At 59.3% G+C, this 115343-nt stretch carries 102 protein-coding genes, 2 tRNA genes and 1 other RNA gene (1 of these 105 cut by a window edge); 59 read left to right on the top strand and 46 right to left on the bottom strand.

The window, feature by feature from the left end; genetic code table 11:
* The 3 genes from waaA to AC07V8_RS06095 all read left to right on the top strand — a co-directional run.
* Nucleotides 1-5 carry the 3' portion of a lipid IV(A) 3-deoxy-D-manno-octulosonic acid transferase gene (waaA, locus tag AC07V8_RS06105; protein WP_494677741.1) on the top strand. It extends 1342 nt beyond the left edge of the window, so only the last 5 of its 1347 coding nucleotides appear in the window; its start codon lies off the left edge, out of view; its stop codon occupies nt 3-5.
* A gap of 2 nt (nt 6-7) precedes the next feature.
* On the top strand, nt 8-808 hold the full coding sequence (locus AC07V8_RS06100) for a YdcF family protein (RefSeq protein ID WP_494677740.1): 801 nt from the start codon (nt 8-10) through the stop codon (nt 806-808).
* 118 nt (nt 809-926) lie between these two features.
* On the top strand, nt 927-1541 hold the full coding sequence (locus AC07V8_RS06095; protein WP_494677739.1) for a 2'-5' RNA ligase family protein: 615 nt from the start codon (nt 927-929) through the stop codon (nt 1539-1541).
* A gap of 132 nt (nt 1542-1673) precedes the next feature.
* On the opposite strand, the gene AC07V8_RS06090 is transcribed toward AC07V8_RS06095, so the two are convergent.
* From AC07V8_RS06090 to AC07V8_RS06080, 3 genes are read right to left on the bottom strand one after another with little or no spacing between them, the layout of a single operon-like run.
* Nucleotides 1674-3119: an efflux transporter outer membrane subunit gene (locus AC07V8_RS06090; protein ID WP_494677738.1), complete on the bottom strand. Its 1446-nt coding sequence runs from the start codon at nt 3117-3119 to the stop codon at nt 1674-1676.
* Nucleotides 3112-6264, bottom strand: coding sequence for an efflux RND transporter permease subunit (locus tag AC07V8_RS06085; protein WP_494677737.1), 3153 nt, complete (start codon nt 6262-6264; stop codon nt 3112-3114). The genes AC07V8_RS06090 and AC07V8_RS06085 overlap by 8 nt, the downstream gene beginning before the upstream one ends.
* 11 nt (nt 6265-6275) lie before the next feature.
* Nucleotides 6276-7496 (bottom strand): efflux RND transporter periplasmic adaptor subunit, encoded by a 1221-nt coding sequence (locus AC07V8_RS06080; RefSeq protein ID WP_494677736.1) that lies wholly within the window; start codon nt 7494-7496, stop codon nt 6276-6278.
* Nucleotides 7497-7775: 279 nt separating this feature from the next.
* On the opposite strand from AC07V8_RS06080, the gene AC07V8_RS06075 reads away from it, so the two are divergent.
* Nucleotides 7776-8420, top strand: a complete 645-nt coding sequence (locus AC07V8_RS06075) for a TetR family transcriptional regulator (RefSeq protein ID WP_494677735.1) — start codon at nt 7776-7778, stop codon at nt 8418-8420.
* Nucleotides 8421-8530: 110 nt separating this feature from the next.
* Here the strand turns inward: AC07V8_RS06075 and AC07V8_RS06070 are convergent, their stop codons facing one another.
* The 5 genes from AC07V8_RS06070 to AC07V8_RS06050 all read right to left on the bottom strand — a co-directional run bounded on the left by AC07V8_RS06070 (nt 8531) and on the right by AC07V8_RS06050 (nt 13874).
* Complete coding sequence (locus AC07V8_RS06070; protein WP_494677734.1) at nt 8531-9832, bottom strand: TolC family outer membrane protein; 1302 nt, start codon at nt 9830-9832, stop codon at nt 8531-8533.
* A 28-nt stretch (nt 9833-9860) separates the two neighbouring features.
* Nucleotides 9861-10184 (bottom strand): rhodanese-like domain-containing protein, encoded by a 324-nt coding sequence (locus AC07V8_RS06065; protein ID WP_061937507.1) that lies wholly within the window; start codon nt 10182-10184, stop codon nt 9861-9863.
* A gap of 8 nt (nt 10185-10192) precedes the next feature.
* Nucleotides 10193-10858, bottom strand: a complete 666-nt coding sequence (locus AC07V8_RS06060; protein ID WP_494677733.1) for a protein-L-isoaspartate O-methyltransferase family protein — start codon at nt 10856-10858, stop codon at nt 10193-10195.
* A gap of 143 nt (nt 10859-11001) precedes the next feature.
* Complete coding sequence (locus AC07V8_RS06055) at nt 11002-11655, bottom strand: TetR/AcrR family transcriptional regulator (RefSeq protein ID WP_494677732.1); 654 nt, start codon at nt 11653-11655, stop codon at nt 11002-11004.
* A 149-nt stretch (nt 11656-11804) separates the two neighbouring features.
* On the bottom strand, nt 11805-13874 hold the full coding sequence (locus AC07V8_RS06050; RefSeq protein ID WP_494677731.1) for an aminotransferase class V-fold PLP-dependent enzyme: 2070 nt from the start codon (nt 13872-13874) through the stop codon (nt 11805-11807).
* A gap of 123 nt (nt 13875-13997) precedes the next feature.
* Here AC07V8_RS06050 and AC07V8_RS06045 point away from each other — a divergent pair, with 123 nt between their 5' ends.
* On the top strand, nt 13998-14477 hold the full coding sequence (locus AC07V8_RS06045) for an Lrp/AsnC family transcriptional regulator (RefSeq protein WP_494677730.1): 480 nt from the start codon (nt 13998-14000) through the stop codon (nt 14475-14477).
* A gap of 51 nt (nt 14478-14528) precedes the next feature.
* Here AC07V8_RS06045 and AC07V8_RS06040 read toward each other — a convergent pair whose 3' ends face one another.
* Nucleotides 14529-16211: an FAD-binding oxidoreductase gene (locus AC07V8_RS06040; RefSeq protein ID WP_494677729.1), complete on the bottom strand. Its 1683-nt coding sequence runs from the start codon at nt 16209-16211 to the stop codon at nt 14529-14531.
* Nucleotides 16212-16318: 107 nt separating this feature from the next.
* The gene (locus AC07V8_RS06035; protein ID WP_494677728.1) at nt 16319-17038 is read right to left on the bottom strand and encodes a lytic polysaccharide monooxygenase; all 720 of its coding nucleotides are present in this window, start codon (nt 17036-17038) and stop codon (nt 16319-16321) included.
* Between the two features lie 242 nt (nt 17039-17280).
* On the opposite strand from AC07V8_RS06035, the gene AC07V8_RS06030 reads away from it, so the two are divergent.
* From AC07V8_RS06030 to recQ, 5 genes are all read left to right on the top strand, one after another.
* Nucleotides 17281-17535, top strand: a complete 255-nt coding sequence (locus tag AC07V8_RS06030) for a YkgJ family cysteine cluster protein (RefSeq protein WP_494677767.1) — start codon at nt 17281-17283, stop codon at nt 17533-17535.
* Nucleotides 17536-17614: 79 nt separating this feature from the next.
* Nucleotides 17615-18169 carry a DUF1439 domain-containing protein gene (locus tag AC07V8_RS06025; protein ID WP_494677727.1) on the top strand — a complete coding sequence of 185 codons (555 nt, stop codon included), beginning with the start codon at nt 17615-17617 and terminating at the stop codon, nt 18167-18169.
* Between the two features lie 115 nt (nt 18170-18284).
* A complete protein-coding gene (locus AC07V8_RS06020) occupies nt 18285-19130 on the top strand; it encodes an undecaprenyl-diphosphate phosphatase (RefSeq protein ID WP_494677726.1) in 846 nt (281 codons plus the stop codon).
* Nucleotides 19131-19220: 90 nt separating this feature from the next.
* Nucleotides 19221-20093 carry an undecaprenyl-diphosphate phosphatase gene (locus AC07V8_RS06015; protein WP_494677725.1) on the top strand — a complete coding sequence of 291 codons (873 nt, stop codon included), beginning with the start codon at nt 19221-19223 and terminating at the stop codon, nt 20091-20093.
* Nucleotides 20094-20121: 28 nt separating this feature from the next.
* Nucleotides 20122-21957, top strand: a complete 1836-nt coding sequence (gene recQ, locus AC07V8_RS06010) for a DNA helicase RecQ (RefSeq protein ID WP_494677724.1) — start codon at nt 20122-20124, stop codon at nt 21955-21957.
* A gap of 91 nt (nt 21958-22048) precedes the next feature.
* On the opposite strand, the gene AC07V8_RS06005 is transcribed toward recQ, so the two are convergent.
* The 3 genes from AC07V8_RS06005 to AC07V8_RS05995 form a co-directional block, all read right to left on the bottom strand.
* On the bottom strand, nt 22049-23227 hold the full coding sequence (locus tag AC07V8_RS06005; protein WP_494677723.1) for an FAD-dependent oxidoreductase: 1179 nt from the start codon (nt 23225-23227) through the stop codon (nt 22049-22051).
* A gap of 109 nt (nt 23228-23336) precedes the next feature.
* On the bottom strand, nt 23337-23501 hold the full coding sequence (locus tag AC07V8_RS06000) for a rubredoxin (RefSeq protein WP_038485925.1): 165 nt from the start codon (nt 23499-23501) through the stop codon (nt 23337-23339).
* A 90-nt stretch (nt 23502-23591) separates the two neighbouring features.
* Complete coding sequence (locus tag AC07V8_RS05995; protein ID WP_494677722.1) at nt 23592-24077, bottom strand: rubrerythrin family protein; 486 nt, start codon at nt 24075-24077, stop codon at nt 23592-23594.
* Between the two features lie 255 nt (nt 24078-24332).
* On the opposite strand from AC07V8_RS05995, the gene AC07V8_RS05990 reads away from it, so the two are divergent.
* Nucleotides 24333-26645 (top strand): NADP-dependent malic enzyme, encoded by a 2313-nt coding sequence (locus AC07V8_RS05990; RefSeq protein ID WP_494677721.1) that lies wholly within the window; start codon nt 24333-24335, stop codon nt 26643-26645.
* A 179-nt stretch (nt 26646-26824) separates the two neighbouring features.
* The gene (locus AC07V8_RS05985; protein WP_494677720.1) at nt 26825-28477 is read left to right on the top strand and encodes a 3-(methylthio)propionyl-CoA ligase; all 1653 of its coding nucleotides are present in this window, start codon (nt 26825-26827) and stop codon (nt 28475-28477) included.
* A gap of 28 nt (nt 28478-28505) precedes the next feature.
* On the opposite strand, the gene AC07V8_RS05980 is transcribed toward AC07V8_RS05985, so the two are convergent.
* Nucleotides 28506-29420, bottom strand: a complete 915-nt coding sequence (locus AC07V8_RS05980; RefSeq protein WP_494677719.1) for a 5'-nucleotidase — start codon at nt 29418-29420, stop codon at nt 28506-28508.
* A 359-nt stretch (nt 29421-29779) separates the two neighbouring features.
* Here AC07V8_RS05980 and AC07V8_RS05975 point away from each other — a divergent pair, with 359 nt between their 5' ends.
* The 17 genes from AC07V8_RS05975 (at nt 29780) to AC07V8_RS05895 (ending at nt 48648) form a co-directional block, all read left to right on the top strand.
* A complete protein-coding gene (locus AC07V8_RS05975; protein WP_494677718.1) occupies nt 29780-31339 on the top strand; it encodes a collagen-like triple helix repeat-containing protein in 1560 nt (519 codons plus the stop codon).
* Nucleotides 31340-31556: 217 nt separating this feature from the next.
* On the top strand, nt 31557-33275 hold the full coding sequence (locus AC07V8_RS05970; RefSeq protein ID WP_494677717.1) for a ShlB/FhaC/HecB family hemolysin secretion/activation protein: 1719 nt from the start codon (nt 31557-31559) through the stop codon (nt 33273-33275).
* Nucleotides 33276-33822: 547 nt separating this feature from the next.
* Entirely contained in the window at nt 33823-34011 is a 189-nt protein-coding gene (locus AC07V8_RS05965; protein ID WP_494677716.1) for a Flp family type IVb pilin, read from the top strand.
* Nucleotides 34012-34082: 71 nt separating this feature from the next.
* Nucleotides 34083-34625: an A24 family peptidase gene (locus AC07V8_RS05960; RefSeq protein ID WP_494677715.1), complete on the top strand. Its 543-nt coding sequence runs from the start codon at nt 34083-34085 to the stop codon at nt 34623-34625.
* A 79-nt stretch (nt 34626-34704) separates the two neighbouring features.
* Nucleotides 34705-35190, top strand: a complete 486-nt coding sequence (locus AC07V8_RS05955; protein ID WP_494677714.1) for a TadE/TadG family type IV pilus assembly protein — start codon at nt 34705-34707, stop codon at nt 35188-35190.
* 152 nt (nt 35191-35342) lie between these two features.
* The gene (cpaB, locus tag AC07V8_RS05950; protein WP_494677713.1) at nt 35343-36350 is read left to right on the top strand and encodes a Flp pilus assembly protein CpaB; all 1008 of its coding nucleotides are present in this window, start codon (nt 35343-35345) and stop codon (nt 36348-36350) included.
* 56 nt (nt 36351-36406) lie between these two features.
* Entirely contained in the window at nt 36407-37708 is a 1302-nt protein-coding gene (locus AC07V8_RS05945) for a type II and III secretion system protein family protein (protein ID WP_494677712.1), read from the top strand.
* A gap of 22 nt (nt 37709-37730) precedes the next feature.
* Entirely contained in the window at nt 37731-39035 is a 1305-nt protein-coding gene (locus AC07V8_RS05940; RefSeq protein ID WP_494677711.1) for a CpaE/TadZ family protein, read from the top strand.
* Between the two features lie 119 nt (nt 39036-39154).
* Nucleotides 39155-40510, top strand: coding sequence for a TadA family conjugal transfer-associated ATPase (locus AC07V8_RS05935; RefSeq protein ID WP_494677710.1), 1356 nt, complete (start codon nt 39155-39157; stop codon nt 40508-40510).
* A 2-nt stretch (nt 40511-40512) separates the two neighbouring features.
* Nucleotides 40513-41445: a type II secretion system F family protein gene (locus AC07V8_RS05930; protein WP_494677709.1), complete on the top strand. Its 933-nt coding sequence runs from the start codon at nt 40513-40515 to the stop codon at nt 41443-41445.
* 39 nt (nt 41446-41484) lie between these two features.
* Nucleotides 41485-42441 carry a type II secretion system F family protein gene (locus tag AC07V8_RS05925; RefSeq protein ID WP_494677708.1) on the top strand — a complete coding sequence of 319 codons (957 nt, stop codon included), beginning with the start codon at nt 41485-41487 and terminating at the stop codon, nt 42439-42441.
* On the top strand, nt 42438-43340 hold the full coding sequence (locus AC07V8_RS05920; RefSeq protein WP_494677707.1) for a tetratricopeptide repeat protein: 903 nt from the start codon (nt 42438-42440) through the stop codon (nt 43338-43340). The genes AC07V8_RS05925 and AC07V8_RS05920 overlap by 4 nt, the downstream gene beginning before the upstream one ends.
* A 50-nt stretch (nt 43341-43390) precedes the next feature.
* Nucleotides 43391-43846: a DUF3613 domain-containing protein gene (locus AC07V8_RS05915; RefSeq protein ID WP_494677706.1), complete on the top strand. Its 456-nt coding sequence runs from the start codon at nt 43391-43393 to the stop codon at nt 43844-43846.
* A 46-nt stretch (nt 43847-43892) separates the two neighbouring features.
* The gene (locus AC07V8_RS05910) at nt 43893-45974 is read left to right on the top strand and encodes a TadG family pilus assembly protein (RefSeq protein WP_494677705.1); all 2082 of its coding nucleotides are present in this window, start codon (nt 43893-43895) and stop codon (nt 45972-45974) included.
* Nucleotides 45975-45984: 10 nt separating this feature from the next.
* On the top strand, nt 45985-46341 hold the full coding sequence (locus AC07V8_RS05905) for a DUF4282 domain-containing protein (protein ID WP_494677704.1): 357 nt from the start codon (nt 45985-45987) through the stop codon (nt 46339-46341).
* A gap of 11 nt (nt 46342-46352) precedes the next feature.
* Nucleotides 46353-47720, top strand: coding sequence for a sigma 54-interacting transcriptional regulator (locus AC07V8_RS05900; protein ID WP_494677703.1), 1368 nt, complete (start codon nt 46353-46355; stop codon nt 47718-47720).
* A 235-nt stretch (nt 47721-47955) separates the two neighbouring features.
* The gene (locus AC07V8_RS05895) at nt 47956-48648 is read left to right on the top strand and encodes a DUF2968 domain-containing protein (RefSeq protein WP_494677702.1); all 693 of its coding nucleotides are present in this window, start codon (nt 47956-47958) and stop codon (nt 48646-48648) included.
* Between the two features lie 150 nt (nt 48649-48798).
* On the opposite strand, the gene AC07V8_RS05890 is transcribed toward AC07V8_RS05895, so the two are convergent.
* Nucleotides 48799-49416, bottom strand: coding sequence for a LysE family translocator (locus AC07V8_RS05890; RefSeq protein WP_494677701.1), 618 nt, complete (start codon nt 49414-49416; stop codon nt 48799-48801).
* Nucleotides 49417-49549: 133 nt separating this feature from the next.
* Between AC07V8_RS05890 and AC07V8_RS05885 the strand changes: the two genes are divergently transcribed.
* From AC07V8_RS05885 to AC07V8_RS05835, 11 genes are all read left to right on the top strand, one after another.
* Nucleotides 49550-50002 carry an Lrp/AsnC family transcriptional regulator gene (locus tag AC07V8_RS05885; protein ID WP_098495588.1) on the top strand — a complete coding sequence of 151 codons (453 nt, stop codon included), beginning with the start codon at nt 49550-49552 and terminating at the stop codon, nt 50000-50002.
* Nucleotides 50003-50525: 523 nt separating this feature from the next.
* Nucleotides 50526-52631, top strand: a complete 2106-nt coding sequence (locus AC07V8_RS05880; RefSeq protein ID WP_494677700.1) for a hypothetical protein — start codon at nt 50526-50528, stop codon at nt 52629-52631.
* Nucleotides 52632-52636: 5 nt separating this feature from the next.
* On the top strand, nt 52637-53236 hold the full coding sequence (locus AC07V8_RS05875; RefSeq protein ID WP_494677699.1) for a hypothetical protein: 600 nt from the start codon (nt 52637-52639) through the stop codon (nt 53234-53236).
* 489 nt (nt 53237-53725) lie between these two features.
* On the top strand, nt 53726-53863 hold the full coding sequence (locus tag AC07V8_RS05870; protein WP_158229208.1) for a hypothetical protein: 138 nt from the start codon (nt 53726-53728) through the stop codon (nt 53861-53863).
* A gap of 360 nt (nt 53864-54223) precedes the next feature.
* Nucleotides 54224-54853, top strand: a complete 630-nt coding sequence (locus AC07V8_RS05865) for an RNA polymerase sigma factor (RefSeq protein ID WP_494677698.1) — start codon at nt 54224-54226, stop codon at nt 54851-54853.
* The gene (locus AC07V8_RS05860) at nt 54853-55548 is read left to right on the top strand and encodes an anti-sigma factor family protein (RefSeq protein WP_494677697.1); all 696 of its coding nucleotides are present in this window, start codon (nt 54853-54855) and stop codon (nt 55546-55548) included. Before AC07V8_RS05865 ends, AC07V8_RS05860 begins: the two co-directional genes overlap by 1 nt.
* A 123-nt stretch (nt 55549-55671) precedes the next feature.
* Nucleotides 55672-56109, top strand: a complete 438-nt coding sequence (locus AC07V8_RS05855) for a c-type cytochrome (RefSeq protein WP_494677696.1) — start codon at nt 55672-55674, stop codon at nt 56107-56109.
* Between the two features lie 78 nt (nt 56110-56187).
* Nucleotides 56188-57093, top strand: coding sequence for a metallophosphoesterase family protein (locus tag AC07V8_RS05850; RefSeq protein WP_494677695.1), 906 nt, complete (start codon nt 56188-56190; stop codon nt 57091-57093).
* 3 nt (nt 57094-57096) lie between these two features.
* On the top strand, nt 57097-57480 hold the full coding sequence (locus tag AC07V8_RS05845) for a cupredoxin domain-containing protein (protein WP_494677694.1): 384 nt from the start codon (nt 57097-57099) through the stop codon (nt 57478-57480).
* Nucleotides 57481-57510: 30 nt separating this feature from the next.
* On the top strand, nt 57511-58209 hold the full coding sequence (locus AC07V8_RS05840; protein ID WP_494677693.1) for a CDGSH iron-sulfur domain-containing protein: 699 nt from the start codon (nt 57511-57513) through the stop codon (nt 58207-58209).
* 9 nt (nt 58210-58218) lie between these two features.
* Nucleotides 58219-58806: a DUF6529 family protein gene (locus AC07V8_RS05835; protein WP_494677692.1), complete on the top strand. Its 588-nt coding sequence runs from the start codon at nt 58219-58221 to the stop codon at nt 58804-58806.
* Between the two features lie 95 nt (nt 58807-58901).
* On the opposite strand, the gene AC07V8_RS05830 is transcribed toward AC07V8_RS05835, so the two are convergent.
* The 8 genes from AC07V8_RS05830 to trxA all read right to left on the bottom strand — a co-directional run bounded on the left by AC07V8_RS05830 (nt 58902) and on the right by trxA (nt 66536).
* Nucleotides 58902-60215, bottom strand: coding sequence for a glycerophosphodiester phosphodiesterase family protein (locus tag AC07V8_RS05830; RefSeq protein WP_494677766.1), 1314 nt, complete (start codon nt 60213-60215; stop codon nt 58902-58904).
* 273 nt (nt 60216-60488) lie between these two features.
* Nucleotides 60489-60564 (bottom strand) — tRNA-Asn (locus AC07V8_RS05825).
* 86 nt (nt 60565-60650) lie between these two features.
* A tRNA-Leu gene (locus tag AC07V8_RS05820) sits at nt 60651-60737 on the bottom strand.
* 112 nt (nt 60738-60849) lie between these two features.
* Complete coding sequence (locus tag AC07V8_RS05815) at nt 60850-62568, bottom strand: ArnT family glycosyltransferase (RefSeq protein WP_494677765.1); 1719 nt, start codon at nt 62566-62568, stop codon at nt 60850-60852.
* Between the two features lie 232 nt (nt 62569-62800).
* Nucleotides 62801-63070 carry a type B 50S ribosomal protein L31 gene (locus tag AC07V8_RS05810; RefSeq protein ID WP_038486217.1) on the bottom strand — a complete coding sequence of 90 codons (270 nt, stop codon included), beginning with the start codon at nt 63068-63070 and terminating at the stop codon, nt 62801-62803.
* Between the two features lie 232 nt (nt 63071-63302).
* Nucleotides 63303-64595: an MFS transporter gene (locus AC07V8_RS05805; protein ID WP_494677691.1), complete on the bottom strand. Its 1293-nt coding sequence runs from the start codon at nt 64593-64595 to the stop codon at nt 63303-63305.
* A gap of 247 nt (nt 64596-64842) precedes the next feature.
* A complete protein-coding gene (gene rho / locus AC07V8_RS05800; protein WP_014004861.1) occupies nt 64843-66105 on the bottom strand; it encodes a transcription termination factor Rho in 1263 nt (420 codons plus the stop codon).
* A gap of 104 nt (nt 66106-66209) precedes the next feature.
* A complete protein-coding gene (gene trxA / locus AC07V8_RS05795) occupies nt 66210-66536 on the bottom strand; it encodes a thioredoxin TrxA (protein ID WP_494677690.1) in 327 nt (108 codons plus the stop codon).
* Between the two features lie 333 nt (nt 66537-66869).
* On the opposite strand from trxA, the gene AC07V8_RS05790 reads away from it, so the two are divergent.
* Together AC07V8_RS05790 and AC07V8_RS05785 are read left to right on the top strand one after the other, a co-directional pair.
* Nucleotides 66870-69653 (top strand): PD-(D/E)XK nuclease family protein, encoded by a 2784-nt coding sequence (locus AC07V8_RS05790; RefSeq protein WP_494677689.1) that lies wholly within the window; start codon nt 66870-66872, stop codon nt 69651-69653.
* The gene (locus tag AC07V8_RS05785; RefSeq protein WP_494677688.1) at nt 69653-72955 is read left to right on the top strand and encodes a UvrD-helicase domain-containing protein; all 3303 of its coding nucleotides are present in this window, start codon (nt 69653-69655) and stop codon (nt 72953-72955) included. Before AC07V8_RS05790 ends, AC07V8_RS05785 begins: the two co-directional genes overlap by 1 nt.
* Nucleotides 72956-73019: 64 nt before the next feature.
* On the opposite strand, the gene AC07V8_RS05780 is transcribed toward AC07V8_RS05785, so the two are convergent.
* From AC07V8_RS05780 to AC07V8_RS05760, 5 genes are all read right to left on the bottom strand, one after another.
* Nucleotides 73020-73763 (bottom strand): amino acid ABC transporter permease, encoded by a 744-nt coding sequence (locus AC07V8_RS05780; RefSeq protein WP_098495605.1) that lies wholly within the window; start codon nt 73761-73763, stop codon nt 73020-73022.
* Between the two features lie 160 nt (nt 73764-73923).
* Entirely contained in the window at nt 73924-74718 is a 795-nt protein-coding gene (locus AC07V8_RS05775; RefSeq protein WP_494677687.1) for a basic amino acid ABC transporter substrate-binding protein, read from the bottom strand.
* Nucleotides 74719-74779: 61 nt separating this feature from the next.
* Nucleotides 74780-75565: a basic amino acid ABC transporter substrate-binding protein gene (locus AC07V8_RS05770; RefSeq protein WP_211443959.1), complete on the bottom strand. Its 786-nt coding sequence runs from the start codon at nt 75563-75565 to the stop codon at nt 74780-74782.
* Nucleotides 75566-75578: 13 nt separating this feature from the next.
* Nucleotides 75579-76364: a basic amino acid ABC transporter substrate-binding protein gene (locus AC07V8_RS05765; RefSeq protein ID WP_494677686.1), complete on the bottom strand. Its 786-nt coding sequence runs from the start codon at nt 76362-76364 to the stop codon at nt 75579-75581.
* A gap of 273 nt (nt 76365-76637) precedes the next feature.
* Nucleotides 76638-77714: a substrate-binding domain-containing protein gene (locus AC07V8_RS05760; protein WP_494677685.1), complete on the bottom strand. Its 1077-nt coding sequence runs from the start codon at nt 77712-77714 to the stop codon at nt 76638-76640.
* 147 nt (nt 77715-77861) lie between these two features.
* On the opposite strand from AC07V8_RS05760, the gene AC07V8_RS05755 reads away from it, so the two are divergent.
* The 6 genes from AC07V8_RS05755 to AC07V8_RS05730 all read left to right on the top strand — a co-directional run bounded on the left by AC07V8_RS05755 (nt 77862) and on the right by AC07V8_RS05730 (nt 85992).
* Entirely contained in the window at nt 77862-79499 is a 1638-nt protein-coding gene (locus AC07V8_RS05755; RefSeq protein WP_494677684.1) for an OFA family MFS transporter, read from the top strand.
* A 282-nt stretch (nt 79500-79781) separates the two neighbouring features.
* Nucleotides 79782-80291: a formate dehydrogenase subunit gamma gene (locus AC07V8_RS05750; protein ID WP_211472622.1), complete on the top strand. Its 510-nt coding sequence runs from the start codon at nt 79782-79784 to the stop codon at nt 80289-80291.
* The gene (locus tag AC07V8_RS05745) at nt 80288-81862 is read left to right on the top strand and encodes a formate dehydrogenase beta subunit (protein WP_494677683.1); all 1575 of its coding nucleotides are present in this window, start codon (nt 80288-80290) and stop codon (nt 81860-81862) included. Before AC07V8_RS05750 ends, AC07V8_RS05745 begins: the two co-directional genes overlap by 4 nt.
* Nucleotides 81863-82024: 162 nt before the next feature.
* The gene (gene fdhF / locus AC07V8_RS05740) at nt 82025-84892 is read left to right on the top strand and encodes a formate dehydrogenase subunit alpha (protein WP_494677682.1); all 2868 of its coding nucleotides are present in this window, start codon (nt 82025-82027) and stop codon (nt 84890-84892) included.
* A gap of 18 nt (nt 84893-84910) precedes the next feature.
* On the top strand, nt 84911-85729 hold the full coding sequence (gene fdhD / locus AC07V8_RS05735; protein ID WP_494677681.1) for a formate dehydrogenase accessory sulfurtransferase FdhD: 819 nt from the start codon (nt 84911-84913) through the stop codon (nt 85727-85729).
* Nucleotides 85730-85767: 38 nt separating this feature from the next.
* Complete coding sequence (locus AC07V8_RS05730; protein ID WP_211472450.1) at nt 85768-85992, top strand: formate dehydrogenase subunit delta; 225 nt, start codon at nt 85768-85770, stop codon at nt 85990-85992.
* Here the strand turns inward: AC07V8_RS05730 and AC07V8_RS05725 are convergent, their stop codons facing one another.
* Nucleotides 85993-87222 carry a lactonase family protein gene (locus tag AC07V8_RS05725; RefSeq protein ID WP_494677680.1) on the bottom strand — a complete coding sequence of 410 codons (1230 nt, stop codon included), beginning with the start codon at nt 87220-87222 and terminating at the stop codon, nt 85993-85995.
* Nucleotides 87223-87441: 219 nt separating this feature from the next.
* Here AC07V8_RS05725 and AC07V8_RS05720 point away from each other — a divergent pair, with 219 nt between their 5' ends.
* From AC07V8_RS05720 to AC07V8_RS05700, 5 genes are all read left to right on the top strand, one after another.
* The gene (locus tag AC07V8_RS05720) at nt 87442-87951 is read left to right on the top strand and encodes an FUSC family protein (RefSeq protein WP_098495616.1); all 510 of its coding nucleotides are present in this window, start codon (nt 87442-87444) and stop codon (nt 87949-87951) included.
* A 68-nt stretch (nt 87952-88019) separates the two neighbouring features.
* Nucleotides 88020-88265 (top strand): cell division protein ZapB, encoded by a 246-nt coding sequence (gene zapB, locus AC07V8_RS05715; RefSeq protein WP_494677679.1) that lies wholly within the window; start codon nt 88020-88022, stop codon nt 88263-88265.
* Entirely contained in the window at nt 88262-88573 is a 312-nt protein-coding gene (locus tag AC07V8_RS05710) for a cell division protein ZapA (protein ID WP_098495618.1), read from the top strand. The genes zapB and AC07V8_RS05710 overlap by 4 nt, the downstream gene beginning before the upstream one ends.
* A gap of 68 nt (nt 88574-88641) precedes the next feature.
* Nucleotides 88642-88822: non-coding RNA, 6S RNA (gene ssrS, locus AC07V8_RS05705), on the top strand.
* A gap of 98 nt (nt 88823-88920) precedes the next feature.
* The gene (locus tag AC07V8_RS05700; RefSeq protein WP_494677678.1) at nt 88921-89382 is read left to right on the top strand and encodes an EVE domain-containing protein; all 462 of its coding nucleotides are present in this window, start codon (nt 88921-88923) and stop codon (nt 89380-89382) included.
* Here the strand turns inward: AC07V8_RS05700 and AC07V8_RS05695 are convergent.
* The 4 genes from AC07V8_RS05695 to AC07V8_RS05680 all read right to left on the bottom strand — a co-directional run bounded on the left by AC07V8_RS05695 (nt 89372) and on the right by AC07V8_RS05680 (nt 93070).
* Nucleotides 89372-90928, bottom strand: a complete 1557-nt coding sequence (locus AC07V8_RS05695; RefSeq protein ID WP_494677677.1) for a malonate--CoA ligase — start codon at nt 90926-90928, stop codon at nt 89372-89374. The genes AC07V8_RS05700 and AC07V8_RS05695 overlap by 11 nt on opposite strands.
* A gap of 78 nt (nt 90929-91006) precedes the next feature.
* The gene (gene lgt, locus AC07V8_RS05690; RefSeq protein WP_494677676.1) at nt 91007-91861 is read right to left on the bottom strand and encodes a prolipoprotein diacylglyceryl transferase; all 855 of its coding nucleotides are present in this window, start codon (nt 91859-91861) and stop codon (nt 91007-91009) included.
* Nucleotides 91862-91864: 3 nt separating this feature from the next.
* The gene (locus AC07V8_RS05685; protein WP_494677675.1) at nt 91865-92758 is read right to left on the bottom strand and encodes a LysR family transcriptional regulator; all 894 of its coding nucleotides are present in this window, start codon (nt 92756-92758) and stop codon (nt 91865-91867) included.
* Nucleotides 92759-92830: 72 nt separating this feature from the next.
* Nucleotides 92831-93070: a TIGR04438 family Trp-rich protein gene (locus AC07V8_RS05680; protein WP_494677674.1), complete on the bottom strand. Its 240-nt coding sequence runs from the start codon at nt 93068-93070 to the stop codon at nt 92831-92833.
* Between the two features lie 163 nt (nt 93071-93233).
* Here AC07V8_RS05680 and AC07V8_RS05675 point away from each other — a divergent pair, with 163 nt between their 5' ends.
* Complete coding sequence (locus AC07V8_RS05675; protein WP_494677673.1) at nt 93234-93545, top strand: c-type cytochrome; 312 nt, start codon at nt 93234-93236, stop codon at nt 93543-93545.
* Nucleotides 93546-93690: 145 nt separating this feature from the next.
* On the opposite strand, the gene AC07V8_RS05670 is transcribed toward AC07V8_RS05675, so the two are convergent.
* From AC07V8_RS05670 to AC07V8_RS05660, 3 genes are all read right to left on the bottom strand, one after another.
* Complete coding sequence (locus AC07V8_RS05670; protein WP_494677764.1) at nt 93691-94818, bottom strand: branched-chain amino acid ABC transporter substrate-binding protein; 1128 nt, start codon at nt 94816-94818, stop codon at nt 93691-93693.
* A gap of 273 nt (nt 94819-95091) precedes the next feature.
* A complete protein-coding gene (locus tag AC07V8_RS05665; RefSeq protein ID WP_494677672.1) occupies nt 95092-96237 on the bottom strand; it encodes a branched-chain amino acid ABC transporter substrate-binding protein in 1146 nt (381 codons plus the stop codon).
* A 280-nt stretch (nt 96238-96517) separates the two neighbouring features.
* Nucleotides 96518-97666, bottom strand: a complete 1149-nt coding sequence (locus AC07V8_RS05660; protein WP_494677671.1) for a branched-chain amino acid ABC transporter substrate-binding protein — start codon at nt 97664-97666, stop codon at nt 96518-96520.
* Nucleotides 97667-97864: 198 nt separating this feature from the next.
* Here AC07V8_RS05660 and AC07V8_RS05655 point away from each other — a divergent pair, with 198 nt between their 5' ends.
* Nucleotides 97865-98374, top strand: a complete 510-nt coding sequence (locus AC07V8_RS05655; RefSeq protein ID WP_211443979.1) for an Lrp/AsnC family transcriptional regulator — start codon at nt 97865-97867, stop codon at nt 98372-98374.
* 162 nt (nt 98375-98536) lie between these two features.
* On the opposite strand, the gene AC07V8_RS05650 is transcribed toward AC07V8_RS05655, so the two are convergent.
* From AC07V8_RS05650 to folD, 6 genes are all read right to left on the bottom strand, one after another.
* On the bottom strand, nt 98537-99853 hold the full coding sequence (locus AC07V8_RS05650) for a D-amino acid dehydrogenase (RefSeq protein WP_494677670.1): 1317 nt from the start codon (nt 99851-99853) through the stop codon (nt 98537-98539).
* 170 nt (nt 99854-100023) lie between these two features.
* Entirely contained in the window at nt 100024-100440 is a 417-nt protein-coding gene (locus AC07V8_RS05645; protein WP_494677669.1) for a DUF2486 family protein, read from the bottom strand.
* Nucleotides 100441-100467: 27 nt separating this feature from the next.
* Nucleotides 100468-100893, bottom strand: a complete 426-nt coding sequence (locus AC07V8_RS05640) for a DNA polymerase III subunit chi (protein ID WP_098497531.1) — start codon at nt 100891-100893, stop codon at nt 100468-100470.
* 28 nt (nt 100894-100921) lie between these two features.
* A complete protein-coding gene (locus tag AC07V8_RS05635) occupies nt 100922-101545 on the bottom strand; it encodes a glutaredoxin family protein (protein ID WP_494677668.1) in 624 nt (207 codons plus the stop codon).
* 71 nt (nt 101546-101616) lie between these two features.
* On the bottom strand, nt 101617-103692 hold the full coding sequence (locus tag AC07V8_RS05630; protein WP_494677667.1) for a M3 family metallopeptidase: 2076 nt from the start codon (nt 103690-103692) through the stop codon (nt 101617-101619).
* A gap of 5 nt (nt 103693-103697) precedes the next feature.
* Nucleotides 103698-104543, bottom strand: a complete 846-nt coding sequence (gene folD, locus AC07V8_RS05625; RefSeq protein WP_494677666.1) for a bifunctional methylenetetrahydrofolate dehydrogenase/methenyltetrahydrofolate cyclohydrolase FolD — start codon at nt 104541-104543, stop codon at nt 103698-103700.
* A gap of 353 nt (nt 104544-104896) precedes the next feature.
* Here folD and gshA point away from each other — a divergent pair, with 353 nt between their 5' ends.
* The gene (gene gshA, locus AC07V8_RS05620) at nt 104897-106483 is read left to right on the top strand and encodes a glutamate--cysteine ligase (RefSeq protein WP_494677665.1); all 1587 of its coding nucleotides are present in this window, start codon (nt 104897-104899) and stop codon (nt 106481-106483) included.
* 34 nt (nt 106484-106517) lie between these two features.
* Here the strand turns inward: gshA and AC07V8_RS05615 are convergent, their stop codons facing one another.
* The 3 genes from AC07V8_RS05615 to AC07V8_RS05605 all read right to left on the bottom strand — a co-directional run bounded on the left by AC07V8_RS05615 (nt 106518) and on the right by AC07V8_RS05605 (nt 108143).
* Nucleotides 106518-107195: an FMN-dependent NADH-azoreductase gene (locus tag AC07V8_RS05615; RefSeq protein ID WP_494677664.1), complete on the bottom strand. Its 678-nt coding sequence runs from the start codon at nt 107193-107195 to the stop codon at nt 106518-106520.
* Entirely contained in the window at nt 107192-107644 is a 453-nt protein-coding gene (locus AC07V8_RS05610) for a GNAT family N-acetyltransferase (RefSeq protein ID WP_494677663.1), read from the bottom strand. Before AC07V8_RS05610 ends, AC07V8_RS05615 begins: the two co-directional genes overlap by 4 nt.
* A 61-nt stretch (nt 107645-107705) precedes the next feature.
* Complete coding sequence (locus AC07V8_RS05605; RefSeq protein ID WP_494677662.1) at nt 107706-108143, bottom strand: carboxymuconolactone decarboxylase family protein; 438 nt, start codon at nt 108141-108143, stop codon at nt 107706-107708.
* Between the two features lie 114 nt (nt 108144-108257).
* Here AC07V8_RS05605 and pdxR point away from each other — a divergent pair, with 114 nt between their 5' ends.
* The 3 genes from pdxR (at nt 108258) to AC07V8_RS05590 (ending at nt 112561) form a co-directional block, all read left to right on the top strand.
* Entirely contained in the window at nt 108258-109679 is a 1422-nt protein-coding gene (gene pdxR / locus AC07V8_RS05600; RefSeq protein ID WP_494677661.1) for a MocR-like pyridoxine biosynthesis transcription factor PdxR, read from the top strand.
* 211 nt (nt 109680-109890) lie between these two features.
* Nucleotides 109891-112095: an OsmC domain/YcaO domain-containing protein gene (locus tag AC07V8_RS05595; protein ID WP_494677660.1), complete on the top strand. Its 2205-nt coding sequence runs from the start codon at nt 109891-109893 to the stop codon at nt 112093-112095.
* A 193-nt stretch (nt 112096-112288) separates the two neighbouring features.
* Nucleotides 112289-112561, top strand: a complete 273-nt coding sequence (locus tag AC07V8_RS05590) for a DUF4242 domain-containing protein (RefSeq protein ID WP_494677659.1) — start codon at nt 112289-112291, stop codon at nt 112559-112561.
* Between the two features lie 147 nt (nt 112562-112708).
* Here AC07V8_RS05590 and AC07V8_RS05585 read toward each other — a convergent pair whose 3' ends face one another.
* Complete coding sequence (locus tag AC07V8_RS05585) at nt 112709-115069, bottom strand: DNA polymerase II (RefSeq protein ID WP_494677658.1); 2361 nt, start codon at nt 115067-115069, stop codon at nt 112709-112711.
* Between the last annotated feature and the right edge of the window lie 274 nt (nt 115070-115343).

Below are 115343 nucleotides of genomic sequence, written 5' to 3'. Positions count from 1 at the left end.
ACTGAACATGAACGCAACTGTCATTGCTACCAAGGTAATCAGCAGCTTGCTGCTTTTGCCTGCCAGTCTGATCTTGCTGATCATCGTGGGCATGTTATTGCGACGTAGCTATCCCAGCGTTGGCATCGTCGTCAGTTTCGCCTCTTTGTTATTGCTTTTCGTGCTGAGTACGGAAGTGGGAGCTTTGCTGCTGGCCGGGCCACTCGAGCGACGAGTGCCGGCATTAGAAGCTGGCGCAGCTGGCGGCGCGCAGGCAATTGTCATACTGGGCGGTGGCCGCATAAGCAACGCCCCTGAATATAACGGCGAAGACATGCCCAATTATCAGACGCTTGCGCGCTTGCGTTATGGCGCCAAGTTGCAACGCCAGACTGGTTTGCCGGTATTGGTATCCGGCGGCATGCCGGATGGTTCGCGCGTGTCGGAAGCCGCGCTGATGGCAAATAGCTTGCAGGAAGATTTTGCGGTGCCGGTAAAATGGCGCGAAGAAGCATCAGACGATACTGCCCAGAATGCGAAATTCTCTGCCGCCATTTTGCAGCAGGCCGGCGTCAGGAAAATCTTGCTGGTCACGGACGCCTTACACATGCCGCGCGCGCAGATGATGTTCGCGCAGGCTGGACTGGAGGTGGTGATTGCGCCGACCATTTTTTTTAGCCACGAGCGGCTTATCCTCAGGAGTTTCTTGCCGTCCGGGAAAGGCATGTATCGCAGCGATTACGCCTTGCATGAGTGGCTGGGGATCTTGTGGTTCAAGATCCGCTCAGGCCAGTCACAGCAAGCTGGCGAGGTAGCGGCGGCCAGTTGATGTGCGTTGGCTGAATCGGTATCAACCCGATAATCCGGATTAAGCGTCCATCTGCGATTAAAACTGCGTTTTCCGGTAATCTGTGAAGAAGCAGATTTTTTGAAGGAAAACCCATTGCATGTCTACTAGAAAGACATCGTTGCCCGGTTTCGATTCCTCGCAAAAGGCGACAGACCGCTTGCTTTTTGCCGTTTTACCGGAGAAGCCCGCTGCTGCACGCATTGAACAGCTTACTCATGCCTTGCGCCTTGAACATGACTTGCACGGCGCCGCGGTTCATGCAGGACAGTTGCACATTACGCTTGCGATCCTGGGCGAGTATCTGGGACTGCCGCATGATCTGCTTGCTGCCGCGGCTGGCGCCGCTTCACAGATTGAACAGACGGCGTTTAGAGTCCGGTTCGACCATGTCCAGACCTTTCGCAACAAATCCAGCGTGTCAGGAAATTACCCCATTGTTCTTTGCGGCGACGAGGGCGTTATCGGTTTGGAGACGCTGCATCAAGGTCTGGCAGGCAGGCTGCGCCGTTTTGGTTTCAAGGGTATTCCTGCAGGCATGACGCCTCATGTGACCTTGCTGTATGAACCCGAGCGAGTTCCCAGCCATGCGGTAGCAGCGGTAGAGTGGACGGTGCGCGAATTCGTATTGCTACATCGCCATATTGGCCAGAATCTTCCTTATTCCATATTAGGCAGGTGGCCCTTGCAGAAGGTTTCCTGGCTGCGGCAGTGAACAGCTAAGAATCGTTCTCGATGCTAGCGCCGTATTCTTTTCCGTTCGCCGGTATTGAAACGGAAGCGCCCAGTAAAAACGCCGCACAAGTGCGGCGTTTTTCATTACATCAGTACGTTGGCTGAACCCAGGTCAGGATTTCGCCGCCACGACGGTATTTTCATTCAAGCCGCCCCCCAGCGAACGATACAGATCGATCGCATTGTTCAAACGCAGTTGCCGCGTCTGGATCAAGGCTTGCTGCGCCGAGAACAGGTCCCGTTGCGCATTCAGGCGGTCGGTGGAACTGGCGATGCCGTTCTTGTAGCGCAGATCGGTCAGTTTCACGCGTTCTTCCTGCGCCTTGACGAAAGCATCCTGCGCTGCCAGCTGCTCATCCAGCGTGCTGCGCGCGACCAGCGCATCGGATACTTCCCTGAATGCGCTCTGGATGGTCTTTTCGTAGCTGGCAATCGCCAGATTCTTGCGGATTTCGCTTAGCGACAGATTGGCGCGGTTGCGTCCGCCTTCAAAGATCGGCAGCGTCAATTGCGGCACGAACGACCAGGTACGGCTGCCGGCCGAGAACAGGCTGCCCAGCGAAGTGCTGGAATTGCCGATCCCGGCGGTCAGTGAAATGGTCGGGAAGAAGGCGGCGCGGGCAGCGCCGATATTCGCGTTGGCCGAGCGCAGCTGCTGCTCTGCCTGGCGGATATCCGGGCGGCGGTTCAGCAAGTCGGAGGGCAGGCCGGCCGGGATTTCGCTGACGATCTTTTCATCGGACAGCGATTGCGACGCCGGCAGTTCGCCTAGCGGCTTGCCGACCAGCAGCACCAAGGCATTGGTGGCCTGGCCGCGCTGGCGCGCCAGCGTGGCCAGCGAGACGCGTGCCGACTGCACCAGCGTTTCCGAGTTGCGCAGGTCGAGCGCAGAAGAAGCGCCGACGTCGAAACGCATCTTGTCCAGCTTGTAGTCGTCCAGGCGGCTGTCCAGCGTCTGCTGCGCCAGCTGCTGCTGTTCGGCATACGATTGTTCCGTCAGGTAAGCCTGGGCAACTTGCGAAATCAGGCTGATTTGCGCTGATTGCCGTGCTTCTTCCGTCGCCAGGTAGCTCGCCAGGGCGGCATCTTTCAAGCTGCGTACGCGGCCGAAGAAATCCAGCTCGAAAGCCGTCATGTTCAAGCCGACCTGGTAGGCGGTGCCGACCGCAGGCTGGCCGGGAACCAGCTGATCCGCGGCTGTGCGGCCACGGGTACGGCTGAAGTTGCCATTGAAGTGAGGCAGGGCATCGGATGCAGTGATGTCGTACTGCGCCCGCGCTTCCTCGATGTTCAAGGCAGCGGTACGCAGGTCACGATTGTTTTCCAGCGCGGATGCGATCAGCGCCTGCAGGCGCTGGTCCGGAAAAAATTCGCGCCAGCCGAGTTCCACCGCAGCGTATTGCGTCTTGCCGTCAGCCGCAGCCGGATAGCTGCCGGCTACCGGCGCTTCCGGCCGCACGTAGGTCGGCGCCATGGTGCAAGCCGAGAGCACGCCTGCCAGCAGCAGGGCGCCGGTCAGGTTCTTGGGTAATGACGCAGCAATTGTCATATTAAACATGCTGACTCTCCACATCTATTTTTTTGTTAGCATCGTGCAGCCTTTGCTGGCGTTCGCTGCCCTTGAAGAAACTGCGCACCACCACGAAGAACACCGGCACCAGGAACACCGCCAGTACAGTCGCCGTGATCATGCCGCCCATGACGCCGGTACCGATGGCGCGCTGGCTGCCTGAACCGGCGCCGGTCTTGATCGCCAGCGGCAACACGCCGAGGATGAACGCAAACGAGGTCATCAGGATCGGCCGGAAACGCAGGTGGACTGCTTCCAGCGTCGCTTCGATCAGGCCCTTGCCTTCAGCCTGCAGGTCTTTGGCGAATTCGATGATCAGAATCGCGTTCTTGGCCGACAAGCCGACCACGGTAATCATCCCGACCTTGAAGTAGACGTCGTTCGGCATGCCGCGCAAGGTAACGCCCAGCAGCGCGCCGAGAATACCCAGCGGCACCACCAGCATCACCGCCAGCGGAATCGAGGTGCTTTCATACAACGCCGCCAGCACCAGGAACACGGCGATCAGCGACAGCAGGTACAGCATCGGCGCTTGCGAACCGGAAGTCTTTTCTTCCAGCGACTGGCCGGTCCATTCGAAGCCGAAGCCTGGCGGCAGCTTGGCGGTCAGCGCTTCCATTTCATCCATCGCTTCGCCGGTGCTATGGCCAGGCGCGGCGCCGCCGGAGATCTTCATCGCCGGATAGCCGTTGTAGCGCGTCAGCTGCACCGGACCCTTGATCCATTCCGAGCTGGTGAACGACGAGAACGGCACCATGGTGCCCTGGGTGTTCTTGACATACAGCCTGGCCAGATCTTCCGGCTGCAGACGTTGCTTCGCATCGGCTTGCACGATCACGCGTTGCTGGCGGCCCTGGTTCGGGAAGTCATTGACGTAGGAAGAACCGAGCGCGGTCGACAGCGTGCTGTTGATGGCGTTGAACGAAACGCCCAGCGCATTCGCCTTGTCGCGGTCGATGTTGAGCTGCAGCTGCGGCGAATCTTCCAGGCCTTCAGGACGTACTCCGGCGAGGATCTTGCTTTGCGCAGCCATGCCGAGCATCTGGTTACGCGCCGCGGTCAATGCAGCATGTCCTTGTCCCGAACGGTCTTGCAGGCGGAAGGTGAAGCCGGTGGCGTTGCCCAGTTCCGGGATAGGCGGCGGATTCAGCGGATAGACGATGGCGTCCTTGATCTGCGAGAACGCGCCGAACGCCTTGCCGGCGATCGCATCGGCCGATTCGTCAGGTCCGCGCAGGCTCCAGTCCTTCAGCGGCGTGAACACCAGGCCGGCATTCTGGCCGTTACCGGAGAAGCTGAAGCCGGTAATCGCCACCACATTGGCCACCGCAGGCAGTTTCGCGTAATACGCTTCGATCTGCTTGATCACTTCCAGGGTGCGGTTGCTGCTGGCGCCGGCAGGCAACTGCACGTTGGTGATGATGTAGCCCTGGTCTTCGGCCGGCAGGAACGATGCCGGCAGGCGCGTGTACAGCAACCCAACGCAGATCAGGATGGCGCCATACACCAGCAGGTAACGGACGGTCTTGTTCAGCATCTTGGCGACGACGCCTTGATAGCGGTTGGTGGTGGCGTTGAACTTGCGGTTGAACCAGCCGAAGAAGCCCTTTTTCTCGTGATGATGGCCTTTTTCCACCGGTTTCAGGATGGTGGCGCACAGCGCCGGCGTCAGCGTAAATGCCATCAATACCGAGAACACCATGGAAGCCACCATCGACAGCGAGAACTGGCGATAGATCGCACCCACCGCGCCGCTGAAGAATGCCATCGGGATGAACACGGCGATCAGCACCAGCGTGATGCCGATCAGCGCGCCGGTAATCTGGCCCATCGCCTTGCGGGTTGCTTCGCGCGGCGACAAGCCTTCTTCGCTCATGATGCGCTCGACGTTTTCCACCACCACGATGGCATCGTCGATCAGGATGCCGATCGCCAGCACCATGCCGAACATGGTGAGGACGTTGATCGAGAAGCCGAACAGCAGCAGCGTCGCAAAAGTACCCATCAACGCCACCGGAACCACGACGGTAGGAATCAGGGTATAGCGGATGTTTTGCAGGAACAGGTACATCACCAGGAACACCAGGATGATCGCTTCCACCAGGGTCTTGACCACTTCTTCAATCGAAATCTTGACGAATTTCGAGGTGTCGTAAGGGATCTCGTACTGGACGCCGGCCGGGAAGTACTTGGACAGCTCTTTCATCTTGGCTTTGACTGCTGTCGCTGTGCCCAGAGCATTGGCGGTAGGCGAGAGCTGCACGCCGACGAAAGAAGTCGGCTTGCCGTCGAGGCGGCCGGCGGTGGCGTAAGACTGGCCGCCGATTTCGATACGCGCAACATCGCGCAGACGGACGATGGAGCCGTCCGAATTGGCGCGCAGCTGGATCTTGCCGAATTGTTCGACGGTATTGAGCTGGCCGGTAGCTACCACGGTGGCGGAAATCTGCTGGCTGCCAGGGCTAGGCAGATCGCCCAGCGTACCGCCGGCGACCAGCGCATTTTGCGCGCTGATGGCGGCGGTGACATCGGCCGGGGTCAGGTTCAGGCCAACCAGCTTGGCCGGGTCGATCCAGATGCGCATGGCGCGTTCGGTGCCAAACAGCTGGGCCTGGCCGACGCCTGGCACGCGCTTGATTTCATTGAGCACGTTGCGCGACAGATAGTCGCCCAGCGCGATCGGGTCGAGTTTGCCGTCGGTCGATGAAAGACCGATGAACATCAGGAAGTTGCTGCGCGATTTGGTGACTTGCACGCCGTTCTGCGTAACCACCGCAGGCAGCCGTGCTTCCACCCGTTTCAGGCGGTTCTGCACATCCACCGCGGCCAGGTCGGCGTTGGTTTCCGGCGAAAACGTCACGGTGATCGCGACCGAGCCGTCGGCCTGGCTTTGCGACTCGATGTACTGCAAGCCGTCGGCGCCGTTCATTTCCTGTTCGATCAGGCTGGTAACGCTATCGTCGATGGTTTGCGCGGTAGCGCCGGGATAGGCTGCGCTGACGACAATCGTCGGCGGTGCAATCGAAGGATACTGGGCCACCGGTAATTGCGTGATCGCCAGAGCACCCCCGAGCAGGATGAATACGGCGAGCACCCACGCAAACACGGGGCGGTCGATGAAAAACTTGCCCATCAGTAGGCTCCTTATTTAGCTTTAGATGTTGTATCAGCTTGCGGAGCGGCGGGTGCGGCTGCGGCTGCATTACCTGCTGCAGCGGCAGCCGGTTTCCAAGGCGATGGATTGACCACTGCGCCCGGTTTCACCTTTTGCAAACCATCGACGATGACCTTGTCGCCAGCTTTCAAGCCTTCAGTGACGATCCATTTGTCGCCTTGTGCGGTGTCGGCCTTCACCGGCTGCACGGCGACCTTGTTGTCAGCACCCACCAGGAACACCGAAGCGCCGTTGAGGTCGCGCTGGACCGCCTGTTGCGGCACGGTCAGGGCAGCGCCATTGACGGCCTGTTCCAGCTTGGCGCGCACGTACATGCCTGGCAGCAGGCTGTGGTCCGGATTCGGGAACTCGGCGCGCAAAGTGACGGAGCCGGTATTCGGATCCACCGTCAGGTCGGAAAACAGCAGCTTGCCTGATTGCGGGTAGGCGTGGCCGTCCTCGGTTTCCAGGCTGACCTTGGCCTGTCCTTGGCCCGCGCTTTGCAGCTGGCCGTTGCGCATCGCTTCCTGCAATTTCAGGATGTCGGTGCTGGACTGGGTCAGGTTGACGTAGATCGGATCGATCTGCTGCACGGTTGCCAGCTGGGTGACTTCGCCCTGGCCGACCAATGCGCCTTCGGTCACCAGCGCCTTGCCGATGCGGCCGGAAATCGGCGAGGTGACAGTGGCGTAGCCCAGGTTCAGGCTGGCGGTTGCGCGCGCGGCCTTGGCGGCGGCGACATCTGCCGCGGCTTGCTTCTGCGCTGCCACGGTATCGTCGTAATCCTGCTTGCTGACGGCATTCACTTCGACCAGCGGTTTGTAGCGCTGGGCTTTCAGTGTAGCGGTGGTCAGATTTGCTTCAGCCTTGGCCAGCGCTGCCTGCGCGCTGTCGTAGGTTGCGCGCAGCGGCGCCGGATCGATCAGGTACAGAGTCTGTCCGGCCTTGACGTCGCTGCCTTCGCGGAAAGTGCGCTTGAGCACGATGCCGGCGGCGCGGGCGCCGATCTGGGCGATGCGGGTAGCTTCCAGGCGGCCAGGCAATTCGGTTGTGAGAGCCAGCCGTTCCGGTGCGATAGTGATGATGGAAACACCGGCTGGAGGTGGCGCACCTTGGGCGTCCGGCTTTTTGCCGCAGGCAGCGACCGCGGACAATACCGCGACAGCCAGGGTGATACGCGTGAGACGACTGATAGAGCTAACTGAATTCATAAAATTCTCGCACGGTAATTGAGGAAAGACTGCAAATCTGACAGGTGACTCTGCTTCTGGAAATGACATAGGATATATAAGTAATTGCTTTGGTGCACCGGAGGCTACGGAACCCTGCGCCAGCGGAAAGCGGGTCGAGCAGCCGGAATCCTGCTATTATACATACATGCACGAATGTATGTACTGGCTTGCACGAATGGCGATGCCAAGTACGTGTTGCTATTTAATTATTTGCTGCAAATGCACAAAATATCATGACGGTTTGGAGGTCGGCTCAAAATGGCTAGAAGTACAAAAGAAGAAGCACTGGAAACGCGTGGCCGCATCCTGGACGCGGCGGCGGAAGTGTTTCACCGGCACGGCGTGGCGCGCACTACGCTGGCGGATGTCGCCAGCGCAGCCGACGTGACGCGCGGTGCTATCTATTGGCACTTCAAGAACAAGAGCGATTTATTCGATGCCATGTGCGAGCGCGTGCGCTTGCCGATGGAAGCGATGATCGAAAAAACCGCCGACGAAAATGCGCACGATCCGTTGAATCAATTTCGCAACCGATGTTTGTTTACCTTGCAAGAAGCGACGCTCAATCCGCAGTCGCGCAAAATCTTTGAAATCGTTCTGCACAAGTGCGAACTGGTGGATCCGCAGGATCCGATTTATATCCGCCAGCATGAGTGCTTTTTGCAAGGCCGTACCGATATAGAACGCTTGCTGCGATTTGCGGTTGCAAAAGGGCAGCTGCCGCGCGATCTAGATCCTATCTTGGCCGCGGTCATGGTGCAAGGCCTGTTGTTCGGTATTTTGAACAACTGGACCTTTAGTCCGCACAGCTTCGATCTCACCGAGAACGTATCGAAGGTGGTCGACAACTGCATCCACATGTTCAAGACCTCGCCGTTCATGCTCAAAACGCCGCCTGCCTGAGTGTTACAGGCTGGTCTTGCAAGTTGCCGGACGGGTGCGGGGTCAGATAGTGGCGATGGCCGCGCAGCCCCGCCGGCTGCGGCTTTCGGCCGGATGCATGTGCCGCTGTCTCAATAAACAGCCGGCGCCAGCAAAACATTGATCTGTTGCAGATCGTCTTCTTTCAAGGTGCCCACCGCCGATTTCAGCTTGAGGCTGTTCATCAGCGTGTCATAGCGCGCCTTGGCCAGATCCCTGCGCGTGGAAAACAACTGCTGTTGCGCATTCAACACATCGATATTGATGCGTACCCCGACCTGGTAGCCCAAACGGTTGGAATCCAGCGACGACTGGCTCGAAATTTCCGCCGCCTCATAGGCCTTCACCTGGGCCAGGCCGCTGCTGACGCCGAGATAGGCCTGGCGCGCATTCAATGCCGCGGTCCTGCGCGCATTTTCCAGATCGGAGCGGGCCTTGTCTTCCAACGCTACCGCCTGGCGCACGCTGCTGTTGACCGCGCCGCCGGCATACAGCGGAATGGTCCATTGCACGCCGATCGAGTTGGCCGTCTGCGAGATATTGTTGAAAGGGATGTCGCTGCCGCTGACATCGGCGTGCGCGCGGCTGGCGATCAGGTCGACTGTGGGCAGATGGCCGGCGCGGGCCTTCTTGATGTCGTACTTGGCCGTATCCAGCGCGATCTGCTGGCCGATCACGCCGAAATTCTGATCCTCGGCGCTGCTGACCCAGGTCTCTATCGCGGCCGGCTGCGGCGCGCTCAGCTGCACTCCGGGGCGCAAGGTCGCCAATGGCGCCGGCGGTTTGCCGATGATTTGCTGCAGCACGTTGCGCGCGACTTCCAGGTTGTTGGTCGCCGCGATTTCCTGCGCGATCACCAGATCGTAGCTGGCTTGCGCTTCGTTGGTATCGGTAATGGTCGCCGTGCCGACTTCGAAATTGCGCTTGGCGGAAGCCAGCTGCTCGGCAATCGCGCTTTTCTGCGCCTGCAGGAAAGCCAGCACGTCTTGCGCCGTCAGCGTATCGAAGTAAGCCTGGCTGACGCGCAGGATCAGGTCCTGCTGCGCCTGGGCGAACCGGACCTCGCTGGCGGCCACCGACAGCTTGCTTTCCTGATACTGCTGCCAGTAAGCGGGCCGGAACAGCGGCTGGGTCAGCTGCAAGCTGTAATTGTTGGTAATGGTGTTCCAGGATTGCCCGGAGCGGCTGTAATTGCCGCCGAAGCCGACCACCGGCAGCAGCGCCGCGCGGCCCTGCACGCTGGCTTCGTTGCCGGCGCTGAGTGCATAGCGCGCGCTGGTGTAGACCGGGTCGTTGGCCAGCGCCTGCTGGTAGGTTTGCACCAGGTCGACGGCTTGCGCGTTCATGCTCAGCAACGCGCTCGCGATCAAGGAGGCAATCAGGGTATTGCGCATTACACTCTCCGCAGCGATGTCGGCAGGTTTAGTAGGTCGGCATGGCCGGATCAACCTGCTGCGCCCAGGCATGGACGCCGCCGGTCAGGTTGCTTACCGCGGAAAAGCCGTGGCGCTCAAGGAAGGCGGCGACCTGCATGCTGCGCGCGCCGTGGTGGCAGATGCAGACGATGGCCTGCTCTTCCTCCAGGTCGTTCAGGTGCGCCGGCACCGTCTGCATCGGCATCAGCTGCGCTGCCGCGATGTGGCAGGTTTCGTATTCCCAGGGTTCGCGCACATCCAGCAACAGCGGCGTCGGCCGCTGCGGATCGGCAATCCAGGCGGCCAGTTCTGAGGCGGTTAGATGTTGCATAGGCTGGCTTAGAACTTGAACTGGGAATGTACGGCGGCTTCGCGCAGCGGCTTGACGTCGGTTTCAAACAGGTTGACCGTGCTGTAATTGGTGTCCGAAGTGAGGGTGATCACCTGCGCAAACATCACAGGCGCGTCGCCGACGATGGCGATGATGCGGCCGCCGACATTGAGTTGCTTGAGGAAGGCATCCGGCAGCACCGCCAGCGAGCCGGAGATGACGATCACGTCGAAGCGCTTGGTGTCGCTCTGCTCCCAGCCCTGGGCGCCGTTGCCTTGCACGACGTCGACGTTGGTGATGCCATAGGCAGCCAGGTTGCCGGCGGCCAGCGCCTTCAGTTCCGGATCGATTTCAACCGTGGTGACATGCCTTGCCTTGTAACACAGCAACGCTGCCATGTAGCCCGAGCCTGAGCCGATTTCCAGCACTTGTTCATGCTTCTTGACGGCAGCTTCCTGCAGCAAGCGCGCTTCGATCTTCGGCGCCAGCATGCTTTCGCCGTTGGCGCCAGGCAGTGGAATCTCGGTATCGGAAAATGCCAGGCTTTTGTAGGCGGCCGGCACGAAATCCTCACGGCGGACTACCGTCAGCAATTCCAGAACGTCCAGATCCAGCACGTTCCACGGGCGAATTTGCTGTTCGATCATATTGAAGCGGGCTTGTTCGATATTCATGGTTAAGGCTCGGTAATGAAAAATAAAGGGCTCATTCTATCAAAGGCCACCCTCAAAAACCTATCGCAGGCTGCGGCAAACCTGGCAAAACACCGATGTGCAACGGTAATCCACGGTTTACGGCGCCCCGGCATGGTCCATGCTCAGGTGGAAGCGGGATCCGGCGGCTTCTGCAAGCCGTTCAGGCACAAATCGATGAAACTTTCCAGATAGCGTGCCGAATTCAGCGGTTCCGCATGACAGGGGTTGAAAGCTTGTTGCCACATCATCAGCATGATCACCGGCGCGATCACCACGTTGGCGGTCTGGCGCACGTCGATCGTGCGGAATTCGCCGCGCTCGACGCCGCGCTCCAGCATGCGCACGATCATGGCGTCGCCGCGCACGCTGACTTCCTCGCGGTAAAAGGTCGCCAGTTCCGGGAAATTGGCCGATTCCGCCATCATCAGCTTGGTGATCCCGGCTACCTTGGTGGCGCCGATACGCTCCCACCAGCCCAGGATCAGCTCGCGGAACAGATCGGCGCTGCTGCCGCCGTAGCCGTCGATGATGTCTTCGGCTTCATCCAGGATCGGCAGCATGTTTTCGCGCACCACCGCCTTGAACAGCTCTTCCTTGTTCTCGAAATACAGGTACAGCGTCCCTTTCGAGACGCCGGCCCTGGCCGCGACGTCGCCCAGCCGGGTGGCGGCAAAGCCGCGCTCGACGAATATATCCAGCGCGGCCGCCAGCAATTCCTGCGGCCGCGCCTCTTTGCGGCGCGCCCAACGGGGTTTGGAGCTGAAAGGGCAGTTCATGAATCCTTGGGTTTGCAAATAACTGACTTAAGAGTCAGTAATGTAAGCGGCAATGCCTGGAGTGTCAACTTGTGTGATGGGAGGGGCAGGGCGAGGCCGCCGCCGGTGGCTTTGGAGCAAAGGCCGGCGGGGTATGAAACTTACTATTTTCAGGCTGCCTTGGGGTAGTCCAGCCTCAGCACCGGATTGCCCAGGGCAAGGCCGCCGCTGACGTTCCAGGCGTTCCGGTAGCCGAGCCGGCGCAGGCACGCGACGGCTTTGTCGCTGCGGTTGCCGCTGCGGCAGAAAAACACCAACGGCACAGGAGCGCCGCGCAACCATAGTCTCAGATGGGAGGTGAGGCGGCTGAGCGGCACATGCAGGACCGTTTGGCCGGGCGCCGAAGTCATCCCGGCCGCATGTTCATAGGCTTCGCGCACGTCAACCAGCAGTGCGCCCGGATGAGCGGCAAGGAATTGCACAAGTGCGGCAGCTTCCAGGTGCATGCCGCTGGCGCTTTCTCCATGCGCGGGGTTTTGCTCCGCGCGCAGGCTGGTGCACAGCTGGCCGGTTTCATCGCGCGCCGGACATAGCAGCGTGTCCGGCTCGATGAGCGTGGACTCGATCGCCGCCGCAGGCAATTCGCCGATGAAGGCAACATGCGCCGCAAACTGCTCTTCTCCGACGCTTCCCAGCAAATAGACCTGGTGCTCATCCTGCCTCTTGCACAGGAATTTCCGTGCGCCCAGCATCAGTTCGGAACTGCCCGGCGCCGGCCAGCCAAAGGCATCGTTGCCGGCGTCAGGCCCAGCATCGCTGCCCAGGGCTCGGGCCAGTTCGAAGCGGGCGCTGTCCTGCGCTGGCAGCGCCTTGGTGCTGAGAATGGCGCGCAGCTGGTAATCGTGGTTGCGCACATAAGCGGCCAGGCGCGGCGCCAGCAATGGCGACGGGTCAATGATGACGCAGCTGCGGCTAGCGTCATCCGCTACCAGCCAGGCATTGGCGCCGTCCAGGTTGAAGCGGACCACTGGGTCGGCGGCAGCCGATGGCGCGGCGGCGGCAGCGCCCTGGCGCCAGGCGAGGCCGCAATGTTCGATGCGCGCGCAGGCAGCGCTGATGAAGGCATCGTCGGCCAGCGGCCCGAACGACATGCGGATCGCGGAACTGCTGCGCCAGTGCGGCAGCTGCATCGCTTCCAGCACATAGCTGGGGGCGCTCTTGGCGGCGGAGCAGGCGCTGCCCGAACTGACCCGCAGCTGGGCGGCGTCGAACAGGTCCAGCAATTCCTTGCTGGCCAGCCCCGGCACGGAGAAATTGAGCGTGGTCGGCAGGGTCTTTTCCAGCGGCTGATTAAACACGATGTCGGGAAAGGCAATCCGCAGGCTGGCGACCAGGCGTGCACGGAAGCCATGCAGCTGCTGGTGGCTGCGGAAGCTGACGCCGTCTTCCAGGGCGCCCAGGACCGCACCGAGGGCGGCGATGCCAGCCATGTTTTCGGTGCCGGAGCGCAGCCCGGATTCCTGGCCGCCGCCCATGATCAATGGCGTGAAAGGCGCTCCCGGCCGGACGTACAGCATGCCTACGCCTTTTGGCGCATACAGCTTGTGTCCGGAAAACGCCGCATAGTCGATGCGCGTCGCCGCCAGGTTCAGCTGCATCTTGCCCAGCGCCTGGACGCAGTCGACCAGCCAGTAAGCGTCGCTGCCGCTTTGCCGCAATACAGCCTCGATCTGCGCCAGCTCGGAGATGACGCCGGTTTCATTGTTGGCCGCCATGGTGCATACCAGCGCGGCATCGCCGGCCAGCAGGCGCAGGGCTTCGAGGTCATGCTGGCCATTGCGGTCGACCGGCAGTTTCATCATTTCCAGGTTCAATCCCAGCAAGCGATTCCAGTGCATCAGGCTTTCCGGCACGGCCTTGTGCTCCGTGGCGCCGTAAAGTAAAAATTTGCCGATGCGCTGGCCGGCCGACTGCCGTTCGCGCAAGGCGCACAGCGCGGACAGCACCGCGGTCTGGATGCCTTCGGTGGCGCCGCTGTTGAACATCAAGCGGCCGTCGCCGGCGCCAAGCAGGCGCGCGGCGCGCTGACGCACCTGGCTCATCAGGGTCTTGGCCTGGATGCCGGTGGCATGGCTGCTGCTGGGATTGCCAAAGCACTCTTTCATGGTCCGGGCGGCCGCTTCAATCGCGGCTGGCAGGACGGCGGTGGTGGCGTTGGCGTCGAGATAAATTTCAGTCATGGTTTTTCATCGGACAGTAAGCTTGACAATAGTCTACTGTTTCCGATGGATGAAGACATTCTAAAAATACCGGAATTTTGCTAAAATGGAGAATATTTATACCTATATATATTACAAAATAGCATGAACGCACTTGATAAGTTTGATCACGCCATTCTGGCGGCGCTGCAGATCGACGGCAGCCTGTCCGTCGCCGCGCTCAGCGAAAAGATCGATCTGTCCAGCACGCCATGCTGGAAACGCCTGAAGCGGCTGGAAGAAGAGGGTTATATCGAGCGCCGCGTCGCCATCGTCAACCGCGAGAAGATCGGTTTGCCGGTGACGGTGTTCGTCAGCGTGCGCACCGGCCAGCATGACGAGAAATGGCTGTCGAAGTTCGCGACGGCGGTGATGGCTTTGCCGGAAGTCCAGGAATTCCATCGCATGAGCGGCGACGTCGACTATTTATTGAAAGTCGTCACCACGGACATCCAGGGCTATGACGCCTTTTACAAGAAGCTGATCAAGATCACGCAGCTGTATAGCGTGTCATCGGCATTCTCGATGGAACAGATCAAATCCACCACGGCGCTGCCGCTGGGGCTGGTAGCGAAGACCGGCTGACCGAGTGTGGAGAATCGGCCTTCGCCTGCCGCAGCTTGAACGCGCCGGCCGTCAAGGCATTTGCAGGGGAATCGACATTTCATGCCGGAACAGATTGCCCGGATCGATTTTCTGTTTCAGCGCAACCAGGAACTGCGCCTTGTCCATGTAGTACAGGGCAGGCCATTGCGGATCGACCCTAGTGTGCGCCGGGTCGCTGTATTTCATGTCGATATCGGGATAATTGATGTAGCAGCCTTGCCAGTCGCTCGAAGGGTGGGGCTTGCCGGAGCTGGCTTCGGGCGTATAAGCCAGGATGTAGGCATGGAACAGGCGGCTTAGCCAGGCCATGTGGAATTCGTCGTCGGCGGCATCGGTCCAGTAGGTCTGGAACTGGCTTTTCAAAATCGACTCCCGTTGCGGTACGCAGGTTTCATGGCTGCCCATGAATGCATTGACGGCGCCGCCATACGAATCGATCTGCACCAGCGAGGCGTTGAGCCGGGGATCGTTGCCGTAGACGTACAGCACTTCCCACAACTGGTCGCTGCCGGCAACCGGCGCCGCCAGCGTCGGCTTGATCTGATAGCTCGATTTGTACTTGCCGCGGCGGTTGTCGCCCGAGCCGTTGAACATCTGCGTCAGCGCAATCCAGTCCATGCGGCGGGCATTGCTGATGGCATCCTGGACGCGCATATCCATGCCTGCATTCTTGTGGCGTTTCGGCGCAATATTCGGTTCCATGAAGGCATCGTTGAGGCGCGCGGGCAACCCGGGAATATGGGTCATGGCGTTGACAAAATCGATGAACGGACCGTCCTTGCCGTTGCCGACATTGCCGTCGACGTCGGTGTACTGGATCACCAGGCCGATATTGCCGGCTGCCCGCGCATTCAGCTTGAACAGGGTGAACAGGCCGCCATTGCCGTTGTGCGGCGCATTCCACTCGTTGTCGTGCCGCGCGAACCATTCGCCATAAGTATCGAGCAAGCGTTTCAGCGCGCTGGCGCCGCCGGCCTGCTGGAGGTCGTCCCAGGCATAGCTCAAGGCGAGGAAGTAAGCTTCTTTCGGCGCTTCCGGCAAATCCTTGAAGTAATAGTTCAGGATGATGCCGAAGTTGCCGCCGCCGGCGCCGCGGCAGGCGATGAACAGGTCGCGCTCGACGCCGTCTGAGGCCAGGTTCACGTGCCTGGCTGTCAGCCCTGTGCCTGTGCTGTCGGGCACCAGGATATCCACGCCCGCGAGCCAGTCGACGCTCAAGCCATGCAGGCGCGACAGCAAGCCGTAGCCGCCGCCGACGATGTGGCCGCCTGAACCGACCGAATAGCAGGTGCCGCCCGGCAGCGTCTTGCCGGTGCGCTTGTACAGGTCGACATAAGCATCCCAGTTTTGATTGCCGGCGGACACCCGGAATTTGTAGCGGGCCGGATTGGCCGGCAGGACCTGGGACCCCAGGTCTCCATTGCGGGAGTAATCCATGCCGGTCATCAGGCCGACGTCGATGATGGCCAGTTTTTCGCCTGCGGATAATTTGTTGGAGACGAAACCCTCGTAGCAATGGCCGCCGCTGCGCACCGTGATGCGATTGCCGTTTTTGAGTGCGGCATTGGCAGCCAGCAGGGTTTCCTGCCAGGTCTTGCACACGTAAATGCTGCCGGCGCCGGCATCGGGAGCGGCAGGGAAGCGCAGATTGAAGCCCTTCTGCAAGGCCTCATGGCGGCGATCTTCATTGGTTACCTGTACAAAATCAGACATGCTTGTTCTCCGTCAGGTTGGATTGTGCTGAGAAGGATTTTCATGGCGGCCGGCGGGAATGCCTGAGGCTGTGGATTCCGGCCAGCCGCCTGTGCGGATTTGCCGCCTTACTTTTTCGCGGCGCTGGCAACGATATTGACGTCGCTACAGTTGTAGAACCCCTCTCCGGCCGAGTCAACGCGCTGCCAACGGGTATACAGAACGCGTTGGCCCAACGTGTCCTTGAGATCAACATTCATCTCGTAGTAACCGCCCACCGGCTTGACATTGTCGAAGCGGCCGACTTCTTCCAGGTCGTTCCAGGTCAGGCTGGCCTTGGCCGGGTCGTAGCCCGGCTTGGAAAGATAAATCACCCAGAAACTGGGGTCATGCGCCATGGTGGCCTTGAATTTCAGGCGCATCGCCTGGTTCTGGTCCTTGGCGACGGTGCTGGTATGCCAGTCGGGCGAGGGCAGGTCCATCCCGGATTTGTCGTTGCCGGGAACGCTGTTGCCGGCGGAGCACAACTGATGATCAGGGATGGCTTTTTTGACTTCCTCGAAATCATTGTAATTCGGAATGTTCTTGGCGTATTCGTTCCATTGATTGAACTGGATTGTGGCCTGACTCTGATTGTTGTCGTGCTTTTTGTATACTTCCTGATAGGCAGCCCTGCAGGCAGGATTCTTGATGCCCGAGCCATCTGCCGGCCAGCTGAAATCCTGGGCCTTATAGCAGTTCAGTTGCCGTGCAACGGGAAATTCCACCGCGCCATGCCTGGCTTCGGCGTGCGCACCCAGGCATAGCGCCTGAAAAGCCAATCCGCAAGCGATGTGACGAATTTTCATACCGACTCCTTTTTGAATTGAGAGTGGTCATTACACTGCTTCTTTCATTTCGACGTCACTGTCACAGTTGGCAGGTCGGCATTCGCGCAGCAGCATTCCGCTGTTGTGCAAAGGGTGATGCAAAACGCGAATGCAAGTAGAATCCAGCCTTTGCTTCAATCTGCGTTGCTGCCGGCTGCACACCTCCCCATGCTTGTTAAATTCACACTGACCGCCGAGGCCGCCGCATGAGTGCGCCGGGCTTGAGCTGCCGTCCCGATTGCGGCGCCTGTTGCACGGCGCCGTCGATCTCCTCGGCCATCCCCGGCATGCCGAATGGAAAGCCAGCGGGCGTACGCTGCATTCAACTGGATCCGGCCAATCTGTGCCGGATTTTCGGCAGTCCGGAACGGCCCGCGGTTTGCGCCAGTTTGCAGCCTGCCCCAGACATGTGCGGCAGCTCGCGGGCGCATGCGATGCATTACCTGGCAACGCTGGAGCAATTGACCGCAGGGTAGAATCGACGCGGTTGCATCTCGCTGCCGCATTTGCCTATTGCCCGAATACAAGGAAATCTGAATGAAATCAAACCGGTCTATGTCTGGCAGGGCTGTTTCCCTGCTGCTGGCCTTGTCTGCCGCGCTGCTGCTGGCGTCCTGCGCCGCCCTGATCGGACCGCGCGATGTCGCTTTCCCGCTGGCCAAGCTGCAGCAATCGGTGGACAAGCGCCTGCCGTTTTCGCAGCGCTACCTGGGCATTTTCCAGATTACCGCCAGCAGGGCCGTGCTCGCCCTGCCGCCTGAGCAGAACCGCCTGGCCATGAATACCGACGTCACGGTGGCGCTGCCGCTGCTGGGCAAGTCGTGGAGCGGCACAATGGCCATCTCCGGCATCCTGACCCTGGACAACCCGCACAATGCGGTAACCCTGGCCGAACCGAAACTGGACAGCCTGGTATTGAACGGCCTGGACGACAGCTATGCCGCACAGGTCACGCAGATCGGCAATCTGCTGGCGCGCCAGCTGCTGGCCAGCCTGCCGCTGTATGCTTTCAAGCCGGAAGACCTGCGCTATGCCGGCGTGGCGTTCATGCCGACCCGCATCGCCACCAGGCCGGAAAACCTGGTGGTCACCTTCGAACCGGTAAAATAGTGCGCTTTCTTTAAGAAAACTATCGTTACAGGCTTACGGCCGCGACGGTATCATTCGTCCTGCCGCGCTATTTCCTTACTCTTTTATCATTCATCATTCATCATTCCCACACTACATGGATATATTTCTCGCGTTAAAAGTCCTGATCATGGGCCTGGTCGAGGGCTTTACCGAGTTTCTGCCGATTTCGTCCACCGGTCACCTGATCCTGGCCGGCAGCCTGCTGGACTTTACCGCCGATATCGGCCGCGAAAAGGCTGAAGTGTTCGAAATCGCGATCCAGGCCGGCGCCATTTTCGCCGTCTGCTGGGAATACCGCGCCCGCATCGCCGCCGTGCTGCGCGGCTTGCCCAGCGATTCCAAGGCGCGCAAGCTGGTGTTCAACCTGGTCATTGCCTTCATGCCTGCTGCGATCCTGGGCCTGCTGTTCAGCAAGATGATCAAGGAAAAGCTGTTTGCGCCGCTGCCGGTGGCGATTGCGCTGATCGTCGGCGGTTTCGTGATTCTCTGGGTCGAGCGCCGCAACAGGACGCGTGGCAGCGTCGTGCGGGTTGACTCGGTCGACGACATGACGGCGCTGGATGCCTTGAAGATCGGCTTCGCCCAGGCTTTCGCGCTGATCCCCGGCACCAGCCGCTCCGGCGCCACGATCATCGGCGGCATGATGTTTGGCCTGTCGCGCAAGGCCGCCACCGAATTTTCCTTCTTCCTGGCGATCCCGACCCTGTTTGCCGCCACCATCTATTCCCTGTATAAAGACCGCGCACTGCTGTCGGCGACCGATATTCCGCTGTTTTCGATCGGCACCGTGGCGGCCTTCGTTTCCGCTTTCCTGTGCGTGCGCTGGTTGCTGCGTTATATCAGCAGCCATGATTTCACCGCGTTTGCGTGGTATCGCATCGTCTTCGGCCTGGTGGTGATCGTGACGGGTTATGCCGGCTGGGTCAGCTGGGTGCATTGAAGCTGCCCGGAAAGGCAGGGCTGAACCGGCTTTTAGTACAGTAAGTACAGTAAAAAATTGTAATCATCCAATCCTGAACAGGAGAATGTTGTGGCAAGTGTATGTTCCGCTGGTACCGATATCGGGTTTGCATCGCTAGACTATTTGCAGGTCGCGATTCTGGGCGTGATTCAGGGCATCTCTGAGTTATTGCCGATTTCTTCCACCGCGCATATGCGCATCGTGCCGGCAGTGCTGGGCTGGCATGATCCGGGCTCGGCGTTCTCGGCGGCGATGCAGCTGGCGGCGCTGGCGGCGGTGGTGAGCTATTTCTGGCGCGATGTGCGCGAAGTCACAATGGGCAGCATCGATGCGATGCGCCAGCGCGATTTCAGCAGCCCGTCGTTCCGCCTCGGCGTGGCGATCATCCTGGCCACCATCCCGATCGGGATTGCCGGCCTGGCGCTGTCGCATGTGCTGAACGCCTGCGGTTCGCCGCTGCGCAGCCTGAGCGTGATCGGCTATGCCTGTATCGCCATGGGCCTGCTGCTGGCGCTGGCGGAGGTCAGCTGCAAGCATCGCCGCACCGTCGGCGAAATGCGCTTGCGCGATGCGATTATCGTCGGCCTGGCGCAAGTCGGCGCCCTGATTCCGGGCGTGTCGCGCTCCGGTTCGACCCTGACAGCCGCCCTGTTCCTGAATTTCAAGCGCGAGGAAGCCGCGCGCTTCTCCTTCCTGCTCGGCTTGCCGGCGATTGCCCTGGCCGGCTTGAAAGAGCTGCTGGTGCTGTTTCATCTGCACATGCCGCTGGAAACCTGGATGTTGCTGATTTTCGGTCTGGTGGTCGCCAGTATTTCGGCGTTTGGCGCAATCTGGGGTTTGATGAAATTCCTGGAAAAATTCTCCACCTGGCCGTTCATCGTCTACCGTATCGCCCTCGGCATTTTCCTGCTGGTGGCGGTCAACAACGGTTTCCTAAGTTAAATCAAGTAAAGCAAAGTCAACGCATTTAATGTCAAATTCAGCACAAGCCGCAGCGGCCGATCCGCAAGCATTGCATATACTGCAAACGGTATTCGGCTATCCCTCGTTTCGTGGCCAGCAGGCTGAGATCGTCAGCCATGTCGCCAACGGCGGGGATGCGCTGGTGCTGATGCCGACCGGCGGCGGCAAGTCGCTGTGCTACCAGATCCCGGCCCTGTTGCGCGACGGCGTCGGCGTGGTGGTGTCGCCGCTGATCGCGCTGATGCAGGACCAGGTCGACGCGCTGGCGGAAGTCGGCGTGCGCGCGGCCTTCCTCAATTCAACCCAGACCTACGAAGAAGCCGCGCAGATCGAGCGCCGCGTGCGCAATGGCGACCTCGACCTCGTCTACGTCGCGCCGGAACGCCTGCTGACGCCGCGCTGTCTGGAGCTGCTGGAGTCGTCGAAGATCGCCCTGTTCGCCATCGACGAAGCGCATTGCGTATCGCAATGGGGGCATGATTTCCGGCCGGAATACATCAAGCTGTCGATCCTGCACGAGCGCTTTCCGCAAGTGCCGCGGATTGCGCTGACGGCCACCGCCGACCAGCAGACCCGCGAAGAAATCGCGCTGCGTCTGCAGCTGGAAGACGGGGCGCGTTTTGTTTCTTCCTTCGACCGCCCCAACATCCGCTACCAGATAGTAGAAAAAGGCAACGGCCGCAAGCAGCTGCTCGATTTCATCGAAAGCGAGCATGTCGGCGACGCCGGCATCGTGTACTGCCTGTCGCGCAAGAAGGTGGAAGAAACCGCAGAATTCCTGGTGCAGCAAGGGATCACCGCCCTGCCGTATCACGCCGGCATGGATTACGCGCAGCGCACCAAGAATCAGGGACGCTTCCTGCGCGAAGACGGCATCGTGATGTGCGCCACCATCGCTTTCGGCATGGGCATCGACAAGCCGGATGTGCGCTTCGTCGCCCACCTGGACCTGCCGAAAAGCATCGAGGGCTATTACCAGGAAACCGGCCGCGCCGGCCGTGACGGCGGCCCGGCCAATGCCTGGATGGCGTATGGTTTGCAGGACGTGGTGCAGCAGCGCCGCATGATCGATGAATCGGAAGCCGGCGAGACTTTCAAGCGTGTGCTCGGCGTCAAGCTGGACGCTATGCTCGGCCTGTGTGAAACCCTGCATTGCCGGCGCGTGCGCCTGCTGGACTATTTCGGCCAGAGTTCCGAGCGTTGCGGCAACTGCGATACCTGCATGAATCCGCCGGTCTCCTTCGATGCCACCGTGGTAGTGCAAAAGCTGCTGTCGACCATCTACCGGGTCGACCAGCGCTTCGGCGCCATGCACGTGATGGATGTCTTGCGCGGCATCGACTCCGACAAGATCAAGCAGTGGCGCCACGATCAGCTCTCCACCTTCGGCATCGGCAGCGACCGCAGCGAAGCGGAATGGCGCGCCATCCTGCGGCAGTCGATTGCGCTCGGCCTGATCACGGTCGACCATGAAGCCTACAGCGCGCTCAAGCTGACCGACGCCGCGCGGCCGGTGCTGAAGGGCGAGCACCCGGTGCAGCTGCGGCAATACCAGAAACCGGTCAAACAGAAGCGCAGCAGCGGCAAATCCAAGGGCTATGTCGAAACCGATCTGTCGACGCAGGAGCAGGCCATCTTCGAGAAGCTGCGCTGGTGGCGGGTGGAAACCGCGCGCAAGCACAATGTGCCGGCCTATGTGATTTTCCACGACGCCACCATGCGCGAAATCGCCAAGGCGCAGCCTGCGTCCCTGGACGATTTGCGCGGCGTCAGCGGCGTCGGCGAGAAGAAACTGGAAACCTATGGCGCAGAGATAGTCGAGCTGATTGCGGAATTCGCGTAGCACGACGAGCGGTCATTGCCGGCACGGCGCAAAAAAAATCCACGACAGTATTCGTGGATTTTTTTCATCTGCCCGAAAGCAAGTGAGTTGCTTAAGGCTTGGTCCCCAGCGCCGCCATCAAGGCTTGCCTGATTTTCGCTTCCTGCGGCGCCACGCCGAAACCAAGCATCACGCCTTGCGCATCGAAGAAGCGGCAAATGGTGGTGCCGCCATCCACTTCGGTTTCCCAGCGGCCGGTCGCCACCGCATGCGCAGGCGGCGGCACCAGCGCCAGCGGATAGCTTGGGGTCTTGACGATCACCGGCGAATGCTTGAGATCGATTTCGGTGTCTTCGCCATTCAAGGTCTTGGCGATCGCCCGCGCCGCGGTCAGGATCGGAGCGATATACGGCAGCGGGCTGGTGCGGCCTTCGCCGTCGATGCGGTATTCGGCGCAGTCGCCGAGCGCATAGACATCCGGCGCGCTGGTGCGGCCATGGGAATCGACCAGGATGCCGCGGCCGCTGGCCAGGTTTGCGGCTTGCGCCAGCGTCAGGTCGGGGCGCAGGCCGACGGCCGACAGGACCACATCGGCCACCACGCTGTCGCCATTGGCCAGCGTGACTTTGAGCGCGCCGTCGGCGTGGTCGATGCTGCTGGCCGTGGTGCCCAGGCGCAGGTCGATGCCGCGCGCGCTGAGGGCGGCGTGCAAGCCTTGCGACAGCGGCGGCGCAGCCAAGGCTGCCAAAGGCAGGCTGTTGGGATCGACCAGCATGACCTGGTGGCCGTGGGCGGCGAGGTCGTCGGCGAATTCGCAGCCGATCAGGCCGGCGCCGAGGATGATCACGCGCGCCGATGCCTGCACGTCCGGCAGCAGCTTCTCGCGGAAGGTGGCGTAATCGTCGATATGGTTGACCGACAGCACGCGCTCGGCGGCGTCGCCGGCGATGCCCAGCCGGATCGCTTGCGCGCCGACCGCAATCACCAGCTGTTCGTATTCGAAAGCGCCGCTGCTGGTGTCCACTACCTTGGCCATCGTATCGATATGGTTGACCCGGGTCTTGGTCATGATATTCGCGCCGACCTGCTCCGCCATCTGTACTGCACTTTGCGAGATCAGCTGGGCCGCCAGTTTCTTTTGCGCGAACGCATTCGACAGCATCGGCTTGGAATAGAAACCGCCATCGTCGGCAGTGATGATGAGCAGGGCGGCAGTCTTGTTCAGCTTGCGCACTTCACGTGCCAGCGTATAAGCAGCCATGCCGGCGCCGATGATGATAATGGGTTTCATGGATGTCCTGGGAATGATGGCGGTGAGGATGAAGCGACTTAATGTGGTTGATGGATGTCTTGCCGGCCGCAGCGCCTGGCGCTGCGGCCGCTGATTCTACAACAGTTGCTTAGATTTCGACCATTTCAAAGTCTGCCTTGGCGACGCCGCAATCCGGGCATTCCCAGGTCGCGGGCACGTCTTCCCACTTGGTGCCGGCAGCGATGCCGTCTTCCGGCCAGCCGGCCGCTTCGTCATAGATCAGGCCGCAAACGATGCATTGGTAAGTTTTCATGTTGTTTCCTATTTGTGTGTGTTGTGTCGGTTTTCCGGCCTGGCGGCGCTTTGCCCCGCCGCCGGACGGATTTCTTTAGGATTTCTTCAATTACGCAGCGTTCAATGCATCCAGCGCCTGCTGGTAATGATTGGCGTGGCGCTCTTCCACCTTGGCCAGCGCGGCGAAACGCTTGGCTGCTTTTTCCAGGGTGCGCTTGAAATTCTCTGCATGTTCTTTCGATTCGGCGATCTGCTCATCGTATTCGGCGACCGCGGCCTGGTTGCCTTCTTCAACCGCCAGATGGCGGAATTTCGGATACATCTCCGTGTATTCGTAAGTCTCGCCTTCAATCGCGATTTCCAGCGATTTGGCCGGCGTCAGCTGCGCTTTCGGATACAGCAGGTCGAGATGGCCGAAGGCGTGCATGACTTCCTGGTCCGCTGTATCTTCAAAAATCTTGGCGACATCATCGGCGCCGGCTTCGCGCGCCAGCTTGGCGAAATAGCGGTATTTTATATGGGCCATGGATTCACCGGCAAAGGCGGCTTCCAGATTTTCGATAGTGACTGATTTGTTGCTGTCTTGGTTTGCCATGGTGTGCTCTCTCTCAGTTGTTCCGGGAAGGTGTTTTGTTGATTACCGTGAGACGGATGATAGATTTTATTTATTGAAATTGGAAATTGAATATCTTAATAGCTATGATAGATTGTGTCGTTTTGACATCGGGTGATTTTTATGGGCATGCATCTATGTGAAATTGCTATTCACGATGCGAAATTCGCATAGCCGGTTGCGGGCAGTCTGATAAAATCAAGGACTTTCACTTGTTACACTTGGGGACAGAGGCATATGGATTCGATGATCGATAAAAAAGAAGAGCTCCGCCAACAATTACGCCAAGCGGCGCTTGAATATCACGAGTTTCCGACCCCCGGGAAAATTAGCGTAACTCCTACCAAACTGCTTACCAACCAGCGCGACCTGGCGCTGGCCTACTCGCCGGGCGTGGCCGCGGCCTGTGAAGAAATCGTCGCCGATCCCGCCAATGCCTTCCGCTACACTGCGCGCGGCAACCTGGTGGCGGTCATCACCAACGGCACTGCCGTGCTGGGCCTGGGCAATATCGGGCCGCTGGCATCCAAGCCGGTGATGGAAGGCAAGGGCGTGCTGTTCAAGAAATTCGCCGGCATCGACGTCTTCGATATCGAGATCAACGAACACGATCCGGAAAAGCTGTGCGACATCATCGCCTCGCTGGAACCGACTTTTGGCGGCATCAACCTGGAAGACATCAAGGCCCCTGAGTGCTTCGAGATCGAGCGCAAGCTGCGCGACCGCATGAAGATCCCGGTCTTCCATGACGACCAGCACGGTACCGCTATCATCGTCGGCGCGGCGATCCTCAATGGCCTGAAAGTGGTCGGCAAGGATATCAAAAACTGCAAGCTGGTGGTCTCCGGCGCCGGTGCTGCCGCGCTGGCCTGCCTGGACCTGATCGTCGATCTCGGCTTCCCGATTGAAAACATTTTCGTCACCGACCTGGCCGGCGTGGTCTACAAGGGCCGCGTCGAGCTGATGGATCCGGACAAGCAACGCTTTGCGCGCGAGACCGATGCCCGCACCCTGGCCGAGCTGATTCCAGGCGCCGACATTTTCCTCGGCCTGTCGGCCGGCGGCGTGCTCAAGCAAGACATGGTGAAGGCGATGGGCCCGCGGCCGCTGGTGCTGGCGCTGGCCAATCCGACCCCGGAAATCCTGCCGGAAGAAGTCAAGGCAGTGCGCGACGACGCGGTCATGGCGACCGGCCGTTCGGATTATCCGAACCAGGTCAACAACGTGCTGTGCTTCCCTTACATTTTCCGCGGCGCCCTCGATTGCGGCGCCACCACCATCACGCGCGAGATGGAAATCGCCGTGGTGCATGCGATCGCCGAACTGGCGCAAGCCGAGCAGTCGGACATCGTCGCCACCACTTACGGCATCACCAACCTGTCGTTCGGCCCTGAATACATCATTCCGAAGCCGTTCGATCCGCGCCTGATGATCAAGATCGCGCCGGCAGTGGCCAAGGCTGCGGTGGCCTCCGGCGTCGCCAGCCGCCCGATCCAGGACATGGAAGCCTACATCGACAAGCTGCAGCAATTCGTCTATCGCAGCGGCACCTTCATGCGGCCATTGTTCCAGATCGCCAAGAAGACCCCGGCCGAGAAGAAGCGCATCGTCTACGCTGAAGGCGAAGAAGAGCGCGTCCTGCGCGCGGTGCAGGTGGTGGTCGACGAAAACCTGGCGCGTCCGATCCTGGTCGGCCGCCCGGCCGTGCTGCAGCAGCGCATCGAACGTTTCGGCCTGCGCCTGAAAGCGGATGTCGATTTTGAAGTCATCAATCCGGATTTCGACGAACGCTACCGCGATTACTGGCAGACCTTCCTGGCCATGACCAAGCGCCAGGGCGTGACCGAGCAATACGCCAAGCTGGAAATGCGCCGCCGCCATACGCTGATCGGTTCGATGGCGATCCACAAGGGCCATGCCGACGGCATGATCTGCGGCACCTATGGCACCACCAACCTGCATCTGAACTACATCGACAAGGTCCTGGGCCGGCGCGAAGGCGTCAATGTTTACGCCGCGATGAATGCCTTGATCCTGGCCGACCGCCAGCTGGTGCTGGTCGACACGCACGTCAATGAAGAGCCGACTGCCGAGCAGCTGGCGGAGATCACGATCCTGGCGGCGGAAGAGATGCTGCGCTTCGGCATCAAGCCGCGCGTAGCCCTGCTGTCCCATTCCAACTACGGTTCCAGCAACAGTGCATCGGCGCAGAAGATGCGCAATGCGCTGGCGATCATCAAGGAGCTCTCGCCAGAGCTGGAAGTCGATGGTGAAATGCATGGCGATACGGCCCTCAACATTGAGCTGCGTCGTCAATTGATGCCGGATTCGTCCTTGAAAGGCGATGCCAACCTGCTGGTGATGCCGAATATCGACGCCGCCAATATCGCTTACAACCTGCTCAAGAACACCTGCGGCAACGGCGTGGCGGTTGGCCCGATTCTGCTGGGCTGCGCCAAGCCGGTGCACATCCTGACGCCGTCGGCGACCGTACGCCGCATCGTCAACATGACCGCCTTGTGCGTGGTGGATGCGATCTCGGCGCGCTAAGATCTGAGGTAAGCAGCAAGCAAGATTGGAAGGGCCCGACTTTACCGCCAGATCACCGGCGGCAAAGCCGGGCCTTTTTTATTGCGGCTGCCATGGCGTGCTTTTTTTAGTTGGTCACAGCGCTGATAAAAACGTGTAACGTAGCGAAAACGGCTGCACGATAATTATCAGGAGACGCGATGACCGACTTTCCGCAAAGCCCGCTGATGGGACAGATGATGAGCCAGCCCTTGCTCATCTCCAGCATTATCCAGCACGCCGACCGCCATTTCGGCGCCAACGAAATCGTCTCGCGGCGGGTGGAAGGCGATCTGCATCGCTATACCTACAGCGCATGCCACGGCCGCGCGCGCCGGCTCGCCAATGCTCTCGCCAGCCTCGGCGTCAGGATGGGCGAGCGGGTTGCCACGCTGGCCTGGAACGGCTACCGCCATATGGAAACCTATTACGCCGTCTCCGGCGCCGGCGCGGTGCTGCATACGATCAATCCGCGCCTGCATCCGGACCTGATCGGTTATATCGCCAACCATGCGGAAGACCAGTACCTGTTCTTCGATACCTGCTTCCTGCCGCTGGTGGAAGCGGTGGCGCCGCTCAGCAAGACCATCAAGGGCTATGTCGCGCTGTGCGCCCGCGAGCACATGCCGCAGGACAGCAAGCTGCCGAATCTTCTGTGCTACGAAGAGCTGCTGGCTGCCAGCCCGGAAGATTATCAGTGGCCGCAGTTCGATGAAAATTCCGCGTCCAGCCTGTGCTACACCTCGGGCACCACCGGCAATCCCAAAGGCGCCTTGTATTCGCATCGCTCTACGGTGCTGCATTCCCTGGCGTCGGTCATGCCGGACACCATGAACATTTCCGGGCGCGACGCCGTGCTGCCGATCGTGCCGATGTTTCATGTCAACGCCTGGGGCTTGCCGTACGCGGTGCCGCTGACCGGCGCCAAGATGGTGTTTCCGGGACCGGGGCTGGACGGCAAATCCCTGTACGACCTGTTCGAGCAGGAACAGGTCACCATTTCCGCCGGCGTGCCGACGGTCTGGCTCGGCCTGCTTAATCATATGGAGCAGAACCAGCTGCGCTTCTCCAGCTTCAGGCGCACCATCATCGGCGGCTCGGCCTGTCCGCCGGCGATGATGAAAAGCTTGCGCCATCGCTACGGCGTGGAGGTGGTGCACGCCTGGGGCATGACCGAGATGTCGCCGCTGGGCACCACCGGCAGCCTGCAGACAAAACATCTTTCCTTGCCTCTGGAGCAGCAGGAACTGCTGCTGCAAAAGCAGGGCCATGCCATCTACGGCGTCGACATGAAGATTGTCGACGACCTGGGCGAGGAACTGCCCTGGGATGGCGTCACTTACGGCAATCTGCTGGTCAAAGGCCCGTGGATCGTCGCCGGCTATTTCAAGAACGAGGGCGGCGAGGTGCTGCAGGACGGCTGGTTTCCCACCGGCGACGTCGCCACCATCGACGGCGACGGCTACATGCAGATCACCGACCGCAGCAAGGACGTGATCAAGTCCGGCGGCGAATGGATCAGCAGCATAGCCCTGGAAAACATCGTGATGGCGCATCCGGCGGTGCAGATGGCGGCCTGCATCGGGATCTTTCATCCGAAATGGGATGAGCGGCCCTTGCTGGTAGTGGTGCGCAAGCCCGGCATGGAAGTCAGCGGCGCCGAGCTGCTGGCATTTTTCGACGGCAAGATCGCTAAATGGTGGACCCCGGATGACGTTGCCTTTGTCGACGCCTTGCCGATCGGCGCCACCGGCAAGCTGTTGAAAAACAAGCTGCGCGAACAGTTCGCGGCGTATACCTTGCCGACCGCCTGAACTGCGGGGGGCTGTCGTTCAGGCGCGCTTATTCAAATTCGTTTGGCTGCTTCCATGGCACGCGTGCGGTCTGTACCTTGATGGCGGCGCGGCCGCAATGGTCCGGATGGTCGTCGAAAAACATGTGCGGCCTGAAGGCCGCCAGCACATCCGATTTGACGATGCCGCCCATGAAGAAGGTTTCATCGATCGCCACGTCCCAGGCGCGCAGGGTGCGGATCACCCGTTCGTGGGCCGGCGAGGACCGCGCCGTGACCAGCGCGGTGCGGATCGGCGCCGCGTGGCCATCCGGATTCTTGAAGTTGTTCTGGATATAGGACAGCGCCAGCAGCAGCCGCGCAAACGGTCCTTGCGGCAGGGGCAGCAGGGCGTTTTCCCGCTCATGCCTTTCAAATGCCTCGATTCCTTCGCTCTGGTAAATTCTCTCCGATTCATCTGAAAAAATCACGGCGTCGCCATCGAAGGCGATCCGGATCTGGTCCAGCTCCTCCATGGCATTGTCGGGCATCTGGTACAGCAGCGCCGCTGCCGTGCCTGAGTTGACTGCGGCTTGCACATCGTCTTCATGCAGCGACAGGAACAGGCTGACATTGAAGGCCTGCAGATAGGGCGCCAGCGAAGCGCCGCCGGACAGCACCGCGCGCGTGATGTCGAGCTGGTAATGCTTGATCGAATTGAAGATGCGCATCGAGGTTTCGCTGGAATTGCGCGACATCACGACCACTTCGACGAAACGCTGGCCGGTCAGCTGGTTCAGTTTCAGCAAGGCTTTTACCAGGGCAAAACCGGCTCCCGGCTTGAGAACCTGGTTTTCATTGAGCAGTTGATGGCGGCGATAGGCCGCCAGTCCTTCCTGGCGGAAGATGGCTTCTTCGATTTCCAGGTCGAACAGTGCGCGGGATGAAATTCCCACGACCAGTAAATTTTCCAGGGATTGCGGCATGGATGGCAGTCTTCAGGTGAATATCGACAGCGCTCATTATAGGCTGACGCGGCTGCGTTCCCGCAGGCATCGGGCAAGTAGCGTTTTGTCATTTTTCCCGTTGGCGGCGGGATCGATGTTCCTGGGCGTTACGTTACATGTTACGTATCGCGGGAGGGGAAAAATTTCCCTTGGTTAATATTTTTGAAAGTTTTGGTGGTTATGTGAGTCATTGATTTTTAAGGATTTTTTCTATTTTTCAACGATTTTTGATGATCTGCGGCATGAGCCTGATTGAGAGACTTTCCGGCTGGCACGTTCTTTGCGGAAAGACGGTAGGCATAGCTGTTATCTGAGTCATCAAAAAAGGGAGATAGATCATGAAAGCATCGAAAAAAACCGGATTGCTCACGGCATCCTTGTTACTGACGGTACTGCTCACGGGATGCGGCGGCAGCGGTGGTCTGCAGGTGGGCGGCGGTAAAGGGACTACCGCAAGCACCGGCGGCATCGGCGGCACCACGCCGACGACGCCGACGGCACCAACCACGCCGACCACGCCAGTGACGCCGGTCACGCCAGTCACACCGACTGCCAGCGCCGCCAACCTGGTTTCGAATCTCGGCACCACCGTATCATCCGTAGGCACAGCGGTTGATGGCGCGGGCAATACCGTAATCAGCCAGCTGCCGCTGGTAAGCCCCTCCACCAAGGCGGCATTGAATGGCGTGGTCGATAACGCCAGCGGCATCGTTACCGTACTCGGCGGTGGCTTGGCCAACGGCCTGGGCCAGATCGGCACGGCACAAGATCCGGTCGGCATCACTGTCGGCAGCACCGGCGGCGTCGTTGCCCAGGTCGGCGCTACCGTGAACAGTGCCGGCCAGGCCGTCTCCAGTCTCGGCAGCAGCGGACCGCTTAGCGCCCTGGCGCCGGTCACTACGCCGGTGGGAGGGCTGGTCAGCACCGTCGGCAAGACCGTTTCCGGCATCGTGGCGCCTATCGTCACCACTGCATTGACTACCGGCCCGGTGCAGCAATTGACGCAGACCGCCAGCACAGCGATTGTGCCGCTGACCAGCACTGCCGCCACCTTGCTGCAGACAGCCGGCAACGCGACGGCGCTCAACCAGCCGGCTAATTTGCTGCTGGGCGTGGTCGGCAATACCGTCGCCGGCGTCGGCGGCGGCCTGACCGGTTCCGGCGTCCCGGTCGTCAGCAACCTCGGCCCGGTGGTGACCAATACCGGCAATCTGGTGGGCGGCCTGTCGACCAACGGCATTACCGGCACCGGCCAGCCGCTGCTGGGGAACCAAGCCGGCGGCATCCTGCAACCGGCTGACAACGCATTGCTGGGCGCGCTCGCCGGCCCGCTGGCGCCTGTTGTCGGCACTGTGAACAGCTTGACCGGCAGTCTTAGCGGCGCGGCCGGCGCTGGCGGGCCGTTGGCTCCGGTCACCGGCTTGCTGGGTGGCTTGACGGGCGCAGTCGGCAGCTCTGGCGGCAGCGGTCCGCTGGCTCCGGTCACTGGTTTGCTGGGTGGCTTGACTGGCGCAGTCGGCAGCTCCGGCGGCAGCGGTCCGCTGGCGCCGGTCACCGGCTTGCTGGGTGGTTTGACCGGTGCAGTCGGCAGCTCCGGCGGTAGTGGTCCGCTGGCTCCGGTGACAAGTTTGTTGAGCGGCGTGAGCGGTGCAGCCGGTAGTGGTGGGGGCAGTGGTCCTCTGGCTCCTGTGACCGGTTTGTTGAGTGGTCTGGGCGGTACGGTTGCCGTGGGCGCCGGTGGCGGTGCGAGCGGCAGCGCAGCGAGCCCGTTGGCTCCGGTGCTTAATCTGGTTGCCGGCTTGACCGGTGGGGTGGCGGCAGGCGCTGGCGGCACTGGCAGCGGCACCCAGGCCGGCGGCGTACTGGGTGGTTTGCTGGGCGCCACAGGCAAAAAATAAATGCAGCTAGCGGTATGCAAAAAGCCTTGGTTTTTGCCAAGGCTTTTTGTTTGATGGGGGGACTAATCCGTTAAATCGCGCAGCAATGCCTGGCCGAATAAAATAGTTGCACCCAGTGAATTATTGCCGTACTTTAACAGTGACTTCAGGTCTTGCCTTACCGACCGCGATGAATAGACAGGTTTTGCCTTCGATAACGAACGAGAGCCGTAGCCGCATGCAACTATTTAAATCGAAGTGCTCCCGCCGCGCCGGACTGATCCTGACCGGCAGCGCCTATTGGCTGATGACGATAACTGCTCTGCCTGTGCATGCCGACTCGCGCAGTCCGCTGCAAGGCAATCCGACCGACACCTTGCCCAAGGCCGAAGCGCCATCCAGTCCGACAGTGACCATCAATGTGCAGACCCAGCCGGTTGATCCGGCCATGCAGAAACTGCTGGCGAGTCATCTGACGCCATCGCGTTTCCAGATCGCCGGGATCAAGACCTTGCCCTTCGAAGAAATCGCCGCGCTGTTCGCGCCCATGGCCAATCGCGACACCACCGTGGCGGAATTGCTGGCGGCTGCCAACAAGGTCACGCAGATGTATCAGGATCGCGGCTATCCGCTTTCCTTTGCCTTCATCCCGGCCCAGACTTTCGAAAATAATGTGGTCGTGGTCACGGTGGTGGAAGGCTATGTCAGCAATGTCAAGGTCGAAGGCAATCCGGGCGGCAGCGAAGAGCGCCTGAAACTGATCGCCGAACAGCTGCAGCAGGACCGGCCTTTGCGGCGCGCCACTTTCGAACGCGTTGCCGGCATTCTCAGTTTGCAGCCAGGGGTCAAGATTGTCGCCAATGTGGCGCCGCCGACCACCACCGACGGCGCCGCCGACATGGTGCTGACCGTGAAGCGGAATCCGGTAACCGTGGGCGTCGGCGCCGACTACCGGCAGCCCGGGATACGCGGCCTGCTGACCGCCAGCAGCAACGGCCTGACGCCGCTGGGCGAACAGGTGACGGTGAGCACGCTGCAGCCGAGCGGCGAACAGCATGAGAAATACTATGCCTTGAATTATGTCCAGCCGATCGGCACTGACGGCTTGCTGGCCAAAGTGAACTGGTCTGACTATCGTGCGCAGCCACAAAATGCCGCCTTGTCATCGGTCGATTACCTGAATCAATATCAAACCAAGACCACGCGCGTTGGCGCGTCTCTGAGCTATCCGGTGATCCTGGACAACACGCATAGCTTGACCGTTACCGGCGGCGCTTACTCTGCCGAAAACAGCCAGGTGTTTACCCGTTCGGTGCCGGCGACGCCGATGACCTTGGAGCTGAGTTCGCAGGTGCGGGTATTGAGCGCGGAAGCGGCGTGGACCGATGTCAAGACAGGGCCGGACAAGCTGCAGCAGACGCGTCAGCTGAATGTCGGCGTCTATAAGGCCTTAAGCTCGCTCGGCACCAGAAGCGAGAAGAGCAATGTCGATCTGGGCTTTACCAAGGTCACCCTGCAAGCGGCACAGTCAAACCAGCTGCCCGGCGGCTTCGGCGTCGCGGTAGCCGCCGGCACCCAGTACAGCAGCAACATCCTGCCGACATCGGAGCAGATTGGGTTTGGCGGGAAATTATTCGGCCTGGCTTATCCGGCGGGTGAGCTGGCCGGCGATAAAGGCTGGGGGGTGTCGGCGGAAATCAATCGCCTGTTTCCCATGGGTTACACCTATCTGAAAACGCTGCAACCGTATTTCCTGGTGGACCATTCTCGAGTGTATTCCAATGCGGGTCCTTTGAGTCATGACACTTTGGGCTCTGTTGCGCTGGGGGTACGCTTTTCAGATGGCCATTACTACACTCTGGACCTGTCGATAGCCAAGCCGGTGGCCGATATTCCTGTCAACGCCAGTTCACGGTCGCCGCGTTTAAATGCGGCTTATTCGTATCAGATGGATTGAATGCCGATACATGAGGGCATGAGCGCTTCTTAATGAGCACCCACTAAAGGGATTTTTAGTTGCCATGAGTCATTGAATGGCTTCCTTTCCGTGCGTATGAATGTCCAGTGACTGTTACGCAAACACTAGCAAATCTGCGGCTTCGGAACGTTTGTTGCATCCCTTTCAATTGATTGAAGGAACGGAAATCGGGTTGCATTTTTATCCCAACTAAAACTAGGAAAAGTACGCGCCGCTAGGCGTTTTCGAGTTTCTTATCGGAAATTTTCACTTGCTCAGATGCAAGCATTTTTTCATAATGTAAAATAATATTTCAAAACAAAATCACGGTTTACCTATGAAAATCCTACTAGAGGAATAGTTCTATTAATATATTTCTTAATGGAAAAATTTATCTTGAGGTAATTTTTAATCGGGGCTATGCTGATACCGCGTAGTCCGAAATCAGGTCTCGCGATTTGGGGGTAGAACGTGAGTCTATTTCCCGCCGATTGCGATACGGCAGGCTACTTCTTTAATGCGATGGGTGTTTCTTTGGGAGATCACAATGAACGTCAAATTAATGAAATTTCTTCGCGATGAAGATGGCGTTACTGCTATTGAATATGGCCTGATTGCCGGGCTGGTGGCTGTAGCACTCGTTGTTGCAGTCGGCGCAATGACTAACGGGTTGGGCGGCATATTCACCGACCTCGGCACCAAACTAACAAACCTCGGCACCAAGATTGGCACTTAAGACGACTGCATGCAGATTCAGTGCGGTGGACCGTTCAGTTGTTCCCAAAGGATAGTTGAACGGAACGGAAAATGCTGAGCACGAATTTTTTCCTATTGATCCTGTTCCTGCTGTTTTGCAGCGCGATATTTTTGTATGACTATTTATTCCGTCGAGTTCCAAACATATTTTTATTCATTGCTACCGCTTTGCAGTTGTGCTGCCTGCTGGTGCTGGGTAGTGGGCTAAACGGGACGGGATGGTTATCTGCTCTATCGGGTTTTGCAGTTGGCTTGGTTTTTTTTCTGCCCTTGTATGTACTGCGCGCTATGGCAGCCGGAGACGTTAAGTTTTTTGCAGTACTCGGCTTGTTGAGCGGACCTCAGGCACTGCTGCCAGTCTTCTTGATTGCTTCAGGGATGGCATTTCTGCACGCGTTGTTATTGTATGCCTCGCGTATGGGACTAGCGCCTGGCTTACAGCTGGTTGCAATGCGCGTGGCGCGCCGGGCGTGGTATCAACGGATACTGGGAAAGCGCGGCAATCGTGCCGGCATTCCTTATGCGGCGTATCTGGCTTTGGCGGCGGCACTGATCGGTATTCGCAGCTTTGGAGCGGTGCCGGGTTTTACCTGAATTCTTCACGCATGCCGGCGTGACAAGTGGCGGTGATGTGCTGATCGGTTTTGCTCGGCTGTAAAGATCGGGAGCAGGGATGTATAAGAAATATAAATACAAGGCCCGTCCGGACATGGGAAAAGGAGCCTGGACCCACGCGCAGCAGGGTGTGGCAGCCATAGAATTTGCACTGGTGTTCCCGGTATTTTTCATGCTGATGTACGGGATCATTACGTATGTCTTGATCTTCCTTGCCCAACAATCTCTGGCGCTGGCGGCAGAAGAAGGTGCGCGGGCTGCGTTGCGTTATACAACAGCGGATCGCGGCACAATCGCATGCTCTACCGCGACCCAACTGGTTAGCTGGCTGGGCAGCGGCGCCGGCGGTGCCCCGCTTGCAACTTGCACGCCGACCGGACCGGTTACCTGCGCTCTTCCAGCTGGCACCACAGCACAGTGCATCACTGTCAAAGTCTCTTATCCATATGGTACGCAGCCGTTAGTGCCGTTATTGCTGGGATCGTTAATGAGTGTTGCGGTGCCCACCACATTAGCGAGTTCAGCCACGGTTCAAATAAATTGAGTAGGGGCTCCATACGCCTGGATTTTTCGAGAGCATCTGCATATTTATCGACCGCGAATCATTGAGCCAATGGCTTAACCCTAGTTGTTTGGCATTTGACTTGGAAACCACTTGAACAATATCTTCGTTCGGATAGGCATCGGGTACGCGCTATGAATAACCTGACAAAAATTGTTGCAGCGATATTGGTTGTGGCGGCGCTCGGGCTGGCGTTTGTGGCATGGTGGCTGGGCAGCCGGCCGCCGCCTACTATTGCCGCTGCGCCGGCGGTAGTGGCCAAGTCATCGAAACAGTACGAGGTGATAGTCGCCGCGCGCGCACTGGAAGCCGGCAAGGCAATCACCACCAGCGATATCAGCCTGGTGACCTTGCCGATCAATCCGGCCGGCGCATACGACCAGGCCAGTTCAGTCGTCGGCAAGGTGCCGCTGATCGATATCGGGATCGGCACACCCATCACGGAGAGCGGCCTGGCTAGCGGCCTATCTATAAAACTGGCGGATGGCGAGCGGGCAGTGGCGATTCCCGTCGATGAAATTGTCGGGGCTGGAAACCGGGTTCAGGCAGGCGACTACGTGGATGTCTTCTTTAGCCTCAAGCAGGCGCAAGACATATCCACGACACAGTCGCGCCTGTTGCTGTCGCGTGTGCATGTACTGTCTTACGGCGCCGCCGTGATTGGCACTGCTACCGGTGGCGGCAGCGCGGGAGCGGCGCCAAGTCAGCAGGCGCAGCAGGCCGGGCAAGTTGCGCCCGTGCAGCCGCAAGCGCAGCAAGCTCCCCGTACTGCCGTATTGGCGACTCCGGTAGCCGATGTAAACCGGCTGCTGCTTGCAACCCAAAATGGCAAGCTGACGCTGGCCTTGCGCAATCCCAGCGATGAAACAATTTCCGATGTGGCCCTATTCCCGCAACCTCCAGCTGTACTGACGGGGAAAAGGGAGCTGACGCGCGATCAACAGGAAGCGCTGAAGCAGCCTGACAATCTGGCTTTCGCCGGCATGGAAATGAATGGACTGGCCAGCGATGCTAAATCTCCAAGTCGCAAGCCGCCGGCAAATAATGTCATGGCAGCCAGGCCGCCAGGCGGAGAGCCGGCGCGTGGCGCCGGCACGGTCGAGGTGATTCGCGGTACGCAGCGAGAGTCGGTGGCTTTCTGATATCGCGACGGTTTTCAATGACTGGCCAATATCAATAACTGGATAACCTGCAACTCATGAAAATTCAAGACTTACTTCTACCCTTGTTCTTGAGTACGACTGCCATGCCAGTCATGGCAATTACCACTGCTACCGATATCTCGCTGGGTATGCATGAACAGCAAAACCTGCCGGTTGCCGGTATGCTGGAACGCATCGCCATTGCCGATCCGGAAGTGGCCGATGTGATGATGGTGCGTGGTTCCGGCGGTAGGAACGGCAGCGTGATTCTAGTGGGGAAAAAGGCGGGTAGCACCACCGTGACCGCATGGGCCAAAGGGTTGCCTGCCAAGACATGGAAGGTACAGGTGCAGGGCGATCTGCAGGCGACGCTGGCGGGCCAGCCCGGCGCCGATGTCCAGGTACGCGGCGCCACCGCCGTGATCAGCGGCCAGGCGCCGTCGTTGCTGGCGCATGTCAGCAGTAGTGCGGTCGCGGCAGACGCTGCGGGCAAGGGCAAGGTGCTGGATATTTCTACTATTGACAGTGGCAACGTGGTGCAGATAGATGTCAAGATTGTTGAATTCAGTAAATCGGTATTGAAGGAAATCGGTTTTGACTTCGGACTTCTCGTCAACCGCGGCAATTTCAGCTTTAACCTAAGCAGCAATCTGGCTTCCAACGGGCTATCGACGACCTCGTCGGCATTTAACCTGCTCACCAGGTTTAGCCGCGGCAGCTATAGCCTGACCAACAATCTACGCCTGATTGAAGGCAACGGTTTGGCGCGCGTGCTGGCCGAGCCGTCGTTGACCGCTCTATCCGGCCAGAGCGCGAGTTTCCTGGCGGGAGGTGAGTTGCCGATTCCGCAGTCCGGCGGGCTCGGCACCACCACCATAGTCTACAAGCCTTTCGGCATTGGCCTGACCGTGTCTCCGACCATACTGGAAAAGGGCAGGATCGCCTTGAAAGTAGCGCCAGAAGCCAGCGACGTCGATTACAGTAAAACTGTCACGGCCGACGGCGTATCGGTGCCTGCTATTACCACGCGGCGCGCGGATACCACTGTCGAACTGGGCGACGGCGAAAGTTTCATCATCGGCGGCCTGGTGTCGCGCACCACGCAGTCCAACGTCAACAAAATACCGCTGCTGGGAGACTTGCCGATTATCGGCAGTTTCTTCCGCAACATGAGCTACTCCCAGGCCGACAAGGAACTGGTGATCATCGTCACCCCTCACGTGGTGCGGCCGATCGCGAAAGGTGTGCCGTTGCCATTGCCGGGCGATAACGAACGCCGCAACACGGCTGGGACCGCGTGGGGAAGCTACTTGCTAGGGGGAGCGAGCCGAGACGAGTTGCCGGGGTTTTCGAAATAGACGACAGCCATTTTTGGATTACATGATGAACGCTCGTAACAAAGCATTGAATGAACTGACGTCGCTGAGCCGCTTTGTCTTTTGCTCGCGCAACAGCGCGCAGGCGGAATGGTTAAGCGGAGCCCTTGGGAAATGGGGCACCTTGCTGCAGGAAAAGGCCGATGTGGCCGAGTTGTTGTCGCGCATAGCCGAGCTCAATCCTTTGCTGGTCCTACTGGATTTTTCCGGCGTTGAACATGTGCACGAACATGCGGGAGTACTATCGCTCGATTCGCTGGGCGGCATTGCGCATGCGATTGAACTGGCGCGGGTGTTGAGCAAGACCCTTCCGGCGTTGCCGCTGGTGGCTGTCGGTTCCTTGGCTTTTCCTGAAGGTACGGTGGCGGCATTGCGCGCCGGCGTCAGTGATTTTATCGATGTCACCGCTTCCGAGGATGAAGCCCGGGAAGTGGTGCAGCGCGTGCTGGCAAAGGCGGCAGCTCGCAACCCGCCGCCGGTCAAGCGCGGCCAGCTGGTGACTTTGCTCGGCGTTCGATCCGGCATAGGCACCAGCACCCTGGCGGCGCACCTGGCGGACATGATCCAGCAACGCAATGGCATGCATGGCGGCAAGCGGGTCGCCGCCGACAGCCGGGTGGCGCTGCTCGATCTCGGCCTGCCTGCCGGCGACGGCAAGCTGTACCTGAGCGCCAACGGCAATTTCGACTTCGCCGAGGCGGTACGCAATCTGCGCCGTTTCGACGAGACGCTGGTGCATACCGCGTTGCCGCGCAGTCCCGGCGGCGTTACCGTGATTTCACTGCCGCATAGCCTGAGCGAGATGCGCACCGTATCGCATCACGATGCACTGGCGTTGCTGGATCGCCTGCGCCTGTATTTCGATGTACTGATCGCCGACCTGGGCGGCTTCACCAACTACGAATTCATCGCCAACCTGACCGGCGCCGCCGATCAGGTCTGGCTGGTGACCGATCAGAGCGTCGGCGCGCTGGTGTCGTTGGCGGGTACCTTGCAAGAGTTGAATGGCCGCCATCCCGATGACGGCAAGCGGCATCTGGTGGTGAACCGCTACGACGACCGCTTCGGCATGGGCGCCAGTCAGATTGCAGAACGCTTCAAGCTGCCCTTGCTCGCCACTTTGCCGGAGCGCACGCTGAAGCTGACCGCCAGCGCCAATCGCGGCAAGCTGTTGCATGAAGTCGCGCCTCACGATTCTTATGTGCGTGCGGTTGACGGCTTGATAGACGGCCTGCTTAACCATGCCGAGACCGTGCCGCACAAGCTGGGAGTCGGGCGCTGGCTGCCGAAAATCCTTTTGCGGAAATAGACAGGTAATTTGCATTGATTCAAGCGTGATTTAGACCGATCTGCGCCGGTGTTTGAAAACCTGTTAAGGCAACAGGATAGGGAAACAGCGGCCCCTGATGAAAGACGGGAGATATAAACGTGAGCAACCAGATTGAATTTGCGGACGACGACCAGACCTTCTCGAATACCCAGGAATTCCAGGATATCAAGACGGCGGCTTACGATCATCTGCTGACGCGGATCGAGGAACTCGGGGCGGAATTCGGCCGCTGGTCGCGCAGCGCGATCCAGCAATTCGTCAATCTGGACGTCGACGGTTTCGTGCGCCTGCAACGCATCCCTTTGAATGAATCGGAAGTGCGGCAGATCGCCGATGCCTTGACCAAGGAATTGGCGGGACTGGGGCCGCTGGAAGACTTGCTGGCGGATATGACGGTCGAAGATATCCTGATCAACGGCTACAACGACGTGTTTGTATCGCGCCACGGCATCTTGCAGCGCGAGACCTTGCGCTTCACCGACAATGCGCACCTGCTGCGCATCGTCAGGCGGATCCTGGCGCCGCTGGGTCGCCGCCTGGACGAATCGAATCCGATGGTCGATGCGCGCCTGCCGGACGGCGGCCGCCTGAACGTGGTGATCGAGCCGCTGTCGGTGGATGGTCCGATGGTGTCGATCCGGAAATTCCGCAAGGAGCCGCTCAAGCCTACCGATCTGCTCAATCTCGGCACCATGAATGACGAGATTTATTCTTTGCTGGATAACGCGGTCAAGGCGCGCTGCAATATCCTGGTGTCGGGCGGCACCAGCTCGGGAAAAACCTCTCTGCTTAACGCACTGGCTTTTTTTATTCCGGAAAAAGAACGTGTCGTGACGGTCGAAGACACCGCCGAACTGTCGCTCAACCATCCGCACGTGGTGCGACTGGAGTCGCGTCTTGGCGGTTTTGAAGGCGCCGGCGCGGTCAGTATCCGCGACCTGATCCGCAACAGCCTGCGCATGCGTCCCGACCGCATCATCGTCGGTGAAGTACGCGGCGCCGAAGTGCTGGAAATGCTGCAGGCAATGAATACAGGCCACGACGGTTCCATGGGCACGATTCACGCCAACACGCCGCGCGAGTGCCTGTACCGGATTGAGATGCTGGCCGGCTTTGCCGGCTTTCAAGGCAGCGAAAGCAGCCTCAGGCGGCAGATCGCCGGCGCGCTTGATTTCATCGTGCAAATCGGCCGGCTCTCCAACGGCCGCCGCCGCATCGTCTCGATTACCGAAGTGACCGGCATGGGCGACAACATCATCACCCTGCAAGAACTGTATCGGCATGAGAGCTTTATCGGTCCGGATGGCGAAGAAGCCGATCGCTGGGTGTCTTTGGGAATCTTCCCGCACGCGCCCAAGCTGCAGCGGCAACGCCAGCTCGGGCAGCAAAGCAGCGGTAGCCCGAATACCGGCGGCCCCGGCAATAGCAGCGGCGGCCTTGCAGGGAGGCGCTAGCCATGCATATCGTGCTCTGGCTGCTTGCTGCCGCCCTGCTGCTGACTGGCAGCGGGCTATGGCTGTGGCAGCGTGCGCATCAGCGCAGCCAGCAGGATGTCAGCGCCGCGTTCGTGAATCGGCAGATTCTGGGCATGCAGCAGGTCCAGCAGCAGCCGGAGCAAAAGCAAGACGAAGCCGCGCCGCAGCTGCAGCTGCCGATAGAAGCCATGCGCAATTTCTTCCTGCGCGCGGGAATCCAGCATCCCAGCGGCAAGCTGTATGCCCAACTGATTGGGCCGGGAATAGCTCTGACATTACTGGCATTGATATTGGGAGGCTGGTTGTCGGCGCTGGGCACGCTGCTGTTGTACTGCATGCTGGTGGCTTTTTATTTTTGGCTGAGGACTTCGAAACGGCAGAGCACCATGTTGCGCCAGCTGCCTGGATTTCTGGACACCCTGGTGCGCTTGGTCACGATAGGCAACAGTATTGGCGCCGCTTTTCAAACCGGCATACTCAGCACGGAAGGCCCGTTGCGAGTGGTCCTGGACCGGGCCAACCGGCAGGTGCAAGCAGGCGTCGACCTGGAGCACGCATTACGTCAGCAGGCGGCGATTTATCGCTTCAAGGAGCTGGACCTGGTGGGAGCGGTTATCGGTGTTTCTGCGCGCTTTGGCGGCCGCTCCGATCAGGTTCTGGAGCGCATGGCCGCTTTCATGCGCGACCTGGAGCATGCACAGAACGAGTTGGTTTCGTTGTCTGCCGAAATTCGCCTGTCGGCATGGATCATGGGGATCCTGCCGATAGCGATTGGCATTTTCCTGATCATTTTCAACAATAATATGTTCGCCGGCATGTGGCACGATCCGGTGGGGAAAAAAATGCTGATCGTTGCGGTCGTGCTTGAAGTAATTGGTGGCTATGGCTTGTATCGGTTGGCAAAGACGGTGTAGTGGAGCAATTGACGGTGATGTGGCGCAGATTGGAATAAAGTGAATACCACTCAACATACCCTGATTATCCTGGCAGTCATATTGCTGGCAGCTGCCTTGCTGCTGGTTGGTGTGGCGCTGCTGGCAAGAGCCTGGCGGCTGCAGCGCAATCAGGACACGATCGACGAGAAAATCTCCTCTCGCGAGCGGTCTGCCGCGGCGGTGGATGTCCGCGGTGCGCCGTCTGGCTGGCGCGACCGTCTGGTCGCAATCAGCGCCAGTTGGCTGGACACGCCAATAGGGCGGCAATTGGTGGCGGAGGAAGACCGGCATTTGCTGGACCAGTGCAACGTCAATGATGTGCGCGGAAAATCCCTGTTTTTTGCTGCGCGGGTGGTGCTGGCGATCAGCTTGCCGCTGCTCGGCGTCATATTGATAGATCGGAGAGGGCTGGTGTGGCTGGTGGTGACGCTTTTTTTCGGCATCGCCCTCGGCTACATGCTGCCTAAATGGATAATGCTGAGGGCGGCCCGCAAGCGCCAGCGCCAGGCGGCGGAGGAACTGCCTTTGCTGATTGATTTGCTGCGCCTGCTGCAGGGCGTTGGATTGTCGGTCGATCAGAGCCTGCACGTCATTGAAAACGAATTCAGAAGCGTCTTGCAGGTGCTGGGGGAAGAGCTGGCCATAGCTGGCCGCCAATACAGCACCGGGCGCAGCCGGGAGCAATCGATGCGGCGCTTTTCCACGGTGTTCGATAACGAGGATTTGCATGCCGTTTCACGCCTGCTGGTGCAGGTCGAGCATCACGGTGGCGCGGTGCAGGAACCGCTCAAGCAATTCAGCGAACGGATTCGCGAGCAGCGAAAATTGGACATGCGGGAAAAAGTAGGGAAATTGACGGTCAAGATGACAGGGGTCATGGTGCTGACTTTGTTACCGGGCCTGTTGGTGATTACTGGCGGCGTGGGTTTCCTGGCAGTGATCCGCGCCTTGTCGAGAATGGGAGCGGGGACATGATGAGTTTTGAGATGCGGCCGGATGCGGGAAGACGCGGACAGTGGCAATGCGCCAGGACGGCATGGCTTTTGCCGTTGGCTTTGCTGCTTGCTGCGACAGTTCTGGCCGGTTGCGCCAGCAATTCGGCAAAGGTCTATGCGCAGCAAAACGAAGCGGCGCAGCTGCGCCAGCAAGCCGAGGAAAAAGCGCCGACGCCTGACAACAAAGGCATGTACCTGGGTTTGATCCGGCAAATGCAGGAGCAGGGCATGTACTTTGCATCGCTGGCCCATATCGATGCCTATGAACAGCAAAATGGCAGCAGCCCCGAGGTGCAGCGCCTGCGCGCCGATGCATTGCGTGAAACCCGGCAGACTGCAGCCGCGGATGCAAGCTACCGCAAGCTGCTGGGATCCGCGGAAGCGGCTGCGGCCTGGCACGGCCTGGGTTTGCTGGCGGCTCAAAGCGGGGATTATCCGGCTGCCGTCACCGCAATGCGGGAAGCAGCGAAGCGCGAGCCGACCAACCCTGTGATGCTCGGCGATCTTGGCTATGCCTTGCTGCGCAGCGGCGATATCGCCGGCGCTCGGGTGCCCTTGGCGCAGGCGGCGGAACTGGCGCCGGACGATCGCAAGATGATAGGCAACCTGGCGCTGTTCCTGCTGGTCTCGGGAGATCCGGAAAAAGCGCGTGCCGTCATGGACAAGGGTGCCTTGTCTGCAGACATTCGAGCCAAGGTGTATAGCCTGGCGGCGGAAATCGGCCAGCGGCAGCCAGCGGTAGTTGCGCTGCAAGCCGGCGAGGCGGCCAAGCCGGGAATGAATGGCGCCGTCGTCCCCGCCGGCAAAAGCAAAAGCCAGGTATCGCTGCCCGCGACGCCATTCCAGTCGATGCTGGACCGGTTCGGCAACGGCGGCTAGGCGCAAGACAGTTTTTCCATGCAGTTTAATTATCGTTGACGAGGCAGATCATGGAAGTGCGAGCAATTCTCCGGCAGCATATCTTGCTCATTGGCGCATTGCTGCTGATGGCAGGCAGTATTTCCGAGGCGTCTGCGCAGAGCATGACACCGCTTACCGGCAAGCTGCTGCAAGAGCCCGTGGCCGCGGCGCCGAATCCGTCCGTGCCGTCGGCGACGCCCGCTGGGGCCGCTACATCGGCAGCCGTTCAAGTGGCGGCAGCGAATACCCAGGCTGCAGCGCAGCCGCCAGCCCGTCAAGCGCCCCCGGAGCGCGAGTCAAGGATACGCGTCGGCGATGTCACGCGCACTTTATTGCAGGCGCAAGCCGACGGCCGTGTCGCCGGTCCCCGTTTGCCCATACTGGGTGCAACCGCCGACGCCAGCTGGCAGCGCTATCTGGATAGTTTCAAGCACCCGTTGCCAGAGCGCTTTGAAAATACGGTATCGAAGAGCACATCAAATTGATCAATACGGACTGCGACAAGCGACACTAAACTGGCGCCAACCTATCATGCCCTCATTCTTGAGCGACGCTGCAGCGCTGATTCCTGCTCCATCCTGGCGGCGGGACGACAGGCGCCGCGCTCGTGGATCAGTCGCGGTGATGGCAGCAATTTTCCTGTCGCTCGTGGTGATATTGCTGTCTTCGATTGACATCGGCTACATGTTTTACATGAAGCGGGATTTGCAAAAGGCAGCTGACCTGGCTGCGTTGGCAGGTACCCAGCAATTGGTCAGTACGCCGCTGGCCGGCAATCCGACGACTTGCAGTGCGACCGATGCGCCTGTGCTGGCTGCGATCGGCAATGCTCAGGCCAACGGCTTTTCGACGATAGCGCCGAATTCGATGGCGAATGCAATTACCGTTACTTGCGGCCGGTGGGATCCCGTGGCAAATGCTTCCTCGGCCCCAAGCTACTTTGCCCCGCCGACGTCGGGAGCAATCCTGAATGCCGTTCAGGTAGTACTGACTCAGACAGTCCCGGCTTTTTTTGGATTGGGAACGCGTACCCTGAGTACGCAGGCAGTTGCATCGGCTAGCGATCCCTATGCGGCATTCTCGGTTGGATCGAATTTATTAAAAGTCAATGGTGGAGTCGTTCCAAATTTTCTGTCGGCTCTGGGGCTCAATCTTAACGGCACTTCTCTGGTTACCTACAATGGTTTGGCTAACGTGTCGATGACGCCAAATGGCTTATTACAGGCACTGGGCTTTCAAATCCCATTACATGCAAGCGTAGGGACCATCACGCAGTTACTGAATGTGAATACAGCCGGATGTAGCAACGGCATATGCACGCTACAGGCGCTGCTTGGCGCGGTATCCGTTGTTGGGAGTCAGCAGAATTTGATCAGTGCGCTTGGCCTGACCGCAGGGCAACTCAGTTTGCCAGTGCGCCTCCTGTCGATTCCCCCCAATGCGGATGGTACAGGCGGCAGCGCTGGACTGTTTACCTTAATGAATGCCGCAGATGGGCAATCGGCGCTGAATCTGAATGTGAGCGCTCTGGACGTTGTTAGCACAGCTATTGCCGTCGCTAACAGCCACCACGCCTTATCCGGGACCGTCTCTGTGCCCGGTGTGTTAAACACCCAGATTGGCATCGTGGAGCCACCGTCGATTGGCATTGGTGGCCCTGGCACCACTGCTTTTACTGCACAGGTTCGGCTATATACCCGTATTCAGGCCAATTTATCGCCTCTGCTCAGTGTCGATTTGCCTCTCATCGTTGACGTTGTCAATGGCTTGGGGACGCTCAAGAGAATGTGCAACATAGCTGATAGGGATAGCAACGGTAATGACAGGGCTTATATTGAGGTGAATGCTCCGATATTAAGTGTGTGTGCGGGCCAATTTAATGGCGCTGTTGATGGAAGCACCGCTTTTTCAACGAGCGGGGCCTGTAGCAAGAATTTAACCGGCTATCCCAATATGGTCACGGTTCTTGGCATGCATTTGATCAATAGTCCAATTGCCATCGATGGATTGCCGAATAACGGCAACGCGCTTCTGAGCAAAGGGCAGACGGCCACTACCGGCAGCAACAATTTGCAGGTTGGCACCACCTTGAGCAATGTGTTTAATGCTCTGATTGGCGCCTTGACCAGCGGGCTGCTGGGAAACCAGAGCACGAACAGCGGTGTCAATAATAATAATTTGGCGAGCAATCTGTTGTCGAGTACTAACCAAAATTTGACCGCTGCACAGAACACAGTGACTAGCGGTCTGAATTCCCTGAGCACACTCGTCGCCAATCCTGTTTCCGGCCTTCTTAACAGCTTAGGAGGATTGGTAGGCAATGTGCTCTCTAGCGTTGGACAACTCGTCAGTGGCCTTCTCTGCCTCGGAAATAGCCAATGCATATTATCGACTCAACTGGCGGGAAGCCAAAACAGTGGTGGAACCAGTGTCTCAAATGCTGTTGTCACGCTCTTGGGCCTAGTGGTAAATCTGCTGCAGCCAATTTTGAATGCCTTGGGAAGCGCTCTGTCGACACTGCTGAACAACGTACTCGGCGTCCAACTAGGCACGGTCGACGTCAGCTTGCTCGACCTGAATTGCGGCGGCACCAGCGTCAAACTGGTTTATTAATCAAATGGATATGGATAATAATTTCACCATGACGAACAAGCATCAGGGACTGGCCAAACTGGTTCATTTATTGGGATTCGAGCGCCTGATCGCGCCCGTGTTGATCAAACTGATTTACTGGGCAGGCATCGTGGTGATCCTGATCGCCGGCGCCACGGGTTTCGTCAACGCCAGCGGCGACGGCATCGGCCGCATGCTGCTGACTCTGGTTGCGCTGCTGCTGTCCCTGCTGATCTGGCGCCTGGTCAGCGAACTCTGGATCCTGGCATTCAATATTTACGAACGACTGGTTGAAATCCGCGACCTGATGGCGCGCCAGACACAAACGCCGGCGGGGATCCAGCCGGCACTGCGCGACGGTGACTGAAAGATATGACCATGCAAAACAAGCCTTTGCAAGAAAGTCTCGATATCTACATATGGGAAGGCAATTCGGATATTGCCGATCGCATCTCGCTGTGCCTGGCGAGTTTCGATATCGAGGTGATCCGTGCCGACGGCATGCCGGTGACGCGCGACCAGGTGTCGTCGCGGCCTTCGATCGCCGTGATTTCGGTGACCGTGATCGAGCACTCCGAGTTTTCCGCCGACGCCTGGCAGAAATCGCATGGCATGCCGGTGATCTGGGTGGCGGAGGTGGGGCGGGCGGCCAATCCGCGCGTCTATCCTGTCGAGTATTCGCACATCCTGATGCTGGATTTTACTTGCGCCGAATTGCGCAAGCTGGTGTTCCGCCTGGCCTCCGAACTGCATGCCAACGCCGATGCGGATCGCATGCCGCAGCCGCTGATCGCGCAATCGGAATCGATGAAGACGCTGGTGGCGGAAGCCGAAGCGTTTGCCGATTGCGAATCGAGCGTGCTGATCATGGGCGAGACTGGCGTCGGCAAGGAGCGCATCGCGCAGCTGCTGCACCAGCGCCATGGCCGCTACCGGCACGGGCCGTTCGTCGCGGTCAACTGCGGCGCCATTCCGGACGGCTTGTTCGAGTCGCTGTTTTTCGGCCATGCCAAAGGCGCGTTTACCGGCGCCTTGCTGGCCCACAAAGGTTACTTTGAACAGGCCGACGGCGGCACCCTGTTCCTCGATGAAATCGGCGACCTGCCCCTGTATCAGCAGGTCAAGCTGCTGCGCGTGCTGGAGCAGAGCACCGTGACCCGGCTGGGTTCGCAAACCGAGGTCAAGCTGGATTTCCGGCTGGTGGCGGCGACCAACCGCAACCTACGCGAGCAGGTGCAGCAGGACATGTTCCGCGCCGACCTGTATTACCGGCTGGCGGTGATCGAGCTGCGGGTGCCGAATCTGGAAGAGCGCGGCAGCGCCGACAAGATCGCCATTTTCAACACCTTGCTGGCGCAGACCTATGAAGACATTCCGCCGCCGCCTGAATGGCTGCTGGAACTGGTCGCCGCGGCAAAATTCGCCGGCAATGTGCGCGAGCTGCGCAATGTCGCCGAGCGGGTCGGCATCATCTATCGCCAGCTGGGCGTCTGGGACCGCGCCCGCATCGACCGCGTGTTCGATACGCTGGGCACGATGGAGCGGCTGGTGGAGGGCAATGACCTGACCGCGGTCCGCAAGAAATGGGATATGGCGGAACGCAGCCGTATCCTGTCGGTGCTGGACGCCAACGGCTGGCGCCGCCAGGACACCGCGCACGCGCTCGGCATCAGCCGCAAGGTGCTGTGGGAAAAAATGCGCAAGTTTCAGATCGCCGATACCGAGGCGATTGGCGAGGCTGAATAGGGGAGCGGGCGGCAGACCAGCCGCGACGGCGAGTCGAGCGCCGGTTTTTCTTCGTTTGGACGCTATTTTAAACTTTGTCCACAGGGCAATCCGCCCGATGCCGATGGTAAAATAGGCAACAATAGCGTTTTACGTAAAAACAATGCCCAGCAACAATAAAATTGCAGATAAAATTGACTGCATGGTGCATGCTCATGTCGATAATAAAACTTAATGTTAGCGAAGGAATCAGGGGATGAAAGTAACTGTACGCAATGCGGTTCGCGGTTTAGGACTGGGATTGTTCTTTGCCGGCTTGTCGCTTAACGCACTGGCGCAACCCTCCGCTACCGTCAGCCCGGCGCCGGCAACTGTTGCTCCTACTCCGGCCGCCAGCGTGAAAGCGGCGCCAGGCGGCAACAGCACCATCACCGAACTGCAGCAGCTGATGCAAAGCCAGGGCGTGAGCGAATTGCGTACCACCTACAACGGCAATTACGGTTCCAGCCTGCTGTTCAAGCCTGACAACCGTACTTATTACATCGCCTTGTTCCAGCAGAAAAATTTCTGGCGCGTGGTCAAGACCACCTCCGATACCCAGGCCGAGCAGATCTACAAGAGCTTCGTCGGCCAGACCGAAAAGCTGGCGGCGATAGACATCCGCCGGATCCAGCTGGAAGCCGAAAAACAATATACCGAACAACAGATCGCCAGCCAGGAAACGCGCCTCAGCGCGCTGCAGAACGATCTGGTCGTGCAGCAGCAGCAGGAACAGAATGTGAGTGCGCAACAGGAACAGGCGCGCCAGCAAACGCAAGTCCTGAGCAGCAAGCAGCAGGCCGCGCGCACCGAATTGCGCGCCTTGCAAAACCGTATCCGTATGCTGGAATCGCAGCAGACCATCATGGATAACAGCGGCTTCAGCGGCGATAAGGCTATTAGCAAGTAGAACGTGACGGCTTGAATTTCGCGCCAGGCGATTGTTCCTGGCGCCGGCTTGCAAACGAATCGGGATGCGTAAATTGACGTGTTCCGATTTTTTTTGCCTGCCGCAGGTCTTGAATGTGGCGATTGCGTATCCTAAGCGTTCCGCCGCGGCTCAGCCGGCGATGCGCACCAGCTGCCATCCGGCAAAGCCGAGCAGGATGCAGCCGCCAATCCGGTTGACCAGGGTCATGGCGCCCGGTCCTATCTTGTGACGCACCGTGGCCACGCCGCAGGCCAGCAGCATCCACCAGAACGCCGATCCGCAAAATACCCCGAACACCATGATCCCGGCCGCGCTCGGAGCGTTTGCCGCAGGGCCCGCAATGGCGGCGAATACCGCGATGAAGGAGAGGATGGTCATGGGGTTGGCCAAGGTCAGTATGAACACTGAAACGAATGCTTTGCCGGCGAAGATGCCGTTGCTTGCGCTGGCGGCGCCGGCAGGCGGCGCGGCACGCAGAAGCTTGATGCCCATCCAGCCGAGAAACAAGGCGCCGAAAAGCGCCAGCGGCGTCGTCAGCGTGACGAAATAATTGGTCACTGTGGCCAGTCCGAAGGCGCCGATAGCGCCATAGGTGGCATCCGCAGTGGCCGCGCCCAGCCCGCTGGCGAAACCGATGCGCGGTCCGTGCGCGATGGTGCGCTGGATGCAGAGCAGGCCGACCGGTCCCACCGGGGCGGCAATCGACAGGCCGATCAGGGCCGCCTTCAAAAATAAGCCAACATCCACTTTTGATCCTTTACTGGAGGTACTCCGGAAGGCAAATTATCTCAAGATCCTCATGGCCACTGAATAAGCAAAATCAGGCAGAGCTGCTATATTGCCTTTATTATTCTCGTCAAATCTACCTCTCTCCTTCATTATGGAAATTGATGCCAAAGGCTGGAAAATCCTGGCCGCGATCCAGCGCGACGGCCGCATTTCGCTGAAAGCGCTCGCCGACCATTGCGGCCTGTCGCTGCCGGCCACATCGGAGCGGCTCAAACGGCTAGAGGAGGCAGGGATCGTCAGCGGCTATCGCGCCGTGGTCAATGCGGAAGCAGTCGGCTACGGTGTCATGGCGGTGATCGGCATCACCACCGCGCAGCCGGACAAGGCACGCCTGATCGCCCAGCTGCAGGCCATGCCGGAAGTGCTCGAATGCCTGCATGTGACGGGGCAGGATTCGTTTCTGCTGCGCGTGGCCGCCAAGGATATCCGTCATCTTGAGCGTTTCGTCGGCAGCATCAACCACTACGGTGAAACGCGGACTTCGATTGTCATGTCGACGCCGATCGAGCAGCGTTCGATTGCCCAATTTCCTGCCGAATTGTGAAATGAAATCTCGCCAGCCGCCCTGGTGCGAGCAGGCGGAAACAAGGTGCGCATGGCGCGCGGTGGCGCTTGGCAGCCATTCGACAGCATGCGCGCGGCAAGCCTGGGATGTTTTATATGCAAGACCCCAAAAAAAGAAATGGGCTATGTCCTGTTTTGGACATAACCCATTCCGACTGTTACCTTTCAAGAGGTAGGTTTACTTTACATTCATCGTGCCGTTCGCGTCAACTGTAGAAATTCACAGCCTGATGGCGCGGACAAAGCTGGCACGCCTTCGCTCTCGCTTATACCTCAGCCGGTTGCAGGCACGGCGTTGCGCATGACGCAGAGGTGGCCGCGCGCCCCGGAGTTAATTAAAAATGGCCCCTTTTTCCGTTTGGACGGGCATCTAGGTAAGACCGTGTTGAAAACAACGCATCAGGCAATGCGTTGTTCGACGCGTTTTACACTTTTACCTGGAGGCGCCTGTGCTTGATAAGAATGCGTTACGAACACTTCGGCTAAAGAAAGCCGCATCGAATTTGGCGATCGTCATTTCCGGCACGCTGCTGCTTGCTTGCAGCGACGGCGGTTCGGGCCTGCAGGGCGCGGTTTCTTCGGCTGCGGCACAGCAGCCGCAAGCCAGGCCGGCAACCATTACGCCTTCAACCACGGTCGCTGCACAGCCGGCCACGACGCCGGTAACCACAACCCCCACGGCTGCAACGCCGATAGCGACGATCCCGGCAGTTACAACGCCTATCGCTGCAACGCCAACCCCGCCAACGCCGACAACACCCGCAGTTACCGCGGCTCCCGCCGTCGCGAAACCCGGTCTGTATATCAGCGAAGTAGCGGCCAACTACCGCCGTACGGATGGCGTCAGCTGGGTGGAGGTTTTCAATAATTCGCCGCAAGCGATCCATCTGAGCGACTATCGCCTGCGCGCCACCGGCTGGAATATTGCCACGCAAGATATCAGTACGGCGCCGATGAATTTCGATCTGCCGAAAGTGGATATTCCCGCCGGTGGCTATTTCGTCATCGCCGGGAAATTCATGCCGTTCCTGACGGATACGGACAAGTCGGCCTATGTCTCCAAGACTGCCGTCGCCAACGGCAGCAGCAAGACCTATCTGCCTTACTGGAGCGACACGGAAGGCTTTGTCGAACTGCTGACGGCCAGCGACAACAAGACGGCGGATTTCGTCCGCTTCGGCACTTCGGCGGTCACGCCGCAGACCTCATCGGCATGGAGCGGCGCCAATGTGGCGGCGTTTCCCGCCAAGCCCAATTACGTGACGGTAGCCACGCCCGATCCGCTGGACAGCTACGACGGTTCGATCGTGCGGCTGAGCAGCAGTTTCACGGCCAGCGGCAGCAAGGGCGACTGGAGCAGGGTGGCGTTTTCGACGCCGGGCGGACCGAATGACGTGCCGGCCAATGCGATCGACAGCGACAAGGACGGCATCCCGGATTCCGCCAAAGTCCAGGGCGGGACATTCGGCGGCATGGATTTGTACAGCCTCGGCGCGCGCAAGGGCCAGCGCGATATTTTCATTCACGTCAACTACATGAGCAGCGCCACCGACACCGCGGTGACGCCGCAGAAGAATGCCTTGCAGATGGTGGTCGATGCGTTCAGTACGCATAACATCAAGATTCACTTCGATGCCGGCAATCTGTTCAGCAGCTCGGTTTCCCCGGCCAGCTTTAATCTGTCGGGCGACGTCAGCCATCAAGTCGCCTTTGAGAAGTGCACGCAGATCCTTTCTTCGACCGCCACTTCCAATTCCGACTTCACGCCCGATGCAGGCTGTTCCAGCATCTACAAATATTCGAGCGGATCGTTCGATGTCCGCCGCAAGCCGGTGTACCGCTTCATGCAGATGGCCAGTTCGCAACTCGCCAGCGGCGCCGGCGGCTCGTCCGGCATCGCCGAGCTGCCGGGAAATAAATTCCTGGTGACGCTGGGCGGCTCCGGCTTTACGCCGAATAACGCCAGGCTGCAAACCATCCTGGTCAATTTCCAGGGCGGCACCATCATGCATGAATTCGGCCATACCCTGGGATTGCATCACGGCGGCTTCGAGGACCAGAACTACAAGCCGAACTATTTCAGCATCATGAATTATATGTACCAGCTCAATGGCCTGCCGGCCAATGCGAGCGGCGGCAACCCGCTGCAACGCTACTACTACACCGTCAACAACGATTTCAATTCGCCGGTCCCGGGCTATGCCACGGCGGGCTCCTACAGGCTCTGCGATCTTCCTGAAGGGCCTTGCAATGCGGTGTTCAAGATCGATTATTCCAACGGCTCGGGCAAGAGCCTGGATGAAGCCAACTTGCTGGAAGCCGATAACATCGGCCGCGGCAGCGTGAATGGCGCCTATCTGGACTGGAACCTGAACGGCGTGCAGGATCCGGCGAGCTATGCCTATGACTACATCAATGGCCGGACTGTGATGCGGGACAATGACGACTGGAGCAAGCTGATCCTGGCGGCCAATCCTCATCAAGTCGCCACGGCAGGCTTGGAAGCCAAGGCGGGCGCGCGCCTGGGCGAACTCAGGAAACGTGGCATGATCGCCCTGGAGCAGCCGCCATCCGTGCATTTGCTGAAAGAACTCACCAGCCTGAAATAAGCAGCATGAAAATAACGATCGCCATGCATCACTTCGGCTTGCTGCTATCGGCTGCGGCTCTGGCGGCTTGCGCCTGCCAGAGCGTGGCCAGCGATCGCCTGCGGTTCGACGGCATGCCGCCGGAGAGTACGGAAACACTGCTGGAACATGCCGCGGTGAATCCGGCCGGCCAGCTGAAGCTCGACCTTGGCCCGCAAGGGCAGGTGACCATCTCGCCCTGGCCAAGCGCCTTGCCTGGGCAGCTGCAGGCGCAGTACGTCACGCTCAGGCGAACCGCGCATCCGGCCGGTCCGGTTCAGTCGATGCTGTTGCGTACAGCGGAAAGCAAGGAGCCATGGCTGACGCTGGTGGCCAACGGTGGATTGAACTGGGGACTGCTGCCTGGCATTCGTCTGCGTGGAACTGCCGGTGGCGGCGTCAGGATCACGGGCTTGAAAAACGATATCTCCGTGACGGAAGGCAAGGCCGTCAAGTTCCGGGATGCGGCCATGCATTGCTGGCAGTTCAGTCTGCTTGCCGTGCGCCAGCCGCAAGGAATGAAGGGGATCTCTCAGGAAGGCGAGCCGCGCGCCGACTGGTATCTGCGCGCAGATGTGGAGTGCTGAGGAAGCGATGCAGCAAACCTGTTGATCAACATGAAAACGCCGGCAGATCGTCCCGGGTGAAGCTTCTTAGCAGAAGCCGTTCTGTCGCCAGCGGCAATATATCCATTTTGTTCTGTCTCCCAGTGCATCGCGTAACGGCTCCTCGGCGATCGCCCAGACAACACGACAAACAGCGTCATCAATATAGGCTTCTCGGCCTGTTTCCTTGTTTCGCCAGTATACGTGCGCGCGCTTCATTTTATTCCCGGCCATGGGGAGCGGACAGAAAAATATAGTGAGAATAACTTCCGGCCGCAAGCAGTTATACAAGTGACGACACGCAGCAGTGTTTCCAGAACAGGAAACCTGGATAGCTCCCACAGCGCAAAAGAGGCGCAACGGTGCAGTGCCGCCCCCAGTTGGCGCCAGACAAAACCCTGGTGTTCATTTGATTGGCAAACCAAGGATTTCCCCGGTTTGTCATGTATTGCGACCTTACAGGAGATCATCATGAAATTCGCAAAAACCATTCTCGCCATTGGCGTCACGCTCCTCACTCTTGCCGCTGCCGGATGCGCACAGATGGATCCCATGAATACGGCCTCGGGCATGGCGGCAGATCAGGGCAATATTTACTCCGGGCAGTGACGCGGGCCGCAACAGTCCGCCTGCACGGTCTGACGACGGCTGCCCGGTTATTTGCCCTGGCAGCCGTGATGCGTTGCCGCAAACCAAGCGGCGTGAGGATTCTCGCGTATACCGCCGCGCTCTTCGTTTTATTCCCGGATTTGTCGCGGCAATCAAAAAATATCGCAGGAATAAATTCCGGCCGCTGACGGTTATGGGGATATGAGCGTCGGCATTTGCGGCGCTCGGATGCCGCGGGCATCTCCCGACCGAACAGGCAATGGAGGAACTCATGAGAAACGATCGCAAGACACCCCCATATGGCTGGCGTAGTCGTCGCCATGCAGACAAGGCGCAAATCTGGGAAAGCAGGAGATCATCGTGATCGCGGCCGACAAGTCGCGCCGATTCGAAGAGCTGGCGTTGCCGCATCTGGACGCCGCCTACAACCTGGCACGCTGGCTGACCGGCAGCGCGAGCGATGCCGACGACGTCGTGCAGGATGCGTACCTGCGCGCCTTCCGGTTCTTCGACGGCTTCCATGGCGACAACGCACGCGCATGGCTGCTTGCGATCGTTCGGAACACCTGGTTTACCGAATGGCGCAGGCGCAACGACGCAGCTGACGACGCACCCTATGACGACGCACTGCACGACGACGAGCGGCTTCCAGGATGGCTAGACGAGATCGGCAGCGATCCCGAAGCGCTCGCTGTGCGGCGCGACGATGTGGACTTGATTCATCGCGCACTCGGCGTATTGCCGGTCGAATATCGCGAGGTGCTGGTCCTGCGCGAGTTGGAGGACATGAGCTACCGTGATATTGCGACCGTCGCGGGCGTCCCGATCGGCACTGTGATGTCGCGGCTGGCGCGTGGCCGCCGCCTGCTTTGCGCGGCAGTGCGCAAGGCGCAGGGAGGGATGCCTTCAGAGCTTGCGCCCGTGCACGGCAAGGCAGAAGGCAACCTGGTCAGGATGCCTGCGCCGGGTTCACAAAAAGGAGTTAAGTAATGGACAAGAAAGAAACCTTAAGCTCGCTGGGCAGTGTGCTGCGCGACGGGTCGCTCTATCATCGCGCACCTCCCTATCTGCGTGCGCGCGTGCTCGCCGAGTTGCCGCGCGAGTCTCCTCGCCGGACCACCGTCTTCGCGTGGGGCGGCTTCACCACGGATGGCGTGCGGGCATGGCTTAACGGAGGTCTTACGGGGATCGCTGTCTGTGCGCTGGCATTGAGCGCGGCCACCTTGATCCTGCGGCCGACGCCAACCGGCTCGATCGATCAGGAGATTGTGTCGAGCCACGTGCGCGCGTTGTTGTCGCAGCACTCGATCGACGTCGTGTCGACCGATCAGCACACCGTCAAGCCGTGGTTCAACGGCAGGCTCGACTATACGCCGCCGGTCGTCGATCTCGCCGCGCAAGGTTTTCCGCTGGTCGGCGGACGAATCGACTACGTGGGTCACCGCACCGTCGCGGTACTGATCTATCGCTACCAGAAGCACCCCATCGACCTGTATGTATTTCCCGATGCCGGCGGTGCGCCGGCTGCCACCGCACGGGCCTCGGACGGCTATGCGATGGCTCACTGGCAGCGCAACGGCATGACTTACTGGGCCATCACCGATGCCCAATCTACCCACCTGCGCGCGTTCGAGCAAGCGGTGCAGGCAGAGGAAGATCATGAAGAAAACGCGTTGCGGGAATAAGGCGGCTGGGATTCTGGTTTTAAACGGTAGCGAAAAACTGGAGTATCGCCACCCAAAAAAATAAATCGGGATTGACGGGAATATTTCCCTCTCGTTCCTAGTTATACCGTTTACAGGAATGGATTGCATCGATCGGATGCCAGCAAACTTGCAAATCGAAAGGACTTCAACGTGAAACAAAATCGCTTATTCCTTGGCCTGGGCTTGGCCATGCTGACGGGCTTCAGCGGCGCCGCACCCGCTGCCGGCGATACGATACGCGGCCAGGAGCTCTACCACACCATGTGCATGTCCTGTCACTCGATTGACTACAACGGCGTTGGGCCTGCCCACAAGGGGCTGTTTGGCAGGAAGGCCGGCGGTCGTGCTGATTACCAATATTCACCGGCGGTGAAGTCATCCAGCATTGTCTGGGCCGACAAAACGCTGGATAAATGGCTGACCAATCCCGAGCAGCTGATTCCTGGACAAAAAATGGGTTTCATGGTGCCTGACGCAAAAGATCGCGCCGACCTGATTGCCTATTTGAAGAAGGAAGCGGGACGAGAAGAGAAGCCATGAGCACTCGACCGGCCTGTTAAACATGTGTTCTATAACAGTCTGCGCTACAGCTATTCCAACCATTTGAAGGAGAACATCATGATTGATCGCAGAAGTTTTTTGAAACTGACCGTTGTCGGTGGCGGCGCGGTATTCATTTCCGGGCTTTACGGCCAGACGCAAGCAGCAACGACCGACAAGACGGCGGCGGCATCCGTTTACGAAGATTTCTATTTCGTTCAGCTGTCCGACGTTCATTGGGGGTATAGCGGTGCGGCCAATCCGGATGCGCTCAACACATTCAAGAAGACGGTTGCCACTGTCAATGCGCTTGAAGTGCAACCGGATTTTATTATCTTTACCGGGGATCTGACCCAGACGACGGATGATCCGAAGGAACGCCGGCAACGCATGGCCGAGTTCAAAGAGATTGCTGCCGGATTAAAAGTGAAAACGCTGCGTTTTATCCCGGGAGAGCATGACGCTTCGCTCGATAACGGCGCGGCATTCAAGGAAAACTTTGGTCCGGCGAATTACGTGTTTGATCATAAGGGCGTGCATTTCATCGCTTTGGATAATGTGTCCGATCCCGGCGCAAGTATTGGCGATGCCCAACTGGATTGGCTTAAAAACGATCTTGCCAAACAAGCGAAAGATGCACGGATTGTTGTCTTCACACATCGGCCCCTGTTCGATCTGGTACCCAAATGGGATTGGTCCACCCGCGATGGCGACAAAGTAATTGCGTTATTGACGCCATACAGCAATGTAACGGTGTTCTATGGCCACATTCACCAGGAACATCACCACATGACGGGGCAGATCGCGCACCACGCAGCCAAATCGCTGATTTTCCCGCTGCCGGTGCCAGGCTCGCAAGATAAGCGCACCCCCTTGCCGTGGGATGCCGCTGCGCCGAATAAGGGACTCGGTTTTCGCGAAGTGGAAGCTGAACGCAAGGAGAGCGAATACAAGATCGCTGAATTTCCTGTGACGAGGACATAAGCCATGGATCACTCAAGAAGGCGGATATGTTTAAGTGCCGTCTACGGCATCGGGGCGCTTCTATCGGGGGCGGTCATCAATGCCCAGGGGCAGGCAAAGACTGTTGCACAAGAAAGGGTAATAAAAATCCAGGCCAAAAAATTCGTCTATACACCGAATCAAATCGTCCTGAAAAAGGGCGAGCCAGTCGTGCTGGAGTTCACCTCGGTGGATTTCGTGCATGGGTTTAAGATACCGGATATGAATATCCGCGCCGACCTGCCGCCGGGCAAGGTCACTCAAGTCAGGCTGACACCTGACAAGGCCGGTGAATACGATTTTTTATGTGACAATTTCTGTGGCAGCGGCCATGAGGAAATGAGTGGAAAAATAACCGTAATAGATTGATGCATTTTCTGTCTTGATCGGAGGCTTCAGATGAACCAGCAGAAACGCGCAGGCGCGAAAGTCAAAATTTCGACGAACGGCCCGTATATCGTCTCGGGCGATGTGCCTCTCAGTAAGGAGATCATCGGCGCAAACGAAGATGGCGAGTCGGTAAAGTGGGAGCAGGAACAGAAATATCCATCTCAGGAGCAGTACGCGTTGTGCCGCTGCGGCCACAGCGCCAACAAGCCATTTTGCGACGGCTCGCATGCGAAAGCTGGATTTGACGGCACCGAAACCGCGAGCCGCCAGCCGTATCTCAAGCAGGCCAAGATAATGCAAGGCCCGACGATGTCATTGACAGACGTCGAGAGCTTGTGCGCGTTCGCGCGCTTTTGCGATCCGCATGGCGGGGTGTGGAATCTCGTCAGCGCAACGGACGACCCTGCAGCGAGCAAGCAGTTCGTAAGCCAGGCTTGCGATTGCCCTTCGGGGCGGCTGGTGGCTTGGGACAGCCAGACCGGCAAACCGATCGAGCCGATGTATGAGCCATCCATATGCCTGATCGAAGACCCCGCCAAGGGGTGCTCCGGGCCGCTTTGGCTGCGCGGCGGAGTGCAGCTGATCGGAGGCGATGGTTTCGAATACGAAGTACGCAATCGCGTGACCTTGTGCCGCTGCGGCGCGTCGCAAAACAAGCCTTTCTGCGACGGCTCGCATGCGTCGATCGGGTTCAGCGACAAGAACTGAGTCGACATCATGATTCATAGATCGCTGGGCGACAATACCTCTCCCGCCAGGCAGACCGTTCTCAGCCGAGTGCTCATTGTGCTGCCACTGGCGCTCGTCGCGTTCGTCGCAATCACCGTCGGTGTTGTGGCAAGCAAGACCGTCAGGCAACCCTACGAAACTCCTTTTTTTCACCTCTTCTTCAGCGACACCCTGCATATGAAGGCATGGCTGATAACGGCGTCGCTGCTGCTGGCATTGGGCCAGTTGCTGACGGCGTCGCGCATCTATGAAGTGCTGCGCTTCCCGCCGAAGGGGCGCTTCTACCATGTGGTGCATCGCTGGTCTGGGCGTGCAGCCATCCTGCTGACGCTGCCAGTGGCCTATCACTGCATCTTCCTGCTCGGCTTCGGGACATACGATGCCCGCGCCTACATTCACTCATTGCTAGGGTCACTTCTCTACGGGACCGTTCTCGCCAAGGTTCTCATTGTCCGCTCAAGCGGCTTTCGAGGCTGGGCGCTGCCGCTCGCGGGAAGTGTGCTGTTCGCCATTCTCCTGGGGTTGTGGCTGACATCTGCATACTGGTACTTCAGCACCTTTGGCGCTGGCATATGAAATCCCGCGACGGATACAGTATCCGTCACCGTCTCTACCCAGCAACGGAAACCCTTTCGCGAAGCAACGAAGTAAATGCGTATGGATTCAGTTATTTAGCGCGCTATTTCCTTAAGATAGGTAGTGCGGGCAGCAAATGCGGTAGGCGTGAAATCTGTAAATACACCGTCAACGCCGGCTCGGTAAAATGCCAGGTATTCTGCCGTTGGATCCCCCTTATAAGCACCTGCCAGGTATTTCGCTTCGTTGCGGAAGGTGAATATATGAACGAACAAGCCGGCCTTATGCGCGTCGCTGATCAGGCTGGTTGGCTTGACGATGTCGACCTCGGCCAAGCTGGCTTTGGATGGTGAATCTTGGGCTGGAGCGGCGGTGAGCGACATTGCCTGCGGCTTCCACGGACCGATGCCGTCGGCGTAGGTTTTGACCTCCGCCAATCCTGCCGGCGTCAGCATCGCACCGAAGGAGCGCGGGTCGCCCGCGACGGTCCAGCTATATGGGCGGCCGCTGACGAAAGTGTTGGGTTTGTCCGTGATGAAAATGGTTTCGCCGGTCTTGAAGTTCATGCCGTTTCCATCGACTAGCTGAACCGCTTTGGATTTCAGGCCGATAGAGCGCAGGTATTTCAAGCTGGCCGGGTCAAAGCTTTGCACAAAGACCGGGGCGTCTTTGCGATTGAGATCGTTGTCTTTGAGGGCTTTGAGGAAAGCCTCCTCAAACGGATGGCCGCCCGGTGCGCCGCAACCGTTGGCAATGGCCTGGGCATTGTTCCAGATCGGATTTTTGCTTTCCGGATAGGTCGTAATGACGCGGCCTGTAGCAGCGCTTTTCGCTTTTGCGATGTCGATCACTTCCTGAAAACTCAAAATCGGCAACTTGCCGTTAAGCTCCGTCGGGCGCTGGTCGCGGGCATCGTAAGTGGTGCCGCCTATCCATTGCCTCAGTTCGGCCATCGTGAAATCGCTGATTGACCAGTCGTTGGTATGGTCTTCGCCATCAACGATTAATGATTTCAATACCGATTTCGGATCGTTGGGGTCGGTCAAGTCACTCAGGTACTGTGCCGGACCATTTTCTGTTGCGGCGGGATATCCGACATTGATCAATACGCCCGGAACAGTGCGCTTACGGCTTGCAACGCTGGCATTCGTCTTTGCGACTTCGCTGATGTTGGTGTTGTCGCTCAGCCAGGGATTGTGGCGCGCCACCAATACGCAGTCTTTGGTCATGTGCAGATCCAGTTCGAGCGAATCTGCGCCGGCATCGGCTGCATTCTCGTAAGAAGCCCGGGTTTCTTCCGGATACAGTCCCGGCAGGCCACGATGCCCGATAACCAAGGGGCGCGTACCGTCAAGGGTTTTGAACGAAGCAGATGCGGTCGACCCGGCGCCAGGCAAACTCCCGTTCATACTGTTGCAAGCGCTCACTAGCAGGCCGCCTCCGAGAATGATAAAGCGGGCAAGGAATTTTGTGACAAGGGGCGGAGCTGGGCGAGTGTACATGTGTCGTCTCTTCAAGATGGTAGGGAGCGGCTAGCAACCGATAGTAGCCTAAGCACATGACAAAATCATGACGATGCAAGTATGGCCGTCGAGCCTGATTTTGAGCAGATCCAATGGGACGAAAGCGGGACAAGGGCGTAAATAGAAAAGGGCCGGCATGTGGCTGACCCTTATGTATTCTGGCTCCCCGACCTGGACTCGAACCAGGGACCTGCGGATTAACAGTCCGTCGCTCTACCAACTGAGCTATCAGGGAATTGGGAAATTAATTTTTTGCGGGAAAAATACCAGATTGCCGAAGCAATGAAAAAAGGCCCTCAAGTCTGAGAGCCTTATATTCATTGGTGCCGAGAGCCGGAATCGAACCGGCACGCTGTCTCCAGCGCGGGATTTTGAGTCCCGTGCGTCTACCTATTCCGCCATCTCGGCAACGCGTCCGCTATTATGACTTAATTCCGCGGTGCGATCAATAGCCTTTGCATATGAAGCTGTTGTCCCCGGAATATCCCGCCTACCGCCGATATTCCCTTGGCAACAGGCCTCAATTTGCCGTGCGCTGGTACAGGCGGAAACGTTCATCCCTGTCGGAGGGCCGGCGGCCGGTCCACAGCAGCTTCCAGTTGCCTTTGAATTCGCGCCAGATTGCATCGTCGGACTTGACCGAGATATTGTCCTGGTAGAGCAGGAAATCGCAATGCGGCTGACCGTATTCGCCGAATGGGATGTCGCCGAAATAGGCGAACGATGCGCGCTGCGCCGGGCCGACGTTGGTATCCACGCATTGCTTGACGGTCGGCAGATGCTGGTCGATCTGCGCGGCGACGCCGGCATAGCTCTTGCTGTAATTGATCCACGGCAGCCACAATGTCGTAAGCAGCAGCCAGCACAGGATCACGCCGCCGGACGACAGCACCACGGCGCGCCACAGTACCGAGGGCCGGCGCGACAGGCGCCAGTTCACCAGCAAAATCCAGAATACCGAACCGAGGATGGCGATCGCCAGCGCCATCAGGTTGAACTCAGGCTTGAAGCCGGGCGCCAGCTTGTAGACGTTCTTGGCGAGCTGCGCCGGCCAGCCGCTTTCCTTGGCGATCCAGGCCAGCCAGATGAAGGCGGCGCAGGCGGTCAGGGTCATCACCGAGAACCAGTCGACGGCATTGATGGCGCCGCGCTTCATGGTCGGCAGGCCGAATGCGGCCAGGATCACCAGTGCCGGCAGCAAGGGCAGCAAGATGCCTTCTTCCGGATGCGGATTCAGCAGCAGCACGATCGTCAGGCTGATGAAAAATGCCAGCGGCAAGGCGATATGCAGCGTCGAGCGCTGTTCGCGCCAGGCGTATACGGCCCAGCCGGCGAACGGCCAGGCCGGCCAAGCAAACCAGATGCCGTATTTAAAGTAATACGACAGGGCGGTCCAGGTCGGCCAGCTCAGTTGCTGAAGATTGAATGTTTCCCAGGCGACGCTGCGGTCGACGCCGTGCGGCAGCAGGGCGCAGCTTGCCGCCAGCCAGATGCCGCCGACGAGCAGCGTCACCGGCAAGGTCACCAGCAGCAAGTCTCTGACGATCGCCTTTTCCCGCATCAGGGCCAGCGTCAGCAGCCCGCACAGCAGGGCAAGCGGCAGCACCCAGCCGCGGGTCAGGATCAGCAAGCCGAAGGTCATGCCGAGCAGGGCGGCGCTGCGGATATTGCGCGCTTCAAACAGGCGTACTGCGACATAGATGGAAAACGCTACCAGCGAAATCTGCAGGCTTTTGGCAGTGGCTTCGTGGCTATGCGACAGCAGGCCCAGGCAGCCTAGGTAGATCAGGAAAGCGCCGTCGGCCAAGGTACGGCCGAAGTCGAGCGGTTCAGGCTGGCCGCCAAAGGCCAGCCGCAGCGGCTGCGCTTCGGCGCGCCGGCCCAGCAGGTAGGTGGCGTACCAGACCGAGAGCGAGCCGACCAGGAAAAACGTCACGGTGGAGAGGCGGGCTGCCAGCGGATCGCTGAGCAGCCAGCCGAACAATTTGATGAACAGCGCGCCTATCCAGTAGGTCAGCGGGCTTTCGGCCGGCATCGGCAAGCCGACGATGTTCGGCGCCAGCCAGTCGGCCCAGCCGCCGTGGGCCATGGTCCAGGCGATGCCGAAACTGGAAGCATCTTCATTTTTCCAGGGATCGCGCCCGATCAGGCCCGGCAGGATATACAACAATCCCAGTGCCCACAGCCCCCAGCGTGGCAGTGCGCTGGTGGCGGAAGCAGGGAGGCGGACGGGCTTCATCACAATGGTGTTTGATCAATGTTGAATTGCTGGGTATTGTGCCGGATAGCAGGGTACTTCGCTATTGCTGAGAGTAATTTTTGTTCTTGATGTTCTCAAGCGTACATACAATTATTTACTATTTATCAAAGCGTTAGCTCGTTAGCTGTTGCAAAGGACAGTCGCCGCAAATCCTGATTCCTGATAAATAAAAAAAGGCAGCCGCAGCTGCCTTTTTGAACAAACGGTCGAATTATTGATTCGCGATCGCTGTTTTGGAACCGACAGTACCGAATTTCTTGCGGAACTTGTCAACGCGGCCGGCGGTGTCGACGATCTTGTGCTGACCGGTGTAGAACGGATGCGATTCCGATGAAACTTCAATCTTCACCAGAGGGTATTCTTTACCTTCGTGGGTGATGTTTTCGCGAGTCTGGATGGTCGAACGTGTGATGAACTTGAAATCGTTCGACACGTCGTGGAACAGAACTTCGCGGTAATTTGGGTGAATGCCGTCTTTCATAATTGCCTCAATTGAGTGGTAGCCAATCAATCACTTCGTCGGTCGTCTTGCTTCTTGACCCGATTGTCGATCACTTGCCGGGGGTGGAAAACCGTAAATTATACAATAAATCCCGCCGGGAATTGGAAAAAATGAATGAAATCAGTGCCTTGGGCATGTAAAACAGTCCTGCTTCCTTCGTTTTCCGTGCTGCGGGAACCCCGGGTGGGCAAAGCGCCCACCCTCGTCATTCCTAGGCTTTGACCGCGACAGGCGTTTGATTGCCGCTTTTACGATACAAATACAATGTTGCAATCAAGCCACATATTGCCGCGGCAGTCATCCACATGCCCGGCGCGCCCTTGTCGCCGGTGTATTCGATCAGGCCAGTGGCGATGGCCGGGGTGAAGCCGCCGAAAATCGCCGTCGCCAGGCTATACGCCAGCGAAAAGCCGACGGTGCGCACTTCGACCGGCATGATTTCAGTCAGGGCCACCACCATCGCGCCGTTATAGCTGGCGTACAGGAAGGACAGCCACAGCTCGACCATCAGCATCTTCTGGAAAGTCGGATCGGCCACCAGCCACGACATGGCCGGATAGGCAGTCAGGATGGTGAGGACGGTAAACAGGATCAGCAGCGGCTTGCGGCCGATGCGATCGGACAGCGCGCCCATCACCGGCAGCCAGATGAAGTTTGAAATGCCGATGCAAAAAGTCACCAGCAGGGCATCGGTGGTGCTCAGGTGCAGCACGCTCTTGCCGAAGGTCGGCGTGTAGACGGTAATCAGGTAGAAAGACACGGTGGTCATCGAGACCAGCATCATGCCGGCAATCACCAGGCCCCAGTTATCCACCATCGAGCGCAGGATTTCGCGTACCGGCGGTTTGTGCTTGCGCGCCATGAATTCCTCGGTCTCCTGCAGCGAGCGGCGAATCACGAACAGCACCGGCACGATCATGCAGCCGATGAAGAACGGCACGCGCCAGCCCCAGTCGGCGATCTGCGCCGGCTGCAGCCATACTTGCAGGCCGAAGCCGAGCGCCGCGGCGACGATGATCGCCACCTGCTGGCTGGCGGACTGCCAGCTGACATAGAAACCCTTGTTGCCCGGCGTCGCCATTTCCGACAGATAGACCGAGACGCCGCCCAGTTCCACACCGGCCGAAAAGCCTTGCAGCAGGCGCCCGATCAAGACCAGGAACGGCGCCGCATAGCCGATGGTGGCGTAGCCCGGCACGAAAGCAATCAGCATGGTGCCGAGCGCCATCAGCGCCAGCGTCGTGATCAAGCCTTTGCGGCGGCCCACCCGGTCGATATAGGCGCCGAGGATGATGGCGCCCAGCGGCCGCATCAGGAAGCCGGCGCCGAAGGTCATGAAGGTCAGCATCAGCGAGGCAAATTCGTCGCCGACCGGGAAAAATGTCTTGGAGATGTAGGTCGCGTAAAAACCGAACAGGAAGAAATCGAACATCTCCATGAAGTTACCGCTGGTAACCCGCAGGACTGTGCCGAATTTCGATTGGCTGGGTTGAGTAGTCGCCATGATGTGTCGTTGGGGAAAGGGAGGTTCGCAAGGATAGCATTTAACCGCTGGACTTGTTCTGACTATGTGTGACGATATTGTCCGTATCTGTTGCTTAAAATCACCATTCACATCGTTTGGCTGCAGCCATGCGGAAAGTGCACTGCACCAATTTCTCCGAGCACAAAAAAAATCTGACGTGCTTGCGCAGGTCAGATTTTTTTGTCTTCCGCTTGCCGTCAGCAGCAGGCGGAATGGTCAACTTCGGTTAACCGCCGCGTCGCATCATGTCGAAGAATTCGGCGTTGTTCTTGGTTGACTTCATCTTGTCGAGGATGAACTCCATCGCTTCGATTTCATCCATGCTGTACAGCAGCTTGCGCAGCACCCAGATTTTTTGCAGCTGGTCAGGCTTGATCAGCAATTCTTCGCGGCGGGTGCCGGACTTGTTCAGGTTGATGGACGGGTACACGCGCTTCTCGGCGAGGCGGCGTTCGAGGTGGACTTCCATGTTGCCGGTACCCTTGAATTCTTCGTAGATCACGTCATCCATGCGGCTGCCGGTTTCGATCAGGGCAGTCGCGATGATGGTCAGCGAACCGCCTTCTTCGATGTTGCGGGCAGCGCCGAAGAAACGCTTAGGACGCTGCAGCGCGTTGGCGTCGACACCACCGGTCAGCACCTTGCCGGAAGCAGGGATCACGGTGTTGTAGGCGCGCGCCAGGCGGGTGATCGAGTCCAGCAGGATCACCACGTCTTTTTTCATTTCGACCAGGCGCTTGGCTTTTTCCAGCACCATTTCTGCAACCTGCACGTGGCGTGTGGCCGGTTCATCGAAAGTCGATGCCACCACTTCGCCGCGCACCGAGCGCTGCATTTCGGTCACTTCTTCCGGACGTTCGTCGATCAGCAGGACGATCATCACAGTGTCGGGATGGTTGGTGGTAATCGCATGCGCAATGTGTTGCAGCATGACCGATTTACCGGACTTCGGCGACGCCACCAGCAGGCCGCGCTGGCCCTTGCCGATAGGCGCGATCATGTCGATGATGCGGCCGGTGATGTTTTCTTCGCCGCGCATGTCGCGTTCCAGCGGCAGCGGCTTGTTCGGGTGCAGCGGCGTCAGGTTTTCAAACAGGATGCGGTGCTTCGACGCTTCCGGCGATTCGCCGTTGACCTTGTCGACCTTGACCAGCGCGAAATAGCGCTCGCCGTCTTTCGGCGTGCGCACTTCACCTTCGATCGAATCGCCGGTGTGCAGGTTGAAGCGGCGGATCTGCGAAGGCGAAATATAAATGTCGTCGGTGGACGCCATGTAGCTGGCGTCGGGCGAGCGCAGGAAGCCAAAGCCGTCAGGCAGGACTTCGAGGGCGCCATCGCCGAAAATCTGTTCTCCTGATTTCGCGCGCTTTTTCAGGATCGCGAACATCAGTTCTTGTTTGCGCAAACGCGCTGCGTTATCGATGTCTAGGCCGATTGCCATTTCTAGCAGGGCGGAGACGTGTAACGCCTTCAATTCAGATAAATGCATAGGTATGAGTGTCCCGGGATGGGAAATATTGGGTGGGGGAGGGAACTGCGTGGTGTAGTCAGTAAAACACAAGCGGCGATGCGGGCGCATCGCCGCGGTTCTTGTTATATATTCGAATCAATGAATGCAGTCAGCTGGCCCTTGGCCAACGCGCCGACTTTTTGAGCGGCAGGAACGCCGTTCTTGAACAGGATCAGTGTCGGGATGCCGCGGATGCCGTGCTTGGCCGGTACTGCCTGGTTGGCATCCACATCCAGTTTGACGATCTGCAGTTTATCGCCGTATTCCTTGGCCACTTCTTCCAGGATAGGAGCAATCATCTTGCATGGACCGCACCACTCAGCCCAGAAATCGACCAGGACCGGTTTGTCGGATTTGAGTACGTCTGCTTCAAAAGCTGCGTCGGATGTGTGTTTAATATGTTCGCTCATGGTTTCCTCAGTGTGAGGGAAAAATAATCAATGTGTGCCAAGACGACTTACCATTCCTGCTTGGTGGCTGCCTGCGGCGTTCCCTATTCTAGTGAATAAGTGGGGATGCCGTGCGCGAATTCAAGTTTCTGTGGGTGTGGTAAGAGGTGTTGCGGCGGGATATTCGCTAAATAATAACCGATTTTGATAAAAAGTGTGGTGCATGATCTTATTTAGCAGCGTTTTTTTGAGGGGCTCGCATAAAATGACAGGTAATTGTTGCAAAAAAGGGCCCCGCGCCAGTGCGCCAGTTTCCGGGGCTGCCTGCATCCCCGCAACACTTCAGTGAGCCTCATGTCCTTAAAGTCCATATTCGTCGCGCCTTCCGCCAACTTCTGGCCTGCTGCAGCGAGCGCCTTGCTGGCGAGCTGCCGCGCGGGCGACGATGGCATGCGCGATTTTTCGCACTGGCGCGTCATCCTGCCGACCTTTGCTCATGCACAGCAGCTGAAAGCCGCACTAAGCGCGCAGCTGGGCGGGACTTTCCTGCCGCCGCAATTCTTTACGCTGTCCGGTTTGCTGATGACCATGCCGCCGTTGCCGAATGTATTGCCGGCCAGCGAGCGCCTGATGCGGCTGTACGCAGAATTGCGCCAGCACGGCTGGCTGAAAAAATTATTTACCGCGCGCCGCAATACCGATCTGCTGCCCTTGGCCCAAACCTTGTTAGCGCTATCAGATGAATTGACGCAGGCTATGCTGCCGTCGCTGCACACGGGCGACGATGGAGCCGACGGAATTGATGGCAGCGATGGCGACGAGATCGCGCAACGCTGGCAGCACGCACTGGAACAATTGTCGCCAGACGCGCGCAAACTGCTGTCGGATGAAACCCAGCTGGTGTGGTCGATCTGGAAAAGCCAGCTGGATGCCGACGATGCAATCGCCGCCCGCTTCAGCCAAATGCTGCAGCTGGCCGAGAGCGCCAGCCAGCCCATGGTGTGGATCAGTTCGGTGGCGCCGGAGCCATTGGAACAAGCCTTCCTCGATGCCTATGCGCGGCAACAGCCAGTATTGACGATCACGCTCGACTGGCGCGCCCCGGCCTTATCGCCGGTGTATGCACTGGCTTGGCCGGAGATGGTGGAAGCCGCCGCCGCCGGACCGGCGGAACATGCGACGCATGATGATGCGCTCTCCACTGAACTCGCATTGTGCGCAGCGCAGAGCGTCGAAGATGAAGCGGTGCAGGGCGCGCAAATGGTGATCGACTGGCTGCAGGCCGGCAAGAGCAATCTGGCGATCGTGGCGCAGGACCGGGTCGTGGCGCGCCGCATCCGCGCCTTGCTGGAGCGGGCACAGATCCATGTGGCGGATGAAACCGGCTGGAAACTCTCGACCACCCGTGCCGCCTCCGCCATTTCGGCATGGTTCGATGTCATCACCGCGCGCGGAGAAACCACGGCCTTGCTCGACTTGCTGAAGTCGCCGTTCGTCCTGAAGGCAGCGCCCAGCGATCTGCTGCATAGTGGTCAGGATGGACAGGACGAGCAGGACAGCATCGCCAATAAATCGGCGCTGGTGATGAAGATCGAATTGCTGCTGCGGCGCGCCAACGTGCTCGGCGAATGGCGCGCGGTGACCAGCGCGCTCAGCGCGGCGCCGGCCGAGCAGAAGGCGGTGGCCTTGCTGGCGCAGCAGGCAGGCTTGTTCAGCGGCCGCAAGAATCTGCGCGACTGGATCGCCACGACGACTGCAGCGCTGGATACGCTGGGCATCAGCGCCGCTTTGAACGCTGATTCGGCCGGCCAGCAGATCTTGCAGCTGCTGCAGAACATCGCGCCGCCGGGCAATGATTCGGGTCAAGATCATGCGGCGCTGTTTTCCTTTCCCGAATGGCGCGCGCTGGTCAACCTGCAACTCGACGACACCAGCTTCATCAGCGCCATCAACGACCGCCGGGTGGTGATGCTGCCGCTGAACGGCGCGCGCCTGCGCAGTTTCGATGCGGTGCTGATGGTCGGCGCGGATGCCGACCACCTGCCGTCGCAGCCGCAGGAAACGCTGTTCTTCGCCAACACCGTACGCCGCGAACTGGGCCTGGCGACGCGCGAGAGCCGCCAGCGCCAGCAATTGCGCGACGTGGTCGAACTGCTGGCCATGAATCCGCAAGTGGTGCTGTCCTGGCAGGCGCACAAGGACGGCGAGCCGAACCCGGTCAGCCCCTGGATCCAGCGCCTGCAGCTGACTTTGGCGCGTACCGGCGCGCCGGCCTTGCCGCAACTGCGGGCGAGGATTGCCGCGCAGAGCCTGCAGCCGGCGCCGTCGCGCATGCCGGCGCCGGCCGCCGCGCAACTGACGCCAAGCCGGCTGACTGCCAGCGCCTACAACAGTTTCATCGCCTGTCCATATCAATTCTTTGCCCGCCGCATGCTGGGCCTGGCCTCGCTCGATGAATTGTCCGACCTGCCGGAAAAGCGCGACTACGGCGGCTGGCTGCATGAAATCCTGGAGACCTATCACGAGTCCCTGCGCGATCAGCCCTTGCCGCCTCCGCAGCGCGAGGCCTTGCTGATTGCGATATCAAAAAAACTGTTCGACGCCGTCATCAGCAAGAATGCAGCCGCGCTGGGTTATTACGCGCGCTGGCAAAAAGTGATCGCGCCGTATGTGGCATGGGCCAACCAGCATGAAGCCGAAGGATGGCGCTTTGTCTTTGGCGAGCAGGCGTATGAAAAGCTGTTGCCGCTGGCGGACCGCGACCTGACGCTGCATGGGCGGATTGACCGCATCGACGAGAACGACGCCGGCGAGCGCGCCGTGCTCGACTACAAGACCAATAACCTGCTGGTGTTGAACAAAAAACTGAAAGACCACGAAGACCACCAGCTGGCGTTCTACGGCTTGCTGTCCGACCAGCCGGTGTCCTCGGCGCATTACGTCGCGCTGGAGACCACCAAGGACAAGGTCGGCGACGTCAGCGCGCCCGACTATGACCAGGCGCAAGGCGCGCTGGCGGCGCAGATAAAAATCAACGTCGAGGCGATTGCCGGCGGCGTCGGCTTGCCTGCCAACGGCGTCGCTTCGGTCTGCCAGTATTGCGATGTGCGCGGCCTGTGCCGCAAGGGAGCGTGGTGATGAGCGAATCGATTGCTCTGCCGAGCGCCTATCGCCTGAACGGCAATGTGGTCGAAGCCCAGGACTTCACCAATGCCGCCTGCGATCCCCAGCATTCAGTGGTAGTGGAAGCCTGCGCCGGCAGCGGCAAGACCTGGCTGCTGGTGGCGCGCATGTTGCGCCTGCTGCTGGCCGGCGCCGCGCCGTCTGAATTGCTGGCGATCACCTTTACCCGCAAGGCGGCGCAGGAAATGCGCGAGCGCCTGCTGGAATTGCTGCATGACCTGGCGCTGCAGCCGGAAGCCAAAGTGCGCAGCCTGCTGCTGGAACGCGGCGTTGCGCCGCAAGAGCTGACGCAGGTGCTGCCAGCTGCGCGCAGTCTGTATGAACGCGTGCTGGCCAGCCCGCAAAGCCTGTCGATCGATACCTTCCACAGCTGGTTTGCGCGGCTGCTGCAGATCGCGCCGCTGGCCTCCGGCGTGCCGCACGGTTATTCCCTGACCGAAAAAACAGGTGAACTGCTGGCGGATGCCTATCTGCGTTTCATGCAATCGCTGAACGACGCAGAGAACAGCGCAATCAAGGACGATTTGCTGGCGATGTATCAGCTGACCGGCGATTTCAGCACCAGGAAGCTGCTCAACGCCTTCGTCGACAAGCGGGCAGAGTGGTGGGCGGTGATTCGCCAGGGCGCCGATGTGCCGCTGGAATGGCTGCGCGAACTGTGCGGCGAGGATGCCGAGATCGACGCTCGCCTGTCGCTGTGGGATGACGATAAGCTGTCGGCGCAGGTGAAGCAGATCGCGTGGCTGCTGGGCCAGGGCTCGGCCACCAACCAGAAACGCGCGACGGCGATCGAGATGGCGCTGACGGCCGGCGCCTCGGTGGAAAACTTCGACGCCCTGTGCCATCAGTTTTTCGACGATAATGGCAAGCCGCGCAGCAACGGCAAGGCCAAGGATTTCCTCAAGGCGCTGGAAAGCAGCCTGGGCGGCGACGCCCTCGATGCTTTCGACGAGCAGTTCGGCGCCACCGGCGCGGCACTCCAATTATTGCGCAAGCGCAGCCACGAGCGCACTGTGCTGAGCATGAACCAGCATCTGTTCAACGTCGGCAATGCCTACCTGGAATGCTATCAGGCGCTCAAGGCCGAGCAGCGCGTTTTCGATTTCGCCGACCTGGAATGGCAGGCCTACCGCCTGCTGACCAATCCGGAAAGCGCCGCCTATCTGCAGAGCCGGCTCGACACGCGCTACAAGCATATCCTGCTGGATGAATTCCAGGACACCAACCCGCTGCAATGGAGCATCGTGCGCGCCTGGCTCAGCGCCTATGGCGAAGACGCCGGCCAGCCCAGCGTGTTTGTGGTGGGCGACCCCAAGCAATCGATCTATCGCTTCCGCCGCGCCGAGCCGCGCGTGTTTGAAGCTGCCCGCGCCCTGTTGCAGGAGCAGGGCGCCACGGTATTGCAAGCCAACCAGACCCGCCGCAATGCCAGCGCCATCGTCGAAGTGCTGAACGCCAGTTTCCGCGCCAATCCCTTGTTTTCAGCGCAAACCACGCTGGGCGAAGTCGGTGGCGCGGTGTGGCGTTTGCCGTTGATCCGGCAAGCCTCGGACGATGCGGCAGATGATGCAGCCGCGCCGGGTTTGCGCAATCCCTTGACCACAGCGCGCGAAGAGTCGGAAGATGCGCGCCGCCGCGACGAAGGCGCGCAGCTGGCGCAAGCCTTGTGGCATGCCCGGCAAGCACTGAGCGTGCGCCAGGAAAACGGCAGCCGCGGCTTGCGCTGGTCGGATGTCATGCTGCTGGTGAAGAAGCGCAGCCATCTGGGCGCTTATGAAAGCGCCTTGCGCGCAGCCGGCATCCCGTTCATGTCCGACAAGCGCGGCGGCTTGCTGGAGTCGCTGGAAATTTCCGACCTCATCGCTCTGCTGACTTTCCTGATCACGCCAGACGATGCACGCGCGCTTGGCCATGTGCTGAAATCGCCGATCTTCGGCGCTAGCGACGACGACCTGATCGCCCTGGCGCAACGCGGCGAGCGCGGCTGGTGGACGCGCCTGCGCGCCGCGGTGGCGGCTGACGCGGCGCCGCCGGCGCTGCAACGCGCTGCCGCCTTGCTGGAGCAATGGCTGCTGGCGGCGCCGCGTTTGCCGGTGCATGACCTGCTCGACCAGATACTGCACCAGGGCCAGCTGCTGGCGCGTTACGCCCAGGCGGCGGCGCCGCTGTCGCGCAGCCAGGCCATCGGCAATATCGAAACCTTTGTCGAGCTGGCTCTGAACATGGATGCCGGCCGCTATCCCAGCCTGCCGAAATTCATCGACGCCTTGCGCGGCCTGCAACATGCCGGCGATATGCCCGATGAAGCCAGCATAGCCGCCGCTGCCGACGCCGTGCGCATCCTCACCGTGCACAGCGCCAAAGGCCTGGAAGCGCCGGTGGTGGCGCTGCTTGACGCCAATCACAGCAAGCCCGCGCGCGACGACTACGGCATCCTGTGCGACTGGCCGCAGGATGCGGAAGCGCCCCAGCATTTTTCAGCCTTCGGCAGCAGTGCCGAACGCGGCGCCGCGCGCGATCCCCTGTTCGCGGCGGAAGAGGGTTTCAAGACGCAGGAAGACTGGAACTTGCTGTACGTCGCCACTACCCGCGCCAAGCAGCTGCTGATCATCAGCGGCGTTGCCGGCAGGAGCGGCGGCGTCACCGAAGACAGTTGGTATGCGCGGCTGGAGCAGGTGCCGGAGACGGCCATCGATGCAATTGCGGAACATGCCGAGGCAGCCAGCGACGTCCAGCACTTCCAGCAGGAGATCTTCGACCCGCCTCAGCTGCCGCCGCCGCCGGCTGTTGTCGCGGCCGCTTTCGACAGCCAGGCAATCGCCGAAGGCATCGCCTTGCACGGCTTGCTGGAACGCGTGACCCAGCACGGGCAATGGCCGGTCGTGCTGCCGTCCGCCGAGACGATCGCACGCTGGCTGCCATGTCCGCTGGCGATGGCAAAGCAGGTCCGGCTGCAGGCGCAGACCATCCTGGGGCAAAGCGAGCTGGAGCATTTTTTCAATCCAGCCCTGCATCTGCATGCGCGCAATGAAATGGAAATCATCGCCGATGACGCCGTGCTGCGTTTCGACCGCGTGGTGGTGTTCGAGAACGAGGTATGGATCCTGGATTACAAGCGTAATCTGCTCGACAATGAACGGGCGGCCTATACCGCCCAGCTGCGCAGCTACCGGCAGGCGGCCCAGTCCGTGTTTGCCGATAAGCGCCTGCGCACAGCGCTGCTGACGGTGGATGGGCGCTTGTCGGAAATCGACTAGCGACAAAAAAGCCCTTATTTCATGACAGAAAATAAGGGCTCTTTCAATTCAGGACAGGCGGCGATCAGCGATGATGCGGCGCTGCGTATTTCTTTTCCAGCCGGCCCACCAGCGTCGCCAGTATCATCGTCATGGCGAAATACACCACGGAGATGGTGATGTACGGTTCCCAGTAACGCGAATACGCGCCGGCCACGGTCCTGGCCGCGTAAGCCAGTTCGGCCAGGCCGATGGCGGACACCAGCGAGGAATCCTTGAGCAAGGTGATGGCTTCATTGCCGAGCGGCGGCAGCATGCGGCGGAAGGCTTGCGGCAGCACCACGTAGCGCATGGTCAGCTTGTAGCCCATGCCGAGGCTGGATGCGGCATAGCTTTGGCCGCGGTCGATGGACTGGATGCCGGCACGGAAAATCTCGGAAATATAGGCGCCGGCGTTCAGCGACAGGGCCACCACGCCGGAGATGAAGGCGCCGTAGTCTTGCTTGATGGTGCGCGCCAGTTCGCCGGAAATCAGCAAGCCGTTGTCCTGGTGGATCAGCACCGGCATGACGGCGAAGTGGATCAGCAGGATCTGCACGAACAGCGGCGTGCCGCGGAAGAAGGCCACATAGAAGCTGGCCAGTCCCTTGACTACGCGAAAGGGCCATTTCCAGGGGCCTTGCTTGACTTCAGCCAGGCGCAGCATGCCTAGAAATAATCCGAGGATGGTGCCGATGATGATACTGATCACGGCGACCTGCAGCGTCATGAAGAAGCCTTTGACGAATAGCGGCGCGTAGCCTTGTATGATGCTCCAGCGGAAATCCATAAATTATTGAGAAGAAATGATGCGAGGATGAAGACGGACACGCAAGCCGGCATGAGGGATTCACCATGCTGCGCATAAGGATATTAAAAAATTAGCGGAAAATTATACCGTAGTTGCCGCAGAGCGCCAAAAAACGGCAGTCTGCGGGCTGGCAGCACAATTACTTGGCGTTGCCAAAATATTTCTGGTTGATCTTGTCGAAACTGCCATCGGCCTTGACGTCGGCTAGCCCTTTGTTGATTTTCTCCAGCAGTTCGGTATTGCCTTTGCGTACCGCAATGCCGTAGTACTCTTTCGGGAAGCTGGCGTCGCTCACTACGCGGAAGCTGGCGGAGGGGTTGTTGGTAATGTAATTGCGCACCACCGGATCGTCGGCCACCACGGCGTCGACGCCGCCGCTTTCGAGTTCCTTCAAAGCCAGCGTGGTGGAATCGAAACGCTTGATGCTGGGGTTATTCTTGCCGACCAGGTTCTGCACCACTTCGTCGCCGGTGGTGGCGCTTTGCACGCCGATCTTCAGGCTCTTCAGGTCGCTGAACTGCTTGACCGAGGTATTGCCTTGGGGGACGGCGATCAGCTGGCTGGCTTCAAAATAAGGCGTCGAAAAGTCCACCGTCTGCTTGCGTTCATCGGTGATCGTGATGGCGGAAATCAGCAGATCGCGGTCGCCCTGCGCCAGGAAATTAAAGATCCCTTCAAACGGCGTCGGGATGAATTTCACCTCGATGCCGATTTTGGCCGCGATCGCTTTCATCAGGTCGATGTCGAAACCGACCACTTCCTTCTTTTCGTTTTCCGCGGAAAACGGCGCGTACGCCGATTCCACCCCGACGACAAACAGGGTCTGCTTGGCTGCCGCGGCCGGCGCTTCTTCTTTTTTGCTGCAGGCGCCGACGGCCAGCAGGCTCAGGCTCAGGGCGCACAGCGGCAGGTAGCGGCTAAACAATTTTTTCATGGTGTACTCGCAAAAATTAATCGGCTAGTGCTTGGATTTAATATCGGCAATGAAGCAGGCTTTACAGCTTCTCGTCCGCAAAATATTTCTTGTATATCCGGTCCTGCGTGCCGTCCGCCTTGATCAGTTCCAGGCCGTGGTTGAGCTTGGCCAGCAGTTCGCTGTTGCCCTTCTTGACCGCGATGCCGTAGTACTCCTTGGGGAAGGCCGGATCGTTGACGATGCGGAAGTTCTTGCCCGGATTGTTCTTGACGAAATTGGTGACCACGCCGTTGTCGCCGACCACGGCATCGACGCCGCCGCCTTCCAGTTCCTGGAACGCCAGCGGCATCGATTCGAAGCGCTTGACGCTAGGGCTGTTCTTGCCGACCAGGTTCTGCGCCGCTTCATCCGCGGTAGTGCCGCTCTGGACGCCGATTTTCTGGGCTTTCAGGTCTTCGAACTTGGCGACCTTGGAACTGGCCGGCAGCACGATCAGCTGCTTGGCCACGAAGTAGGGCTCGGAGAAATCCATGCTTTGCTTGCGCTGGTCGTTGATCGTGATGGTGGAAATCAGGATGTCGCGGTCGCCCTGGGCCAACGCGTTGAACAGGCCGTCGAACGGCGTATTGACGATCTTGACCTTGATGCCGGCCTTGTCGGCCACGGCTTTCATGATCTCGACGTCGAAGCCGACCAGTTCCTTCTGTTCATTCTCGGATGCGAAGGGGGCGTAAGCACCGTCTGCGCCGACCACGTATTCAGTGGCGGCCGCAGCCGTTGCCGAGGAGGCTTCTTTTTTGCCGCAGGCAGTCAGCACAGCCAGCGAACACAGCAGCGCCAGCGCGGGAAGGTATCGTTGTTTCATTTTAGCTCCCGGCTTATTTGGCTGTGTCGGCAAAATACTTGGCGTAGATCTTGTCGTAGGTGCCGTCGGCCTTGATCGCCGTCAGTCCCTTGTTGACCTTGGCCAGCAGCTCGGCATTGCCTTTCTTGACGGCGATGCCGTAGTACTCTTTAGGAAACGCCGGGTCCGCGATAAAGCGGAAACCTTCGGACGGGTTGTTCTTGATGTAGTTCTTGATCACGCCATTGTCGGAAACCACAGCCTCGACGCCGCCGCCTTCCAGTTCCTTCATCACCAGCGTCGCCGATTCCAGGCGCTTGATGTTCGGGTTGCTCTTGCCCAGTTCCTTTTGCACGATTTCATCGCCTGTGGTGGCGCTTTGCACGCCGACCTTCATGCTCTTGAGGTCGGTGAATTTGGTGACCTTGGAATCCTTCGGCACCACGATCAGCTGATTCGCTTCGAAGTAGGGCTCGGAAAAGTCGACCGTCTGCTTGCGTTCGTCGGTGATGGTGATGGCCGAGGCCAGCAGATCGCGGTCGCCCTGCGCCAGGAAGTTGAAGATGCCTTCAAACGGCGTGTTGACGAACTTGATCTTGAAACCGCCCTTGTCGGCGATGGCGTTCATGACGTCGACATCGAAGCCGACGATTTCCTTTTGTTCATTCTGGTATTCAAACGGCGCAAAAGTCGCTTCGGCGCCGACCAGGTATTCCTTGGGCTCGGCTGCGGCCGTGGTTTTCGGCTCTTGCTTGCCGCAGGCAGCCAGCAACAGCGCGGCGGACAGTACGCACAGACTCAGATTGAAAATTCGTTTCATTGAATATCTCCTGTAAATATCGGTAAAGTGTTCGATTCGTTTAATTCGTTCGATTTATATCAACAACGAAATAGTTTCCTTGTGGCAGTTGCCGACTCCGGCATGCTGTCGCAGGATGAAATTATTGTTTTGACAATATTGTCGGAAATAATCCGCTATTTTAGATTCATCTTTGTATTTCACGATGATTTATATAGATCATTGCGCATAAAGGCCTCGGCGGTTCATGTTGCACGGAAATAAATTGCCATGGGCCTGGGGTGGTTGCAGGCCTTAGTGCAGGCTCTTGAAGGCCTTGGCAAGCGACAGGATTTCGCCGGTGGCGTTGCCGTCATAGCCGTGCAACTGGTTGACGATGGCGCGGAACGAGGCTGACTGCAGGATGTCGATGACCTGCTGCATCAAGGGATCTTTCATGGCGCTGACCGGCACCGCAAAGAAGTAGCGTTCGCGGATCAGGGGGATGAAGTCCAGGCCGAAGCGTTCGGCGGCGGTCTGGACCCCGAAGCCGACATCGGCCATGCCGCTGGCAATGAAGGCGGCAATCGCCGAGTGCGTGAATTCTGCGGTCTCGAAACCGTCGATGGCGGTCGGCGACAAGCCTTGCCGCGCCAGCATCAGCTCCAGCAGCATGCGGGTGCCCGAACCCGGCTGGCGATTGACGAACAGCACGCCGTCGCGGCTGAGGTCGGCCAGGCTGACTATATGCTTCGGATTGCCAGGGGCGACCATCAAGCCCTGGTTGCGCACCGCCAGGTGGATCAGGCAATGCTTGTTCTTGTCCAGCCAATGGCTGTAGCCGGCCACGGCAGCTTCTTCAAATTCTCCCAGCGGTACATGAAAGCCTGCCAGGTCGCATTCCTCGCGCGCCAGCGCTGCCACGGCGTCTGCGCTGTTGCGATAGCGCAGTTCCACCGGCACCTGTTGCTCGTTCAGCTGGTTGAGCAGCGCCGCCACCGCAAAGCCGTGGCTGGCGTTGAGCCGTATCACTTGCGGCTGGACGCTGACGGCCTTGCTCAGTTCTCCCTCCAGTTCCGACGCCAGGCTTTCCAGGGTCGGCGACAGCCGCGCAGCGATGCGGCGATCGGCCCAGATCAATTTTTCCGCCAGCGGCAGCAATTCGCTGCCGCGCCCGCGTCCGGTTTGTATCAAGGGGTGGCCGAACATTTTTTCCGCTTCCCGCAGCAAGCCCCAGACGTGCCGGTAGGAACTGCCGATCTGCTTGGCGGCATTGGCGATCGAGCCGGTTTCCTGAATCGCCGTCAGCAATGCCAGCAGCACGGCGGTATCCAGCGGCTGCTCGGCGTCGCGCGAGATTTCCCAGTGCGGTTTGATTTTGACTTTAAACATTATGCAAAATATAGCCTATTGAGTATGCGTGCTGCTAGTGATATTTTTCAATCGTCTAGGGGAAATGAAAATATTTCGCACATAAAACTATATGTAGGTAATTACCTATGGTACATATAATACTTTTTCATTTCCGGGGGGAATTAGATGGGGTTTTTAGATAAACAACGGACCATTGCAGGTCCTGGCTTCAACCGCTGGCTGGTGCCGCCGGCGGCATTGGCGATACACCTGTGCATTGGCATGGCTTATGGTTTTTCGGTGTTCTGGCTGCCGCTGTCGAAAGCGATCGGCATCAAGGAATCGGTAGTCTGCGCCAAGGATATGAGTTTCTTTGCTGAAATATTCGCCAGCAATTGCGACTGGAAGATTTCGATGCTGGGCTGGATTTTCACCATGTTCTTCGTCTTGCTGGGGACCTCGGCGGCAATCTGGGGCGGCTGGCTGGAGCACGTAGGCCCGCGCAAGGCTGGTTTCGTGGCCGCCCTGTGCTGGTGCGGCGGCCTGCTGATTTCGGCGCTGGGCGTTTATGAGCATCAGATCTGGCTGATCTGGCTGGGTTCTGGCCTGATCGGCGGCGTCGGCCTTGGCTTGGGATATATCTCGCCGGTGTCGACCCTGATCAAATGGTTTCCGGACCGCCGCGGCATGGCGACCGGCATGGCAATCATGGGTTTCGGCGGCGGTGCGCTGATCGGCAGCCCGCTGGCGGACAAGCTGATGAAGCATTTCGCGACCGATGCCTCGGTCGGCGTGTGGCAGACATTTGTCGTGATGGCACTGATTTACCTGGTATTCATGATGGCTGGCGCTTTCGGCTACCGGATCCCGCCCAGCGGCTGGAAACCGGCCGGCTGGACCCCGCCGGCGGCCAGCAGCAACGCCATGATCACGCAGAATCACGTACATGCCAGCAAAGTCTGGGGCATTCCGCAGTTCTGGCTGGTATGGCTGGTGCTGTGCCTGAACGTATCGGCAGGTATCGGCGTGATCGGCATGGCGTCGCCGATGCTGCAGGAGATGTTCGGCGGCCATCTGCTCGGCGTCGCCACGAAGTTTTCCGAGTTGTCGGGCGACCAGGTGAAGGCGATTGCGGCGATTGCTGCGGGCTTTACCGGCCTGATCAGCCTGTTCAATATCGGCGGCCGCTTCGTCTGGGCTAGCTGCTCGGATTACATCGGGCGCAAGATGACGTATGTGGTGTTCTTTGTACTTGGTTTTGTGCTGTATGTAAGCTTGCCTTGGTCCGGCACGACCGGCAGCGTGGCCTTGTTCGTGGCGGCGGTGTGCCTGATTTTGTCGATGTACGGCGGCGGCTTTGCTACCGTGCCGGCTTATCTGGCGGACTTGTTCGGCACCCAGATGGTGGGCGCGATCCACGGCCGTCTGCTGACTGCCTGGGCGACCGCCGGGATTCTCGGACCGGTAGTGGTGAACTACATGCGCGAGTACCAGCTCGGTTTGGGCATGCCGCGCGAATCGGTTTACAACACCACCATGTACATCCTGGCCGGGATGCTGGTGCTGGGCTTGCTGTGCAACCTGATGATCCGTCCGATCGCAGCCAAGCATTTCATGACGCAGGAAGAACTGGCGCGCGAAAAGCAGCTTGCGCACGAGCAGGCTTCGGCCAAGGGCGAGGCAGTGCTGCCGCCGGAAGTGATGGCGCGCATCGGCAGCGGCGGCAGTCCTGCGCTGTTGTGGCTGTCGTGGGCGGCAGTCATCATTCCGCTGGTCTGGGGAATTTCGATCACCCTGCAAAAATCGGCGGTGCTGTTCAAGTAAATATTTAGGGCAAGTGGATAGGCAACTAAATAGGCAAAGGTAGTAACGGGGCAGGGCTGGCAAGCCAGCGTAGCGTGGCATTCGGTTCTGCCCCCGTAACAAGACAGTTCGCATAAAAAAATAAAAATATAAAAATATAAAAATATAAAAAACAGTGATGGCAGTACTGATTTCAAGACACACCGCGGCAGGCTGAACCAGGATGCATGGCTGTTCACAAAGACAGCATCCGGTGCGGGCGCCATTTGTAGTGCTGAATCCCGGTAGGAGACTGTTGTGAAGATGCAAATCGAAGCTAGCGTTCCGCAAGCTGTGCCGTCGGACCCGTCGGTCGACCTGAACCAGGTCAGATCCATCATTCAAGAATTCAAGACGCTGCCTGGCGCCATGCTGCCCGTGCTGCATGCGATCCAGGACGCGCTCGGCCATGTGCCGCCATCGGCGGTGCCGCTGATCGCCGACGAGCTGAATCTCTCGCGTGCTGAAGTGCACGGCGTGATCAGCTTCTATCACCATTTCCGCCAGCAGCCGGCCGGCCGTCACATCGTCCAGATCTGCCGTGCCGAAGCCTGCCAGGCAGTCGGCGCCGATGCGCTGGCGGCGCACGCCAAGGCGGCCCTGGGCTGCGACTTCCACGGCACCAGCAGCGATGGCCAGTTCACGCTGGAGCCGGTGTATTGCCTGGGGCAGTGCGCCTGCGGCCCGAACATGCAGATCGATGACGATCTGCATGCCCGCGTCAGCAACGACAAATTCAATCGCGTGTTGCGCGCCAAGCGAGGTGTGCAATGAGCGCCCTCAACACCCCGGTCACCATCTATGTCCCGCGCGATTCGACCGCGCTCGCGCTCGGCGCCGACCAGGTCGCCGCGGCAATTGCGCAGCAGGCGGCGCAGCGCGGCATCAGCATCAATCTGGTGCGCAACGGCTCGCGCGGCATGTTCTGGCTGGAGCCGCTGGTCGAAGTGGCGACCGCGGCAGGGCGCATCGGTTACGGTCCGGTTGAAAGCGACGATGTCGCCGGGCTGTTCGACGCCGGTTTCATCAGCGGCGCCCAGCACAGCGCAGCCCTGGGACTGGTGGAAGAAATACCGTATCTGAAAAAGCAGGAGCGCCTGACCTTTGCCCGGGTCGGCATTACCGATCCGCTCTCGCTGCCGGACTACCTGGCGCATGAAGGCTATGCCGGGCTGCAGCGCGCCCTCACCATGCCGGGTGCGGCGCTGGTGCAGGAAGTGCTGGATTCCGGCTTGCGCGGCCGCGGCGGCGCCGCTTTTCCCACCGGGATCAAGTGGAAGACGGTAGCTGCAACCGCCGCTACGCAAAAATACGTCGTCTGCAATGCCGACGAAGGCGATTCCGGTACATTCTCGGATCGCATGGTGATGGAAGATGATCCTTTCATGCTGATCGAGGGCATGACGATTGCCGCGCTGGCGGTGGGCGCCACGCGCGGCTACATTTATGTACGCTCGGAATATCCGCATGCCATCGCCGTGCTGAACCAGGCCATCGCCACGGCAAACAGTGCCAACTACCTCGGTGAAAACATCCTCGGCTCGGCCAGCAGCTTCCATCTGGAAGTGCGCAAGGGCGCCGGCGCCTACATCTGCGGCGAAGAAACCGCCTTGCTGGAAAGCCTGGAAGGCAAGCGCGGCGTGGTGCGCGCCAAGCCGCCGCTGCCCGCCATCGAGGGCTTGTTCGGCAAGCCGACCGTCATCAACAATGTGATCTCACTAGCGTCGGTGCCCATCATACTGGCGCGTGGCGCCGCCTTCTACAAGAACTACGGCATGGGCCGTTCGCTGGGCACGCTGCCGATGCAGCTGGCCGGCAACATCCGCCGTGGCGGCCTGGTGGAAAAGGCTTTCGGCGTGACCTTGCGCGAATTGCTGCAGGACTTTGGCGGCGGCACCGCCAGCGGCAGGCCGATCCGCGCGGTGCAGGTCGGCGGCCCGCTGGGCCCCTACCTGCCGCCATCGTTATTTGATACCAAACTTGACTACGAAGCCATGGCTGCGGTCGGCGGCATGCTGGGGCATGGCGGCATCGTGGTGTTTGACGACAGCGTCGATATGGCGAAGCAAGCCAGATATGCGATGGAATTCTGCGCGGTCGAGTCCTGCGGAAAATGCACACCTTGCCGCATCGGCTCCACCCGCGGGGTAGAGGTGATCGACAAGATCGTCGCCGGCGAATCTCATGTCGCCGTGCAGCAGATCAAGCTGCTGCGCGACCTGTGCGACACCATGGTCAACGGTTCCCTGTGCGCCATGGGCAGCATGACGCCGCTGCCGGTGCTGTCGGCGCTCGACCACTTCCCTGAGGATTTCGGCAAGGGCGAACTAGACCAGGCCGCTTGAGAGATTCGTAGGGTGGGCAAATTTTTTGCCCACGCGTGACGCTTGGTGCGCATATGACCGTCGGTATGCACAGGTCGTGCGTGGGCACAGATCACGCGTGGGCACAGGTGCCCACCCTACGCAGCGATAGATAAACAAATTTGTCGGAACCAGGAGTATGTGATGAATCAGCTTAACGAACTCGACTACGGCACTCCCGCCAAAACAGCTGCCCAGCTGGTGATCCTCGAAATCGACGGCGTCAATGTCGAAGTCGCCGCCGGCACTTCGGTCATGCGGGCCGCGGTCGAAGCCGGCATCAATGTCCCCAAGCTGTGCGCCACCGACAGCCTGGAACCGTTCGGTTCCTGCCGCCTGTGCCTGGTGGAAATCGACGGCCGGAAAGGCTACCCGGCTTCCTGCACCACGCCGTGCGAGCCCGGCATGAAGGTGCGCACGCAGACGCCGAAGCTGGCCGATATCCGGCGCGGCGTCATGGAACTCTACATCTCCGACCATCCGCTCGACTGCCTGACCTGTCCCACCAACGGCAATTGCGAATTGCAGGACATGGCCGGCGTCACTGGCCTGCGCGAAGTGCGCTATGGTTATGAAGGCGAGAACCACCTGAAGATGAAGAAGGATGAATCGAATCCTTACTTCACTTACGATCCCTCCAAATGCATCGTCTGCAACCGCTGCGTGCGCGCCTGCGAGGAAACCCAGGGCACCTTCGCGCTGACCATAGACGGCCGCGGCTTCGAATCGCGCGTCTCGGCAGGGCAGATGCAGGATTTCATGGATTCCGAATGCGTCTCCTGCGGCGCCTGCGTGCAGGCTTGCCCGACCGCCACCCTGACCGAGAAGACCGTGATCATGCTGGGCCAGGCCGAACATAGCGCGATCACTACCTGCGCCTATTGCGGCGTCGGCTGTTCGTTCAAGGCCGAGATGAAGGGCAACCAGGTGGTGCGCATGGTGCCGCACAAGGATGGCCAGGCGAACCATGGCCACTCCTGCGTCAAGGGCCGTTTCGCCTGGGGCTATGCGACTCACAAGGACCGCATCACCAAGCCTATGATACGCAGCAAGATCACCGATCCGTGGCGCGAAGTGTCGTGGGATGAAGCGCTCACATATGCAGCGGGCGAATTCCGCCGCATCCAGGCCAAATACGGCAAGGATTCGATAGGCGGCATTACCTCGTCCCGTTGCACCAATGAAGAAACCTATCTGGTGCAAAAGCTGGTGCGGGCCGCGTTCGGCAACAATAACGTCGATACCTGCGCCCGGGTTTGCCATTCGCCTACCGGCTACGGCCTCAAGCAGACGCTGGGCGAGTCGGCCGGCACCCAGACCTTCGATTCGGTCATGCAGGCCGATGTGATCATGGTCATCGGCGCCAATCCGGTCGCCGCGCATCCGGTGTTCGCCTCGCAAATGAAGCGCCGCCTGCGTCAGGGCGCGCAGCTGATCGTGGTCGATCCGCGCACTACCGAGATGGTCAGGTCGCCGCATGTGCAGGCGGCTTATCACCTCAAGCTGCGTCCAGGCACCAATGTCGCCCTGATCACCGCGCTGGCGCATGTGATCCTGTCGGAAGGCTTGGAAAAGCCGGATTTCGTCGCCGAGCGCTGCGACCAGAAATCGTATGCCGACTGGAAGGAATTCGTGCTGCGGCCGGAGAATTCGCCGGAAGCCATGGCGGAAGTCACCGGCGTGCCGGCGGAGCAGCTGCGCGGCGCCGCGCGCTTGTACGCCAGCGCCGCCAACGGCGCCATCTACTACGGCCTCGGCGTCACCGAACATGCGCAAGGTTCGACCATGGTGATCGGCATCGCCAACCTGGCGATGGCGACCGGCAATGTCGGCCGCGAAGGCGTCGGCGTCAATCCGCTGCGCGGCCAGAACAATGTGCAGGGCTCCTGCGACATGGGTTCCTTCCCGCACGAACTGCCAGGTTATCGCCACGTCTCCGACAGCACTGTGCGCGGCGAGTTTGAACAGGTCTGGGGCGTCACGCTCAGTCCGGAACCGGGCCTGCGCATTCCGAACATGTTCGATGCCGCGCTGGATGGCAGTTTCATGGGGCTCTACTGCGAAGGCGAAGACATCGTCCAGTCGGACCCGAATACGCAGCACGTTACCGCCGCCATGGCGGCGATGGAATGCATCGTCGTGCAAGATTTATTTCTCAACGAGACCGCCAAATACGCGCATGTGTTCCTGCCCGGTTCCTCGTTCCTGGAAAAGGACGGTACTTTCACCAACGCCGAACGGCGCATCTCGCGGGTGCGCAAGGTGATGCCGGCCAAGGCCGGGAAATCGGACTGGGAAGTGACCGTGGCGTTGTCCAACGCGCTGGGCTATCCGATGAACTACAGCCATCCATCGCAGATCATGGACGAGATCGCGGCCCTGACGCCGACCTTCCACGGCGTCAGCTACGCCAAGCTGGAGCAGGCCGGCAGCCTGCAATGGCCGTGCAACGACAAGGCGCCGCAAGGCACGCCTATCATGCATATCGGCCAGTTCGTGCGCGGCAAGGGTAAGTTCATCAATACCCAGTACTTCGCCACCGATGAAAAGGTGACGCTGAAATTCCCGCTGATCCTGACCACCGGCCGCATCCTGTCGCAATATAATGTCGGCGCCCAGACGCGCCGCACCGAGAACGTCGAGTGGCACAGCGAAGACCGGCTGGAAATCCATCCGCATGACGCCGAGGACCGCGGCATCAAGGACGACGACTGGGTCGGGATCGAATCGCGCGCCGGCCAGACCGTGCTGCGGGCGACGGTGACCGAGCGGGTGCAGCCGGGTGTGGTTTACACTACCTTCCACTTCCCGGAATCGGGCGCCAACGTAATCACCACCGACAATTCGGACTGGGCCACCAATTGCCCGGAATACAAAGTGACCGCGGTACAGGTGCTGCCGGTCAGCCAGCCGTCCGCATGGCAGAAGCAGTTCAGCCGCTTTACCGAGCAGCAGCTGAAACTGCTGCAAGGGCAGCCGGAACTCGGGACGGAGGCGGTCGTCAGCAAATAACAGTACAGAGGAAAGCACATGGTCTTACCAGAATACGCCAGCAGCACTGAGGTAGCCGTGGAGCGCTGGCGTAACGGCGCTGTCAGCAGCAGCCACGATATGGTGGCAGAAGAAGTGCCGGTGGCGCTGGAGTACAACGGCATCTCGCACGCGGTGATGATGGCCTCGCCGGCCGACCTGGAAGATTTTGCCCTGGGCTTTTCCCTGACTGAAGGAATCTTGCAGGACCGCAGCGAGCTGTTCGACTGTGAGATAGTCAGCGCCGCGGATGGGATCCAGGTGCAGATGCAGATCGCCACGGAGCGGTTTGTGATGCTCAAGGAAAAGCGGCGCAACCTGACCGGCCGCACCGGCTGCGGTCTGTGCGGCGCTGAAACCTTGCAGCAGGCGGTGCGCAAGCCGGCGCCGGTGGTGTCGCATGCGCGCTTTTCCGCGGCGGCGATTTACGCAGCGATGGCGGAGATGCAGAAACGGCAGCATTTGCAGCAGGTCACGGGAGCGACCCACGCTGCGGCCTGGTTGCAAGCGGATGGAAAAATTGCGCTGGTGCGCGAAGACGTCGGCCGCCACAACGCGCTCGATAAATTGATCGGCGGCTTGATGCAATTGGAAGCGAAGCAGGACTTCGCCAGCGGCGCAGTGCTGATCACCAGCCGCGCCAGTTACGAAATGGTGCAGAAGGCGGCCAGCATGGGATGCGGCTTTATCGTCGCGGTCTCGGCGCCGACCGCGCTGGCGATCCGGCTGGCCGAGCAGGCCGGCGTCACCTTGCTGGGTTTCGTGCGGCAGCCGGGCCACGTGGTGTATGCGCATCCGCAGCGTCTGGCGCCAGCTTAGTTTTTAAACGCAGTCTTGCAGCAGAAAAGGTAGACGCAATGAACCTGGAACACCTGGTGAAAATGGCGAATCAGATCGGCGCATTTTTTGACACCATGCCGGACCGTCCGCAAGCCATGACGGACCTGATCGCGCATCTGAAGCGCAGCTGGGAGCCGCGCATGCGGCGTGAACTGTTGGCCTATGTCGACCAGCAGGGCGGCGCCGAGCTGCTGCCGATCGTGCAGGAAGCCATCCGCCTGCACGCCGCCGCCCTCAAATAATTACGGCAGGAACACCATCTGCGACGGGCTGCCCAGTCCGATATAGCGGTCGATGAATTCCAGCTTGCCGCTGTCCTTGTCGATGGCGAACTGGGTGATGTTGTCGCTGCGCTGGTTCAGTGCATACATGAAGCGCCCTTGCGGTCCGATCACGATGCTGCGCGGATAGTCGCCGCGGGTCCAGGTATCTTCCACCCATGTCAGCTTGCCTTCGGCGCCGACTGCAAACTGCGCAATGCTGTTGCGCAAGCGGTTGGCGGCATACACGAAGCGGCCGTCAGGGCTCACGATCAGGCCCGAGGCGAAACTGGTGCCGTGGTAGTTTTCCGGCAAGGTCGAGACCGTATCCTGCTCCTGCAGGGTGCCCTTGGCCTGGTCGAAGCGGTACAGCGTGAGCGTCGACGATTCTTCATTGATCACATACACATACTTGCCGTTGGGATGGAAGACGAAGTGGCGCGGTCCGGCGCCGGCCGAGGATGCCTTGATGAAGGCCGGCGTATTCGGGCTCAGGCGGCCGCTGGCTTGGTCGAAGCGCCATTGGTAGATGCGGTCCAGCCCCAGGTCGGTAGAAAACGCGAACCGGCCGCTGGGGTCGCTGGCGATCATGTGCGCATGCGGGCCGTTATGGTCGCTGGCGGCAAAGCTGCCGATGACTGCCGCTTCCGGTTTGGGCGCGCCCGCGGCGCCGCTGCTTTGCTGCACCGAGGAGGCCGGCTGCAGGCTGCCGTCGCCGTCTATCGGGAACACCGCCACGGAGCCGCCGCCGTAGTTGGCGGCGAACAGATGTTTCCCCTGTGCTGAGAGCGTCACGAAGGCGGGTGTCGCGCCCTGCGAATCCTGTTCATTCAGCTTGCTGAGCGCGCCGTCGGCGCGGTTGACGGCATAGGCCGCCACGCTGCCGTGCTTGCCATCCTTGTAGTTGGCAATCTCGCTCGCCACGTACAAGGTCTTGCCGTCCGCGCCCGCGGTTAGCTGCGCCGGATTGGGCTGGCTGCTGGCGACCCCGACCCGGCTGAGCGCGCCGGACTGGCTATCGACCTTGAACAGATACACCCCTTCGCCATTAGGGTTATATGTCCCGACGTAGGCGAACTGGCTGGCGGTTTGGCTGGGAGTCGCGGGCGTTTCGGCTTGGAGCGGCAGACTGGTCATGGTGAATAGGGCAGTGAGGGCGATGGAAAGCGTCAGCCGGCGGGACGGACGGGAAACTGATACTGGAGTGGGCATATTTTCCTTGATAAGCGGGCATCGCGGACGGACGCTTCGGCGGATTATTTCGATGAATGAATATAGGGTTTTCTAGCCAGAATGGCAATCCGTAAATCCGGCAGCCACGGCGCCAGGAACGGTCTGTCGCTGCTTGTCATGTAACGTAAAATTTCGGACGATCCCGGTTCTCGGCTAGAATGGCGCTCGCGCTGCATGTAAACCGACAGGCAAGGATCAATGGAATTTCAGTTCATCAGTCCCAAAAAGAACGCGCTGGTTTATCTGGTCAAGATCCTGACCGGCGCCCTGATTACCTGGTATGGCTTGCGCGCCCTGGGCTTGCAAGAGCCATACTGGGCCATGATATCGTTGATCATCGTGACCGAGCCGGACATCAACCTGGCCAAGGCCAGCTTCAAGGCGCGCCTGATCAATACCCTGAACGGCTGCGTGGTGGCCTGCCTGGCGCTGGTGCTGTTCGGCCCGGGCTTCCTGTCCTTGCTGATCGCGCTGGCGGTATCGGTGCTGGTCGCCATGCTGTTGCAAAACTATCCTGCCAACTGGCGCCTGGGGCCGGCGACGGTGGTGATCCTGATGTCGGCGGCGATCGGCGGCAAGGGGCTGCACCAGGAACTTGAATATGCGCTATTGCGCGTCGGCGAGGTGATCGCCGGCAGCACCGTGGCATTATTGCAATCATTGGCGTATGGCTTTCTGCTGAAACGACTGGCGCCGGTGAAGACCTGATCACCAAGCGCGAGATTGATTGGCCGAATCTATTGACGTAATTTCCCAAGCCCCACTATAGTGACAAAATGATTTCAGAATTCCACCAATTATCAGAAAAAATAGGCCAGCTGGCCGAGCTGACGCACGCTTTGCGCCGCGAAAACGTCGAACTGCGCCTGCGCGCCAAGGATTTGCAGAGCGAGAGCGAGGACTTGAAGCGCCAGAACGCAGAATTGCAACAGCGGATAGACGAAGCACACCGGCGGGTCGCCGCCTTACTCGAGAAATTTCCTGCATTGCCCCCATCGCCGCAGGACAAGGAGCTTGCATGAGCCAGTTAAGCGTCAACATCATGGGCCAGCCCTATACCCTGTCCTGCAAGGAAGGCGAAGAAAACGCGCTGCAGGAAGCAGTGACTTACCTCGACGGAAAAATGACGGCGATTCGCGACGCCGGCAAGATTCGCGGCAATGACCGCATCGCAGTGATCGCGGCGCTCGGCATTGCTGCTGAATTGTTGAGCAGCAAAGCGCCTTCGGGACCTTTGTCGGAACTGACCGTGTCGGAAGTGAAGCAGAATATTGCGGCGATGCACACGGTGCTGGATGACGCCCTGGCGGCACAGGAAGACCTGTTCTGAGACGACTTGATCCAAGAAAAAAACTTGCGGTTAAGGGTTTGACTTGGAAGTTGTTTGGAGTAGACTACTCACTCCTGCCGTGTTCGCGATTGTCATAAAATCCTTGAACCATTTATACGCACCGGCTGCGGAATATTGTTCGACAGGTGTGAGCGTCGCTAGTCCGATGAGCCCGAAGTTGAACTAACTGCGGCCAACTTGAATCGCTTTGGTTCAGGATGCCGACAAAGCGGCACAGGCGGGACTGAATTCTGAAGCGGTTGCATAACCATGCAGCCGCTTTTTTCGTTTGTGGACTTCTTTCGCGGCCTTCTTTTTGCATTTTTCCAGGAGTGGAAAGAGATCAAATGAATTATTGGCTAATGAAATCCGAGCCGGACGACGCCAGCATCGACGATGTGCTGGGCATGGACGGACAGAAGATCGCCTGGTATGGCGTGCGCAATTATCAAGCGCGCAATTTCATGCGCGACCTGATGAAGGTAGGCGACGGCGTGCTGTTCTACCACTCCGGCTGCGCGGTGCCTGGCATCGCCGGCCTGGCCGAAGTGGCGAGCACGCCTTATCCGGACGACACGCAATTCGATCCCAAGAGTAAATACTTCGATCCCAAGGCCGGGCGCGAAAACCCGCGCTGGATGCTGGTCGACGTCAAGGCGCTCAAGAAAACCCGGCTTATTCCGCTGGCCGAACTGCGCGAGCAGGAAGCCCTGGCCGAGATGCAGATCCTGCGGCGCGGCAACCGGCTCTCCATCACGCCGGTCAGCGCCGCCGAATGGCGTTACATCGGCAAGCTGCTCAAGGCGTAGCGGCGCCCTGTTTAGTGTAGTGTTCGCGCAGCAGGTTTTTTTGCACCTTGCCCATGGTGTTGCGCGGCAGTTCATCGGCGAAGAACACTTGCTTGGGCACCTTGAAGTTGGCGATGCTGGTTTTCATCAGTTCGATGACGCCGGCGGTGGTCAGTGTGGCGTCCGGCCGCTTGACGATGACGGCTGTCACGGCTTCGCCGAAATCGGCGTGCGGGATGCCGATGACCGCTGATTCCAGCACACCGTCGATTTCATCGAGCACGCTTTCGATCTCCTTCGGATAGACGTTGTAGCCGCCGGAAATGATCAAATCCTTGCTGCGGCCAACGATCGCCAGATAGCCTTCGCTATCGAACTTGCCGACATCGCCGGTCTTGAAATAGCCGTCGTCGGTGAACTCCTCCGCGGTCTTTTCCGGCATGCGCCAGTATCCCTGGAACACATTCGGGCCTTTCACCTGGATATCGCCGATTTCGCCGGCGCCGCACAGCTTGCTGCCGCCGTCGCTGCCGGTGACGGCCAGGCGCAGCGAGACGCCCGGCAAGGGCAGGCCGACAGTGCCGCCGCGCCGCTCCCGGTCGTAGGGGTTGGACGTCAGCATGGCGGTCTCGCTCATGCCGTAGCGTTCCAGTATGGTGTGGCCGGTGCGCGCGGCGAATTCGGCAAAGGTGTCTGCCAGCAAAGGCGCCGAACCGGAAATGAACAGGCGGATATTGCGGCAGGCGTGGCGCTCGAATCCCTTGTCGGCCAGCAGACGCACATAGTAGGTCGGTACGCCCATGAAGATGGTGCTGCGCGGCAGCTGGCGGCAGACTTCGGCGGCGTCGAATTTCGGCAGGAAGATCATCTTGCTGCCATTCAGCAAGGCGCCGTTGGCCGCGACCAGCAAGCCGTGGATATGGAACAGCGGCAGGGCATGCAGCAGGACGTCGCCGGCTTGCCAGTGCCAGTACTGCTGCAGCACCTTGGCGTTCGACGCGATATTGCCGTGCGAAAGCATGGCGCCCTTGCTGCGTCCAGTGGTCCCGGAGGTATACAAAATGACGGCGAGGTCGTCGGCCTGCTTTTCCACGGTCTCGAAATGGTCCGGGAAATGCATGGCGCGCGCCAGCAGCGAGCCGGAATTTCGGCCTTGGCTGCCGCTGCTGATTTCATCCAGCGTGAACAAGTGCCGGGTGCCGGCCTTGAAGGCGATCTGCGCCACCCAGCCGAAATTCTTCGGCGAGCAGACGAACACGGCCGGTTCGGCATCGCCGATGAAGTATTCGATCTCCGCACTGCGATAGGCAGTATTCAGCGGCAGGTAGACAAAACCGGCGCGCAGCGTCGCCAGGTACAGTATCAGGGCTTCCGGCGACTTCTCGACCTGCACTGCAATCCGCGCGCCGCTCGGCAGGCCCAGGCTGCTGAACAGGTTGGCGATGCGGGCGGACGCGCGCTCGACATCGCCCCAGGTGTAGTACTGGCCATCATGGGTTTCAATGCAGCAGGCGGTTTTGTCGGCAGGGAAGTGCGACGCGAAAAGAGCGTAGAGATTGGCAGTCATGGCGGTGCAGGAAAAAGACGTTCGGCAAACGCCGCCGGCGCTGTCCCGGCAAGCGGGAACAGCCGGCGGCTTCGTGTGTCAGGTCGAGGCAGGGCTGGCGGTCTTGACCGGCGGTGCATCGGCCGCGCCGGCATACTTGCGCGGATGGCGGTAAGCGATGAACAGCAAGACGATCCCGAGCACGATCATCGGCACCGACAGCATCTGCCCGGCGGAAATCGTGATGCCGCCGAAGCTGACGTTGTAGTCCGGCACGCGGAAGTATTCGGTGAAGAAGCGGGCGCAGCCGTACAGCAGCGAGAACATGCCGGCCACCGCCATGCGCGGCCGCGGCTTGCGCGAGAACAGCCAGAGAATGACGAACAGCAGGATGCCATCAACCAGCATCTGGTAGATCGGCGACGGATGGCGCGGCAGGTTATCCACGTTGGGCCAGATCATGGCCCACGGCAGCGACGGGTCGGACACCACGCGGCCCGGCAGTTCGCCGTTGATGAAATTGCCGAGACGGCCGGCAGCGTAGCCCAGCGGCACCATGGGCGCGATGAAGTCCATGATGTCCATCAGGTTGCGGCCAGCCTTGCGGCCCCACAATGCCATGGCGATCAGGACGCCGATAAAGCCGCCGTGGAAGGACATGCCGCCCTTCCATACTGCAATGATTTCCGCCGGGTGCGAAAAATAGTAGGACGGATCGTAAAAGAACACCTGGCCCAGGCGGCCGCCGATCACCACCCCCAGCACGCCGTAGAACAGCATGTCGTCGATATCTTCCTTTTTCCAGCCGACCGCGGCGATATGCGGCTGCCTGATGCGGATGCGGCCGACCCAGATGAACTGGATGAAGGCCAGCAGATACATCAGTCCGTACCAGCGCACGTGCAGCGGGCCCAGAGAGAAGGCTATCGGATCAGGCAAGGGATGAATCAGCATGTTCTATTTCTTTCTTAATAATTCCAAAAAGGCTTGCAATACAGGCGAAGCATTATCGCGGCGCCAGGCCAGCCCGGTCTCTACCAGCGGCGTCTGGTCTTGCAATTCGTGATAGTCGACCCCCGGGCGTTGCAGGTTCGACACCGATTGTGGCACAAGCGCGATCCCCATGCCAGCCGACACCAGGCCAACGATGGTTTGCATCTGGATCGCTTCCTGGCCGATGTGCGGGGCGACGCCGGCAGCGCGGAAACAGCCCAGGATGGTGTCATGCAAGCCGGGCGAGATGCGGCGCGGGAAAATAATCAGGGGCATGTCCGCCAGGCTGCTCAGCGCAATCCTGCCTTTGCCGCGCAGCGCCTTGAGGCCGCTGGGCGCCGCCAGCATCAGCGGTTCGGACAGCACCGGCTGATAGTCCAGCACCAGCCTGGCCTTGTCCGGCAAGGGCGGAATCAGCAGGCCGGCGTCGATGCGGCCTTCCATCAGCTGCGCCAGCTGCAGGTCGCTGGTGGCTTCCTGCAGGTCGATCTGCACTTGCGGATAGGCTTCGCGGAAAGCTCGCAGCAAAGGCGGCAGGATGCTGTAGTCGGCAGTGGATACGAAGGATAGCGCAAGCAGTCCGGATTCACCGGAAGCGGCGCGCCTGACCAGGTCGGGCAGGGCAGCGGCCTGCTGCAGCAGGCGCTGCGCTTCCGGCAGCAGCGCCTGACCGGCCGGAGTCAGCGCGACGCTGCGCTTGGTGCGCGCGAACAGGGCGGCGCCGAGACTGGCTTCGAGCGCCTGTATGGTCTGGGACAAAGGCGGCTGCGTCATATGCAGCCGCAGCGCGGCGCGGCCGAAATGCCTTTCTTCCGCCACCGCCACGAAATAGCGCAGTTGCCGCAGCTCTATGTTCATTTATCGCCATCCAATAAAAAAGCCGGAGAGAAGCCGGCTTTTTGTTTTCCATTACGCGACTGCCGCGCAGTCTCAGCGGCCGGGACGTTTATGCTTGTCGAAGGTTTTCTTGACGCGTTCTTTCTTGATTTTTTCGATTTCTTCATGGGCCTTGCGCTTGTCAAGGCCGAACATGCGCTCGAGAAATTCGAACCAGATGAAAGCCACCGCCATCAGGCCTGCGATCCACCACCAGGACATATTGGTGAAAAACGAACCGATTTCGAAGTATTTTAACGCTATTAATGAAACGATAATGATAATCAGTGGCATGGCATTCCCTTTTCTTTGCGGAAAGGATAGGGCGAAAGATGCTTGTGGTCAACGGATGTCGCTCTGATATGTTGAATCCCTGATGTAGGTAGGTGTTTGCGGGATATGAGACAATGCGCAGGGGCAGGTAAAATGGTGTCACATTTTTTTGACGGAGATAAGAATGAAACGTTTGTTGATCTGTGCGTTGCTGGGTGCAATGGCATCGGGTTCTGCACTGGCTGACGCCGGTCTGGATCTGGCGAAGTCGAAGAACTGCCTGGCGTGCCATGCGGTGCAAAACAAGGTCGTCGGACCGGCATACAAAGACGTTGCGGCGAAATTCGCCGCCCAGAAAGGCGCCGAAGACATGCTGGTGCAAAAAGTCTTGAAGGGCAGCACCGGCACCTGGGGCGCCATCCCGATGCCAGCCAATCCGCAAGTCAGCGAAGCCGAAGCGCATACGCTGGTGAAATGGATTCTGTCGCAGAAGTAAGGAGGCGGCAGCAGCACGGTCCGGCATTGCGGCAGGCAATGCCGACAAGAAAAGCGCTCACATGTGGGCGCTTTTTTACGCCCGCCAATTCGGCTGCAATAAAAAAGCGTCCCGCAGGACGCTTTTCAGGATGGCCGGGAAAGCCTTATTTGGTCACAGCCAGCTGGCTGCGCATGGCGCCGCGGTAAGTGTACAAGGTGATGGTGCCGTCCTTGATGTCGCCCTTGGCGTCAAACGCGATCATGCCGGTCACGCCCTGGTGCTGGATCTTCGCCAGTTCGGGCAGGTATTTCTTCGGATCGGCCGATTTGGCTTTTTGCATCGCATCCGCCATGGTCATCAGGGCATCGTAGGTATACGGCGCATAGATCACGACATCCTTGCCATACTTGATCTTGTATGCGGTCTTGTAGGCGTCCAAGGCTTTTTTGGCCGACTCTTCCACCCCGCCCGCTTCCGCGCAGATCACCTGGTCGTTGCTGATGCCGTCTCCGGCCAGTTTCGGCAGGTCGGAGGTGCAGATGGCGTCGCCGCCCATGAATTTGGCCTTGATGCCGAGCTGTTTCATCTGGCGCAGCATCGGGCCGGCGCCGGCGTCCAGGCCGCCGAAGAATATGACGTCAGGCTTCTTTGCCTTGAACGAAGTCAGGATGGCGTTGAAGTCGGTCGCCTTGTCGTTGGTGAACTGGGTGGCGACGATGGTCATGCCGGCCGCTTTTGCCGCCTTGCTGAACTCTTCCGCCAGGCCCTGGCCGTAGGCGGTGCGGTCGTCGATCACCGCTGCGGTCTTGGCATGCAGTGTGCTGGCCGCATAACGGCCCAGGGCGCCGCCCAGCTGGCTGTCGTTGGCGACTACGCGGAAAGTGGTGTTGAAGCCTTGCTGGGTATATTTCGCGCTGGTGGTCGAAGGCGAAATCTGCGGAATGCCAGCATCGAAATAAATCTTCGAGGCAGGAATCGAAGTGCCGGAATTGACGTGGCCGATGACGCCGGCGACCTTGGCGTCGACCAGCTTCTGCGCCACGGCGGTGGCCTGTTTCGGATCGGATGCGTCGTCTTCCGCCATCAGCACGAAGCGGGTCTTCTTGCCGTCCAGCGTGATGCCCTGGGCGTTCAGCACTTCGATCGCCATGCGGGCGCCGTTTTCATTGTCCTTGCCGATATGGGCGATAGGGCCGGTGATCGGACCGACGTGGGCGATCTTGACCACTTGTTCTTGCGCATGTGCGGAAGCGGCCAGGGACAAGGCGATGGCGGCAGCCAATGGCATCATTTTAGTAGTGTGCACCAGATTTCCTCCTAAGGATTTGCGACGGTATTATTAAAAATGCAGTTTTTAGACAGCCGGCTTTTGCAAGTAGTTCGGACTGTCTTGAGGGAGTTAAACGTTACAACAAACCAGGGGCAGCGCAAAGGGCATTTCTATGCTTTTTTATCAATTCGGCAGAATGATATGCGTAAGGTGCTGGTTCGGCGGAAACAAAAAGCATGAAAAAAGCGCCCCGGCCTTGCGGGCGGGGCGCTTCTGCAAAGATGCCGCGATGGTTTATTTGGTCACGGTCAGCAAGGTCCGCTTGCCATCCTTGTAGGTGTACAGGGTCAGCGTGCCGTCCTTGATGTCCCCCTTGGCGTCGAAAGCGATCATGCCGGTCACGCCCTTGTGATGGATCTTCGCCAGTTCCGGCAGATATTTTTTCGGATCGGCGGAGTTGGCTTTCTGCATCGCTTCCGCCATAGCCATCACCGAATCGTAGGAGTAGGGCGCGTACAGTTTCACTTCGGTGCCGTACTTCTTCAGGAAGGCCGCCTTGAAATCGTCCAGGCCCTTCTTGCCCGACTCTTCGACGCCGCCCGCTTCCGCGCACACCACCTGGTCATTGGTCAGGCCGTCGCCGGCCAGCTTGCCCAGCTCTGCCGTGCACATGCCGTCGCCGCCCATGAACTTGGCCTTGATGCCGAGCGCCTTCATCTGGCGCAGCATCGGGCCGGCTACCGCATCCATGCCGCCGAAGAAGATCACGTCCGGATTCTTGGCCTTGATCGAGGTCAGGATGGCGTTGAAATCGGTCGCCTTGTCGTTGGTGAACTGGGTTGCCACGATGTTGACGCCGGCAGCCTTGGCGCCCTTGGCGAATTCCTGCGCCACGCCTTGGCCGTAGGCGGTGCGGTCATCGATGACGGCGATATTCTTGGCATGCAGCGCAGTCGCGGCATAGCGGCCCAGGGTGCCGCCCAGCTGGCCGTCGTTGGCGACTACCCGGAACACGCTGTTGAAGCCTTGCTGCGTGTATTTCGGGCTGGTGGCCGCCGGTGAAATCTGCGGGATGCCGGCATCGTAGTAAATCTTCGATGCCGGGATGGTGGTGCCGGAATTCAGGTGGCCGATGACGCCGTCGATCTTGGCGTCGACCAGTTTCTGTGCCGCTGCCGTGCCTTGCTTGGGATCGGAAGCATCGTCTTCCGCCAGCAGCACGAATTTGATTTTCTTGCCGCCCAGGGTGACGCCCTTGGCGTTCAGTTCTTCGACCGCCATCTTGGCGCCGTTTTCCATATCCTTGCCGAGATGGGCCGATGGGCCTGTCACCGGGCCGACATGGCCGATCTTGACGACTTGCTCTTCTGCATGGGCTGCGCCGGCAGCGCTCATGGCCAATGCGATTGCTGCAACCAACGGCAACATCTTGTTCTTCATCTGCACGTGTTTCCTCCTAAGGATTTGATAAGGTCAATGAAAGCTTTCCGGCCCGATAGCGCGGAGCATGTAAACGTTACAACAGAAAAAAATCTTCTCAAAGACTTTTAGACAATATCCTTGCACCCGATGAGGAGATTGCAGCGTGCCGCGCACCGCCGGATTGCATGCGGCGGCAACCGCTGGCGGAGAGGGAGAGAGCCGCGCCGGAAGCATCCGGGCAGGCAAAAAAAAAAGCGCCCCGGAAACCGGAGCGCTTTCTATGAGCTGTGTGCGACGATTATTTTGTCACGGTCAGCAGAGTGCGTTTGCCGTCTTTGTATGTGTACAAAGTCAGCGAACCGTCCTTGATGTCGCCCTTAGGATCGAAGGAGATTTCGCCGGTCACGCCCTTGTAGTGGATCTTGGCCAGTTCAGGCAGGTATTTCTTTGGATCCGAGGAACCGGCTTTTTCCATTGCCGCCACCATCGCCATCAGCGCATCGTACTCGTACGGTGCGTAGATCACGACTTCCTGGTTGAAACGTTTCTGGTAAGCAGCCTTGAAGGCTTCCAGCGCGGCCTTGCCTGCATCCGGCACACCGCCGGCTTCAGCGCAAACTACCTGGTCGTCTTTCAAGCCGGCGCCAGCCAGCTTGGCCAGCTCAGTGGTGCACAGGCCGTCGCCGCCCATGAACTTGGCCTTGATGCCCAGCTGGTCCATCTGACGCAGCATCGGGCCGCCGACTGCATCCATGCCGCCGAAGAAAATCAGGTCGGGGTTCTTGGATTTGATCGAGGTCAGAATCGCGTTGAAATCGGTAGCCTTATCGTTGGTGTATTGCTTTGCAACGATAGTGCCGCCGGCTTTCGTGACGCTCTTGGCGAACTCTTCTGCTACCCCTTGGCCGTAGGCGGTACGGTCATCGATGACGGCGATGTTCTTTGCCTTCAGCGTATTGATGGCATAGCGACCCAGGGTGCCGCCCAGTTGGCCGTCGTTGGCCACCACGCGGAACGCGGTGTTGAAGCCTTGCTGGGTGTACTTAGGATTGGTTGCGGACGGCGAGATTTGCGGAATGCCTGCATCGTAATAAATCTTGGAGGCCGGGATGGTGGTGCCGGAATTCATATGGCCGATAATGCCTTTGACCTTGGCGTCCACCAGTTTTTGGGCAACGGCAGTGCCTTGCTTCGGATCGGAAGCGTCATCCTCGGAAGCCAACACGAATTTCACTGCCTTGCCGCCGATCTTGACTCCCTTGGCGTTCAGTTCCTCGATCGCCATGGTAGCGCCGTTTTCATTGTCCTTGCCGATGTGGGCGTTGGGACCCGTGAGCGGGCTGACCTGGCCGATGGTGACGACTTCTTGTGCCGAAACCGGGCCTGCAAAAGCGAAAGCCATTGCAATTGCGCCAGCCAACGGAATCATTTTGATCTTGTTCTGCATGAATATCCTCCTGAGGATTTAAAATAAAACAATCTAGTTACAGTTTCACCGTCCGCTGCTTATTTATTATCTACTCGAATTAGTCTGAAAATTTACCCAGACTTGTCCGAATAGAGCAACGTTACAACATAAAAAACGCTTCGCATAGCGGTTTTTGCGAATTCTTAAAACGGCAGCTACAGCCCTTGATCCCCCGGCATGAGCAAACATCACACCCTAGACAAAGTCGACCGCAAGCTGCTCAATTTGTTGCAACGCGACAATCAAATGCCGACCCGTACCCTGGCCGACAAAGCGCACATTTCCCAACCCACCTGCCTGCGCCGCCTGCGCGACCTGCGCGAGGCCGGCATCATCAGCGCCGACGTCTCGCTGGTCGATCCCTTCGCACTCGGCTACGGCATGCTGGCCTTCCTCGAAATCTCGCTCAACCACCAGTCCGACGAGCACATGCAGGAATTCGAACTGCGCATGAACAAGGAAGCCGAAGTCATGCAATGCTATTTCGTTTCCGGCGACTACGATTACTTCCTGGTGGTGCACGTGATCGACATGGATGCCTATTACCAGTTTGTGCGCCGGGTCATTTCAGGCTCCGGCAATGTTCGCCATTTCCAGTCGCGTTTTCCGATGAAGCGCGCCAAGTTCGTGACCCGGGTTGCCTTCGACGAAAAACCGGCGACGGTGGAAGTGCGCGCCGCCAGGTGACGCACTGCAACAGTGCGCCGGCTGCTTCCTGAATACAGTTGAGCAAAAACCGCGCCAAGTCTCTGGCGGGTGGCTGCAGCCTGCGAGCGGCGAAAAAAAAGACCGATGCTGGCGACAGCATCGGTCTTTTTCATTGTCTTGATACAGCCAGCGTGACAGCAATCACGCTTGCACGGGGCGTGGCAAAATCAATGGTTGCGGCGCTTGCCGCGGCATGCCGGTAAACGCGAAATCGACTTCCGGCCGGCGCCCCGAGACGATCTCGGCGATGGCGCGGCCGGAGCCGCAACCCATGGTCCAGCCGAGCGTGCCATGGCCGGTATTGAGGAACAGGTTGCTGATCTTGCTCTTGCCGATGTAGGGCACGTTGGATGGCGTCATCGGCCGCAGGCCGGTCCAGTAGACCGGATTGTCGTAGTCGCAGCCGTCCGGGAACAGCTCGCGCGTGCGGCGCGTGATTGCTTCGCAGCGGGTAGTGTTGAGCTCGCGCGTGTAGCCGTTCAGCTCGCAGGTGCCGGCCACGCGCAGGCGGTCGCCCAGGCGTGACACCACCAGCTTGTAGCCGTCGTCGGTCAGCGAGACGCTGGGCGCCGCGTCCGGATTGGTGATCTGGTAAGTGGCCGAATAGCCCTTGCCCGGATAGATCATCAGGTCGATGCCGAGCGGCTTCAGCAGCGGCGTCGAGAAGCTGCCCATGGCGACCACGAAAGCGTCGGCATGCAGCACTTCGTGACGGCCGTCGGCATTGATGATTTCGACGCCGGTGATCTTGGCGCCGGCGCCGCTGCCTTCGGTGATCAGGCGGGTGACGCTGGTGTTGTACTGGAAATTGACGCCGGCTTCGGCAGCCTTGGCGGCCAGGCCCGAAGTGAATTTATAGACGTCGCCGGATTCGTCGGTCGCGGTAAAGTCGCCGCCGACGATCTTGTCGCGGATGCGCGCCAGCGCCGGTTCGATCCTGACCACTTCATCGGCGCTGATCGAATCGCGCGGGCAGCCGAGGTCGCGCATCAGCTGGGCGGCTGGCAGCGAGATGTCGAATTCCTTTTGATCGGTATAGAAGTGCAGGATGCCGCGCGTCAGGCAATCGTAGTCGACGCCGGTGTCGGCGCGCACTGCCTGCAAGGTCTGGCGGCTGTATTCGCAGATGGCAACGATCTGGCGGATATTGTCATTGGTGCGCGCCGGCGTGCATTCGCGCAGGAAGTTGAGCGCCCATTTCCATTGCAGCCATTCCGGACGGAAGCGGTACAGCAGGGGCGCGTCTTCCTGTCCCAGCCATTTCAAGACCTTCAACGGCGCTTGCGGATTGGCCCAAGGCTCGGCATGCGACACCGAAATCTGGCAGCCGTTGGCAAAACTGGTTTCCTGGGCGGCGCCAGGCTGGCGTTCGATCACGGTGACATCGTGACCTTCCTTGTTCAGGAACCAAGCCGAAGAGGTTCCGATTACGCCAGCGCCCAATACAATTACTTTCATCTCATCTCCAAAAACCACCGTTTTTTAACCAGCTGCGCATTGCAAGAACAGCCTTTTCAATAGCGCTATTGTAAGAAAATCGGGATTTTTTAGGCGATCAAAATGAGGCTGAAAATTTTTACTTTTGACTACGTCTTAAGTATTTATGACTGAAAAACAAAAAATTGACGCTAAATGTTTGTTTTTTTCAATTTGACTAATTCCAGCGTCACCGCCCGGGAAATGACTTCATCCAGGGTTTGGTGCAAGCCCTCGCGGATTTGCGCCGCCATGCCTTCCACCGCGGTCTGCAAGACATCGGCCAGGCCGTCGCGGACACGCTGCTCGATGACGAAGTCGATGCGGTCTTGCAGCTGCTGCAGCACTTTTTCCCGGACCTCCGCCTCCAGCCGCTCCCAATCGTGCTGGCTGAGGATGGCTTCGCGCTGCGGCACAGGCAGTTCAAAATTCTCCGGATCGTCCGTCACGGCGACGGCTGCGGGCGCTGCGGCCGCTTTCGGCATGTCGATAATATCGGTCAAGGTCGGCAACGGAACAATGACCTCGGTCAACAAAGGGATATTCGCGTCAAGTTTTCCGGTGTTCATTGCAAGTTCCTTAACCTGGATTCAGGTTTATACATTTTCAGCGACAAAGTGCGTCAGCGGATAACCGCGTTGCTGGTAAAAGCGATAGCGCTCGCGGCCGGCGGCCTTGTCATCCTCGGCCAGGGAGACGATTTCAAACATTCTTTCAAAGCGGGCGAAATGCTGCGGCGTCTTGCCGGACAGGTTGATCAGCATCTGGTGATGCGGCCACTCAGTCTCCTCGTCGGCGGCCAGGATCACGGGGGTTTGCGCGGCGAGCGGGTCGCCGGCGCGCACGTGCGGCAGGAAGTCATGTTCCGAAAACGTCCACAGAGTGCGGTCCAGCGTCGCCAGTTCGTCACCGTTGGCGGTCAGGATGACGATCTGGCGTTGTGCTGTTCGGGCTTTGCGCACCAGTCGGCAGGTGTACAGAAATTTGTCCGAAATATTGGTGTGAAAGTCGATTTGCGTCATTGATATAGGCAGGTTGGTCAGGCCGCGCTTAAAAGCGGAACCCGGGCGGCGCATTGCCGGCTGCCGGCGCTACGTCGCCGTTGTTGGCGCCGGCGGCGGGAGCAGTGGTTTTGACGGCTGGACCGGCGCTAGGCGCGGCTGCAACCGGCGCCGTATTGCGGTAGGTTTTCGGCAAGCGGTTGGTTTCCGGATAGCCGGCTGCTGTCAGCGCGCTGCCCCAGTTGCTGGCGGCAAATCCACTTTGCTTGTCCCGGCCGATTGTCAATACCGGCAGCTGGTTATCGCTGACGATTTTGCGTAGCGCGGCAATATCTTCGTTGCTCTTGACGGTTTTCTCGCTGAAAGGGATGCCACGTTCCTTCAACATCTTGCGGCCGTCGTCGCAAGGGATGCATTTGTCCGAGCTATATAAAGTGACAGGATTGTTCTTGACCGCCTGCGCCAGTTCATACGGCAGGCCGTCGCTGTCGTCCACCGTGCCGCCGGTGACTTTTTTCTGCACCACATTGCCGCTGGCAGGCGGCGTATCGCTATAAGTGACCTTGCCGTCCGGACCGGTCGACTTGTACAGCTGGGCCTGCGCACTGGCCGCCAGCATCAGCAGAAAAAACGTTGCAGCGCTTCTGATCCCTATCGTGATACCTATCGTCATACCTTTTCCCCTTGTTTGATTTAAGAGCCTGGTTTGTATAGTTGCCATTAACTTGTACTGCGTTCTTCGGTTCAGGCGGCCATGCCGCTGTGCCGCAGCAAGGCGTCGATACTCGGTTCGCGGCCGCGGAAAGCCTTGAACGATTCCAGCGCCGGACGCGAACCGCCGACCGCCAGGATTTCGTCGCGGAATTTGCGGCCGGTTTCCGCCGACACTACATTGCCGCCCACCGCTGCTTCTTCAAAGGCGCTGTACGCATCGGCAGACAGCACCTCGGCCCATTTGTAGCTGTAGTAGCCGGCCGCATAGCCGCCGGCGAAGATATGGCCGAAGGAGTGCTGGAAACGGTTGAAAGACGGCGGTGTGATGACCGCGATCTGGCCGCGCACCTGGTCGATCACGTCCTGCACGCTCTGGCTGCCGTAGGGATCGTAATCGTCGTGCAGGCGCATGTCGAACAGCGAGAACTCGACCTGGCGCAAGGCTTGCAGGCCGGACTGGAAATTCTTGGCGGCGATCATCTTGTCGAACAGATCGCGCGGCAGCGGCTCGCCGGATATTGCCTCGGCGGTCATGTGCTGCAGGACATCCCACTCCCAGCAGAAATTCTCCATGAACTGCGAAGGCAGTTCGACCGCATCCCATTCCACCCCGGAAATGCCGGAGACGCCGATCTCGTCGACCTGGGTCAGCATGTGATGCAAGCCGTGGCCGAACTCGTGGAACAGGGTGATCACTTCGTCATGCGTGAACAGGGCCGGCTTGCTGACGCCATCGACCACGGCCGGCGCGGTGAAATTGCAGGTCAGGTAAGCGATCGGGGTTTGCACTTCATTGCCGAGACGGCGCCGCGCCCGCGCGTCGTCCATCCAGGCGCCGCCGCGCTTGCCGTTGCGCGCGTACAAATCGAGATAGAACTGGCCGATCAGCTTGCCGTCTTTTTCGATCCGGAAAAATTTGACGTCCGGATGCCAGACTGCGGCCTGGTCGGCGCTGATGTCGACCGAGAACAGCTTCTGCACCAGCTGGAACAAACCCTCGACCACGGTCGGCTCAGGAAAATACTGTTTCACTTCCTGCTCGGAAAACGCATAGCGCTGCTCGCGCAGTTTTTCCGCGGCATACGCCAGGTCCCAGGCTTCCAGCGTGGCCAGGCCGAGCTGCTCGGCGGCGAAGGCGCGCAGTTCCAGCAGATCCTGCTCGGCAAACGGCCGGGCGCGCCGGCCCAGGTCTTCCAGGAACTTGATCACCTCTTGTGGCGTGTCGGCCATCTTCGGCACCAGCGACAGTTCGGCGTAGTTCTTGAAATCCAGCAGCTTGGCTTCTTCATTGCGCAGGCGCAGGATGTCGACGATGTTGGCGCTGTTGTCCCATTCCGGCTTTTCGCCCAGCTCGGAAGCCTTGGTGGCGTTGGCGCGATACATTTTTTCGCGCAGGGCGCGGTTGTCGGCGTATTGCAGGATCGGAAAATAGGAAGGGAAGTGCAGCGTGAATTTATAGCCCGGCTTGCCATCCTGTTCGGCGGCGGCGCGCGCGGCCTGGCGCACGTCCTCCGGCAAGCCGGCCAGCTCGGCTTCGTCGGTGATGAACAAGCCGTAGGCGTTGGTGGCGTCCAGGATGTTTTCCGAGAAGCGGGTGGTCAGCGCCGCGTGCTTTTCCTGGATTTCGGCAAAACGGCTTTTCTTGGCGGCCGTCAGTTCGGCGCCGCCCAGGCGGAAATCGCGCAGGGCGTTGTTGACGATCTTGCGGCGCGCCGCCGACAGCTCGGCGAAATCGAGATTGTTCTTGATCGCCTTGTATTTGCTGAACAGCGCCAGGTTCTGCGCCAGCGCGGTCCAGAATTCGATCAGCTTGGGCTGGTTTTCGTTATAGGCGGCGCGCAGTTCCGGCGTGTCCGCTACCGCATTCAAATGGCTGACGATGCCCCAGGCGCGGCCGAGCTTTTCCGTCACGTGCTCCAGCGGCAGGACGAAATTGTCCCAGGTGGCGGCATCGGTGGCTGCTTCCAGCAGGCTGACCACGGTCTGCGCTTGCTGCAGCAGCGCGGCGATCGCCGGCGTGATGTGGGCCGGCGTGATCTGGTCGAACTTGGCCAGGCCGCTAAAGTCGAGCAGGGGATTGCTGGCGTTGATGGCGGTAGAGGTCATTGCAGTTACATTCTTTCTGCGGCTTCAATGGTATTGACCAGCAACATGGTGATGGTCATCGGCCCGACGCCGCCCGGCACCGGGGTGATGTAGCCCGCGACTTCCTTGGCGTTGGCAAAGTCGACATCGCCGCACAGCTTGCCGTTGTCGTCGCGGTTCATGCCGACGTCGATCACGGCGGCTCCCGGCTTGACCATGTCGGCGGTGACGATATTGCGCTTGCCGGTGGCGACCACCAGGATGTCGGCCATGCGGGTATGCAGGCCGAGGTCGCGGGTCTTGGAATTACAGATAGTGACCGTGGCGCCGGCTTGCAACAGCAGCATGGCTTGCGGCTTGCCGACGATGTTGGAGGCGCCGACGATGACTGCATGTGCGCCGCGCACCGGGAAATTCACCGATTCCAGCATCTTCATCACGCCGTAAGGTGTGCAAGGACGGAACAGCGGCTGGCCGGTCATCAGCAGGCCGGCATTACTGATATGGAAGCCGTCGACATCCTTTTCCGGAGCGATGGCTTCGATCACCTTGTGGGCGTCGATATGCGCCGGCAGCGGCAGCTGCACCAGGATGCCGTTGATCTTCGGATCGGCGTTCAAGGCGTCGATGCGCGCCAGCAAGGCCGCTTCAGTGAGGTCGGCGTCGTATTTTTCCAGCACCGAGTGCAAGCCATTGTCTTCGCACGCCTTGACCTTGTTGCGCACATACACCTGCGAGGCCGGGCTGTCGCCGACCAGGATCACGGCCAGCCCGGGCTGCTTGCCCTGGGCCGTCAGCGCGGCGGCGCGCCTGGCGACATCGGCGCGGAGTTGTTGGGAGAGGAGGTTTCCGTCGATCAGTTGGGCTGGCATAGTGAGGGCTATTGAAAATTGAAAGCAAAGCAGGATTATAAGGGGTGTGCGCGCTGAAGACTGCGTCTGCAGCGTGTTACTTTGCGGAAACTTATCGATTATGGCGAATTAGTTCTCGCCGATTCCTGTAAATCCATCGGAAATTGTGCCTTTGATAAAATAAGGCGTGGCCAAATGTGTTTTTCGAGCAGCTGGCCGATCGTAAATTGCGGTCTGGCCGGCATCCAACGCGTTCTTTCATTTTCGGCTATTCTCGCCTTCTACGATATCTGTATGCCACCGACTGCGGCTGTCACCATGCAACCAGCAAATCCATGGCCGGAGCTGATAAATTTAAAAAGAGGGATGCTGAATTGACCGATCATTACACTCGCCGGCTGGCGCTGCTAGGGCAAGAGCAGCACCGCGGCTTGCTAGGCCAGGGCCTGCGCGGCATCGAAAGAGAAACCTTGCGCGTCAACGTCGATGGCCGCCTGGCCCTGACGCCGCACCCGCGCGCGCTCGGTTCGGCGCTGACCCAGCCGCAGATCACCACCGACTATTCGGAGTCGCTGCTGGAGTTCATCACCCCGGCCGAGCATGATATTGCGACGGCCCTGAGCGAGCTCGACACCATCCATCGCTTCGTCTACAGCAAGCTGGGCGACGAACTGCTGTGGAGCCAGTCGATGCCGGCCCACCTGCCGGCCGAAGAACTGATCCCGATTGCCTGGTACGGAACCTCGCACATGGGGACCTTGAAGCACGTCTACCGGCGCGGCCTGGCGCTGCGCTACGGCAAGCGCATGCAGTGCATCGCCGGCATCCATTACAACTACTCGCTGGCCGAAGGCGTGTGGCAAACCTTGCAACAGGCCGAAGGCGCCGGCGGCACGGCCATGCACTTCCAGTCGGAAAGCTATATCGCGCTGGTGCGCAACTTCCGCCGCTACAGCTGGCTGCTGATGTACCTGTTCGGCGCCTCGCCGGCCCTGTCCAAGTGTTTCCTGGACGGCCGCGACCATCGCCTCGAAGAGCTGGACAAGGACACCCTCTACCTGCCGTACGCCACCAGCCTGCGCATGAGCGATCTTGGCTACACCAGCGAAGCCCAGGCCCGCCTGACGCCACAGTTCAACAGCCTCGACAGCTATATCAAGAGCCTGGCGCGCGCGGTCAGCCAGCCTTATCCGCCGTATGCCGAGATCGGCACCCACCGCAACGGCGAATGGGTGCAGATCAACACCAACATCCTGCAAATCGAAAACGAGTACTACTCGACCATCCGGCCGAAACGCGTGATCAATTCCGGCGAACGGCCGATCCAGGCGCTGTCGGCGCGCGGCGTGCAATATATAGAAGTGCGCTGCATGGACATCGACCCTTTCGAGCCGATGGGCATCAACCTGGAAACCTCGCGTTTCCTCGATGCCTTCCTGCTGTTCTGCGCGCTCGACGACAGTCCGCTGACCAGCGACGAGGAAAGCCTGGAAAACACCGAGAACTTCGCGCGCGCGGTGAAAGAAGGACGCCGTCCCGGTCTGCAACTGCGGCGCGACGGCAATCCGGTCGGCCTGCAGAGCTGGGGCAAGGAACTGCTGGAGCGGATTAGCGCAGCGGCGGATTTACTCGATGCCCAGCGCAGCGACGGCGCCCATGCGGCATCGCTGGCAAAGCAAAGCCTCAAGCTGGACCAGGTGGAACTGACGCCGTCGGCGAAGGTTTTGGCGATCCTGCGCGATAACAAAGAATCGTTCGGCAGCTTCGCCCTGCGCCTGAGCAAAGAGCATGCGGCGCATTTCCTGGCAAATCCGCCCAGCCCGGAAGAGCGTAGTTATTATGAAACGATGGCGGCGACGTCCTTGGCCGAGCAGGAAAGCCTGGAGCGCAGCCAGACCGGGGATTTCGATACCTTTGTCGCGGCTTACCGGGCCAGCACGCTGGGCAATATGAGTGTTTAGGAAACAATCAGCTCGTCTTCCTGGCGCCGGCGGCTTAAACCGTCGGCTGAGTTTCGCCGGTTGACGAACGGATTGCAGGCGTCGAACCTTGCCGCATGACGCTCTTGCCCGCTCTGGCCAAGGACGATTTCTCAGACAATTGCCGGCGTGCTTCATGCAATGCCTGCGACACTGCTTCCGAGCCGAAGACCAGTCCTTGCAGCGGGAAAAAATGCACATCGCTGATGCCGATCGATGCCAGCGCATAGCGCAAGTAGGGTGTCAGGAAATCAGTCTGCTTCGCTCGCCCACCTGCAAAAAATCCGCCGGAGCTGACCAGTACAAAGGTCGGACGGTCCTTCATCAGTCCGACCTTGCCGTGCGGCGTCGCCTGGAAACTGCGATGGATGCGGATCACATGATCGATCCACAATTTGAGCGCGGCGGGTACGGTGAAGTTGTGCATCGGTGTGACGATGAACAGCATATCGTGTTGTTCCAGCTCGACGATCAGGCGTTCCGACCATTCGAATTCTTTTACTTCAGGAGCCGTTTGCGAAGTGAGGGCAATTGCGTAGTCGCGCCCGATTGGCGGGATGGGCGACTTCACCAGGTCGCGTTCGGTGATCTGTACGTTGTCGATGCCCGATGCGGCAATCGCTTCCACTGCAAGGCGATAACCATGGCTCGCATCGCTGTGCGGGCCGCTGTTCAATAGCAAAATGCGTGTCATGTGCTTGATTCCTGTTCCAGTGATTCGACGAAATGCATGCCTTTTGCAAGCAGGCCCTGGCGGAAGTAAAAGCGTTGCGCCAACGCCATGTGCAAGCCTGTATCCAGCACAAAATGCCTGCAGTTCAAGGCAGCGGCCTGTTGCCGCGCGGCTTGCAACAGACGTTCGCCGAAGCCCGAGCGATGCAGCGTAGCGCTTACCACCAGGTCATCGACGTACACGAAACGGCCGTATAGCAAATTGTCTTGCAACCGATAGCCGGCAAGCCCGACGATTACGCCATCGCGCCAGGCCCCAAGCAAGCGGTATCCCTGCGTGCGTTGCCGCGCTACCCGCTCCTTGTATGCTGCGCAATCGCTCAGATGCGGCCGCAATTGCTTCATCACCGGGAACGACGCTGCCAGATCGGCGTCGCTTTCTATGTGTTTTATCTCTATCTGGGACTGCATGCATTTCTCCAAAAACTATGGGCGGAGGACTTGCGGGCTGCATTGCCGAAACCGCCGGCAACTACGACGGCATCTTGCGGAACGCGATGGCAAAGCGATTCCAGCTGTTGATCGACGTGACGAGCAATGTCAGTTCAACCAGTTCGGCATCGGTGAAATGTGGGCGGACTGTCTCCCACACGGCATCCGGCACGTGGTTTTGCGAGACCAGCGTCAGCGATTCGGTCCATTCCAGTGCGGCGCGCTCGCGTTCGCTGAAGAACGGGGTTTCGCGCCATGCAGCGACGGTAGCCATGCGGCGTTCGGATTCGCCGGCTTTGCGGGCGTCGGTCACATGCATGTCGAGGCAGAATGCGCAGCCGTTGATTTGCGATGCGCGCAGGCGGACAAGTTCCTTCAGCAGGATGTCCAGCGTGCCTTTGCTGATGTGATTTTCAACACCCATCAGTGCCTTGACGGCGTCTTTGTCGGCGTTGAAGAAATCGAGGCGGGTTTGCATTTGAAACTCCTTGGCTAGGTAAATCGAAGTGAACGAGCGGGCATTGCTTGAGGCGTAGTATGCGAAAATCATGGCCGCATTAGAAGGGCCAAGAAATAACAAAAGGACTAGTCCATGAAAACCCCTGACCTGGATCTGCACATCGATCGCGCGCTGGAATTACCCATGTACCTGCAGATATGCCAGCGTTTCAAGACGGCTATCGAGCAAGGAAACCTGCATGCGGGGGATCGCGTGCCGGCGGTACGGGCGCTGGCGGCCGAACTGAACTTGGCGCGCGGTACGGTGGAAATGGCTTATCGCATCCTGGCGGACGAGGGATATCTGCAGATCAGGGGCGCGGCCGGCACAGTGGTTTCGCCGTCTTTGCCGCCGCCAGCCGTCCTCAAACCGCAGGTAGTCATGGCCGGACAAGCGCAGGCAATCATCGTCGATCACGACGGCAAGGCGCCGAAGCCGCTGCAGATGGGCTTGCCTGCACTCGATGCATTTCCGCGCAAGGTGTGGAACCGGCTGGTCGGCCATCGCCTGCGCAGCAGCGAACCGGCAAGACTGGCCTATCCCGACCCCGCCGGTTATGACCGTTTGCGTGAAAAAATTGCCACTTATCTGGGCGTCTCGCGCGGTGTGACCTGCCTGCCGGAACAGGTGTTCATCACGACCGGCTTGCGCAACACGCTTGAACTGACGTTAAGCAGCCTTGCGGCTGTCGGCGATGCGTTCTGGTTCGAAGATCCCGGCTATATTTTTGCACGCCTGTTTCTGCAAAATGCCGCGGTCAAGATCGTGCCGGTGCCGGTAGACGAAAATGGATTGATGGTGGAAGAAGGCAAGCGGCGCAGTCCGCATGCAAAATTCGCGATGGTCACGCCGTCGCACCAGAGTCCGCTTGGGGCGACGTTATCGCTGGAACGCCGGCTGGCGCTTCTGGAATGGGCCAGCAAAGCCGGCAGCTGGATTATCGAAGACGACTACGACAGCGAGTTTCGCTATCAGGGACGGCCGCTGCCGGCGCTGAAAAGCCTGGATCGCAATGATCGCGTCATTTACAGCGGCACTTTCAGCAAGGCGATGTTTCCGGGGCTAAGGCTGGCTTATGCCGTCGCACCGGTCAGTGCGGTTGCACGCTTTCAGGCAGCTTCCTATAACCTGAACGCAGGCTGCCCATACCTGTTTCAGGCAGGCGTTGCCGATTTTATCGCCGAAGGTCATTTCTCAAGGCATCTGAAAAAGATGCGCCAATTGTACGCAGAACGTCGTACGGTGACGTCACGCGTTTTCCAGGAAATATTGGGCGATCGCATACGGATCGATTTGCAGCCGGGCGGCTTGCACATACTGGCGAAACTGGCTGAGCACGAAGACGATGTCATGCTGGCGGGTCGCGCACGAACTGCCGGCCTGGCCCCGCATCCTTTGTCGCGCTGGTACATTGATGCAAAGCCGCGGCAGGGATTGTTGCTGGGCTTTGCCAATGTCATCGATGAGAAGGATGCGATACGCCTGGCGCTGAAACTCAAACAAGCATTGGCATAGCGCCGCGCTGGGGCCATGGCCTGTAACGAGATGCTTGCCGATACAGAGCTTAGCTCGGGGACCTTGGTGGCCGATAGCATTTACCGGTGATTGGCAGCATCCGGCTGTGGATTCAACCGGTGGGCGCAGCGTTTGAAGAAACCATCGATAAATTGCACGGCACCGGCGCGGCGGCGGATAATAGCGCCTACCTCATTTTTAGAATTGCCCCATGGAAATTAAAGTCAACTTTCTCGATAAGCTACGTCTTGAGGCCAAGTTCGATGACTTCACGGTTGTGGCTGACCAGCCTATCCGTTATAAGGGCGATGGTTCGGCGCCTGGTCCCTTCGACTATTTTCTGGCCTCATCGGCCTTGTGCGCGGCTTACTTTGTGAAGTTGTATTGTGTAACGCGCAATATTCCTACTGAAAATATCCGCCTGTCGCAGAATAATATTGTTGATCCGGAAAACCGTTACCAGCAGATTTTCAAGATTCAGGTCGAGTTGCCGGCGGATATCTCTGCCAAAGACCGCCAGGGTATTTTGCGCTCTATCGAGCGTTGTACGGTGAAAAAAGTGGTGCAAGCCGGACCCGAGTTTGTCATTGAAGAGGTAGAGAACCTGGATGCCGATGCGCAGTCGCTGCTGACGTTGAAGCCGGCTACTGACGTCAGCACCTATATTGCGGGCAAGGATCTGCCGCTGGAGCAAACCATCGCCAACATGTCGGGCGTGTTGGCGAACCTGGGCATCAAGATTGAAATCGCTTCGTGGCGCAATCTTGTTCCCAATGTGTGGTCGCTGCATATCCGCGATGCGCACTCGCCGATGTGTTTCACCAATGGCAAGGGAGCGACCAAGGAAAGCGCGTTGGCGTCGGCGCTGGGAGAGTATATCGAGCGGCTCAATAACAACCATTTCTACGCCGGCACGTTTTGGGGCGAAGACATCGCCAATGCGGCGTTTGTCCATTACCCGAACGAGCGCTGGTTCAAGCCTGGCCCTAAAGATGCGCTGCCGGCTGAAATCCTGGATGCGTACTGCCTGCCAATTTACAATCCCGACGGCGATTTATTTGGCTCGCATCTGGTCGACACCAACTCCGGCAATGTGCAGCGCGGCATCTGTTCGCTGCCGTATGTGCGGCAGTCGGACGGCGAGGTGGTGTACTTTCCATCCAACCTGGTCGAAAACCTCTACGTCAGCAATGGCATGAGTGCCGGCAACACGCTGGCCGAAGCGCAGGTGCAATGCCTGTCGGAAATTTTCGAGCGGGCGGTAAAACGCGAAATACTGGAAGGTGAAATCGCATTGCCTGATGTACCGCAGGAAGTGCTGGCGAAATTCCCTGGCATTCTGGCCGGCATTCAGGGCTTGGAAGAGCAAGGCTTTCCGGTGCTGGTGAAGGATGCATCGCTGGGAGGGGTGTACCCAGTGATGTGCGTCACCTTGATGAATCCGCGCACCGGCGGCGTGTTTGCCTCGTTCGGCGCGCACCCAAGCCTGGAGGTGGCGCTGGAGCGTAGCCTGACGGAATTGCTGCAAGGGCGCAGTTTTGAAGGCCTCAACGAATTGCCCCGGCCCACCTTTGCCACCGAGGCTGTGACTGAACCGAATAACTTTGTCGAACACTTCATCGATTCCAGCGGTATTGTGTCATGGCGCTTTTTCAGCGCCAAAGCGGATTTCGATTTTGTCGAATGGGATTTTTCCGGCCAGGGCGAGAACTCCAATGCCGACGAAGCCGCGACCTTGTTCGGCATTCTCGAAGACATGGGCAAAGAGGCGTACATGGCGACGTATGACAATCTAGGCGCCATCGCCTGCCGCATTCTGGTGCCCGGCTATTCGGAAATTTACCCGATAGAGGATTTGATCTGGGATAACACCAACAAGGCGTTGTTGTTCCGCGCCGATATCTTGAATCTGCATCGCCTGGACGATGCCAGCCTGGAAGCGCTGCTTGAGCGTCTGGATAACAATGAGCTCGATGACTATTCCGACATCGCCACATTGATCGGTATCGAATTTGACGAGAATACGGACTGGGGGCAACTGACAGTTCTCGAGTTGAAGCTGCTGATTCATCTCGCCTTGCAGCAATTTGAGGAGGCGCATGAGATGGTGGGAGCCTTCCTGCAGTACAACGACAACACGGTCGAGCGCGGCTTGTTTTATCAGGCCTTGAATGTGGTGCTGGAGGTGCTGCTGGATGACGACCTGGAACTGGACGACTACGTGGTCAATTTCCGCCGGATGTTTGGCGACGCTCGGATGGACGCGGTCATGGGGTCGGTGGACGGCAGCGTGCGCTTCTTCGGGTTAACGCCAGCGAGCATGAAGCTGGAGGGTCTCGATAGGCACCAGCGCCTGATCGACAGCTACAAGAAATTGCATAAGGCGCGGGCCAATGCGGCAGCTACAGCCGGTTAGGGAAGCGAGTCGTGGCTGGATGCGCTGGTCGGCCAGAAGCCTTGCAGTTATTGCGCATCGGCATGTTCTGATAATTTCAATAATCCCGACTGGCAGCGTGGTGTATAACTATTCTATTAGGTGTCACGACGCGTGTGACGAGTAGGGCCGGCGAGTGTGGTGCTCGCCGGGAAATTATTCTGAGGAGAGTGCTATGCCAAAGTACGTTATTGAGCGTGATATTCCCGGGGCCGGGAAGTTATCAGAGCAAGAACTCCGAGCCATTTCGCAGAAGTCGTGCGGCGTGCTAAGCGAGATGGGACCGCAAATTCAATGGCTGCAAAGTTATGTTACTGGCGACAAGATCTACTGCGTTTACATCGCGGCGAATGAAGAGCTGGTTCGGGAACATGCCCAGCAAGGGGGCTTCCCGGCAAACCGTGTCTCCGAAGTCACCTCGGTAATTGACCCGACTACGGCGGAGTAACAGGCCCTAGCAAGGTGCTTCAGCCGCCGTCCCTTCCTCAGCTTAGCTCCGGCAGGGCCGCGGCTGATTTTGCGCGTTAGATGGCCGCTTAGGAGGAAATTGACCGTCCGGTTTCCGACAGCGGACCGTCGCTGACAATTTGCGACTTTAAAACAATTCCTTCTGCCCACCTACCAGCGCGGCAAAATTATCATCCAGAAACGGTAATATCGCATCCGCCAGCGGCTGCAGCTGCCGGCTCAGGTAATGGTCGTAATCAATCGCCGAGCGCTGCGTTTCCAGCGGCTCCGGGCCGGCTGTCGTCATCACGTAGCTGATCCAGCCGCCGTTCTGATATTGCAGCGGCCGGCCTTGCGCACGGTTGAATTCGTCAGCCATGCGGGCGGCGCGTACGTGCGGCGGCACGTTGCGCTGGTAGGCTTCCAGCGGCCGCCGCAACCGTTTGCGGTAGACCAGCAAGTCGTCGAATTCTCCGGCCAGCGTGCGGCTGACGTAGTCGCGCACATAAGCCTGGTAGGGTTCACGCTTGAAGATGTGCTGGTACAGCTGCTGCTGGAATTGCTTGGCCAGCGGCGTCCAGTCTGAGCGGACCGTCTCCAATCCCTTGTACACCATCTCTTCCGCGCCGTCGGCATTGACGATCAGGCCGGCGTAGCGCTTCTTGCTGCCCAGCTCGGTGCCGCGGATGGTCGGCATCAGGAAACGGTGGTAGTGGGTGTCGAACTCCAGTTCCAGCGCGGATTCGAGCCCCAGGGTTTGCTGCAGATGCTGGCGCCACCAGTCGTTGACGTCTTGCGCCAGCGCATTGCCGATCTGCGTCGCTTGCTGCTCCGTATGCGGCTGTTTCAGCCAGACGAAAGTGGAATCGGTGTCGCCGTAGATCACCTGGTAGCCCTTGGCTTCGATCAGCTCGCGCGTCTTGTGCATGATTTCATGGCCGCGCATGGTGATCGACGACGCCAGGCGCGGATCGAAGAAGCGGCAGCCGGTCGATCCCAGCACGCCGCAGAAGGCGTTCATGATGATCTTCAGGGCTTGCGACAGCGGCTGGTTGCGCTGGCGCTTGGCGCTTTCACGGCCTTGCCAGATCTGGCTGACGATGGCCGGCAGGCTGTGTTTGCTGCGCGAGAAGCGGGCGCCGCGGAAGCCCGGCACGGAATCCTGGCCGGCGGGATGGCGCATGCCTTCGATCAGTCCGACCGGATCGATCAGGAAGGTACGGATGATCGAGGGGTAAAGACTTTTGTAATCCAGCACCAGCACTGAATCGTACAGGCCCGATTGCGAATCCATCACAAAGCCGCCGGGACTGGATGCGTCCGCGATCTCACCGAGGTTGGGCGCGACATAGCCCTGGCGGTGCATATGCGGCAGATACAGATGGCCGAAGGCGGCCACCGAACCGCCGCTGCGGTCGGCCGGCAAGCCGGTGACGGCGGCGCGCTCCAGCAGGAAGGGCAGCAGCTCGGTCTTGGCGAAGATGCGCGTCACCAGCTCGCAGTCTTTCAGGTTGTAGGTCGCCAGCGCCGGCTTGTCTTCGGCGAAACGGCGGTCGATTTCCGCCATGCGCTGATAGGGATTGGTGATGGACTTGCCTTCACCCAGCAAGTCCTGGGCGACATACTCCAGGCTGAAGGAGGGGAAATTCCACATCGCCGATTTCAGCGCTTCGATGCCATCAATCAGCAGACGGCCGGCGGCCGAGGCGAAATGGTGGTTCGGCTTGAAACCGTGTTCGCGCCACTCCATCTGGCTGCCGCCGCGGCCGATGCGCAACGGTATCTTGTATTGCTCTGCATGCTTTTGCAGCACGCGCAGATCGAACTGCACCAGGTTCCAGCCGATGATGGCGTCGGGGTCGTGCCGCTCCAGCCATTGATTCAGTTTCTCCAGAAGGAGAGGGCGGCTGTCGCAGTATTCGAGGTCGAAGTCGATCCCGCTGGCGTCGCCATTCGGCGGGCCCAGCATATACACCTGGCGCTGACCGCAACCTTCCAGGGCGATCGAATACAGGTCGCCGTGCGCGGTCGTTTCGATATCGAGCGACAGCAGCTTCAGCTGCGGACGATAGTCGGCCGCGGGTTTCATATAGCTATTGAGCATGGGACCGTTGGCATTCGCCTCGCCGGCGAACCACACTGGCGCCGTGATGAAGCGTTCCATCAGATAGCGTTCCGGCGGGCGGATATCCGCTTCGTAGACATCTACGCCAGCTTCCCTCAGCAGTTTCTCCAGCTTGATCAACTGGCGGTGCTGCTGCAAATACAGGCCCAGCACCGGACGGCAATGGAAGTCAGTCAGCTGCAGCGGGCGCAGCTCGCAGCGGCGTTCGTTGCGCAGCACGCTATCCGCCAGCTGCCGCTGCTCGGCCGGAATGAATGCCACCGACTCCTGCGCGGACAGGCGGATGTGCTGCGGACCGTCGTCGGTCGCCAGCCAGAACTCGACTTCCGTGCCAGTGGGGGTGTCGCGCCAGTGCCTGGTTAAGAGAAAACCTTGTTGTGCCACGCTACTACCTTTCGCTGCTACCTTTTTAACTGCTTATATTTATTGAGGCATCGGCGCGATGCGGGGATCATGTCTTGCAATAATACAAGTCCGATTATCCAAGATTTCACATGCGGTAGCACGCAAGGGGTGGCGGAAGTTTTTCCGGATTTTTTTAAAGGAATATTGGACCGCGGATTGCATGGTGCGACGTGTAATATATTCTGCGTCGATGTGCGGTTTGTTGGCAGCACATAGCTAATAACAATCGCATCGATAGTTTTAAATGTAATTT

Source organism: Collimonas sp. GW821-FHT02H07, assembly GCF_059421505.1.
The sequence above is the reverse complement of the archived record's forward strand: the minus strand, read 5'-3'. Positions and strand labels throughout refer to the sequence as shown.

Bases quoted from the DNA above. Each gene is read 5' to 3' on its own strand.
- AC07V8_RS05915 (WP_494677706.1), top strand. From the start codon at position 43,391: ATGGAAGTGCGAGCAATTCTCCGGCAGCATATCTTGCTCATTGGCGCA.
- AC07V8_RS05930 (WP_494677709.1), top strand. From the start codon at position 40,513: ATGCATATCGTGCTCTGGCTGCTTGCTGCCGCCCTGCTGCTGACTGGC.
- AC07V8_RS05655 (WP_211443979.1), top strand. From the start codon at position 97,865: ATGAGCAAACATCACACCCTAGACAAAGTCGACCGCAAGCTGCTCAAT.
- AC07V8_RS05810 (WP_038486217.1), bottom strand. From the start codon at position 63,070: ATGAAAGACGGCATTCACCCAAATTACCGCGAAGTTCTGTTCCACGAC.
- AC07V8_RS05860 (WP_494677697.1), top strand. From the start codon at position 54,853: ATGGACAAGAAAGAAACCTTAAGCTCGCTGGGCAGTGTGCTGCGCGAC.
- AC07V8_RS06040 (WP_494677729.1), bottom strand. From the start codon at position 16,211: ATGTCTGATTTTGTACAGGTAACCAATGAAGATCGCCGCCATGAGGCC.
- AC07V8_RS05595 (WP_494677660.1), top strand. From the start codon at position 109,891: ATGGAAATTAAAGTCAACTTTCTCGATAAGCTACGTCTTGAGGCCAAG.
- AC07V8_RS05995 (WP_494677722.1), bottom strand. From the start codon at position 24,077: ATGGCAAACCAAGACAGCAACAAATCAGTCACTATCGAAAATCTGGAA.
- AC07V8_RS06080 (WP_494677736.1), bottom strand. From the start codon at position 7,496: ATGAATTCAGTTAGCTCTATCAGTCGTCTCACGCGTATCACCCTGGCT.
- AC07V8_RS05965 (WP_494677716.1), top strand. From the start codon at position 33,823: ATGAACGTCAAATTAATGAAATTTCTTCGCGATGAAGATGGCGTTACT.
- AC07V8_RS05960 (WP_494677715.1), top strand. From the start codon at position 34,083: ATGCTGAGCACGAATTTTTTCCTATTGATCCTGTTCCTGCTGTTTTGC.
- lgt (WP_494677676.1), bottom strand. From the start codon at position 91,861: ATGCTGATTCATCCCTTGCCTGATCCGATAGCCTTCTCTCTGGGCCCG.
- AC07V8_RS06020 (WP_494677726.1), top strand. From the start codon at position 18,285: ATGGATATATTTCTCGCGTTAAAAGTCCTGATCATGGGCCTGGTCGAG.
- AC07V8_RS05790 (WP_494677689.1), top strand. From the start codon at position 66,870: ATGTCCTTAAAGTCCATATTCGTCGCGCCTTCCGCCAACTTCTGGCCT.
- AC07V8_RS05765 (WP_494677686.1), bottom strand. From the start codon at position 76,364: ATGAAACGAATTTTCAATCTGAGTCTGTGCGTACTGTCCGCCGCGCTG.
- AC07V8_RS06050 (WP_494677731.1), bottom strand. From the start codon at position 13,874: ATGACTGAAATTTATCTCGACGCCAACGCCACCACCGCCGTCCTGCCA.
- AC07V8_RS05770 (WP_211443959.1), bottom strand. From the start codon at position 75,565: ATGAAACAACGATACCTTCCCGCGCTGGCGCTGCTGTGTTCGCTGGCT.
- AC07V8_RS05605 (WP_494677662.1), bottom strand. From the start codon at position 108,143: ATGCAAACCCGCCTCGATTTCTTCAACGCCGACAAAGACGCCGTCAAG.
- AC07V8_RS05920 (WP_494677707.1), top strand. From the start codon at position 42,438: ATGATGAGTTTTGAGATGCGGCCGGATGCGGGAAGACGCGGACAGTGG.
- AC07V8_RS05875 (WP_494677699.1), top strand. From the start codon at position 52,637: ATGAAAATAACGATCGCCATGCATCACTTCGGCTTGCTGCTATCGGCT.
- AC07V8_RS05610 (WP_494677663.1), bottom strand. From the start codon at position 107,644: ATGCAGTCCCAGATAGAGATAAAACACATAGAAAGCGACGCCGATCTG.
- AC07V8_RS05630 (WP_494677667.1), bottom strand. From the start codon at position 103,692: ATGACCTCTACCGCCATCAACGCCAGCAATCCCCTGCTCGACTTTAGC.
- AC07V8_RS06025 (WP_494677727.1), top strand. From the start codon at position 17,615: ATGTCTGGCAGGGCTGTTTCCCTGCTGCTGGCCTTGTCTGCCGCGCTG.
- cpaB (WP_494677713.1), top strand. From the start codon at position 35,343: ATGAATAACCTGACAAAAATTGTTGCAGCGATATTGGTTGTGGCGGCG.
- fdhF (WP_494677682.1), top strand. From the start codon at position 82,025: ATGAATCAGCTTAACGAACTCGACTACGGCACTCCCGCCAAAACAGCT.
- AC07V8_RS06090 (WP_494677738.1), bottom strand. From the start codon at position 3,119: ATGTTTAATATGACAATTGCTGCGTCATTACCCAAGAACCTGACCGGC.
- pdxR (WP_494677661.1), top strand. From the start codon at position 108,258: ATGAAAACCCCTGACCTGGATCTGCACATCGATCGCGCGCTGGAATTA.
- AC07V8_RS05990 (WP_494677721.1), top strand. From the start codon at position 24,333: ATGGATTCGATGATCGATAAAAAAGAAGAGCTCCGCCAACAATTACGC.
- AC07V8_RS05980 (WP_494677719.1), bottom strand. From the start codon at position 29,420: ATGCCGCAATCCCTGGAAAATTTACTGGTCGTGGGAATTTCATCCCGC.
- AC07V8_RS05725 (WP_494677680.1), bottom strand. From the start codon at position 87,222: ATGCCCACTCCAGTATCAGTTTCCCGTCCGTCCCGCCGGCTGACGCTT.
- AC07V8_RS05910 (WP_494677705.1), top strand. From the start codon at position 43,893: ATGCCCTCATTCTTGAGCGACGCTGCAGCGCTGATTCCTGCTCCATCC.
- AC07V8_RS05775 (WP_494677687.1), bottom strand. From the start codon at position 74,718: ATGAAAAAATTGTTTAGCCGCTACCTGCCGCTGTGCGCCCTGAGCCTG.
- AC07V8_RS06100 (WP_494677740.1), top strand. From the start codon at position 8: ATGAACGCAACTGTCATTGCTACCAAGGTAATCAGCAGCTTGCTGCTT.
- zapB (WP_494677679.1), top strand. From the start codon at position 88,020: ATGATTTCAGAATTCCACCAATTATCAGAAAAAATAGGCCAGCTGGCC.
- AC07V8_RS05840 (WP_494677693.1), top strand. From the start codon at position 57,511: ATGAACCAGCAGAAACGCGCAGGCGCGAAAGTCAAAATTTCGACGAAC.
- AC07V8_RS05680 (WP_494677674.1), bottom strand. From the start codon at position 93,070: ATGCCACTGATTATCATTATCGTTTCATTAATAGCGTTAAAATACTTC.
- AC07V8_RS05870 (WP_158229208.1), top strand. From the start codon at position 53,726: ATGAAATTCGCAAAAACCATTCTCGCCATTGGCGTCACGCTCCTCACT.
- AC07V8_RS05850 (WP_494677695.1), top strand. From the start codon at position 56,188: ATGATTGATCGCAGAAGTTTTTTGAAACTGACCGTTGTCGGTGGCGGC.
- AC07V8_RS05975 (WP_494677718.1), top strand. From the start codon at position 29,780: ATGAAAGCATCGAAAAAAACCGGATTGCTCACGGCATCCTTGTTACTG.
- AC07V8_RS05650 (WP_494677670.1), bottom strand. From the start codon at position 99,853: ATGAAAGTAATTGTATTGGGCGCTGGCGTAATCGGAACCTCTTCGGCT.
- AC07V8_RS06060 (WP_494677733.1), bottom strand. From the start codon at position 10,858: ATGAATATCGAACAAGCCCGCTTCAATATGATCGAACAGCAAATTCGC.
- AC07V8_RS06070 (WP_494677734.1), bottom strand. From the start codon at position 9,832: ATGCGCAATACCCTGATTGCCTCCTTGATCGCGAGCGCGTTGCTGAGC.
- AC07V8_RS06035 (WP_494677728.1), bottom strand. From the start codon at position 17,038: ATGAAAATTCGTCACATCGCTTGCGGATTGGCTTTTCAGGCGCTATGC.
- AC07V8_RS05940 (WP_494677711.1), top strand. From the start codon at position 37,731: ATGATGAACGCTCGTAACAAAGCATTGAATGAACTGACGTCGCTGAGC.
- AC07V8_RS06045 (WP_494677730.1), top strand. From the start codon at position 13,998: ATGAACGCACTTGATAAGTTTGATCACGCCATTCTGGCGGCGCTGCAG.
- AC07V8_RS06085 (WP_494677737.1), bottom strand. From the start codon at position 6,264: ATGGGCAAGTTTTTCATCGACCGCCCCGTGTTTGCGTGGGTGCTCGCC.
- AC07V8_RS05830 (WP_494677766.1), bottom strand. From the start codon at position 60,215: ATGAACGGGAGTTTGCCTGGCGCCGGGTCGACCGCATCTGCTTCGTTC.
- AC07V8_RS05845 (WP_494677694.1), top strand. From the start codon at position 57,097: ATGGATCACTCAAGAAGGCGGATATGTTTAAGTGCCGTCTACGGCATC.
- folD (WP_494677666.1), bottom strand. From the start codon at position 104,543: ATGCCAGCCCAACTGATCGACGGAAACCTCCTCTCCCAACAACTCCGC.
- rho (WP_014004861.1), bottom strand. From the start codon at position 66,105: ATGCATTTATCTGAATTGAAGGCGTTACACGTCTCCGCCCTGCTAGAA.
- AC07V8_RS05885 (WP_098495588.1), top strand. From the start codon at position 49,550: ATGGAAATTGATGCCAAAGGCTGGAAAATCCTGGCCGCGATCCAGCGC.
- AC07V8_RS05955 (WP_494677714.1), top strand. From the start codon at position 34,705: ATGTATAAGAAATATAAATACAAGGCCCGTCCGGACATGGGAAAAGGA.
- AC07V8_RS05720 (WP_098495616.1), top strand. From the start codon at position 87,442: ATGGAATTTCAGTTCATCAGTCCCAAAAAGAACGCGCTGGTTTATCTG.
- trxA (WP_494677690.1), bottom strand. From the start codon at position 66,536: ATGAGCGAACATATTAAACACACATCCGACGCAGCTTTTGAAGCAGAC.
- AC07V8_RS05835 (WP_494677692.1), top strand. From the start codon at position 58,219: ATGATTCATAGATCGCTGGGCGACAATACCTCTCCCGCCAGGCAGACC.
- AC07V8_RS05710 (WP_098495618.1), top strand. From the start codon at position 88,262: ATGAGCCAGTTAAGCGTCAACATCATGGGCCAGCCCTATACCCTGTCC.
- AC07V8_RS05645 (WP_494677669.1), bottom strand. From the start codon at position 100,440: ATGAACACCGGAAAACTTGACGCGAATATCCCTTTGTTGACCGAGGTC.
- AC07V8_RS06065 (WP_061937507.1), bottom strand. From the start codon at position 10,184: ATGCAACATCTAACCGCCTCAGAACTGGCCGCCTGGATTGCCGATCCG.
- AC07V8_RS06000 (WP_038485925.1), bottom strand. From the start codon at position 23,501: ATGAAAACTTACCAATGCATCGTTTGCGGCCTGATCTATGACGAAGCG.
- AC07V8_RS05945 (WP_494677712.1), top strand. From the start codon at position 36,407: ATGAAAATTCAAGACTTACTTCTACCCTTGTTCTTGAGTACGACTGCC.
- AC07V8_RS05805 (WP_494677691.1), bottom strand. From the start codon at position 64,595: ATGGCGACTACTCAACCCAGCCAATCGAAATTCGGCACAGTCCTGCGG.
- AC07V8_RS05660 (WP_494677671.1), bottom strand. From the start codon at position 97,666: ATGCAGAACAAGATCAAAATGATTCCGTTGGCTGGCGCAATTGCAATG.
- AC07V8_RS05785 (WP_494677688.1), top strand. From the start codon at position 69,653: ATGAGCGAATCGATTGCTCTGCCGAGCGCCTATCGCCTGAACGGCAAT.
- AC07V8_RS05970 (WP_494677717.1), top strand. From the start codon at position 31,557: ATGCAACTATTTAAATCGAAGTGCTCCCGCCGCGCCGGACTGATCCTG.
- AC07V8_RS06055 (WP_494677732.1), bottom strand. From the start codon at position 11,655: ATGAACTGCCCTTTCAGCTCCAAACCCCGTTGGGCGCGCCGCAAAGAG.
- AC07V8_RS05665 (WP_494677672.1), bottom strand. From the start codon at position 96,237: ATGAAGAACAAGATGTTGCCGTTGGTTGCAGCAATCGCATTGGCCATG.
- AC07V8_RS05635 (WP_494677668.1), bottom strand. From the start codon at position 101,545: ATGACGATAGGTATCACGATAGGGATCAGAAGCGCTGCAACGTTTTTT.
- recQ (WP_494677724.1), top strand. From the start codon at position 20,122: ATGTCAAATTCAGCACAAGCCGCAGCGGCCGATCCGCAAGCATTGCAT.
- AC07V8_RS05900 (WP_494677703.1), top strand. From the start codon at position 46,353: ATGCAAAACAAGCCTTTGCAAGAAAGTCTCGATATCTACATATGGGAA.
- AC07V8_RS05590 (WP_494677659.1), top strand. From the start codon at position 112,289: ATGCCAAAGTACGTTATTGAGCGTGATATTCCCGGGGCCGGGAAGTTA.
- AC07V8_RS05815 (WP_494677765.1), bottom strand. From the start codon at position 62,568: ATGAAGCCCGTCCGCCTCCCTGCTTCCGCCACCAGCGCACTGCCACGC.
- AC07V8_RS05755 (WP_494677684.1), top strand. From the start codon at position 77,862: ATGGGGTTTTTAGATAAACAACGGACCATTGCAGGTCCTGGCTTCAAC.
- AC07V8_RS05905 (WP_494677704.1), top strand. From the start codon at position 45,985: ATGGATAATAATTTCACCATGACGAACAAGCATCAGGGACTGGCCAAA.
- AC07V8_RS05985 (WP_494677720.1), top strand. From the start codon at position 26,825: ATGACCGACTTTCCGCAAAGCCCGCTGATGGGACAGATGATGAGCCAG.
- AC07V8_RS05730 (WP_211472450.1), top strand. From the start codon at position 85,768: ATGAACCTGGAACACCTGGTGAAAATGGCGAATCAGATCGGCGCATTT.
- AC07V8_RS05700 (WP_494677678.1), top strand. From the start codon at position 88,921: ATGAATTATTGGCTAATGAAATCCGAGCCGGACGACGCCAGCATCGAC.
- AC07V8_RS06095 (WP_494677739.1), top strand. From the start codon at position 927: ATGTCTACTAGAAAGACATCGTTGCCCGGTTTCGATTCCTCGCAAAAG.
- AC07V8_RS05670 (WP_494677764.1), bottom strand. From the start codon at position 94,818: ATGATGCCATTGGCTGCCGCCATCGCCTTGTCCCTGGCCGCTTCCGCA.
- AC07V8_RS06005 (WP_494677723.1), bottom strand. From the start codon at position 23,227: ATGAAACCCATTATCATCATCGGCGCCGGCATGGCTGCTTATACGCTG.
- AC07V8_RS05750 (WP_211472622.1), top strand. From the start codon at position 79,782: ATGCAAATCGAAGCTAGCGTTCCGCAAGCTGTGCCGTCGGACCCGTCG.
- AC07V8_RS05780 (WP_098495605.1), bottom strand. From the start codon at position 73,763: ATGGATTTCCGCTGGAGCATCATACAAGGCTACGCGCCGCTATTCGTC.
- AC07V8_RS05695 (WP_494677677.1), bottom strand. From the start codon at position 90,928: ATGACTGCCAATCTCTACGCTCTTTTCGCGTCGCACTTCCCTGCCGAC.
- fdhD (WP_494677681.1), top strand. From the start codon at position 84,911: ATGGTCTTACCAGAATACGCCAGCAGCACTGAGGTAGCCGTGGAGCGC.
- AC07V8_RS05895 (WP_494677702.1), top strand. From the start codon at position 47,956: ATGAAAGTAACTGTACGCAATGCGGTTCGCGGTTTAGGACTGGGATTG.
- AC07V8_RS05745 (WP_494677683.1), top strand. From the start codon at position 80,288: ATGAGCGCCCTCAACACCCCGGTCACCATCTATGTCCCGCGCGATTCG.
- AC07V8_RS05685 (WP_494677675.1), bottom strand. From the start codon at position 92,758: ATGAACATAGAGCTGCGGCAACTGCGCTATTTCGTGGCGGTGGCGGAA.
- AC07V8_RS05615 (WP_494677664.1), bottom strand. From the start codon at position 107,195: ATGACACGCATTTTGCTATTGAACAGCGGCCCGCACAGCGATGCGAGC.
- AC07V8_RS05640 (WP_098497531.1), bottom strand. From the start codon at position 100,893: ATGACGCAAATCGACTTTCACACCAATATTTCGGACAAATTTCTGTAC.
- AC07V8_RS06075 (WP_494677735.1), top strand. From the start codon at position 7,776: ATGGCTAGAAGTACAAAAGAAGAAGCACTGGAAACGCGTGGCCGCATC.
- AC07V8_RS05760 (WP_494677685.1), bottom strand. From the start codon at position 77,714: ATGTTTAAAGTCAAAATCAAACCGCACTGGGAAATCTCGCGCGACGCC.
- AC07V8_RS05675 (WP_494677673.1), top strand. From the start codon at position 93,234: ATGAAACGTTTGTTGATCTGTGCGTTGCTGGGTGCAATGGCATCGGGT.